This is a genomic window from Rhodococcus sp. 27YEA6, from assembly GCF_044908235.1.
GTDB classification, from domain to species: Bacteria; Actinomycetota; Actinomycetes; order Mycobacteriales; family Mycobacteriaceae; genus Rhodococcus_F; species Rhodococcus_F qingshengii.
Map to the genome: position 1 here is coordinate 115,343 of NZ_JBIYCY010000003.1, position 115,343 is coordinate 230,685.

Annotated in this window: 88 protein-coding genes, 1 tRNA gene, 1 pseudogene and 1 riboswitch (2 of these 91 running past the window's edge); of the genes and pseudogenes, 41 read left to right on the forward strand and 49 right to left on the reverse strand. The window is 62.7% G+C overall.

Annotated elements, in window-relative coordinates; translation table 11 throughout:
- On the reverse strand, positions 1-284 hold the beginning of the coding sequence (locus ABH939_RS10885; protein ID WP_404649614.1) for a DUF305 domain-containing protein. It extends 367 nt beyond the left edge of the window; 284 of the gene's 651 nt are visible here — the first part of the coding sequence; its start codon is at positions 282-284; its stop codon lies beyond the left edge, outside the window.
- A gap of 216 nt (positions 285-500) precedes the next feature.
- Between ABH939_RS10885 and ABH939_RS10890 the strand changes: the two genes are divergently transcribed.
- Complete coding sequence (locus ABH939_RS10890) at positions 501-1,214, forward strand: response regulator transcription factor (RefSeq protein WP_003945526.1); 714 nt, start codon at positions 501-503, stop codon at positions 1,212-1,214.
- Positions 1,211-2,332: a cell wall metabolism sensor histidine kinase WalK gene (locus ABH939_RS10895; protein WP_158646396.1), complete on the forward strand. Its 1,122-nt coding sequence runs from the start codon at positions 1,211-1,213 to the stop codon at positions 2,330-2,332. Before ABH939_RS10890 ends, ABH939_RS10895 begins: the two co-directional genes overlap by 4 nt.
- Here ABH939_RS10895 and ABH939_RS10900 read toward each other — a convergent pair.
- Entirely contained in the window at positions 2,316-2,606 is a 291-nt protein-coding gene (locus ABH939_RS10900; protein WP_003945505.1) for a YiaA/YiaB family inner membrane protein, read from the reverse strand. The genes ABH939_RS10895 and ABH939_RS10900 overlap by 17 nt on opposite strands.
- A 163-nt stretch (positions 2,607-2,769) precedes the next feature.
- On the opposite strand from ABH939_RS10900, the pseudogene ABH939_RS10905 reads away from it, so the two are divergent.
- A pseudogene (locus ABH939_RS10905) lies at positions 2,770-3,978 on the forward strand (macrolide family glycosyltransferase).
- Positions 3,979-3,984: 6 nt separating this feature from the next.
- Here the strand turns inward: ABH939_RS10905 and ABH939_RS10910 are convergent.
- Together ABH939_RS10910 and ABH939_RS10915 are read right to left on the reverse strand one after the other, a co-directional pair.
- Entirely contained in the window at positions 3,985-4,431 is a 447-nt protein-coding gene (locus tag ABH939_RS10910) for a hypothetical protein (protein WP_116057186.1), read from the reverse strand.
- A gap of 57 nt (positions 4,432-4,488) precedes the next feature.
- The gene (locus ABH939_RS10915) at positions 4,489-5,895 is read right to left on the reverse strand and encodes a PLP-dependent aminotransferase family protein (RefSeq protein WP_042452643.1); all 1,407 of its coding nucleotides are present in this window, start codon (positions 5,893-5,895) and stop codon (positions 4,489-4,491) included.
- Positions 5,896-6,033: 138 nt separating this feature from the next.
- Here ABH939_RS10915 and ABH939_RS10920 point away from each other — a divergent pair, with 138 nt between their 5' ends.
- Entirely contained in the window at positions 6,034-7,254 is a 1,221-nt protein-coding gene (locus ABH939_RS10920; protein ID WP_003945423.1) for a pyridoxal phosphate-dependent aminotransferase, read from the forward strand.
- A gap of 79 nt (positions 7,255-7,333) precedes the next feature.
- Here the strand turns inward: ABH939_RS10920 and purQ are convergent, their stop codons facing one another.
- Together purQ and purS are read right to left on the reverse strand one after the other, a co-directional pair.
- Entirely contained in the window at positions 7,334-8,011 is a 678-nt protein-coding gene (purQ, locus tag ABH939_RS10925; protein ID WP_003945887.1) for a phosphoribosylformylglycinamidine synthase subunit PurQ, read from the reverse strand.
- Positions 8,008-8,247, reverse strand: coding sequence for a phosphoribosylformylglycinamidine synthase subunit PurS (gene purS, locus ABH939_RS10930; RefSeq protein ID WP_003945817.1), 240 nt, complete (start codon positions 8,245-8,247; stop codon positions 8,008-8,010). The genes purQ and purS overlap by 4 nt, the downstream gene beginning before the upstream one ends.
- Positions 8,248-8,412: 165 nt before the next feature.
- Between purS and ABH939_RS10935 the strand changes: the two genes are divergently transcribed.
- Entirely contained in the window at positions 8,413-9,060 is a 648-nt protein-coding gene (locus ABH939_RS10935) for an MBL fold metallo-hydrolase (protein WP_054781003.1), read from the forward strand.
- A gap of 8 nt (positions 9,061-9,068) precedes the next feature.
- Here ABH939_RS10935 and ABH939_RS10940 read toward each other — a convergent pair whose 3' ends face one another.
- From ABH939_RS10940 to ABH939_RS10955, 4 genes are all read right to left on the reverse strand, one after another.
- Positions 9,069-10,457, reverse strand: a complete 1,389-nt coding sequence (locus tag ABH939_RS10940) for an Ig-like domain-containing protein (protein WP_404649615.1) — start codon at positions 10,455-10,457, stop codon at positions 9,069-9,071.
- A 227-nt stretch (positions 10,458-10,684) separates the two neighbouring features.
- Complete coding sequence (locus ABH939_RS10945; protein ID WP_007734443.1) at positions 10,685-11,389, reverse strand: DUF2334 domain-containing protein; 705 nt, start codon at positions 11,387-11,389, stop codon at positions 10,685-10,687.
- Between the two features lie 94 nt (positions 11,390-11,483).
- The gene (locus ABH939_RS10950) at positions 11,484-11,981 is read right to left on the reverse strand and encodes a glutathione peroxidase (RefSeq protein WP_003945816.1); all 498 of its coding nucleotides are present in this window, start codon (positions 11,979-11,981) and stop codon (positions 11,484-11,486) included.
- A gap of 47 nt (positions 11,982-12,028) precedes the next feature.
- Positions 12,029-12,967, reverse strand: a complete 939-nt coding sequence (locus tag ABH939_RS10955; protein WP_054781002.1) for an ABC transporter substrate-binding protein — start codon at positions 12,965-12,967, stop codon at positions 12,029-12,031.
- A 278-nt stretch (positions 12,968-13,245) separates the two neighbouring features.
- Here ABH939_RS10955 and ABH939_RS10960 point away from each other — a divergent pair, with 278 nt between their 5' ends.
- From ABH939_RS10960 to ABH939_RS10970, 3 genes are all read left to right on the forward strand, one after another.
- Positions 13,246-14,070, forward strand: coding sequence for a sucrase ferredoxin (locus tag ABH939_RS10960; RefSeq protein WP_233405655.1), 825 nt, complete (start codon positions 13,246-13,248; stop codon positions 14,068-14,070).
- Positions 14,071-14,195: 125 nt separating this feature from the next.
- Entirely contained in the window at positions 14,196-15,473 is a 1,278-nt protein-coding gene (locus ABH939_RS10965) for an acyl-CoA dehydrogenase family protein (protein ID WP_063314974.1), read from the forward strand.
- On the forward strand, positions 15,470-16,693 hold the full coding sequence (locus ABH939_RS10970) for an acyl-CoA dehydrogenase family protein (protein ID WP_054188015.1): 1,224 nt from the start codon (positions 15,470-15,472) through the stop codon (positions 16,691-16,693). The genes ABH939_RS10965 and ABH939_RS10970 overlap by 4 nt, the downstream gene beginning before the upstream one ends.
- A gap of 128 nt (positions 16,694-16,821) precedes the next feature.
- Here ABH939_RS10970 and ABH939_RS10975 read toward each other — a convergent pair whose 3' ends face one another.
- Positions 16,822-18,234: a C4-dicarboxylate transporter DctA gene (locus ABH939_RS10975; protein ID WP_007734438.1), complete on the reverse strand. Its 1,413-nt coding sequence runs from the start codon at positions 18,232-18,234 to the stop codon at positions 16,822-16,824.
- A 119-nt stretch (positions 18,235-18,353) separates the two neighbouring features.
- On the opposite strand from ABH939_RS10975, the gene ABH939_RS10980 reads away from it, so the two are divergent.
- Positions 18,354-19,940 carry a sensor histidine kinase gene (locus ABH939_RS10980; RefSeq protein WP_054826964.1) on the forward strand — a complete coding sequence of 529 codons (1,587 nt, stop codon included), beginning with the start codon at positions 18,354-18,356 and terminating at the stop codon, positions 19,938-19,940.
- Complete coding sequence (locus ABH939_RS10985) at positions 19,937-20,626, forward strand: response regulator (RefSeq protein ID WP_003945570.1); 690 nt, start codon at positions 19,937-19,939, stop codon at positions 20,624-20,626. Before ABH939_RS10980 ends, ABH939_RS10985 begins: the two co-directional genes overlap by 4 nt.
- A gap of 28 nt (positions 20,627-20,654) precedes the next feature.
- Here the strand turns inward: ABH939_RS10985 and ABH939_RS10990 are convergent, their stop codons facing one another.
- The 3 genes from ABH939_RS10990 to ABH939_RS11000 form a co-directional block, all read right to left on the reverse strand.
- Complete coding sequence (locus ABH939_RS10990) at positions 20,655-22,769, reverse strand: S9 family peptidase (RefSeq protein WP_404649616.1); 2,115 nt, start codon at positions 22,767-22,769, stop codon at positions 20,655-20,657.
- Positions 22,766-23,659: a phosphoribosylaminoimidazolesuccinocarboxamide synthase gene (locus tag ABH939_RS10995; RefSeq protein ID WP_003945463.1), complete on the reverse strand. Its 894-nt coding sequence runs from the start codon at positions 23,657-23,659 to the stop codon at positions 22,766-22,768. The genes ABH939_RS10990 and ABH939_RS10995 overlap by 4 nt, the downstream gene beginning before the upstream one ends.
- A 155-nt stretch (positions 23,660-23,814) precedes the next feature.
- Complete coding sequence (locus ABH939_RS11000) at positions 23,815-24,849, reverse strand: ABC transporter substrate-binding protein (protein WP_082845674.1); 1,035 nt, start codon at positions 24,847-24,849, stop codon at positions 23,815-23,817.
- 250 nt (positions 24,850-25,099) lie between these two features.
- Here ABH939_RS11000 and ABH939_RS11005 point away from each other — a divergent pair, with 250 nt between their 5' ends.
- Positions 25,100-26,032 carry a tyrosine-protein phosphatase gene (locus ABH939_RS11005; RefSeq protein WP_070162114.1) on the forward strand — a complete coding sequence of 311 codons (933 nt, stop codon included), beginning with the start codon at positions 25,100-25,102 and terminating at the stop codon, positions 26,030-26,032.
- Positions 26,033-26,128: 96 nt separating this feature from the next.
- Here ABH939_RS11005 and ABH939_RS11010 read toward each other — a convergent pair whose 3' ends face one another.
- From ABH939_RS11010 to fepB, 3 genes are all read right to left on the reverse strand, one after another.
- A complete protein-coding gene (locus tag ABH939_RS11010) occupies positions 26,129-26,791 on the reverse strand; it encodes a response regulator transcription factor (protein WP_003945911.1) in 663 nt (220 codons plus the stop codon).
- Entirely contained in the window at positions 26,788-28,065 is a 1,278-nt protein-coding gene (locus ABH939_RS11015) for a sensor histidine kinase (protein WP_404649617.1), read from the reverse strand. Before ABH939_RS11015 ends, ABH939_RS11010 begins: the two co-directional genes overlap by 4 nt.
- 147 nt (positions 28,066-28,212) lie before the next feature.
- A complete protein-coding gene (gene fepB / locus ABH939_RS11020; RefSeq protein ID WP_039973419.1) occupies positions 28,213-29,208 on the reverse strand; it encodes a Fe2+-enterobactin ABC transporter substrate-binding protein in 996 nt (331 codons plus the stop codon).
- Positions 29,209-29,274: 66 nt separating this feature from the next.
- Here fepB and fes point away from each other — a divergent pair, with 66 nt between their 5' ends.
- Positions 29,275-30,510, forward strand: coding sequence for an enterochelin esterase (fes, locus tag ABH939_RS11025; RefSeq protein WP_003945472.1), 1,236 nt, complete (start codon positions 29,275-29,277; stop codon positions 30,508-30,510).
- A gap of 13 nt (positions 30,511-30,523) precedes the next feature.
- On the opposite strand, the gene ABH939_RS11030 is transcribed toward fes, so the two are convergent.
- The 5 genes from ABH939_RS11030 to ABH939_RS11050 form a co-directional block, all read right to left on the reverse strand.
- Positions 30,524-31,912, reverse strand: a complete 1,389-nt coding sequence (locus ABH939_RS11030; protein WP_338927653.1) for a DUF1254 domain-containing protein — start codon at positions 31,910-31,912, stop codon at positions 30,524-30,526.
- A 55-nt stretch (positions 31,913-31,967) separates the two neighbouring features.
- Complete coding sequence (locus ABH939_RS11035; RefSeq protein WP_042920316.1) at positions 31,968-32,381, reverse strand: HIT family protein; 414 nt, start codon at positions 32,379-32,381, stop codon at positions 31,968-31,970.
- A gap of 66 nt (positions 32,382-32,447) precedes the next feature.
- On the reverse strand, positions 32,448-33,869 hold the full coding sequence (purB, locus tag ABH939_RS11040) for an adenylosuccinate lyase (RefSeq protein ID WP_404649618.1): 1,422 nt from the start codon (positions 33,867-33,869) through the stop codon (positions 32,448-32,450).
- 55 nt (positions 33,870-33,924) lie between these two features.
- Entirely contained in the window at positions 33,925-34,530 is a 606-nt protein-coding gene (locus ABH939_RS11045) for a TetR/AcrR family transcriptional regulator (RefSeq protein ID WP_003945736.1), read from the reverse strand.
- 64 nt (positions 34,531-34,594) lie between these two features.
- Positions 34,595-35,755 carry a pyridoxal phosphate-dependent aminotransferase gene (locus tag ABH939_RS11050; RefSeq protein ID WP_070162182.1) on the reverse strand — a complete coding sequence of 387 codons (1,161 nt, stop codon included), beginning with the start codon at positions 35,753-35,755 and terminating at the stop codon, positions 34,595-34,597.
- 162 nt (positions 35,756-35,917) lie between these two features.
- Here ABH939_RS11050 and ABH939_RS11055 point away from each other — a divergent pair, with 162 nt between their 5' ends.
- From ABH939_RS11055 to ABH939_RS11065, 3 genes are read left to right on the forward strand one after another with little or no spacing between them, the layout of a single operon-like run.
- Positions 35,918-37,528 (forward strand): ABC transporter substrate-binding protein, encoded by a 1,611-nt coding sequence (locus ABH939_RS11055; RefSeq protein ID WP_042452661.1) that lies wholly within the window; start codon positions 35,918-35,920, stop codon positions 37,526-37,528.
- A gap of 54 nt (positions 37,529-37,582) precedes the next feature.
- Positions 37,583-40,951 carry a serine hydrolase gene (locus tag ABH939_RS11060; RefSeq protein ID WP_064111829.1) on the forward strand — a complete coding sequence of 1,123 codons (3,369 nt, stop codon included), beginning with the start codon at positions 37,583-37,585 and terminating at the stop codon, positions 40,949-40,951.
- A gap of 20 nt (positions 40,952-40,971) precedes the next feature.
- A complete protein-coding gene (locus ABH939_RS11065) occupies positions 40,972-42,369 on the forward strand; it encodes a serine hydrolase (RefSeq protein WP_007734413.1) in 1,398 nt (465 codons plus the stop codon).
- 51 nt (positions 42,370-42,420) lie between these two features.
- Here ABH939_RS11065 and ABH939_RS11070 read toward each other — a convergent pair whose 3' ends face one another.
- Positions 42,421-43,230 (reverse strand): hypothetical protein, encoded by an 810-nt coding sequence (locus ABH939_RS11070; protein WP_054782118.1) that lies wholly within the window; start codon positions 43,228-43,230, stop codon positions 42,421-42,423.
- Positions 43,231-43,312: 82 nt separating this feature from the next.
- Between ABH939_RS11070 and ABH939_RS11075 the strand changes: the two genes are divergently transcribed.
- Positions 43,313-44,701 carry a sensor histidine kinase gene (locus ABH939_RS11075; protein ID WP_404649619.1) on the forward strand — a complete coding sequence of 463 codons (1,389 nt, stop codon included), beginning with the start codon at positions 43,313-43,315 and terminating at the stop codon, positions 44,699-44,701.
- A gap of 3 nt (positions 44,702-44,704) precedes the next feature.
- Here ABH939_RS11075 and ABH939_RS11080 read toward each other — a convergent pair whose 3' ends face one another.
- Positions 44,705-45,379, reverse strand: coding sequence for a response regulator transcription factor (locus ABH939_RS11080; RefSeq protein ID WP_064111838.1), 675 nt, complete (start codon positions 45,377-45,379; stop codon positions 44,705-44,707).
- A gap of 117 nt (positions 45,380-45,496) precedes the next feature.
- Between ABH939_RS11080 and ABH939_RS11085 the strand changes: the two genes are divergently transcribed.
- Positions 45,497-46,330, forward strand: a complete 834-nt coding sequence (locus ABH939_RS11085; protein ID WP_404649620.1) for a phosphatase PAP2 family protein — start codon at positions 45,497-45,499, stop codon at positions 46,328-46,330.
- On the opposite strand, the gene ABH939_RS11090 is transcribed toward ABH939_RS11085, so the two are convergent.
- A complete protein-coding gene (locus ABH939_RS11090) occupies positions 46,266-47,348 on the reverse strand; it encodes an iron-siderophore ABC transporter substrate-binding protein (RefSeq protein WP_232329983.1) in 1,083 nt (360 codons plus the stop codon). The genes ABH939_RS11085 and ABH939_RS11090 overlap by 65 nt on opposite strands.
- A gap of 99 nt (positions 47,349-47,447) precedes the next feature.
- Between ABH939_RS11090 and ABH939_RS11095 the strand changes: the two genes are divergently transcribed.
- Positions 47,448-47,903: a MarR family winged helix-turn-helix transcriptional regulator gene (locus ABH939_RS11095; protein ID WP_047269576.1), complete on the forward strand. Its 456-nt coding sequence runs from the start codon at positions 47,448-47,450 to the stop codon at positions 47,901-47,903.
- Between the two features lie 74 nt (positions 47,904-47,977).
- On the opposite strand, the gene ABH939_RS11100 is transcribed toward ABH939_RS11095, so the two are convergent.
- Together ABH939_RS11100 and purD are read right to left on the reverse strand one after the other, a co-directional pair.
- Positions 47,978-49,546 carry a GMC oxidoreductase gene (locus ABH939_RS11100; RefSeq protein WP_007734403.1) on the reverse strand — a complete coding sequence of 523 codons (1,569 nt, stop codon included), beginning with the start codon at positions 49,544-49,546 and terminating at the stop codon, positions 47,978-47,980.
- 242 nt (positions 49,547-49,788) lie between these two features.
- A complete protein-coding gene (gene purD, locus ABH939_RS11105) occupies positions 49,789-51,045 on the reverse strand; it encodes a phosphoribosylamine--glycine ligase (RefSeq protein ID WP_007734401.1) in 1,257 nt (418 codons plus the stop codon).
- Between the two features lie 171 nt (positions 51,046-51,216).
- On the opposite strand from purD, the gene ABH939_RS11110 reads away from it, so the two are divergent.
- The 6 genes from ABH939_RS11110 (at position 51,217) to ABH939_RS11135 (ending at position 57,622) form a co-directional block, all read left to right on the forward strand.
- Complete coding sequence (locus ABH939_RS11110) at positions 51,217-52,839, forward strand: ABC transporter substrate-binding protein (RefSeq protein WP_404649621.1); 1,623 nt, start codon at positions 51,217-51,219, stop codon at positions 52,837-52,839.
- Positions 52,836-53,870, forward strand: a complete 1,035-nt coding sequence (locus tag ABH939_RS11115; protein ID WP_082654891.1) for an ABC transporter permease — start codon at positions 52,836-52,838, stop codon at positions 53,868-53,870. Before ABH939_RS11110 ends, ABH939_RS11115 begins: the two co-directional genes overlap by 4 nt.
- On the forward strand, positions 53,863-54,684 hold the full coding sequence (locus ABH939_RS11120; protein ID WP_020906350.1) for an ABC transporter permease: 822 nt from the start codon (positions 53,863-53,865) through the stop codon (positions 54,682-54,684). The genes ABH939_RS11115 and ABH939_RS11120 overlap by 8 nt, the downstream gene beginning before the upstream one ends.
- Positions 54,681-55,598, forward strand: a complete 918-nt coding sequence (locus ABH939_RS11125) for an ABC transporter ATP-binding protein (protein WP_042920388.1) — start codon at positions 54,681-54,683, stop codon at positions 55,596-55,598. Before ABH939_RS11120 ends, ABH939_RS11125 begins: the two co-directional genes overlap by 4 nt.
- A gap of 1 nt (position 55,599) precedes the next feature.
- Complete coding sequence (locus tag ABH939_RS11130) at positions 55,600-56,247, forward strand: ATP-binding cassette domain-containing protein (protein ID WP_312638917.1); 648 nt, start codon at positions 55,600-55,602, stop codon at positions 56,245-56,247.
- A 70-nt stretch (positions 56,248-56,317) separates the two neighbouring features.
- Positions 56,318-57,622: a DUF222 domain-containing protein gene (locus tag ABH939_RS11135; RefSeq protein ID WP_404649622.1), complete on the forward strand. Its 1,305-nt coding sequence runs from the start codon at positions 56,318-56,320 to the stop codon at positions 57,620-57,622.
- An 85-nt stretch (positions 57,623-57,707) separates the two neighbouring features.
- Here the strand turns inward: ABH939_RS11135 and ABH939_RS11140 are convergent, their stop codons facing one another.
- Entirely contained in the window at positions 57,708-59,855 is a 2,148-nt protein-coding gene (locus tag ABH939_RS11140; protein WP_312639267.1) for a glycosyltransferase family 39 protein, read from the reverse strand.
- Entirely contained in the window at positions 59,852-61,093 is a 1,242-nt protein-coding gene (locus ABH939_RS11145; protein WP_007734387.1) for a glycosyltransferase, read from the reverse strand. The genes ABH939_RS11140 and ABH939_RS11145 overlap by 4 nt, the downstream gene beginning before the upstream one ends.
- A gap of 87 nt (positions 61,094-61,180) precedes the next feature.
- Between ABH939_RS11145 and ABH939_RS11150 the strand changes: the two genes are divergently transcribed.
- The 3 genes from ABH939_RS11150 to ABH939_RS11160 all read left to right on the forward strand — a co-directional run bounded on the left by ABH939_RS11150 (position 61,181) and on the right by ABH939_RS11160 (position 63,536).
- Positions 61,181-61,609 (forward strand): HIT family protein, encoded by a 429-nt coding sequence (locus ABH939_RS11150; protein WP_064074148.1) that lies wholly within the window; start codon positions 61,181-61,183, stop codon positions 61,607-61,609.
- Between the two features lie 238 nt (positions 61,610-61,847).
- A complete protein-coding gene (locus ABH939_RS11155) occupies positions 61,848-62,483 on the forward strand; it encodes a ScbR family autoregulator-binding transcription factor (protein ID WP_064074149.1) in 636 nt (211 codons plus the stop codon).
- 156 nt (positions 62,484-62,639) lie between these two features.
- The gene (locus ABH939_RS11160; protein WP_007734380.1) at positions 62,640-63,536 is read left to right on the forward strand and encodes a serine hydrolase; all 897 of its coding nucleotides are present in this window, start codon (positions 62,640-62,642) and stop codon (positions 63,534-63,536) included.
- A gap of 71 nt (positions 63,537-63,607) precedes the next feature.
- Here ABH939_RS11160 and ABH939_RS11165 read toward each other — a convergent pair whose 3' ends face one another.
- The 7 genes from ABH939_RS11165 to ABH939_RS11195 all read right to left on the reverse strand — a co-directional run bounded on the left by ABH939_RS11165 (position 63,608) and on the right by ABH939_RS11195 (position 71,772).
- Positions 63,608-65,227: a CdaR family transcriptional regulator gene (locus ABH939_RS11165; protein ID WP_058039306.1), complete on the reverse strand. Its 1,620-nt coding sequence runs from the start codon at positions 65,225-65,227 to the stop codon at positions 63,608-63,610.
- Positions 65,228-65,274: 47 nt separating this feature from the next.
- On the reverse strand, positions 65,275-66,390 hold the full coding sequence (menC, locus tag ABH939_RS11170; protein ID WP_404649623.1) for an o-succinylbenzoate synthase: 1,116 nt from the start codon (positions 66,388-66,390) through the stop codon (positions 65,275-65,277).
- The gene (locus tag ABH939_RS11175; RefSeq protein ID WP_404649624.1) at positions 66,387-67,325 is read right to left on the reverse strand and encodes a GNAT family N-acetyltransferase; all 939 of its coding nucleotides are present in this window, start codon (positions 67,323-67,325) and stop codon (positions 66,387-66,389) included. The genes menC and ABH939_RS11175 overlap by 4 nt, the downstream gene beginning before the upstream one ends.
- Positions 67,326-67,327: 2 nt before the next feature.
- The gene (locus ABH939_RS11180) at positions 67,328-68,422 is read right to left on the reverse strand and encodes a M20 family metallopeptidase (protein ID WP_075832250.1); all 1,095 of its coding nucleotides are present in this window, start codon (positions 68,420-68,422) and stop codon (positions 67,328-67,330) included.
- Between the two features lie 143 nt (positions 68,423-68,565).
- Positions 68,566-69,423, reverse strand: coding sequence for a tryptophan 2,3-dioxygenase (locus ABH939_RS11185; protein ID WP_003945883.1), 858 nt, complete (start codon positions 69,421-69,423; stop codon positions 68,566-68,568).
- A gap of 14 nt (positions 69,424-69,437) precedes the next feature.
- On the reverse strand, positions 69,438-70,718 hold the full coding sequence (locus ABH939_RS11190) for an MFS transporter (protein WP_404649625.1): 1,281 nt from the start codon (positions 70,716-70,718) through the stop codon (positions 69,438-69,440).
- A gap of 208 nt (positions 70,719-70,926) precedes the next feature.
- Complete coding sequence (locus tag ABH939_RS11195) at positions 70,927-71,772, reverse strand: M55 family metallopeptidase (protein WP_007734371.1); 846 nt, start codon at positions 71,770-71,772, stop codon at positions 70,927-70,929.
- A gap of 203 nt (positions 71,773-71,975) precedes the next feature.
- On the opposite strand from ABH939_RS11195, the gene ABH939_RS11200 reads away from it, so the two are divergent.
- Both ABH939_RS11200 and ABH939_RS11205 read left to right on the forward strand, forming a co-directional pair.
- Positions 71,976-73,451, forward strand: a complete 1,476-nt coding sequence (locus ABH939_RS11200; protein ID WP_064688557.1) for an amidohydrolase family protein — start codon at positions 71,976-71,978, stop codon at positions 73,449-73,451.
- 86 nt (positions 73,452-73,537) lie between these two features.
- A complete protein-coding gene (locus tag ABH939_RS11205) occupies positions 73,538-74,809 on the forward strand; it encodes an alanine racemase (RefSeq protein WP_404649626.1) in 1,272 nt (423 codons plus the stop codon).
- A 24-nt stretch (positions 74,810-74,833) separates the two neighbouring features.
- On the opposite strand, the gene ABH939_RS11210 is transcribed toward ABH939_RS11205, so the two are convergent.
- Positions 74,834-76,285: a sensor histidine kinase gene (locus ABH939_RS11210; protein WP_404649627.1), complete on the reverse strand. Its 1,452-nt coding sequence runs from the start codon at positions 76,283-76,285 to the stop codon at positions 74,834-74,836.
- Complete coding sequence (locus tag ABH939_RS11215) at positions 76,282-76,998, reverse strand: response regulator transcription factor (protein WP_007734368.1); 717 nt, start codon at positions 76,996-76,998, stop codon at positions 76,282-76,284. Before ABH939_RS11215 ends, ABH939_RS11210 begins: the two co-directional genes overlap by 4 nt.
- A gap of 49 nt (positions 76,999-77,047) precedes the next feature.
- Here ABH939_RS11215 and ABH939_RS11220 point away from each other — a divergent pair, with 49 nt between their 5' ends.
- The 5 genes from ABH939_RS11220 (at position 77,048) to ABH939_RS11240 (ending at position 81,218) form a co-directional block, all read left to right on the forward strand.
- Positions 77,048-77,383, forward strand: a complete 336-nt coding sequence (locus ABH939_RS11220; RefSeq protein WP_007734367.1) for a hypothetical protein — start codon at positions 77,048-77,050, stop codon at positions 77,381-77,383.
- Entirely contained in the window at positions 77,370-78,641 is a 1,272-nt protein-coding gene (locus ABH939_RS11225) for a hypothetical protein (protein ID WP_058039185.1), read from the forward strand. The genes ABH939_RS11220 and ABH939_RS11225 overlap by 14 nt, the downstream gene beginning before the upstream one ends.
- Before the next feature lie 43 nt (positions 78,642-78,684).
- A riboswitch (guanidine-III (ykkC-III) riboswitch) is annotated at positions 78,685-78,750 on the forward strand.
- Between the two features lie 14 nt (positions 78,751-78,764).
- Positions 78,765-79,079, forward strand: coding sequence for a multidrug efflux SMR transporter (locus ABH939_RS11230; RefSeq protein WP_007734365.1), 315 nt, complete (start codon positions 78,765-78,767; stop codon positions 79,077-79,079).
- 47 nt (positions 79,080-79,126) lie between these two features.
- Positions 79,127-79,942, forward strand: a complete 816-nt coding sequence (locus tag ABH939_RS11235) for a hypothetical protein (RefSeq protein ID WP_003945831.1) — start codon at positions 79,127-79,129, stop codon at positions 79,940-79,942.
- A 478-nt stretch (positions 79,943-80,420) separates the two neighbouring features.
- Positions 80,421-81,218 (forward strand): ANTAR domain-containing protein, encoded by a 798-nt coding sequence (locus ABH939_RS11240; protein WP_404649628.1) that lies wholly within the window; start codon positions 80,421-80,423, stop codon positions 81,216-81,218.
- Between the two features lie 70 nt (positions 81,219-81,288).
- Here the strand turns inward: ABH939_RS11240 and ABH939_RS11245 are convergent.
- Positions 81,289-81,360, reverse strand: a tRNA-Thr gene (locus ABH939_RS11245).
- A gap of 122 nt (positions 81,361-81,482) precedes the next feature.
- Here ABH939_RS11245 and ABH939_RS11250 point away from each other — a divergent pair.
- The gene (locus tag ABH939_RS11250; RefSeq protein ID WP_007734361.1) at positions 81,483-82,910 is read left to right on the forward strand and encodes a threonine/serine exporter ThrE family protein; all 1,428 of its coding nucleotides are present in this window, start codon (positions 81,483-81,485) and stop codon (positions 82,908-82,910) included.
- Positions 82,911-82,994: 84 nt separating this feature from the next.
- Here the strand turns inward: ABH939_RS11250 and ABH939_RS11255 are convergent, their stop codons facing one another.
- From ABH939_RS11255 to ABH939_RS11270, 4 genes are all read right to left on the reverse strand, one after another.
- Complete coding sequence (locus ABH939_RS11255) at positions 82,995-83,243, reverse strand: MbtH family protein (protein ID WP_003945538.1); 249 nt, start codon at positions 83,241-83,243, stop codon at positions 82,995-82,997.
- On the reverse strand, positions 83,240-84,586 hold the full coding sequence (locus tag ABH939_RS11260; protein WP_007734359.1) for a lysine N(6)-hydroxylase/L-ornithine N(5)-oxygenase family protein: 1,347 nt from the start codon (positions 84,584-84,586) through the stop codon (positions 83,240-83,242). The genes ABH939_RS11255 and ABH939_RS11260 overlap by 4 nt, the downstream gene beginning before the upstream one ends.
- A gap of 150 nt (positions 84,587-84,736) precedes the next feature.
- Complete coding sequence (locus ABH939_RS11265; RefSeq protein WP_404649629.1) at positions 84,737-101,446, reverse strand: amino acid adenylation domain-containing protein; 16,710 nt, start codon at positions 101,444-101,446, stop codon at positions 84,737-84,739.
- 85 nt (positions 101,447-101,531) lie between these two features.
- Positions 101,532-102,116, reverse strand: a complete 585-nt coding sequence (locus ABH939_RS11270) for a class I SAM-dependent methyltransferase (protein WP_391590378.1) — start codon at positions 102,114-102,116, stop codon at positions 101,532-101,534.
- Positions 102,117-102,259: 143 nt separating this feature from the next.
- Between ABH939_RS11270 and ABH939_RS11275 the strand changes: the two genes are divergently transcribed.
- The 3 genes from ABH939_RS11275 (at position 102,260) to ABH939_RS11285 (ending at position 105,281) form a co-directional block, all read left to right on the forward strand.
- A complete protein-coding gene (locus ABH939_RS11275) occupies positions 102,260-104,407 on the forward strand; it encodes an MMPL family transporter (protein WP_082893156.1) in 2,148 nt (715 codons plus the stop codon).
- Positions 104,408-104,510: 103 nt separating this feature from the next.
- Positions 104,511-104,921: a DUF302 domain-containing protein gene (locus tag ABH939_RS11280; RefSeq protein WP_003945447.1), complete on the forward strand. Its 411-nt coding sequence runs from the start codon at positions 104,511-104,513 to the stop codon at positions 104,919-104,921.
- 90 nt (positions 104,922-105,011) lie between these two features.
- On the forward strand, positions 105,012-105,281 hold the full coding sequence (locus ABH939_RS11285; RefSeq protein ID WP_007734349.1) for a metal-sensitive transcriptional regulator: 270 nt from the start codon (positions 105,012-105,014) through the stop codon (positions 105,279-105,281).
- Positions 105,282-105,340: 59 nt separating this feature from the next.
- Here ABH939_RS11285 and ABH939_RS11290 read toward each other — a convergent pair whose 3' ends face one another.
- Complete coding sequence (locus ABH939_RS11290; RefSeq protein ID WP_003945829.1) at positions 105,341-106,144, reverse strand: alpha/beta fold hydrolase; 804 nt, start codon at positions 106,142-106,144, stop codon at positions 105,341-105,343.
- A 110-nt stretch (positions 106,145-106,254) separates the two neighbouring features.
- On the opposite strand from ABH939_RS11290, the gene ABH939_RS11295 reads away from it, so the two are divergent.
- Positions 106,255-107,190 (forward strand): methionyl-tRNA formyltransferase, encoded by a 936-nt coding sequence (locus ABH939_RS11295; RefSeq protein ID WP_007734348.1) that lies wholly within the window; start codon positions 106,255-106,257, stop codon positions 107,188-107,190.
- Positions 107,191-107,234: 44 nt separating this feature from the next.
- On the opposite strand, the gene ABH939_RS11300 is transcribed toward ABH939_RS11295, so the two are convergent.
- Both ABH939_RS11300 and ABH939_RS11305 read right to left on the reverse strand, forming a co-directional pair.
- A complete protein-coding gene (locus ABH939_RS11300) occupies positions 107,235-109,010 on the reverse strand; it encodes an ABC transporter ATP-binding protein (protein ID WP_042920544.1) in 1,776 nt (591 codons plus the stop codon).
- Between the two features lie 23 nt (positions 109,011-109,033).
- Positions 109,034-110,788 carry an ABC transporter ATP-binding protein gene (locus ABH939_RS11305; protein WP_404649630.1) on the reverse strand — a complete coding sequence of 585 codons (1,755 nt, stop codon included), beginning with the start codon at positions 110,786-110,788 and terminating at the stop codon, positions 109,034-109,036.
- 156 nt (positions 110,789-110,944) lie between these two features.
- Between ABH939_RS11305 and ABH939_RS11310 the strand changes: the two genes are divergently transcribed.
- Both ABH939_RS11310 and ABH939_RS11315 read left to right on the forward strand, forming a co-directional pair.
- Complete coding sequence (locus ABH939_RS11310; RefSeq protein ID WP_164490548.1) at positions 110,945-111,118, forward strand: hypothetical protein; 174 nt, start codon at positions 110,945-110,947, stop codon at positions 111,116-111,118.
- A gap of 103 nt (positions 111,119-111,221) precedes the next feature.
- Positions 111,222-112,685, forward strand: coding sequence for a trehalose-6-phosphate synthase (locus ABH939_RS11315; RefSeq protein ID WP_085989962.1), 1,464 nt, complete (start codon positions 111,222-111,224; stop codon positions 112,683-112,685).
- An 88-nt stretch (positions 112,686-112,773) separates the two neighbouring features.
- On the opposite strand, the gene ABH939_RS11320 is transcribed toward ABH939_RS11315, so the two are convergent.
- The 3 genes in view from ABH939_RS11320 to ABH939_RS11330 are tightly spaced (each overlapping or abutting the next) and all read right to left on the reverse strand, a layout consistent with a single transcriptional unit that may run on beyond the window.
- Positions 112,774-113,322: a hypothetical protein gene (locus ABH939_RS11320; protein ID WP_007734345.1), complete on the reverse strand. Its 549-nt coding sequence runs from the start codon at positions 113,320-113,322 to the stop codon at positions 112,774-112,776.
- Entirely contained in the window at positions 113,319-114,137 is an 819-nt protein-coding gene (locus ABH939_RS11325) for a hypothetical protein (RefSeq protein WP_404649631.1), read from the reverse strand. Before ABH939_RS11325 ends, ABH939_RS11320 begins: the two co-directional genes overlap by 4 nt.
- Positions 114,137-115,343, reverse strand: the 3' portion of a protein-coding gene (locus ABH939_RS11330) for an MCE family protein (protein WP_019747002.1). 188 nt of this gene lie beyond the right edge of the window; the window shows 1,207 of its 1,395 coding nt (coding positions 189-1,395); the start codon falls outside the window, past its right edge — the gene reads right to left on this strand; it ends in the stop codon at positions 114,137-114,139. Before ABH939_RS11330 ends, ABH939_RS11325 begins: the two co-directional genes overlap by 1 nt.

Below are 115,343 nucleotides of genomic sequence, written 5' to 3' on the forward strand. Positions count from 1 at the left end.
TCTATCTGCGCTGCAAGAGAGAGAAGTTCGGCATTGTCGGTTCGACCGTCGACCATCCTGGCCATGTTCAATGCCTGCGCGTGATGCGGGTACATCCCTTCGAGAAACTCGATGTCGGCAGCATTGACACCCGCAGGAATCTCCGACTGTGCTGCAACACTGGTTGTTTCGGAAGAATGGTTGATACTCTCCCCGGAGTTGTCCGAGCATCCGGCAATCAACAGTGCTGCCGCTGCCACAACCGGAACGAACCGCGCGGCGCTCTTCCTGACCGTCAAAGACATGTTTTCACTCCCGAGAATAGATTCTGTTCGATATGCACTGCACCACAATTGATTTGACAAGAATGCTGCACATGCACAGTTGCCACGTTACCGGCGAAAATCCACCGCGAAGCCCGATAACCGGCTCGAACAGGCTTCCTTCATCGAATCTTCACAGTCGAGTGGAAACCACCACGCGCCAGCAATGCAGACACGCAGTCGACTAACCTCGGTCTGATGAGCGCCGAACTACGACCTGGCGAGGAACCGGGGCGCGTTCTTGTCGTCGACGACGAGACTGCCCTCGCCAAGGTTGTCGCCAACTATCTGACACGCGAAGGATTCACCGTGCGCCTCGCCCACGACGGGCCGAGCGCAGTACGTTCGGTGCGCGAATTCGAGCCCGCGCTGATCGTGCTCGACCTGATGCTCCCGGGCTTCGACGGTCTGGAAGTCTGCCGGCGGATCCGTACGTTTTCCGACGCGTACGTCCTGATGCTCTCCGCCCGCGGTGACGAGTCGGACAAGGTGACCGGACTGGCAGCTGGCGCAGATGACTACGTGGTCAAACCCTTCGGCCCCCGCGAGTTGGTTGCGCGAGTGAAAGCACTGCTCAGACGGCCACGTGCGTCGAGCATGCTGCCGGAAGCGCTGCCGACGCCACCCGGTCTCGACATCGACGTCCTCGCCCGCACCGTGCATGTCGACAACCGCCCGGTCGATCTCACACCCACCGAGTTCGCGTTGCTCTCCGCCCTCGCTACCCGACCTGACGCCGCCTGGAGTCGAGCAGACATCATCGCCTCGGTGTGGGGGTCGCCCTGGTTCGGGGACCAACACATCGTCGACGTCCATGTCCGTGCATTACGCCGCAAACTCGGCGACGACGCGACCGATCCTCGGTTCATCAGAACCGTCAGGGGCGTCGGATACTCCCTGAGGTCGTCATGAACGCGGTCGTCATGAACGAGGTCGTCATGAAGAAACTCGGGCTACGCGGAAAACTGCTGCTGGCGCAGCTTGTCGTCCTGTTCGTCTCCTGCCTCGCCATCGCCGCAGTCGCCATTGCCGTCGCTGCCCCGCTCTTTCACAACCACCTCATGATGGCCGGCATCGAAGACTCGAATGTCCGTACCCACACCGAAGAGGCATTCGCTCAGACCATGACCATTGCACTGTTGTGCGGGATCGCGGTCGCACTGGTGGGCGCAAGCATCGCCGCGGTCTACATCGTCCGACGCATCACGGCCCCGATCTCAACGCTGGCGGAGGCGGCTCAAAGCGTCGCAGACGGGAACTTCGACGTGACTATCGGCAGGTCCGACGTAGATGCCGATTTCACGCGTCTCGAAACTGCCTTTGCCGACATGGCGGCACGCCTTGATCATTCGGATCGGGTCCGCAAACGCCTGCTTGCCGATCTTGCCCACGAATTACGCACTCCGCTATCGACTTTGGCTGCGTACGTGGACGGCATCGAGGATGGCGTCCTCCCCACGGACAACTCTTCATGGTCGGTGATGCGCGATCAACTCGAAAGACTGCGTCGGCTCTCTTGCGATCTGGCGGACGTCTCCGCGGCCGACGAACACGCTCTCGAACTCGATCGCCGAGACGAGAAGATCGACGACATCGTTTGCAGCGCAACGGCAGCAGCGGCGCCACGTTTCGCCGATCGTGGAGTCGAATTGACGACCGCGCTACCTCCGCAACCGATCACGGCCGAGGTCGATCGCCAACGAATCGAACAGATCCTCGCCAATCTGCTCGAAAACGCGTTGCGGCACACTCCGAGCGGAGGTTCGGTGAGGGTGACACTCGCACGGGAAGGTGACCACCTCTCGGTGTCCGTCACCGACACCGGTGACGGAATTCCCGCAGACCAACTCGAATCAGTTTTCGACCGTTTCCATCGCGGTGATCGATCCGACGGTTCCGGTTTGGGGCTCACGATTGCGCGCAGCCTCGCGCTCGCACACGGCGGCGATCTGTCGGCGCTCCGAAACGAGCAACCTCTCGGCAGCACGCTGATCCTCACCTTGCCGACAGGTTTCAGGCTGCCGCTTTGAACGGATCGTGCTCGGCGATCAGCTTCTCGAGTCGAGCCTCGTCCACTCGAACCCTGACTGTGGATGCCTCCTGCTGATCACGAATCACCTTGGCCAACGTGAACGTACTGGTGACCAAGAACAGCAAGGACATTCCGAGAAATCCGCGTTGCCACGCATCGATCGGAAGATACGCAATTCCGAGGAGGGTGCCGACAAAACTGACGGCAAAGGCTATTCCGGCCTGAAGATAGAAGGCTGCAGTGGTCTTCGAGGGTGTTGTCGGTGTGCTCATGCTTCGAAGTCTGCTCGCCCATCCCGGCACTCGGATGCGTAGTCCTACTCGAGTGCGCTCGGTACTTCCCCGGCAAAAATCAGATGCCGTTACCCATCCTGGTGGATAGTCTCGGTCCGGTATCCGGAGTTGTTCCAGAACAGTCAGACGGCAGGAGTGATCGATGACCCGCAGACATATAGCCATGGTGAGCATTCCGGCACCGGGCCACGTCAATCCGAGCCTGGCGATCATCGCGCGTCTCGTCGCCGCCGGTCACCGCGTCACCTATGCCAACGACGAGTCGATGCGTGAGATCATCGAGGCGACCGGGGCCGAATTCGCACCGTACGTCTCCACGCTGCCCAGCCTCGTCCCTTCTCCCGACGGCGCCGAACCCGAGAAGAGCTGGGACGGGGATCTGATCGATCAGTTGACGATTTTCCAGGACGATTACGAGTCGATGCTGCCGCAGCTACGCCGAATCTACGAAGACGATCGCCCTGACCTCTTTCTCTACGACATCGCCGGCATTCCGGCACGAATACTGGCTCAGTAGTGGGGCGTTCCCATCATCCAGTTGTCGCCGACGTACGTTGCCTGGGACGGTTACGAAGCCGACGCCGCACCGATGTACGACGAAATTCGTTCCGATCCGAGAGGCGTCGACCTGCTCGATCGGGAGACCCGGTTCTTCCGCGCCGAAGGCGTCGAGGTCGATCCGCGTGAGTTCACCGGACGCCCACCCCGTGCAATCGTGCTGATCGCAGAATCGATGCAGCCCAACGCCGAACGCGTGAACCGCGACGTCTACACGTTCGTCGGCCCCGCACTCGAACCGAGCAGTCAACCTTGGGTGAACCCGGATCCCGAACGCAAGCTCTTGTTGATCTCGCTGGGTTCAGCATTCACCGATCATCCGGATTTCTACCGCACCTGCGTCGAGGCTTTCGGCCAGATGGACGGCTGGCACGTCGTCCTCCAGATCGGAAAGCAGGTGCAGATCTCAGATCTCGGACCATTGCCCGACAACGTCGAAATACACCGTTGGGTACCGCAGTTCGCAATTCTGCAGCAGGCCGACGCGTTCGTGACCCACGCGGGTATGGGCGGATCCAGCGAGGGACTGGTGACCGGGACACCAATGATCGCAGTGCCGCAAGCCGTCGATCAGTTCGGCAACGCCGACTCGCTCGTCGACGCCGGTGTCGCAGTACGCGTCGACAGCGCTACCGTCACGGCAGTAGAGCTTCGTGAGGCGCTGACTCTGGTGAGCGCCGACGAGTTCCGCCGACGCAGCACGGAGTTGGCAGAAGAACTCGCAGCGGCGGGCGGTGTGTCCCGTGCCGTCGAATTGATCGAAGCCGCTCTACCCGGCAGCGGGCCCAGATAATGTCTGCTACCAGTGCCAGGCGTCGCCGCCCACGTTCTTGATGGTTCGCTGCAGCACAGTGATGGTGGTGACAAACTCCTCTTCGGTGATTCCCTGCATCCGCTCTTCCTGCAGCATCTGCTGTACCCGCGCGGCGCGATCGAACTGCTCGGAGCCCGCACCAGTCAGGCGAAGGACAGACCCGTCTTCGCGCGCCCACCCCAGTTCGAGGGCAGAGTCGACGGCGTCATCGATCACGTCGGTGGATTCGTTCGGACCGATCGTCCGCAAGAGGACAGCACGCTCCACCCCTTCAGGGTGCAGCGAAAGTTGGTGCAGGACCCACCACCCCGGCTGGGTGACGCCGATCGCTTCGAGTGCTCCGCGCGTGCGCGTGCGAATCGCTTCACCGGCTCGCGCGGTCCAGAATCCGATCGGCTGGTTGGCCGGTGGCTGCATCGCTTGTTTGTTCATGCACACGACGATAAAACCTCAACGGAAGTTCAGGTCAACCACCAGTGAGGTGAAGTTCTACATATGTTGCGTGATTGCTCGGCCGATAATGCGGGCGGCGTCGGGGAACTCACCCGGGTTCGGTCCGGCGTAGTTGAGCCGCAAGAACTTTCCAGTCGGTTCTGCCGGGAACCAATCGTCACCGGCCCCGACGATGACGCCGGCCGACCGGCAGTCCTGCACCACGCGTTCGACGTTCGTGGTGTCCGGGAGCCGAAGCCAGAGGTTGAGTCCGCCTTTCGGTACGGCGTCGAGGTGAGCGTCCGGTGCGTGCTCGCGCAGACTCGAGACGAGGAGGTCGCGTCTGGCCTCGAGTTGGTGACGAAGCCTACGCAAGTGCGTTCGCCAGGCCGGTTGGGTCACGACGTCGAGCGCTACCGCTTGCAGCATCCCGCTGACATACATCGAATCTGCCTGTGTATCAGCCAGAATCCGCTCGTACGCCGGACCCCGAGCGATCAATCCGGCAACTCGCACCGATGGGGACACGCTCTTGGTCAGCGCACGAAGGTAGACGACGTGACCGCTGTCGTCTCGTGCAGCGATGGGGCTGGGATCTGCGGTGATTCCGAAGTCGAGCGCCGAACTGTCCTCGATGAGGAATGCGCCGTGCCGACGGACGGTGTCGAGAACCTTGTCAGCCAACGACGGCGACCACAGCGCTCCCGTCGGACTCGCGAAGCTCGGTTGTGCGTAGAACGCACGGGCACCGGTCTGTTCGAATGCACGCGAAAGCTCTTCAGGATCAGGACCGTTGGCGCCGCTGGAAATCGGAATGACCGTGACTCCAGCCTGCGCGGCGGCCAGGATCGCTCCCCAGTAGGTCGGCGATTCCATGAGCAACGGACGCCCCTCCCCCACCAACGCGCGAAAGGACGTCGCAAGCCCACCCTGGCTGCCGGGAAGTACAACCACGTCGTTCGGCCCCGGCGGAGTGATCCCGGCAGGAGTGGCGGAACCCAATTCGGAGGCAAACCAGGACTGCAGTTCCGGAAGCCCGGCAGCGAGGGGCCGATTGAACACGGCGTCGGTTCGCGTCGCCCTGGTGAAGGCTGCACGAACCAGACCTTCCGGCAACAGCTCTCGGGCCGGATAGCCGGAATGCAGCGCGATCACGTCGTTGGAGGTGGACTGCAGCGCCATGGGCAGCTGCAGACGATAGTTCGGCGATCCAAGCGCCGCTGTCTGCCACCCGTAGTCGTTGGGTCGCACGACGCGCGCCGCGCGCACGAAGGTCCCCACACCGGGACGAGCCTCCACAACCCCCTGAGATACCAGTGTTCGCAGCGCCTTCTGCACGGTGACCGGACTCGCCCCGTGCAGGCTGACGAGCGACCGAGTGGACGGAAGCTTCGCGCCTGGAGGAGCCGTCGCGATCCACTCACGCAAGGCTGCGACAATCCTCGAACTGCTATCATTGGACATGTCGAATCATAGTAGCGCTACTCCTCTTTCGCCGCTAGCGCTATCGCGAATCAATGTCCGTTTCCAGACCGAACCCTGAGGCGCCCTTCTCATCTGAAACACAACTCGCCCACCCGAACCGGAGAGGTACGTAACCGCGTGAACACACCCATCGATCAGGCCCGCAAGCTCGAGAATGTCAGGTACGACATCAGAGGGCGAATTCTCGACAAGACCGAAGAACTCGAGGATCAGGGACACACGATCCTGCGACTCAACGTCGGCAATCCGGCCCCCTTCGGGTTCGAAGCTCCGGACGAAATCATGATGGCCATGATCCGCAATCTCCCTACCGCGCAGGGATATTGCGATTCTCGCGGACTGTATTCGGCGCGCACTGCGGTGGTCCAGTACTACCAGACGCGGGGTATCACCGACGTCACCGTCGACGAGATCTATCTCGGAAACGGTGTGTCCGAACTGATCACCCTGACGATGCAGGCCCTCTGCAATCCAGAGGACGAGATCCTGATTCCCGCTCCCGACTATCCCTTGTGGACGGCTTCGGTTTCACTTGCCGGCGGCACGCCCGTCCACTACCTCACCGATGAAAGCCAAGGCTGGGCACCGGACTTCGACGATCTGGAAGCTCGGATCACGCCGCGCACCCGAGGGATTGTCGTCATCAATCCCAACAATCCGACGGGCGCCGTCTACTCGACGGAGGTGCTGCAACGCTTCGTGGATCTAGCGCGCAAACACGATCTGATGCTCTTCGCCGACGAGATCTACGAAAAGATCGTCTACGACGGCCGATCCATGACAAACCTTGCGACGATGACCGGGCGAGACGTTCTGTGTCTGACGTATTCGGGACTGTCCAAGGCCTACCGCGTGTGCGGATTCCGAGCCGGATGGCTGGCCATCACCGGACCACTCGAGCGGGCGTCGAGCTTCATCGAAGGCATCAAATTGCTGGCCAACATGCGAATGTGTGCCAACGTGCCGGCGCAGCACGCTATCCAGACTGCACTCGGCGGACGCCAGTCCATCGAGGACCTGTTGCTCCCACAAGGTCGGCTGACGGCCCAGCGCGATCTCGCACACACCACGCTCAACAGCATCGACGGGATCAGTTGCCAACAGGCCGACGGGGCGCTGTACCTGTTCCCCAAGCTCGACGTCGACAAGTTCGGCATCGTCGACGACGAGAGGTTCGTTCTCGATCTACTGGAATCGGAGAAGATTCTTGTCAGCCACGGTCGCGCGTTCAATTGGATCGAACCCGATCACTTCCGGTTGGTGACTCTCCCCAACACCGACGATCTCTCGACGGCACTCGAGCGACTCGGCAACTTCCTCAGTTCCTACAGCCAGTAGCCCTGGGTACCGGGCCCACATACGACTGAACGCCGACCGGATTTCCGGTCGGCGTTCAGTGGTGAAAATCAGCAGGCGATCAGGCAGTGACGATCGCGTCGAGGGCCGAGTAGAACAAGCCCAATCCGTCGTCACTGGGACCGGTGAGAGCCTCGGTGGCGTGCTCGGGGTGCGGCATCAAACCGACGACCCGGCCGTTGGCCGAGGAGATGCCGGCGATACGACGCTGCGAGCCGTTGGGGTTCTCCTCCGAGTAACGGAAGACGACGCGGCCTTCGCCCTCGAGTTCGTCGAGAACCTTCTCGGACGCCTGGAAGCGACCTTCACCCGACTTGAGGGGGATGAGGATCTGCGCGCCGGCCTCGTATCGCGAGGACCACGCCGTGTTGTTGGCTTCGACCGTCAACCACTCGTCGCGGCAGATGAAGTGCAGACCCTGGTTACGGGTCAGGGCACCGGGCAGCAAACCTGCTTCGCAGAGGATCTGGAAACCGTTGCAGATGCCCAGGACCGGCATGCCGCCCTTGGCTGCTTCCACGACCTTGCCCATCGCGGGAGCAAAACGTGCGATCGCGCCGCAACGAAGGTAATCGCCGTACGAGAATCCGCCGGGCACGATGACCGCGTCGACACCCTTGAGGTCTGCATCGCCGTGCCAGAGTTCGACAGCTTCACCGCCGGCCAGGTTCACTGCCCGCGCCGCGTCGATGTCGTCGAGCGTGCCGGGGAAAGTGATTACTCCGATACGTGCGCTCATGCCTCGACTCGCCTGACGGTCCAATCCTCGATCACCGTGTTGGCCAGCAGGCCTTCGGCGATCTTCTCGAGTTCGGCGTCTTCGACACTGCCGTCGATCTCCAACTCGAACCGCTTGCCCTGACGGACATCGGATACTCCTGCAAAGCCCAGGCGAGACAGTGCCCCGACAATTGCCTGTCCCTGGGGGTCGAGAATCTCGGCCTTGGGCATGACTTCGACGACGACACGGGCCACGTGCTGCTCCTCGGTACTAGTGCGCGAACCCGGAGTGAAACGCTCGGGTGATGGCCAGTTTACCGGGCGGACCCGAGATGGTTCGCATCGAGTGATCGGGGCGTGACGGCCACCACCTGTGAAACCCGCCTGCGAGTCCCTTCGGGGCGGCGCATACTCGAAATCATGCGACTGACACATTTTGGCCATTCCTGTGTGCTCGTGGAGTTGAACGGCTCGAAGATCCTCTTCGATCCCGGCAACTTCTCGCACGGATTCGAAGGCATCACCGGCCTCGACGCCATCCTCGTGACACATCAACACCCCGATCACGCCGACCCGGCGCGGCTGCCCGAACTGGCCGAAGCGAATCCTGACGCCGTGCTCTACAGCGATCCGCAGACGGCTGAAAAGCTCGGTGGGCGCTGGACCGGCGTCCGGCCGGGCGACCGGTTCAGCATCGGCGACGTCGAGGTGACCGGAACGGGCGGAGAGCACGCAATCATCCATCCGGACCTACCGATGATCGACAACACCGCGTTCCTCCTCGGTGACGCCACCAACCCGGCACGGTTCATGCATCCCGGCGATTCCCTCTACGTCCCCGAACAAAAGATCGACGTTCTCGCCCTCCCCGCCGCCGCACCGTGGCTCAAGATCTCGGAGGCCATCGACTACCTCCGCGCGGTGGCGCCGCGCGTTGCGGTTCCCATTCATCAAGCGATCATCCGCGACGAGGCCGCAGGCATCTTCTACGGTCGCTACTCGGAAATGGCTGCCGACGGCACCGAGTTCCGAGTTCTCGACGAGGAGTCGAGCGTCGAAGTCGCCTGATTCGGTTCTCACGCACTCACATCGACGATGATCCAGCCGGTGCTCGTGCCACCGGCTGCGTCGGTGAGTGTGTAGAGAATCCTGTCGGTGCCTGCCTTCGTTCCGGCTTCGAACACCACTTCGCCGTTTTCGAGCTTCACGGTGCCACCGAGAAGTGACGTCGCCCCGACGCCGGTCACTGTGATCGAATCTCCGTTGCTGTCATGATCATTCGCGACGGCGTCGACGGTGACTGTGCCGCCTGAGCGGACCCGCGCGGTGTCGAGTGCGGCGTACGGCGGGATCGGGCTTGCCGTGTACCGACCGACGTCGTCGAGTCGAGCCGAGGCAACCTCCGCCGCATCGACGATGGCAGCGAATTCGGTGCCGTCGAAGCGCGAGAGGTCGTTACCGTTCATGATGGTCGATCCCTCGGCGCCGCCGCCGTGGTAGTCGTCGGCATAGAAGTTGTGGCCCAACTCGTGGCGGAGAACGCGGCTGAAGTTGCCGTCGGACTCGGCACCGACATGCGCGTAGCTGTGGTCGAGTTCGAACTTCGAGTAGTAGGCATTTCCGCCACCGGATGCGCACACGACGGTCGCCTGATCGACACTCGACCCGACCTGATCGGACCACAGATCTTCCAACTGCTCGAGATTTTCACAACTGCTCGAGTACGGATCGCCGGCGGAATCTGCCCGCAGGACAACTCGACCGAGGACCGGCCGAATCCCGACGTCTCTGATCCAGATGGCAGCGGTGCGGGCCATTGATTCCTCGGCCCGATCCAGAGCGACGGCGGCACTGCCTGCGCCGTGCGCGGAGTACCACTCGCCACTAAGGTCCAGTCCGACCACGAACTGCTTGACCGTCTTGCCGACCCTTGCGGCCGAGGCCGGCGCAATGGCCGCGGTGGGCCACTTGGGTTTTGCGTCGATCGGCGCCGTGCTGCGACCGACCACCTCGGATCCGACGAACTCTATCGAAACACCACGATCGAAAATCGCCTGCCCGCGCAGTGTTCCGGCGGAGTCGACGATGGCCGAGACGATTGCGTCCGGACGCCCTTCTACGCTGCCGATGTACGAACGGGGCGCCGGGATCACCGCGTCGGTCAGCTCTCCGTCGCTGTCTTGCACAGCCATCGAGAACTCGGATCCCCGCAGGTTCATCTTGTGAAGGCGCAGTGTGAGTTGCTCACCTTCATCGTCGACGGTTGCGGTGCGGACGCCATCGCTCGATCCGCTCGATCCGCTCGATCCGCTCGACCCGCCGTCGACACTGCCCGTCGGCAGCATGTGAACCGCGCCGGTCGGAGCGGCAGACGCGAGCGCCGGAACGAACGCAGCACAGACGACTGCGCCCACAGCCACGGCGACAAGACCCTCGGCCGACTTGGAGAACACTCTCGTGCGCATGGCGAGATCCCAATCCCATCTACTAGCGGCAGATTAACTGCACGCACTCTAGCAGTGGGAGAGCTGGCTGACCCAGCGCTCTAATTAATCGTCCGTTTTATGCGATTTTGACCCACTCTGCACTACTACCAGCAAGGAAGTGGAGAAACGCGAAGAGTCTGCCCGCTCGGACAACCCGGACAGACGACATAGTCTCGTAGCTATCAAATAGTTGCCAACTGCCGAATTCAGGCAGCGCCGAGCTCCTGAGACGGGGAGTTCCACCGATACACCTGCGAGTCGGCTTCGTGGAAGAGGGCAAGGTCGACGGCGTCGAGGACGGCCTGACGTGGGCCCTCGTTTCCCAACTGCTTGGCCGTGATCGACAATCTGACCAGTCCCCCACGTTTGGCGGCACGCCCGGCGCCGAGAACCAATGCGCGACACCACCACGGCTCGGCCTTGAAGCCTTCGCCGATCCCGAAAACCCTTCCCCGTTGCAAGGTTCCGCGGGTCAGATCATGTACTGCCCCGAGGCCTGCCATCGTGCGAAAGCCCGTCTCCGGCAACACCGACATGGCACCGGGCGATGCCACCCAGCGCGGCGGTGCGAACACCCGGGTCCGAAGGCCTGCATGCTCGAGAACGCGGTCCGCAGCGAGTAGTCGCAGTTTCGCTTCGTGCTTCGACAGAGTGGCGAACTCGGCTCGGCGACGCTTGGTTGCGGCCTGGTCGTAGCCGTGCAGAACGATGGCATCGCCGTGCTCGCGACGCTCACGCAGCCAAGCCGTCGTCACCGCGTCGTCGGCCAGTCGGTATTTGTCCTTCAGTCGCGGCGCCACCAGGAGCGACAAGCGGACACCTCGAGTGTCCATCTCGTCTGCGAATCCGGCAGCGAGATAACATGTCTCGTCTCTGATTCCGGATACCGACACGATCAGTTCTGCGGACATACTCCGATAGTGGCAGCTGTGGGTGAACAGCACACTGCCGCCGGATGATCATCCGGCGGCAGTTTTCAGCGCACCTACTGGTTCTTGGAAACCTCTAGTTCTTGGGAAGCGCAGCTTCGATCGCGGCGACAACCTCGGGTGCGTCCGGCTCGGTCCGCGGACGGAAGCGGTTGACGACGGTGCCGTCCGGTCCGATCAGGAACTTCTCGAAGTTCCACTGAATGTCTCCCGCAGCGCCTTCGGCGTCGGCCGCCTTGGTGAGCTCGGCGTACAGCGGATGCTGGTTTTCGCCGTTCACCTCGATCTTCTCGAGAAGCGGGAACGTGACGCCGTAGGTAGTGGAGCAGAACGTCTCGATCTCTTCGGCGGTACCCGGTTCCTGCCCCATGAACTGGTTGCACGGGATACCGATCACGGTCAGACCGCGATCGGCGTACTCGCTGGCCAGCTTCTCGAGCGCCGAGTACTGCGGGGTCAGTCCACACTTGGACGCGACGTTGACCACGAGGACGGCGCGGCCGTCGTATTCACCCAAAGAGGTGGGCACGCCACCGAGGGTGTTGATCGCGATGTTCTGTACTGGAGTTGTCATAGGCTCCAACTTAGCGACTCTCTCGCGCACTGCTCCTTCGCGCACTGCTAATTCGACGCTCCGAGAATGCGATCGAGGTCGTCCAGAACGGTGAGGCCGCCGAGCGGTCCGACGCCGGTTATCCAGTAGGACATGTCCACCAGATGCGGGTTCGGGAAGAATCCGGCGTTGTCTGCGACGGCCTTCGGCATCGTGCCGGCATCGGCCGGTTTCGCGGAGGTGACCAGGATGAGGTCGGCGTTGGCTCCGGAGACGAATTCCGGGGAGAGGTCGACGGAGATCGAGTTCTCCCAGTCGCGTGCGGGAATCGTGAGTCCAGCACATTCGAGAGTGCTTCCGGCAAACGACGTGGGTCCGTACAGCGTCAGAACGTCGTCGCGTGGGCGGATCAGCTGAGCGGTCTTGCCCTCGGTGCTGTGCTTGCTCGCCACTTCCTCGCAGCGTGCCGTGTAGTCACCGAGCAGTTCACCTGCCTGATCGGTCTTGTTCAACGCCTCTGCGACGAACTGGACGTTGTCCTGCCACGGATCGGTCTGAGTTGCCATGTAGACGGTCGGTGCGATGGCAGCGAGCTGCTCGTACATATCACCGTGCCGCGATTCCGTTCCGATGATCAGGTCCGGGCTCAGTGCGACGATCTTCTCGAGGTTCGGTGCCGCGACGGTTCCGACCATCTCGATCTCCGCCGCTTTCTCACCGAGGTACGCCGGAACGCCGGTCGTCTCGCTGAGTACCGCGGTGCCCACGGGAATCACGCCGAGCGCTACCGACGTGTCGAGCTGAACCGGCTCGAGCACGACAACTCGCTGCGGATCCGTCGGTACGTCGGTAGTTCCGCGGGCGTGGGTGACCGCGTGCACGGTGTCGGCAGACTGACTGCCGGAATCGGTCTTGTCGTCACTGCCACACGCCGTTGTCGTTGCCACGATGGCGGCGAGGACAAAACCACCCAGCACGTACTTCGCCCGCGAGTTACTGCGTTTCATTCCCAACACTCCTGTTACCGACTGCTTTCGACCGTCACAGCCACGCGCATTCACCACGGCTGAGCAAAGGATTCACCATCCAATAGTCTGGTGAGCCTAACCTACGAGACTGGAGCCTCATCATGTCTTCCCTCCCCTGCCACAGCGACGGTGTCCTGGGGAAGGCATCTATGCAGTGCTTTCCGGAATTTGTCGCCAATCCGCAAACCAGTCGACGCCCTCACGCCTGTACACGGCAGTCGTCGACCGCCGGCGAACCTATGGTCGGTCGCGCCGGAATGACACATCTGTGGGTATTGATCGAGCACCCCGGCCCCTGGCCGGCGTCCGCCCCTGACGACATTCTCCCCGTCGCGCTCACCGAAAAAATCTACGCAGCGCAGGGCCGTATCCGTGTCGTGGTGATCCGGCGGACCCGCAACCGCCGAGTCCTCACCCCGACGTGCGTACTCGCCTGGACGGACGGCACACGCCAATGGATGCGGGAAGGGTCGGTCGACCGATACGAGGACCTGTCGGTACTGCCGTTCGAATCGATGGCCACCGGAGCGGAACCCGACTTCGGCCGCTCCCGCACGGAACCGCTCTTCGCAGTCTGCACACATGGAAAGAAGGATGCGTGCTGCGCGGAACTCGGCCGCCCGGTCGTGGCGGCGCTGAACGCGGCACAGATCGCAGATGTGTGGGAATGCAGTCACATCGGCGGAGATCGTTTCGCGGCCAACATGATTGCGTGGCCCGCCGCAGTCTATTTCAGCCGACTGGACGGCAACTCCGCAATCGATGCAGCCGAAAAATACCAAGCCGGAGAATTGGAGCTGCTGCACCTGCGCGGCCGGGCGGCACTGTCACAGGCCGCTCAGGCCGCCGAACACGCAGTCCGACGCGCCACCGACATCGTCGCCACGGACGCACTCGAGAGCATCAGCGAGAGTATGGACGGAGAACACACGACTGTCGATCTTCGGTTGGAGGGGAGAGACTTTCGCGTCGTCGTTCGCTCCGGTCCTCCAGGGCTGCCGTTCCGACATGATTGTGGTGCCGGAGGGACCGTCGAATGGAGCGGATGGACCGTCGAGCACGTTCGCGAGCAACCCCACTGACCACTCGATTTCGACAAGAGTGCCCGGCAGGCCATCGAACCGAGATTTGCGCTGACTGACAACACTTCGAATCAGGTCGCGATGAAGGATCGACGCCCCTGGTGTTTACAGCTTGCATTCTTCCCATGACCACCGCACTGACGCCGAATGCCGTACCCCGGTCTGCTGATCCGATCAAAAGTGAGGTCGACTACGAAACACTGGCAGAGAAATTCCGTCCGATCTTCGCGGACATCGCACAAGGCGTCGTCGAACGCGAACGCGATCACGTACTTCCCTTCCAACAGATCGACGCACTCAAGAATGCAGGCTTCGGCGCCGTTCGGGTGCCGACAACACACGGTGGATCGGGTGCGAGCATCCCGCAATTGATCCGCTTACTAGTCGAGCTGTCGAGCGCCGATTCCAATATCACCCAGGCCCTGCGCGGACATTTCGCGTTTGTCGAAGACCGACTGGTCGCCGACCCCGGCCCGGAGCGTGACATCTGGCTCCGACGCTTCGCGGAGGGACAGTTGGTCGGCAACGCATGGACCGAAATCGGCGACGTTGCATTGGGCGAAGCCAATACCAAGGTCTCGCCCGCACCCGATGCCGACCATTTCCTGGCGAACGGGGCAAAGTTCTACAGCACGGGTTCCATCTTCGCCGACTGGATCGACCTGTACTCGCAGCGCACCGACACCGGCGCATTCGTGATCGCGGCGGTCGAGGCGAGACAACCCGGTGTCACACACAGTGACGATTGGAACGGGTTCGGTCAGCAGACGACTGGCTCCGGTTCGTCCGTCTACGAGGACGCAATTGTACAGCCGGAGAACATCTTCGACTTCTCGACACGATTCAAATACCAGACCGCGTTCTACCAATTGTTCCACCTCGCCACTCTCGCCGGCATCGCCAAGGCTGCTACGATCGAGATCTCTCGTCGAGTTGCCTCTCGTACTCGAACCTTCAGTCACGGCAACGCTCCGAGATACGCGCAGGATTCGCAGATCCAGCAAGTTGTCGGCGAGGTGTCCTCTGCTGCCTTTGCAGCCGAGGCCGTTGCACTGCACGCAGCACAGTCGTCCCAATGGGCTTACGAAGCCGCATTCTCCGGCTCGCCGGAGGAAGAGAAGGCCGCCAACATCGCAGCCGAAATCGATTCGGGGCGAGGGCAAGTCGCCTCGATCGGACTCGTCGTGCCGGCCACGGCCAAGATCTTCGACGCACTCGGTGCTTCCGGAGTCAGCCGCGACCTCGATCTCGATCGATTCTGGCGCAACGCCCGCACCGTCGCCAGCCACAATCCGGTCGTCTTCAAATCCAAAGTTGTCGGCGACTACGAAATCAACAGAACCGAACCGATTTACGTGTGGGCCATCGGGACCGCACCGACCGAAAAGGATGAACAGGCATGACCGTGACCAGTGAAACCGAAGTCTTCGTCGGCGTTCCCGACACATCCGAGGGCTGGATCGACCGGGCTCGCGAGGTGAGCAACATCCTTGCCGCCGACGCACTCGCCCGCGACCGAGCCGGCGAACCACCGTTCCGAGAAGTTCAGCTGCTCAAGGACAGTGGTCTTGTGACGCTCCTGGGCCCGGTCGAGTTCGGCGGCGGCGGGCAGCGATGGGAGACCGCCTACAAGGTGGTTCGGGAGATCGCCCGCGCCGACGGCTCCATCGGACAACTGCTCGGATACCACTACCTGTGGGCATGGGCAGCCAGATTGGTCGGAACAGATCCGCAGATCTCCGCTGTCGAGGAGCTGTACACGAGCAACCGATTCTTCTTCGGCGGCGCGGTCAACCCTCGAGACACCGACCTCACCGTCGCGGACCGCGGAGACACCCTGGTGTTCAACGGTGTGAAGTCGTTTTCCACCGGCGGCCGAGTCACCGACCTCACGGTGCTCGAAGGAATCATCGACGGAACTGCGACGCATGTGTTCGCAATCGTGCCGACTGCTCAGGACGGCATAGTCTTCCGCGGTGATTGGGACAATCTCGGGCAGCGCCTCACCGATTCCGGCAGTGTCGAGATCAACGACGTCGAGGTCGACTGGGCAAGTGCGGCAGGCTTTGTCGACAAGGAATTCCAACCTCTGGTCTACAACACCCTGAACTTCCCGGCGATCGAGATCGTGTTCGCCAACTTCTACCTCGGGATCGCTCGTGGCGCACTGGACACTGCCGCCGAGTACACCCGAACCCGTACGCGTCCATGGCCGTACGGCGGTGACAACCGCGAAATCGCAACCGACGAGTGGTACCTCCGTGAGGGCTACGGCGACTTGCAATCCAAGCTGTGGGCAGCGGAGGCCTTCGTGGACCAGGTCAGCCGTGAGGCCGACGCCGTGCTCCACGACGCTCGCGAAAACCTCACCGAGCAGGCTCGCGGCGACCTCGCCGTACGCATTGCGGCCGCAAAACTTCGCGCCGCCGACGTCTCCTTGGAGATCAGCAACAAGATCTTCGAACTGACCGGTGCCCGAGCCACGTCCAACGACGTCGGCCTGGACATCTACTGGCGCAACATCCGGACGCATACCCTTCACGATCCGCTCGCGTACAAGCGCCGTGAAGTCGGTAGTCGTTTTCTGACCGGCGAGATTCCCGAACCGACCTGGTACACCTAGCCACGAACAGAAAAAGACCGTCGCACGGTTGGTGCGGCGGTCTCTTTCATCGTTACGACCAGGATCACTGATCGTAGATCGGGTTCCGCGCCTGCAGCGCAGTCAAACGTTCAGCAGAGCGGACGTTTCTAGTGATGGCTCACGAACGACTGTTTGGTGCCGGTCGGAGCCGTTTCGAGCTTGTGCTGCTCTTCTTCGTCCTCGTCGTCGAGCATCGTGGCTTCGTTGAACGGAATCTTCCCGTCGAGTACCTCGACGACGCGTTCCTTGTCGATCGTCTTGGTCCAGGCGCCGACCAGGAGAGTCGCAACCGCATTGCCCGAGAAGTTGGTGATCGCTCGCGCTTCCGACATGAAGCGGTCGATTCCGACGATGAGTCCGACGCCGTCGAGAAGCTCGGGGCGATGGCTCTGCAGTCCGCCTGCCAGCGTGGCCAGACCGGCGCCGCTGACTCCGGCAGCGCCCTTGGAGGCGATGATCATGAACACCAGCAGCGAGAGCTGTTCACCGAAACCGAGTGGCTGTCCCATGGCGTCGGCGATGAAGATCGAGGCCATCGTCAGGTAGATCGCGGTGCCGTCGAGATTGAACGAGTAGCCCGTGGGAACGACGATGCCCACCGTGGTGCGCTCGACGCCTACGTGCTCCATCTTGGCGATCAGACGCGGCAGTGCCGATTCGGAGGACGACGTGGCGAAGATGAGCAGGTACTCACGGGCCAAGTACTTGACCAGCTTGAAGATGTTGAATCCGGTGACCGCGCGCAGCAGCGTTCCGAGAACACCAAAGACGAAGATCAGGCAGGTCAGGTAGAAGCCGATCATCAGCGTGCCGAGCTGGACGACGGCGTTCAAACCGGTCTGGCCGACGACGCTGGCGATGGCACCGAAAGCACCGATCGGGGCGAGCCAGAGGATCATCGTCAGGATCTTGAACACGAGCTTCTGGATGTATCCGACGGCCTTGAGGATCGGTTCACCCGACTTGCCGAGCGACTGGATCGCGAAGCCGACCAGAAGGGCGACGAACAGAGTCTGCAGCACGCTGCCGGCTGTGAGGGAGGACAGCATCGACGTCGGAATGATGGACGCGATGAAGTCCCAGGTACCGCCCGCGCTGTGGGCCTGATCTGCAAGCTTGGCCACGGAGGCCGCATTGGGCGTGATGTTCAGGCCACTGCCCGGGTTGAGCAGGTTGCCGACGCCCAGGCCGATCGCGAGTGCGATGGTGGACATCCCGATGAAGTAGGCGAGTGCGAGGCCGCCGACCTTGCCGACCTTGGCCGCCGCTCGAACCGAGCCGATGCCGAGCACGATGGTGCAGAAGATGACCGGGCTGATCATCATCTTGATCAGGCTGACGAACAACGTGCCGAGTACACCGACGGACTTACCGAACTCGGGTGCGAGCCAACCGACGAGGATGCCTCCGATGACCGCGACGATGACGCTCATGTAGAGCCAATGCGTCTTGTCGCGCTTTGCCTTGGTGCCCTCGGGCTGTGGGGAACCGTCTACTGTCCCTGTTGCCGTGCTGCTCATGGGGTGTCCTTTGGATCGGATATCTGTGAAGTGATCGGGATCACTTCGAGTCGTGGAGAATTCTTGTTGCAAACAGGTGGGCCCGGAAGTTTGTGTTCATTACGTTCAGGAGGCGCTCGATGGTCGAACGAAAGACCGGCCGACGTATGAGCGTCGCCAGGCAGATCCTGCTCCTGCAATTGGCGTTGTTGGCGCTGGTCATCGGTGTGGGGGCCGCGCTCGCAGTTGTCGACGAACGCCGAGACAGCGACGACGCGATCCGCAGGCAGGTGAGCTCGATAGCGCAGACTCTCGCCCTGTCGGATTCGACGGCGGCAGCCCTGACGAGTCCGGACCCGACCGCGATTCTGCAACCACAGACCGAGAAGATCCGACAGGCAACCGGCGTCGATTTCATCGTGGTGATGGCGCCTGATCGCACTCGGTTCACCCACACGAGCCCGGAGCTGATCGGTCAACTCTTCACCGGGAACATCGACCGCGCACTTGCCGGCGTGACCTTCACAGAGACGTACGCCGGGTCGCTGGGGCCGTCGATCCGCGCAGTCACTCCTGTCTACGATTCCGGCGGAACCCTGGTCGGTCTGGTTTCTGCCGGTGTCACCCGCGAGCAGATCAGCAAGCAGTTCGCCCAAAGTGTTCCGGTCATCCTGTTCGTTGCCGGCGGCGGTCTTCTTGCCGCCCTCCTGAGTTCACTTCTGGTGAGTCGGCGTATCCGGCGACAGACCCTGGGGATGGCGCCGGATGAACTGCGCACCATGTACGAACACCACGACGCCGTCCTGCACAGCATCGGTGAGGGTCTGGTGGTGATCGGGCGAGGCCGAAGCAGAGATGCGCGAGTGGATATCGTCAACGACGAAGCGCGTCGCCTCCTCGATCTACCGGACGGGCCCGTGCCACTTTCGTCCATCCCCGAGACCATGCGAGTCGACGACGCCTCTCCCGCGAAGGATCAAGTGCACCTCACCGACAAGCGTGTGCTGGTGGTCAACCAACACCCGGTTGAGTGGGAGGGCAACAGAATTGGCACCGTGCTGACAATTCGCGATCACACCGAATTGCAGAACGTACTCGGGGAATTGGATTCGGTACGCAGTTTTGCCGAGTCGCTTCGATCGCAAGCCCACGAGAGTGCAAATCGTCTGCACACGATCATCACGATGGTCGAGTTGGGCCGGAACGAAGACGCAGTGGCCTTCGCCACCAATGAATTGCGAGTGTCCCAACAGTTGATAGATCGTCTGATGAATGCGGTCCACGAACCGGCGCTCGCCGCACTGCTGCTCGGGAAAATGAGTGAAGCGACCGAACGCGGGGTCGACCTGACCATCACCGAAGACACCGCGCTCGGTCCGGTTCCTTCGCTCAATGCACGCGAGTTGGTCACGCTGGTCGGCAATCTCGTGGACAATGCTATTGACGCATCGCGCGCGAGCGAGTCTCCGTGGGTGGAAGTGACGGTAATGGAAGAGGATTCGATGATGGTTGTTGCCGTCGCCGACAGCGGCCCGGGAATGACACCCGAAGCACTCGAAAAGGCCAAGGGCCGTGGCTACTCCACAAAATCCGGCTCTCGCGGACTCGGTCTCGCACTGGTCTCTCAAGTTGTGAAACGGCACGGCGGCACGCTCACCAGCGAGCCGGCGATGGGCTCCATGCTGGTTGTCCGTATCCCGCTGCGCGAGGCGGAAGCACCGCGATGATCCGTGTGCTGATAGTCGACGACGAACCGTTGATCGCCCAGGCGCACCGTTCGTACGTCGAGCGTGTGCCGGAATTCGTGGTCCATGGCGTGGTTCATTCCGGGAACGCCGCCGTGCGTGCAGTTACGGCGGCCAACGCCACCGACCAGCCCATCGACCTGGTCCTGCTCGACATCGGGTTGCCCGACGCCAGCGGTCTCGACGTGGCTTCCGCCCTGGGCGGTTTGCGGCCCAGTCCGGACATCATCGCGGTTACCTCGGCGCGCGATCTGGAGGTGGTCCGAAGCGCCGTGGCTCGCGGGATCGTCCTCTATCTTCTCAAGCCGTTCACTTTCGCAGCATTCCGCGACAAGCTCGAGCGCTACCTCGAATATCGTGCAGCACTTCCCGCTGGAGAGTCTGCGGTCAGTCAACACGACATCGACCGCGCGATGTCCGCGCTACGAACGTCCGACGATCGAGCAGCGGCACCGAAAGGCTTTGCGTCTCAAACACTCGGACTCGTCGCAGCGTCCGTCCGGGATTCTGAGGGACCCGTGACCGCTGCAGAGGTGGCAGCGTCGGTCGGCGTGTCCCGGGTGACAGCCTGGCGCTACCTGGAAAAGCTGGCAGACGACGGCATGCTCACCCGGGAGACCGAGTACGGGCGCGCTGGGCGCCCTCAGGTTCGTTACCGCAGAACCTGATTGACGCGGAACCTGATTGACACCGAAGCTAGTTTGCGCCAACCGTGTCGAGAACCCAGGCGAACTCGAACGCGACCTCTTTCCACTTCTCGTACCGACCGCTGACACCGCCGTGTCCGGCGCTCATCTCGGTCTTGAGAAGTAGCGGAGCATCACCGGTCTTGGTGGCGCGCAGTTTTGCGACCCACTTGGCCGGCTCCACGTACAGAACACGGGTGTCGTTGATGCTCGTGATCGCAAGAATGGCGGGATAGTCCTTGGCTTCCACGTTCTCGTACGGGCTGTACGAGCGCATGTAGTCGTAGACGTCCTTGTTGTGCAGCGGATCTCCCCATTCGTCCCACTCGATGACCGTCAACGGCAGCGACGGATCGAGAATCGACGTCAACGGGTCGACAAACGGAACATTGGCGAGAATGCCGGCAAACAGTTCCGGAGCGAGGTTGGCGACAGCGCCCATCAGCAGTCCACCCGCACTACCGCCGTCGGCAACCATCCGGTCGGCCGACGTGACACCGGTGTCGATCAAATGCTTTGCGCAAGAGACAAAATCGGTGAAGGTGTTCTTCTTGGTGAGCGTCTTGCCGTTTTCGTACCAGTGACGGCCCATCTCGCCGCCGCCGCGCACGTGTGCGACGACGAAGACGACACCGCGATCGAGCAACGACAAGCGGGCAACCGAGAACGACGGGTCGATGCTCGCCTCGTAGGAACCGTAGCCGTACAACAGCAGCGGCGCGGGACCTTCCGGCGCACCTACGCGCCTCACGATCGAGAGCGGAATGCGGGTTCCGTCGTCGGCTACTGCCCAGTCGCGACGCTGCTCGTAGTTACTCGCATCGAAGTCTCCGAGAACGGGCTGCGACTTACGCAGTGCCAGTTCACCACTGGCGACGTAGTAGTCGTACACCTGCCCGGGAGTGATGAATGAGGTGAACCCGAGCCGGATGGTGGGCTGCGCCCATTCCGGGTTGGACCCCATGCCGATGCTGAAGAGTTCTTCGTCGAAGTCGATCTCGTGGCGTTCGCCGTAGCCGTCATCCGTCAACGGCCACACGGCAACCCGAGTGAGCGCCTCGCGTCGGTAGCTCAGGACGAGGTGTCCGGCAAAGGCTTCGGCTTCTTCCAGCCGAACGTCGGCGCTGTGCTCGATCAGCGTCGTCATGTTCGTCGGATCCGACACGGGAGCTTCCACCAACACGAAGTTCTCGGCCTTGATGCCGTCGACGACGTCGTTGTGGAGAATGAGGAAACGGTCCTCTCCCCCGATCACGGCGTGCTCGGCCCCGTACTCGACGCCCTCGCGACGCGGGATGATGACGCGGAAGTCGCCTTCCGGGTTCGCCGATTCCAGCATCCAGCCTTCGCTGGTCACCTTGGAACCGACCCAGATCATCAGGTACTTCTCGCTGCGGGTGGACCCCACCGAAACCCAGTACCGTTCGTCGGGCTCGTGGAACACCGAAACATCTTGACTCTGCGGCGTTCCCAGCTTGTGACGCCACACCGTGTCCGGACGCCAGGAGTCGTCGACCGTCATGTAGAAGACGTGACTGTGGTCGATCGCCCAGGTGGCGCCAGGCGCGGTATCGGGAATCTCGTCGGCGAGCATCTCACCGGTCTCGAGGTTCTTGAACCGCAAGGTGTACCGCTCGTCGCCGACGATGTCCACCGAGTACGCGAGCAACGTGCCGTCCTCGCTGATGGAGAACGCGCCGAGCGAAAAGAACTCGTGCCCTTCGGCTTCGACGTTGCCGTCCATGAGGATCTGCTCGCCCGCCAGCTCGACGCCGGGCGTCAGGTCGGGCGGAGTCCAGTCGTCTTCACCGGCGATGGGGCACCGGCACTGGACGGTGTACGACTTGCCTTCCACGCTGCGCGAGTAGTACCACCACTTACCCATGCGCGTGGGCACCGACATGTCGGTTTCCTGCGTCCGCGACTTGATCTCCTGGAAGATCTTCTCGCGCAACGGCTCGAGCGCGGCCGTCTGCTCGTCGGTGTACGCGTTTTCGGCTTCGAGGTATGCGACTACCTCGGCGTTGTCCTTGTCCCGCAGCCACTCGTAGTCATCGACGAACGTGTGTCCGTGATGGGTACGTTCGGCGGGGACCTTCTTTGCGACCGGCGGGATCAGGCTCATGCGCTGGGACCGACCCAATCGTCGAAGGACAGACCGGAAATGCGCTCGTACGCCTCGATGTAGCGTGCACGGGTCGCGTCGACGATCTCCTGCGGCAACGGCGGCGGTGTCGTGTCCGAGCTACGGTCCCAGCCGGATTCAGGGCTCGTGAGCCAGTCGCGCACGAACTGCTTGTCGAAACTGGGCTGCACCTTGCCCGCTTCGTAGCCTTCGAGAGGCCAGTAGCGCGACGAGTCGGGGGTGAGCACCTCGTCGGCGAGCACGAGGTTTCCAGCGGAGTCGAGACCGAATTCGAGCTTGGTGTCGGCAAGGATGATTCCGCGATCGGCTGCGAAGTTGGAGGCGCGGGCATAGACGTCGAGAGTGTCCTCGCGAAGCTGCACTGCCAGCTTCTGGCCGACCTTCTCCACTACCTGATCGAAGCTGATGTTCTCGTCGTGATCCCCGAGAGCCGCCTTGGACGCCGGGGTGAAGATCGGGTCGGGCAGACGCGACGCCTCGACGAGGCCCTCGGGCAACGCGACGCCGCACACTGCGCCGGTGTTGTTGTAGTCGACCAGGCCAGAGCCGGTGAGGAAGCCACGAACGACGCATTCGACGGGAACCATGTCGAGGGAGCGCACGACGAGAGCGCGGCCGAGAACCTCTTCCGGGATGCGATCGTCGTCGGGCTCGCCGGCCAGGTGGTTGGTGCCACCGAGGACGTTGAAGAAGAACACGCTCATCGCGGTGAGCACGCGACCCTTGTCCGGGATCGGTGTGCTGAGCACGTGGTCGTAGGCCGAGATCCGATCACTCGCGACAAGCAGCAGATGCTCGTCGTCGATCGTGTAAAGGTCACGGACCTTGCCACCGGCCAGATGAGTGTAGGAATCAAGTGTAGGACGCACCCGGTCACCCTATCGGGCGTTCGCAGTTCGTACAGAACCCCGGTAGCCGGGACAGGTAAGCGTCCTCGCCGATCGGAGAGCTGTCCGCCCTGCTCATCCGGATATGCAGGTGGCCCCTCGCCAGCAGGCGAGAGGCCACCGTCACAGTCGATGAACTACTGGTTTGCGGGCAGCTTCGACAGGCCCTCGTCGATCGAATCCAGCGTCAGAAGGGCCGTCTGATAGGTCGCGGCCAGCGAATGCTGAACCTGGACGACGTTGCCGGCCTTCACTGCGGGCAATTCCTTCCACAGCTCGGAATTGACCAGCTCCTGCAACTGGGGCGACATCGAGCCGTCGGCATTGAGGCCGTAGACGATCACGTCGACATTTCCGAGATTTTCACCGATCTTCTCGATGGATACCTGTTCGACGTGGATGTCGGCGGGGTCTGCGGGGGTGCCGGGGAACTGCAGTCCGAGTCCGTCGAAGAGATTGGTCGTGTACGAGGACGCATACTCGCGTGAGAAGGTGCCGGCTTCCGGCTTGCAGACGTTGCACACGCCGCCGAAGGTCAGCGAGCCGAGCTTGTCCTTGTACTTCGCGGCCAGTTCGGCGGTTTTGGCGTCGTAGTCGTCCTTGAACTCGCCGTAGTTGTCGGAGACATTCGCGGCATCGGCGAACTGCTCGCCCAGCACTCGCCAATCAGCAGGAACCGTCGGTCCCAGGAAGACGACGGGAGCGGCCGCCTCGAGCTGCGCCATGTCCAGCTGGCTTTCGACTCGAGCGGGAACACCCATGATGATCAGATCGGGCTCGGCAGCGACGATTCCCTCGTAGTTGAGCTGGGAGACGTTGCCGTCGGGCGCGACCTTCGGCAGAGCTTCGTAAGCGGCCTTGGTCTTGTCGTCCATGTTGCCGAGTTCACGGGTCCACTCGCATACTGCTGCCAGGTTCGCTCCCGCCTGAATCAGCGGCAGAACTGCGTATCCGCAGGCCACGATCCGCTGCGGGTCGCTCGGGATCTCGATGGATCCGTTCTGCGCCTCGAAGACACGGGTCTGCGAGCTCGCGGCTGTCGTCGACGATTCGGACGACGCCTCCTCGGAGTTGCTGCAGCCGGCGACGCCGACCGCCAGCGCAGCTGCTGCGCCGATCACCACTGCGCGGCGAAACCGCGACAGACCTTGAACCCGCATGTTGAACTCCATCTGAACGCACCGGACTGCTCCGGAATTGATTTGGTTAGGCTAACCAATATCAGGGCACCGGACCTTTACACAAACACAGGTCCCGAGGAATGAACTGCGCCTCCCGAGCCGCCCACGCTCACAACAGCACGCCTCCCACTGAGAGGGAGCAAAGCAAGATTCCTCTCGAATCGGACACGCGAACTCGCTACCTTGCCTTCGCGATACCTCATCGACTCGCCACTCTCTCCGCTCGACGAAGGGCTCACACATGTCCCGATCCACCCGTACCTGCTCACTACGGTCTGCCGCGGCCATTGCGTTGACCAGTAGCTTTCTCATCACCGGTTTCGGCGCCTCGATCGCGCAGGCCGAACCTGGCCCCTCGGCTCCGCTGTTCGGCTCGCTGGATTTCGGATCCAGCAACCTCGGCAGTTCCGAGCAGACCCCAGATGCGCCGCGGCTGACCGGGATCGACAATTTCCGCGACGTCGCAGGCACCGGCGCCGGATACTCGGGGACTTTCGGCCTGCCCGTGAACAAGGGAGTCTTCTACCGCGCGAACGCGATCACGCCCAAGGGCGATGACATGAGCAATCTCGAAAAGCTGGGACTGACAAAGGTTTACGATCTGCGCACGGAACCCGAGATCGCCAGTAAGCCCGATGTCTTGCCCGACGGGGTTGCGTACGAGAACATTCCGATCCTGTCCGGGAACATCGCCGAGATGATCGCGAAGATCAAGTCCCCCGAGGACTCACGATCGATGATGCAGGACATGAACCGCGCCTTCGTCACCGGAGCGACGGAGCGGGCCGGGTTCGCGCAGTTGCTCACGGGTCTCGCGGAAACCGAAGGTGCACAGGTCTTCCACTGCACCGCAGGCAAAGACCGCACCGGCTGGACGTCGTTTCTGCTGCTGAGTATCGCCGGTGTCGACCGCGCGGTGATCATGAACGACTACTTGCTGACCAACGAGTACACAGCCGAAGGCATGAAGGCCACGCGCGCGGGCATCGCGGCGAGCCTGGGCGAACAGATGGCCGTCAACATGGAGCCCCTGTTGGGTGTCGAGGCAAGCTATCTCGATGCCGGTCTCGCCCAGTTGGACCAGACCTACGGGTCAGTCGATCGGTACCTGACCGAGGGCCTGGGTCTGAGCCCGGCGACTGTCATGACGCTCAAAGCCAAACTGCTGGGCTGAGTGGCACGGATGCCCCGGGTTCGACGAGGGATCGGACCCGGGGCACGTGTACTTCTCTGCCCGTGCCGCGGCGGATGCGCCGCAGCGTCCCATGCGTCAGCGCGATACGGCGATCACGTTGTTTCGGTACGCCCAGATGACGATCTGCACACGGGTACGCACCTGCAGCTTCTTGCAGATGTTGCTGATGTGCGACTTCACCGTGCTCTGTTCGAGGCTGAGGGAATCTGCGATGTCGTTGTTTCCCAAGCCTTGTGACAGCAACTGCACCACATCCATCTCACGCGCACTGAGACCGTGATCCGATCCGGAGCGCGCCGTGGACATCGGTGCCGGCTTGCGCCTCGCGAACTCCACGATCAGTCTCGACGTCAATCTCGGCGAGAGCACCGAACCACCTTCGGCCACGGTCAACACTGCCGACGAGAGCTCTTCGGGATCGGCGTCTTTGAGCAAGAACCCTGCGGCACCGCTGTCGAGCGCCTCGAAAACGTACTCGTCGAGATCGAACGTGGTGATCACGATGACGCGGGTCCCGGGAAACTCGGCAAGGACCTCCCGGGTCGCAGTCAACCCGTCGCCATGCGGCATTCGGATATCCATCAGCACGACGTCCGGACGCAGTGCACGCACCTGCTCGTACGCCTCGACTCCCGTCTTGGCATGCCCGACGACACGAATCTCGGGGTGACCGGAGAGAAACAGCTCGAACCCCTGCCGTACCACCTGCTGGTCGTCTGCAATAAGGACATCGATCATGCGTTGATCCTCCCGTTCACCGGCACCAGTGCCTGCACAGCCCACTCACCTTCCGAATTCGGTCCGGCGTCCAGTTGACCACCCATGAGCGTCGCGCGTTCGCGCATTCCCACAATTCCGAGGTTTTGCCCGTCGGAGGCCGGGCGAGCATTCCCGAGAGTATTGACCACCCGTACCCTCACCGCACCGGCTTCTCGACTCAGACACACCTTGGACTCGCTACCCGGCGCATGGCGAAGGACGTTCGACAACGCCTCCTGCACGATGCGGTAACACGTCAACTGGACTCCGCTGTCCAGGTCGTCGAAGCGGCCGACCTTCTCCAACGAGATCGACGAGATGGTGCGCTTGCAGTCGTCCACCAACTCGTCGATGTCGGAGACCATGGGCGTCGGGAAATCGGGGTCTTCCTCACCCAGGCGAAGTATCCCCACGATCTGCCGCAAGCTGTTGAGGGCCCGCTGACCCTGCTCGATGACGCCCCCCAGAAGGGCTTGTGCTTGTTCGGGATTGCTCGAGAAGAACTTGTCGGCGGCACGAGCCTGGATGATCATGCCGGTCATGTGGTGGGCAGCGACATCGTGCAGTTCACGTGCCATGTCCTGCCGTTCGGCGACAACGGCATTCGCAATCTTGCGTTCGCGGTCCCGGTGCAGATCCGCTACTGCCTGACTGTTCTCCACTGCTTGTTTTCGCAGGCGCGCGACGATCTTTCCCATGGCTGCGACGACCAGAAAACTCGTGACGGTGTTTGCCGCCGGTTCGAGGAACAAGTGAGGCAACTCCCCCACCTGAACCTCGGCGACCGTCAGCCCGTCCCGTTCGGTGAGATACATCGCCAAGATCACGTCCATCGCCATTCCGAGGACCAGCAGTCCGACCAGGCGCATGCCTGTCACTCGGATGGACACTGCCATGATCGCGAACCAGAAAAGCGGCGTGGCCCCCAGCGATCGACTGCCGAGGAAGAGCATCAATCCGCCGGATCCTGCCAACGTCAGGACGTAGTACGCGATCGGGTACCGCCGGCGCGCACACGCCACAACGGTCAACACCGTCAGGAAACCCATGATGCCGACGACGGTTCCCGGATCGCTCAGCACTCGATTGCTCGTCTCGGGTTCAGTCTTGAGACTGGCGAGACCGAACACCCACGGCACACTCAGCAGGCCGACGATCACGGCCGCCGTGGCCGGGTTGTTCAGGTTGAAACGTCCCCACCCTCGCGATGCCAGGGCTTGCCCCGGGGCATTCTGACCAGCCGAGTCGAACATCCACTCCCCATTCCGCATCCGATGATTGACGTTCATGGTGGCATGCGCGCACCACTTGGTCCCACATTCGGCGAACGTGAAGGGAATGTTCGATTCCCGGCTCCTACCAAAGCACTAGTTGAAGGTGAAAGGCCTAGTACTTATGGCTCAGCTGAACTGCTCGACCAACCGGTTCACCATGTTGGTTGCGCTGTAGTAGTCGAGACGGAAGGTGTCCAGACCCACGGCATAGACGTGGTGATCACGAATTGCCGGATGCTGGGCCAACAGTGGAAGTGCCTCGACCGCCTTCACCGCACCGTCGTCGGCACTGACCAAGATCAGGGTGTTGCCCGCGATACCGTCGTAGAGGTTCTCCGCCGAGACCTGAATGATGTCCTTGCGCTTACCCATGGATTCACTGCTCTTCGCGGACTCGGGAATGTCGGCGACCGTGAAACCCATCGCCGTGAGCAACTTCGCCTGCCCCGACTCGTGCGTCCAGATATTGGCGCCGCTGCCGTCCTCGTAGTAGACCAGCGCAGTGGTCGGCTGCGGGGGAAGTGTGATCTTGGCCTTCGCGGCCTCTACTGCGCTGTCGAACTTCGCGACCGTGGCCGCCGCGTTGTCTTCGAGACCTGTCGCCTTACCCAGCACAGCGGCGACTTCCTGCCAACTACTTCCGCCGTAGTCCACCACGATTGTCGGCGCGATGGCCGTGAACTGTTCGTACAGATCGACGACGGAGTCACCTCCAGTTGCCGAGACGACGATCAGGTCCGGGTTCTGCGCCAGAACGGATTCCGCGTTCGCACCGCCCATCGGCAATACTGCAAGTCCGCGTTCTTCTGCTATGTCGCCCCACTGTGTGAACAACCCCTGCGCATCCGAGACGTCGGTGTTCGGTCCCGTCGATGCGGTAGCCACCACCGGAGCGTCGATCGACAACAGCGTGCCCGTCAGCGTCACACTGGTCGAGACGATCCTCTCCGGCTTCGACGTGATCTCCACCGGCCCCTTCGGCGTTTCCACGGTACGCGGCCAATTACCCTGCGATGCAGCTGAGTCAGCATCGGAATCGGCATCCGCAGAACTACAACCGGCGAGGGCGAACCCTGCTACCAAGACTGCGGAGAGCACCTTCAGGGTGCGTGATTTTTTCATTGTGACGCCCACTGGCGGACCACTCCTCGAATTCAAAAGCCCATTAAATTAGGTTAGGCTGTGCTCATGCTAACTCAGGCGGTGACCGAATTGTCCGCTACCCTCGCGGCCTCGCCCGACATCGAGACGTCCTGGAATCGGATAGTGCAACAAGGAACGCCGATCATCGAAAGCGTTGATACACAGACTGTTCGAGTTACGTTCCTCTGGCGTCAGCCCGAGGAGACCGAGGTCGAGCGCGTTTACCTGGATGCAAATTCGCTGACCGACCATCACGCAGAACAACTCAGCGTGATGCAGCGACTCGGAGACAGTCCGGTGTGGTTCTACACCGCCGAAGTCTCGAACACCTGGCGTAGCAGTTACAGCATCATCCCGGTACCGAAGTCCGTAGTCGACGAGTTCGACTATCCGGGAGCAGGCAAGGAAGACTCGACCCGCCGCACACGCTGGTTGGGGTTGCTCGAGCACCGAATTGCCGACCCACTCAATCCGCTTTCCGCAGGTGTGGACACAAGGCGTTCCGTCGCCGAGATGCCCTTGGCGCCGGTCCAGTTCGGTTGGGATGCTCCAGTTTTCAGGAAGTCGGTACAGCTCACCTGGGCTAGTTCGACTTTGGACGTCGAGCGGCCGGTGTGGATCTACGAGACCGTGGACGACGGATTGACACCGCTCGAAGAACGGCCGCTCGTGATACTTCTCGACGGGCGTCACTGGGCCGAGGTCATGCCGGCAGGCGCCGCCTTCGATCGTGCGGTCCAGACCGGCAAACTGAAATCCTGCGTTCTGCTGGCCATCGATTCCGTTGACAATCAACGCCGTTCGCAGGAATTGCCGTGCAACCGCGACTACTGGAGTGCAGTCGTCGACGAACTGCTTCCGCAGGTGCGCGCCGTCACACCTTTCTCGTCTGATCGAACGCGAACGGTGGTCTCGGGGCAGAGCTTCGGCGGCCTGGCTTCGATGTTCGCAGCACTCGAATTCCCCGAACACTTCGCGCTGGTCGCCAGCGGGTCCGGTTCGTTCTGGTGGCCAACCGGCTTGAAGCGCGGGGAAGACGGCCCGCCGGGTGGAGACATAGCCGCACGCATCGAGCGCGACGGCGTACCGGACGGATTACGCGTTGTCCTCGAAGTAGGTAAGCACGAGTCCGACATGGTCGGGCACAGCGCAGCGGTCGCACAGGCACTGGAGGCCGCAGGAGCGCAAGTGTCGTGTCGGATCTTCGACGGCGGCCACGACTGGTTGTGCTGGCGCAGTGTCCTTCTGGACTCCGTTGTCGAACTGATCGGCAGTCCGTGAGACAGACCACACTCTAGGCCGGCTCGATGTCACCAAGCTTCCAAGTCCGATCGAAATATGGTTCGAGCGGTCCGTAGAAGCGGAAGTACGAGAACCAGTGCTGACCCGCAATGGTCTGAACCCAATTGGGTTCCTTCCCTACCGGAGTTGTAGGTCCGTAGTAGAGATCCACCGAACCGTCCTCGTTGACAACAAGATCGGGATCTCGCGAGCCACGGTCGCCTCGGCCCTGCTGGTTGTCGACAAGGCAGCGTGTGTCGACCGAGTAGACCGTCGCGGACCAGAACAACTTTGCCGGGACATCGGCGGGTACGTGGAGTGTGTAACTCTTTCCTCCGTCCAACCAGTGCCCCTCGGCGTCGGCGTAGCTACCCAGATATGCCTGCCCGAGTCCGGGCGTCGTACTCTTCATCGCCTCGGAGAAGGTGACCGCCTCGTAGAACCACGACGCGCGTTCGTAGAACTCGCCGTAGTTGTCCCCTCGCTGAGCTGAGTTGTCCAGGACAATCGCCAAGTCCCACTGGCGATCCGGCCAGTAGCGCGAACCGGGGAAGCGTTTGACGAACGCATTCGCCTGGGCGAACACCTCCCCCACTTCGACGGCCCGTTGCAAGATCTTTCTCGCTCGATCATCCGGGGCGAATGGCTTGCCCTTCTCAATCCCCAGCTGCCGAAGCCACGCCATCGGGAAGCGGTCGCGCTCTTCGACAGGTTCGTCCTGCACGATGTCGTGCAGGAGTTCCCAGTATCGAAGGTCTCGCGGCTGAATTCCGCTCCAGGGCTTGCCGTCCGGTGAGACCAGACGCGTCGGAGTCGGATTCTCACGATCGGAGTACGGGTACACCCGGACGGCGTCGACCAACGCGTCCGAGCGCGCCGGGTCGGGATCGAGCGTGCGGAAGCCGAACATGATGTGCATCATCGGGGAGTGGACAACGGTGTAATCACCTGTGTCCTCGGCACTCTGGCCTGGGCCGACTACCAGGGTCTTGCCACCCTTGCCTGCATCGGGGCCCATCTCACCGAGCACCGCGAATTCTCGTTGCCAGAAATCTGCGATGCCCCCGGCGGTCGGCCCTGGCGGCAATTCGATCACCAACGGCCCCGTTGCACCGAGATCGAAAAAGTTCAAGATGTACGGAGTCGTCGCGTTGGCGGTGATCAGGCCTAGTCGGTCACGATATGAGCGGTAGACGACGATATCGGAGGCAGTTGCTCCGAAGATGTTGGTATGCACGTCCATCCACTGAGCCCAGGACACGATGGGTATGGCCCACAAGTACGCCTGCACTGCTGTTTGGAAGTCGAGCTCGTCGAAGACCGTTGCGATGGTTTCGCGAGCGGGAAGCTCTCCGTCCCTCGGGACAAGTCCGCAGGAATACGTCAGTTCGATGTCGGCCATACCCAGATGGTGCTGGGAGAAACCTCGGCGCGAATCACCCACACCGGGTGAACCTCTAGTTCAGTGCGCCTCGAATGACGGCAGCCGTGCTGTCGAGGATTGTCCGATTGGGCGTGCGAGGTAGGGCGCGCAGGCCGAAGCCGTCGCCGCGATTTCGCGGAATGACATGCAGATGAACATGGAAGACTTCCTGCCCCGCAACAGCTCCGTCGGAGAGGTGCAGATTCACTCCGTCGACGGGAAGAGATCCGGTACGCATCGCCGCGGCGATCTTCTGCGCGACGGCGAAGATCCTGGCACCGTCGTCGGGATCGAGCGTGGACAATCCACTGGCGTGGCGCTTCGGCACGACCAGGAGATGGCCGGATGTGAACGGCCGAATATCCATGAAGGCAAGGACATTCGCGTCGTCGTAGACGACGCTGGCCTCGGCCTCACCGGCGATGATGGAACAGAAGATGCAGTCCATGGTCTCCGGCCCCTGTGCGCCTTTTCGGTAGTGGTGACCACCGGAAAGGCGCACGGGGCGTAGCCCTTACAGAATCGGCGACGGCGCGTACGCCGCAGCTTCGGGGTTGGCGTCGACAAGTTTCTGCACCTCGGCGACAACGGCATCGACCTGAGCCGAAGCGGCACCGACAAAAGCAGCCTTGTCGGCCAGGGCCTCGTCGAGTGCATCGCGGTCGAGCGGCAAACGGTCGTCGGCGGCAAGACGATCGAGCAGGTCGGGCTCCTTGCCCTCTTCACGCATCGCCAGCGCAACTGCGACGGCATTCTCCTTGATCGCCTCGTGTGCGGTCTCGCGTCCGACGCCGGCGCGGACGGCGGCCATGAGCACGCGCGTCGTGGCGAGGAACGGCAGATACCTGGTCAGTTCCTTCTCGATGACGGCCGGGTACGCGCCCATCTCGATCAGCACGGTCAGGAAGGTCTCGAACATGCCGTCGATCGCGAAGAACGCGTCCGGGAGCGCGACGCGGCGCACGACGGAGCAGAAGACGTCGCCCTCGTTCCACTGTGCACCCGCAAGCTCAGCTGCCATGGAGCCGTATCCGCGCAGGATCACCTGAAGTCCGTTGACTCGCTCGCACGAGCGGGTGTTCATCTTGTGCGGCATCGCTGAGCTGCCGACCTGGCCGGGCTGGAAGCCTTCGGTGACCAACTCGTGGCCGGCCATCAGGCGGATCGTGTGTGCAAACGACGACGGGCCCGCGCCGACCTGAACGAGCGCGGAGATGACGTCGTGGTCGAGGGAACGCGGGTACACCTGGCCGACGCTGGTCAACACGTGAGCGAATCCGAGGTGCTCCGCAACCTTCGCTTCGAGCTGCTCGAGCTTGGCCGCATCGCCGTCGAGGAGGTCGAGCATGTCCTGAGCGGTCCCCATCGGGCCCTTGATCCCACGAAGCGGGTACCGGTCGATCAGCTGGCGCAGACGCGTCATTGCAACCAGCAGCTCGTCGGCGGCCGAAGCGAAACGCTTGCCCAAGGTGGTGGCCTGAGCTGCGACGTTGTGCGAGCGGCCGGCCATAACGATGGACGAGTACTCGGCAGCGCGCTCACCCAGACGGGCGGCGACGGCGATGCCGTGGTTGTAGACGTGTTCGAGAGAACGCACGATCTGCAGCTGCTCGACGTTCTCGGTGAGGTCGCGGCTGGTCATGCCCTTGTGGACCTGCTCGTGCCCGGCGAGTGAGTTGAATTCCTCGATGCGTGCCTTCACGTCGTGGCGGGTGACCCGCTCGCGGTCCGCGATGGACTCGAGGTCGACGTTGTCGATGACACGCTCGTAGTCGTCGATGGCGTCGGCCGGAATGTCGATGCCCAGCTCTGCCTGCGCACGCAACACCGCCACCCACAATTGACGCTCGAGCACGATCTTGTACTCGGGAGACCACAGAGCGACGAGCTCCGGGCTGGCGTAGCGGTTGGCAAGGACATTCGGGATGCGGCTCACGAGGCCTCAGTCTAACGGGGGCCAAGCAGTGCCGTTACCCCCGATAGAGACCGAGCTAGACCGGCGGCGCCATCACGTCGATCGATTCCAAGAGCATTCCCCTGGCCAACCCCCGTGGGTCCGGGTCGTACTCCCCCAGAGCCGTGATCATCGCACCGTCGACCATCGCGACAAGACGGCGCAATTGCCCCTCGGGAGCCGACCGGCCCGAGCGTCGAAGCGCATCGGTCAACAGGTCGTCGAGCTGGGCTCGTAGGCGCAACTGCACGTCACGAAGTGCGGGATGACGGGCACACGCGACGAATCGTTCGTAGCGCGAGATCAAACGCTCGCGGCTCTCCGGCCGCTTCTCTTCGTCTCCGAGCAGCAGCTCGACCAACAGTTCGACGGTTGATTCCGCGCCCCGCCGACGTTGGGTCACCGCAGCCACTCTGGCGCGCATCGCTTCCATGTCGGCGTTGCCGTTGAGCTCGACGGCACACGCGATCAGATCGTCGAGTGAGTCGAAGTAATAGGTCGTCGAAGCCAGTGGAAGGTCAGCTCTGGTTGCCACCGCTCGGTGACGAACGGCGTCGAACCCGCCCTCCAGCAAAAGTTCAGCAGCGGACGCCACCAGAGCTTGGCGACGTCGTTCGCCCTTGGGCGTAGCTGCAGAAGACACCACGACATCGTGCCAGCAGAGGGCACCTCCGCATGGCGAAACAGCTCGAAGACCCTGCTGTTTGTTACCCGAGCCACTTCTCGAGGCGGGTCAGTGCCTCCTGGATGTCGGCTGTCGCACCCGCGAACGAGAGTCTGACCATCCGGTTTCCGTGGACGGTGTCGAAATCGATTCCAGGTGCCAGCGCGACCCCGGTATCTGTCAGCAACCGGGCACACCACGCGGTGGCGCCCTCGTCGCCACACAGATGGCCGATGTCCGCGTAGACGTAGAACGCACCGTCGGCGGGAGCCAACTCGGTGATGCCCAGTTTCGGCAACCCGGTCAACAACAGTTCACGATTGACGGCGTACCGCTGAACGTGCCCGTCCAACTCGACCTTCGCCTCGTCCGAGAACGCCTCGACGGCGGCGTACTGAGAGATCGCGGGCGGACACACGGTCATGTTCGACGCGAGTCTCTGCAGCGGGCGCCGAAGATAGGTCGGCACCAACATCCACCCGAGTCGCCAACCCGTCATCGAGAAGTACTTGGACACCGAGCCGATCACGACGGACTCGCGTGAGGTCTCCCAGGCGCTCGACGTGTGCTGATCGCCGTATCCGATGCCGTGGTAGATCTCGTCCGAGATCAGAAGAGTTCCGTGCTGCTCGCACCACGTCGCCAATGCAGCGAGCTCCTCGGGCGAGATCACCGTGCCCGTGGGATTTGCCGGGCTCGCGACGATCAGTCCGGCAGGCGGCGACGGCAAAGCCTCGAGCATTTCCACTGTCGGCTGGTATCGAGTTGCCGGCCCGCAGTCGAGTTCGACGACGTTGCAGCCGAGAGCGGCAAGGGTATTGCGGTACGCGGGATATCCGGGTCGAGCAACCACCACGGTGTCGCCCTCGTCGAACGCGGCCAGGAAGAGCAAGGTGAACGCCCCGGACGAACCGGTCGTCACCACCACGTCTTCGGCGTCGACGGCGATTCCCGATCGCTCGCTGTGGTAGCGCGCAATAGCCTCGCGTAGCTGCAGGATCCCGAAAGTCTCGGTATACCCGAGTAGTTCGGTGCCCAGAATCTCTCGCGTCGCACGTAGCACCGGTGCCGGCGCGGGCGTCGACGGTTGACCTGCCGCCAAGGTCAGGACGTCACCATGTGTCCGCTGACGTTCGGTCGCGGCCTTCCATACATCCATGACATGGAAGGTCTGGATATCTGATCGACGAGATTCTGAGCGCACACTCCGACGGTAGTCGAACCGTGGTGCGGCAAGAAACGACGACCACCCATTGTGACGATCCGACAGATTCAGGCGCTCAGCATGAGTCGATTCAACGAGACCTGGGCCACGTCCCTCGCGCAACATTGATCAACGACTTCCTTCGATCAAAAGGTGCATCAGATGAAAGCTCGCTCAGTGCCCACTGCGGCTCTGGTCACGATCGGCGTTCTCACGGTTGCCTCGTGCGGAAGCACCTCTGATCCTGGCGGCAATTCTTCCGGCGACTACGCGAAGGACGGCAGTTTCACCACGATCGTGAACACCGATCCCGGCAACCTTCATCCCCTGATCACCAATCTGACTGCCACGCAGGCGATCAACAGCTATACGAACGACTCGTTGTTGGCCATCGACCCCAAAACCCGCGCAGCGGGCTCGTATCTGGCCGAAAAATGGAGCGAGAACGGAACTTCGCTGAACTTCACCCTCAAAAAGGGGATCACGTGTGAAGACGGCACGACCTTCACTGCCCAGACAGCGGCAAACAACATCAACTGGGTCGTCGACACGACCAACGGCTCGCCGTGGTTGGGAGCATCCGTACCCGAAACTGCGGTAGCAACCGCTGATGGTGACGAGCTCACGATCAAGACAACGGAACCCGCGCCCTTCCTCCTCGAGCGCATCGGCGCTCTCAAGATGGCGTGCCAGGCAGCCCTCGACGACCCTGCCAGTGTTCGAGGCAGCAGCAACGGAACCGGACTGTTCAAGATCACCGAAGTAGTGGCCAACGATCACGTCACGCTCGAACGCCGCGACGGATACAACTGGGGGCCGAACGGCGAAACCACGTCGGACACGCTCGGAGTGCCCAAGACGGTCACGATCAAGGTCGTGACCGACGCCGCGACGACGGCGAATCTCGTCCTCACCGGAACGGTCAACGCGGCCCCGGTTGCCGGCGCGGATATCGAACGTGTGGAAGCTTCAGGCCTCGAGTCGATGACGTCCAACACCCTGAGCGGACAGTTCATCTTCAACCACAATGCGGCTCTCCCCACCAAGGACGAGGCGGTACGCACCGCACTCGTGCAAGCGATCGATCTCGACGATTACACGGACATCAACACCGGTGGCAAAGGCTCACGAGCTACGGCACTGGCAGTAGTCGATCCGCGGGCGTGTGACTTCGACAGCGTCACCGGTGTAGTTCCGAAGTTCGACATGGCCGCTGCGAAAAAGACTCTTGCGGACGCCGGTTGGAAGCCCGGATCCGACGGTGTCCTGACCAAGGACGGTCAAGCGCTGCAATTGACGGTCATCTTTGCCAACTACCGCGACACCACCTCTGCAGCAGCAGAATACGCGATGAAGCAGTGGCAGGAGCTCGGTGCGAAGGTAGAGCTTCGTGGTGGTGACAACAACTTCATCATTTCCAACACATTCGCAGCGAAAGACCTGACGTCATGGTCGATCTCGATCGGACTGACCGTCCAGAGCGATACCCCCAGCATCTTCGTTCCGTACTTCGCCGGCCCCACCCCACCGTCGGGTGTCAACTTCGCATCGATCGACAATCAAAAGTACGCCGAACTGGCGGCGAAGGCCTCGGTTCTGCCCGGGCAGGAATCCTGCTCGGTGTGGAAGGAAGCGGAACAAGCACTGTTCACCTCGTCCGACGTCATTCCGGTGTCCACGTCGCCGAACTTCATGTTCTTCAACGGCGCAACGGCCCTGTATGCACCAGTTGGCGGCACCCTGGCCGGCCCTGGCATTCGCGTTCTGAAATAAGCCGGAAGACAAAGCTTTACGTCTGCATCTATTTCTCCGATTCGAAGGATCTACATGACTGACCGTCCATTTGTTCTCGACGACCTCCACCGTGTGGTCACACCCACTGAGACCTCAATCTCTCCCGACGGCACCGTGGTCGTCTTCGTTCGCTCGGAAATTGTTGCCGGAAAGGCAACTACATCGCTCTGGGCGGTGTCCCGCGGTTCCCAGGCTCGCCGCCTCACCGCAGGGCCCGCCGATTCTGCCCCTCGGTTCTCTCCGGACGGAACCTCGATTGCCTTCCTGCGTAAGGTCGGCGACTCCGCGCAGCTGCACCTGATCCCGCTCGCCGGTGGCGAGGCCGAAACTCTCACCACATCAGCATCACTCCCCCTCGGCGCCGGTGCAGCAGCCTGGAGCCCGGACGGAAATGCCATCGCGTTCGCCGCTGTGGTCTCACGCTCGGACTCCGCCGATCCGAATGCTCCCATCGTCACCGACCGACTCGGGTACAAGGTGGACGGTGCCGGTTGGCTCGGCACCTTCCGTCGCCACCTTCACACCGTCGATCTGGAGACGAAGGCAGTTCGACGGCTCACCGACGGTGATTGGAATGCCGACGTTCCGTCCTGGTCGCCCGACGGCACGGCCCTTGCCTTCACCGCGAATCTCGAACCGGACAGCGATCTGAACCTCACGTTCAGCGCTTACCGCATCCTCGTCGACGATCTGTCGGTTCCCCCGCAGCGACTCGGTCATGCCACCGGAGTGCAGGGCTCCACACTGTGGCATCCGCAGGGAGATTCGGTCGTCGCCATCGGCACACCCGAGGTCCGTGTCGGAACTGCAGACCTGATCCGGCTGTCCGTCCCCGGCCCAACCGAGACACCGGTCGACGTCACCCTCACAGCTCATCTCGATCGCAACGTGATGCCCGGTGCACCCGGTTACCCCGGCGGCACACCGGCACTGTCGAATACTCGCGACGAAATCGTGTTCTGCCTACGCGATCGTGGATGGACGCATCTGTACGCGGCCGACATCGAAACCGGCACCTCTCGATCCCTCGTCGCCAATCCCAACGAGGTCGTCTCGGCGCTCTCCGTTGCCCGTGACGCCCGCGTCGCCTCCGTCATCGTCACCACGCAGCAGTCCTTCGGCGAGGTCGCACTCGTCGATCTCGACAGCGGCGCGGTCACCACGCTGACGAAATTCACCGCAGAAGCACTCCCCGAGGTGACACTGTTTGCCGCCGAGGAACGCGAGTTCACCATCTCCGACGGCCGCACCGTGCATGGTTGGTTGCTGTCCGCTCCCGAAACCAGTGGTGCCGCACCCCTTCTGCTCGACATTCACGGCGGACCGCACAACGCGTGGACCGGCGTTGCAGATACCTATCACCCCGCCCACCAGGTTCTCGCCGCCCAGGGTTGGCGCATCCTGACCCTCAATCCACGTGGGTCGGACGGGTACGGCGCAGACTTCATGTACGCCGTCAACGGCGCCTGGGGTACCTCCGACCAAGCCGACTTCCTCGAGCCGATCGACGCGCTTGTCGCCGAGGGACTTGTCGACGGGGACCGTCTGGCGATCACCGGGTACAGCTACGGCGGATACAGTACGTGTCACCTGACGTCCGCGACGGATCGTTTTGCCGCTGCGGTTGCCGGCGGGCTGATCTGCGATTTCAACGCCATGGCCGGAGTCTGCGATTTCGGTCCGCACCTCGCGTCACTCGCCACCGGCACGACTGTTCCCGAGAACTCCGCGGGGCTCCTGGCAGCCTCACCGCTCGCCGCCGTGAAGAACGTGGTGACCCCGACGCTGATCCTGCACGGAAAGTCGGACGAGCGGTGCCCGCTGGGTCAAGCCGAGGCCTGGTTCGCCGCACTGCGCCAGCAGCACGTACCCACCCGTCTGGTGGCGTATCCCGGTGCAAGCCACGGGTTCCTCGTCAACGGCTCGATCTCGCACCGAATCGACTACAGCACACGACTCATCGAATGGGTCAAGCGATACACCTCCGCGAAGCTGCCCAAGACCGGCCTGGCCAACGCGTCTGCCGGAGCCGACGCGTGGAAGCGTTCGCTGGACGTACTGTGTGAGCGTTACGGCGTCACCGGTGCTCAATTCGGTATTCTCACACTCGATTCCAACGGCAAGGAAATCACCCGTACGACGGTGGCTTCCGGCGTGATCAATGCAGACACCGGGGTCGAGGTATCCACCGACTCCCTGTTCCAGATCGGATCCATCACCAAGGTATGGACCGCGATGCTGGTCATGCAGCTTGTCGACGAAGGCTTGCTCGACCTGGACGCGACCGTCCGGTCGATTCTGCCCGATTTCGCACTGCAGGACGAGGAAACAGCTGCCCGCATCACGGTTCGCGCACTTCTGAACCATCGCAACGGAATCGACGGTGACCTGTTCATCGACAAGGGTCGCGGCGACGACGTCGTCGAACGCTACGTCGAGGGCCTGCGTGACTTCCGTCAGGTTCATCCACTCGAGGACGGCTTCGCGTACTCGAACTCCGCGTACGTCCTTGCAGCTCGTATCGTCGAGGTTCTTCGCGGCGGCATCTGGGACGACATCCTCAAGGAGCGGATCATCGATCCGCTCGGCCTCGCGCACACACTCACGTTGACCGGAGATACACCGAGATACTCTGTGGCAGCGGGTCATACGGGGAACTCCGTCGTGATGCCCGTCTGGCCGATCACGCGCTCGATGGGGCCCGCGGGTTGCATCACTGCCAGCATCGGAGATCTACTCACGTTCGCGGAACTCGGTCTTCTCGAAGGACAGAGCGTCGACGGCGTACGGATCGTGTCGGAAAAGTCGGCCGCCGCGATGCGCACACCCGAAATCGACATCAGCGAACTGTTCCCGGACAAGTCGGGTTGGGGCTTGGGCTGGTTCCACGAAACCTGGTCGGGCGAAGAGATTTTCGGGCACGACGGCAGCACCATCGGGCAGCACGCATATCTGCGTATCTTCCCCCGCCACAATGTCGCGATCGCACTGCTGACCAGCGGCGGCAAGGCCGACGGCCTCTACCGTGATCTCTTCACCGAAGCCGCGGCCGCGTTGGTCGGACTCGAACCTCCGCAAGCCCTCGCCCCGAACCCCGCGAGTGTGGAGTCGATTCCGGATTCGGTTCTGGGAAAGTACAGCTCGGGCGGGATAGCAATCGAGTTCCGTCGTGGAGAGTCCGCTGACGAGGCCGTGATCACCGTCATCGGCGACGTAATCCCGAATCCCGAGGAAGACGAAACAGCTCCGAAGAAGCCTGCAACGGTAGCCACTCTCGTACCGTCGCAGATCCCGGGGACCTGGACCACCCGTCAACCCGGGGCCGCCGGTTGGACGACGGTACGGCCGCACCGAGACGGAGTGTACGTCGGATTCCGCTTCCTACCACGGGTTAACGCGTGACGATGACCGATACACATACGATGACGGAAACACAGAACGCCGAAACACAGAACGCCAGCGAACTCGAGGAATCAAAGATGCAAGAACAGCTTCAAGAACTCGTCGATCAGTGGAGGGTCGAGGCAAACATCCCCGGCGTCTCGGTCGGCATCGTGCACGGCGACAAGGACATCGTCGTCACCAGTGGCATCGAGAGCGTCGAAACCCAACTCCCGGTCACCGACAAGACGATGTTCATGATCGGCTCCACCACAAAGGTGTTCGCCGCAACAGCCGCGATGGCACTCGTCGAGGACGGCCTACTCGATCTCGACACCCCGTTGGTCGAGTACGTCCCCGAACTGACCTTCGCCGACGAAACAGCCACGCGCACAGTCACGATGCGTCACCTCCTCACCCACACCGGCGGATTCACCGGCGACGCGGGCCTCTCGGCAGGCTGGGGCGAAGACGCCCTGGGACGCTCGGTTTCACGGCTGAACGAACTGCGACAAGAATTTCCCGTCGGAGAAGTCTTCTCCTACAGCAACTCCGGATTCGTTCTCGCCGGACATGTCGTGGCCAAGATCAGCGGACTGACCTTCGAAGAGCTGGTCAAGCAGCGCGTGCTCGACCCCCTCGAAATGAAGAACTCGGCCTTCCTGCCCTGGGACGTGATGACCCACCGGTTCGCACTCGGTCACTACATCCGCGACGGTGTGCCGTTCGTGTCCAACGAAACCGGGCTGGACCGCGGCATGATCCCTTGCGGCGGAATGTGGTCCTCGGTGCGAGACCAACTCGTCTGGGCACGTTACGCACTGTCTGGCGAACACCCCGGCGAAGGACAGCCGCTCGACGAGTCCACCCGGTTGTTGATGCAGAAGCCGCAGCGTCCCGCCGCGATGATGTTCGAAGAAGTCGGCCTGGGATGGCTGTTGACTCGATACGGAACCACACAGGTAGTGCGGCACGGCGGAAACGTGAGCAACCTCCAGGTCTCCGAGTTCATGACAGTGCCCGAGAAGAACTTCGCCGTCACCGTGCTGACCAACGCCCTCGGCGGCGGAATCGGCAAGAAGATCGTCGACTGGTGCATGGCCAACCTCACTGAACTACCCACGCCGGCATCCCTCGACGTGGTCGAGCCCGAACCCGCTGCCGTCGACGCAGTCCTGGGCAAGTATCAGGCCGGCTCACTGACGATGACCGTCGCCCCCGGTGACGAGGGAATCGGCATCCGGATGGGCAGCGCGCAGGATCTCGGTGAATACGAGGACATCGTCTGGCCGCCGGCAATCCCGATCGCCTTCCTCAACGACCGTGACTTCGCTGCGCGCGCCGACACCACCCGGGCGTTGGGACGCTTCGTCACCGACGACACCGGTCGCGCCGTGATGCTCGAATTCGGCGGCCGCACCGCCAAGCGAGTGGCTTGATCCTCTAGACGGGTGACGCGGTCCGAACAAGTGCGATCGAACTCGCCGATCTCACCGGACCGCGTCACCCGTTTTTGCGTCTGCGGGCTGCCGTTCATTGCTCGGTTCTGGCAGAACATCGACTTTGGTGCCAGTGAGAAAGGCGACCAGCGCGACGATCACGATCGTGAAGACAATGCTCACCACCGTCGGCCCGAATCCCAAGCCGCCCTCATCTCGGTCTTGGGTCAACAGGTCACCGATGGACGCTCCCAATGGACGAGTGACAACATAAGCGATCCAAAATGCAAGTACAGCATTGAGTTTCAGGCCGAAGTGCGCGGCGGCCACTACGGCGATCACGACGCCGAACAACACAGCAGACTTCGCATACCCCAGGTCCACCTGTTCGGCAATCAAGTCTCCTGCCGCCGTTCCCAGTGAAAATGTGAACAGGATGGCGAACCAGTAGAACGCTTCGCGCTTCGGCGTGCGAATACTGTGGATGGACAACGTCCGTTCACTGGCAAACCAGATCCCGAACGTAGCGGCCAGGGCAACCGCAAAGACTCCCGTACTCACTTCGAGCGGTACACCGAGATCGTCGGTCAGAATGTCGGTGATGAGCGTTCCGACTACGCTGATCAGAACTACCACCAGCCAATAAATCCACGGTACATACTGTTTCCGCGTGAACTGGATGATCAGCGCGACGACCAAGAACACCGAAGTCAACGCAGCGGTGCCGATCAGTCCGATACCTAGATCCGCGTCGAGTGAATCCGCGGCAGTCTCCCCCACCGTCGTGCCCAGAATCTTGATCAGCCAGAAGTACAGTGTGACCTCTGGGACCTTGCTCGCCATTTCACGCGTGAACGCCATGTCGGCCAGCGTGGCACCTGGTTGTTGAAGGGAAGCTGAGAACGTTCGCCGCGATTGCGCCGGAGAGTACAGACTGGACGTCATGGAGCATCTTGCCTCGTCGATTCTGCACCCGTCCCGGTGGAGCGTGCGCGCGCGGTCGACCGTGGCTTCGACACTCGTGATCGCCTTCTGCCTGGTGATCGCCGGGCTTGCACTGGTTTTCGTGCTGGCAAACTCCCTGCATCTGTCCGCGCTGAACAGCTCCGAAGCTCGCGCCACGCAATTGGTCCAGCAGCTCAACGGAAAAAACCCTGCCGATCTCGACCCTTCGCTTCTGTCCACAGACAGTCAGATCGGAATCGTGCAGATCGTCGACGCCGATCACCGAATAGTCGCCCAATCACCTGGAACCGACAGCGACCTCCTGTCCGGACGTTTTCTCGGCCCTGACGAGTCGGACGCTCTCGGAAGGGTCAAGAAGTCCGACGACGAGGACTACTGGCTGATCGGGCGAGGCGCTCAGACGCCGACCGGACCAGTCACCGTCTTCGTCGGCGCCGACCGCGAACCGGTTGAAACCGTGGTGACGACCGTTGCCGTTCTGCTGGCCATCGTCGGACCTCTGGTCCTGGGGCTGGCAGCGTTTGCCACCTACCGCCTCGTCGGTTCGGCCCTCGCTCCCGTCGAACGCATCCGCGCTCGGGTAGCGTCGATTTCGAGTGGGCGTCAAGGTGAACGAGTGCCTGTACCGTCAGGGAACGACGAGATAGCCCGACTGGCAACAACAATGAACGACATGCTGGCGCGCCTCGACGAAGGCGCGCTGGCCCAGCAACGATTTGTCAGCGATGCCTCACACGAGTTACGCAGTCCGCTGTCCACGATCACGACGGCCCTCGAACTGGCACACCGACGCCCGGATCTCCTCGACGACGCGTTGATCGAAGACGCACTACTTCCCGAGGCGCGCCGAATGCGGCAGTTGATCGAAGACCTGTTGATTCTCGCACGCTCGGACGAAAGCGAACTCGAAAAGTTCGGCGTCGTCGTCGACGTCGACCTCGATGACATCTTGTTCGCCGAGCAGAAAAGGATCGACGGTATCTCCGAAGTTACGGTCGCCGCTGCCGTGGCTCCGGTTCGGGTCTCCGGAGACCCGAGAGCATTGACGCGGATGGTGCGAAACCTCGTGGACAATGCAGTGCGGCATGCGGAGACCCTCGTGTATCTCGAGTGCTCCGAAGCCGGAAACGAAGCCCACATCGTGATCGAGGACGACGGGCCCGGAATCCCTGAAGCAGAACGCGAACGAATCTTCGGACGCTTCGTCCGCCTGGACCAGCCGCGGTCGAGGCAGGGAGGCGGGTCCGGACTTGGACTCGCCATCGCGTCGGAAATAGTTGCGGCGCACCACGGAACCATTTCCGTCAACGAGAGAGTGGGCGGTGGAAGTCGATTCGAGGTGACGATTCCGGTACCGAACGACTGAAGATCAGGCAGTGCCGACAAAGCGGTACCCGACGCCTCGGACCGTTTCGATGCTCTGAGTTCCGAACGGGAGGTCGAGCTTCTTACGAAGGTAACCGATATACACCTCGACGATGTTCTCGTCACCTTCGTAGTTGGTGTCCCAGACGGAGCGAACGATCTCGGTCTTCGTGACCACCACACCATTGTTGCGCATCAAGAATTCGAGAACGCTGTACTCCCGCGGCGTCAGGGTCAATTCGATTCCCGCTCTGCTCACCTGATGTTTGGCCGGGTCGAGGGACAGGTCTCCAACGGAGAGTATCGCCGGACGTTGTGGAGCGCCGCGACGCACCAGTGCGCGCAGCCGAGCGAGAAACACGACAAACGAGAATGGCTTGACCAGGTAGTCGTCGGCGCCGAGATCGAATGCATCAGCCAGGTCGTATTCGCCGTCCTTTGCCGAGAGCATGAGGATCGGCGTCCAGATCTCCCGGGCGCGTAGATCCCGCACGATGTCGTACCCGTGTTTGCCCGGCAACATGATGTCGAGAACGATCACGTCGAATTCGTCACTGCACGCAGTCGCGAATCCGTCGTCACCGTTGAGTTCGACCGCGGTCACGAATCCCTCGGCCACCAATCCCCGCCGGATCGTCTCGGCCAGGCGCACTTCGTCTTCGACCACCAGTACTCGCACCACCGGCCCCGTTTCGTCGCCACGCAGTTGTTCGGATGCACCCAGTAGAGCAGACGGTAGACCCAGAGCCGAGTTCCGTTCAGCGTTTCTTCAACTTCGGCTCGTCACACTGCATTCATGCCTGCAACTGTGTCGACCGTGCGAAACGTGGTCACCGAAGTCCTGACCGAGAGCACCACCGCAGAGATCGCGGTTGCCGCAATCGTGGCGGCCGCAGCTCTGTTCGCGTTCGGTTCGATCTACCGAGCTTCCAGCGTTCGGTCTACAGCCCTTCGCACGTGCGGACTCGTGCTTGCACTGGTGACGCTGTCGATCCAGGTGTATGGAAGCGGGTGGTTGACGAGCTTCGACGGGCCGGAGACCGACTGGATGGTCGATCATCGGAGCGGCGCCCTGAACCAGATCGCGGTCGCCGTCACAGATCTCGGTAGCCCGGTCGCCACCGCGCTACTCGGGATCACCTGCGGAGTGCTCATCTCATGGCGAGCGCGTTCGGTCGTTCCGGGCCTGATCGTGATCGGAACGGTTGGCGGGGCGGCGGTCGCCAGCACGGTAATCAAAGCGCTCGTCGGTCGCGAACGTCCGCCGACCAACATCCAGGTTCTTCTCGAGACCGGCCACTCGTTCCCCTCCGGTCACGTGACGGGCACAGCAGCGCTGTTCGGCATTGCCGTTCTCGTTGTGAGCGTCGACCGAACAGCGGCCGTCAAACGCCTTCTGATGCTCCTCGCCGTGACGGTCACCGTCGTCGTCGCGCTGACTCGCCTCTACTTGGGTGCGCACTGGCTCACCGACGTCATCGCCGGAGCCATTCTCGCGACGCTTGCCGTCACGGTGGGTGGAGCCCTCTTCCGATTCGTCGGCACTCACAACCAAGCTGAATCGACTACTGCTGCAATGCGCTCTGCAGAACCTTCAGCACTTCACGAGCCGCAGTCGGCCCGGTATTGAGGTAGAAGACGTCGTCGTCAACAGCGACGGTTTGGTTGGCGACCACACCACGTAACTGCGCCCACAACGGCGCGTTCGTCAATGTCGCCGGGTCCCCGCCCTGCACGCCGTAGAAGATCCAGTCGGCGTCCGCCACGTTCAACTCTTCTTCACTGATGTCTCGGGAAGTGTCGTCGAACTGCTGCGACTGCGGACGGGTCAAGCCGGCATCCTCGGCGATACTGCCGGTGAACGAAGGAATACCGAAGATGCGCAGACGATTTCCGTTCTGGCGCGTGAACGACACCGTCGGCGGCGACGAGAGGGAAGCACCGAGGGCCGCGGCATCGGTATTGAAGGTATCCAGCAGTGCCGCCGCCTGCTGCGTCTTACCTACCCCGTCGGCAACCAGCAGGAAGTCCTGCTTCCAGTAGACGCCGGTTCCCTGTGTTGCCACCGTGGGTGCGATGGCGGAAAGCTGGTCGTACAGCGAATCAGCGTCCTTTCCTGCAACATTCATCAAGATCAGGTCAGGATCGAGCGTGACGATCGCTTCGAAATTCGGTGTGAAGCGTCCACCTGCGTCAACGACATCACTTAGCTGAGTACGGAATTCGGGGTACGCAGACAACAAGTACGGAGGCACCAGGTCCGCACCGTCACCACGCGTCGAACCTGCGGGCACGACACCGAGCGACAGGAGTGCATCTGCTTGCCCGGTCGAGATGACGACAACCTTTTCGGGCTGCGATTCGATCGTGGTGTCCCCTTTGAAGTGTGAGACGGTACGAGGGAACTCGCCGTCCGACTTTCCGCTCCCCATTCCAACCGGGACTTCTCGCGGAGCGACAAACGCAGAGTCCGCCGGAGCTGACGCACTGATCTCGGCATCTGTGGGCGACGCGTCCTCGCTCGAGCAGCCACTGAGAGCTGCCACCAATGTCAGTGCGCCGATCAGCATTACACTGCGTGACTTCTTTCGAAAATTCATGATCGTGTCCCGTACGTCGTGAAGCATGACAGCTTCATCTTCCGTCATGGTTAGGTGACCCTACCCTTTGAAGAACTGTAAACTATATCTGTGTCAGATACAGTTCCAGGGCGTGGATCACACGGGGTCGATCGCTACTCTGATCACGTGCCCACCGCGGAAGAAGCATCGAGATCACTCATCGCTGCGGCGTTCGAATTGCGTCGAGCGCTGCGGGAATACATGGCTACGTCAGGCACCGACGCGACTTTGCCCGAGGCACAATCCGAAGTACTTCACGATGTCGCACAACACCCGGGCACTCGCATCGGGGCTGTCGCCGACCGTCTCTCCAGACGCCCGAACACCGTCAGCACACTGGTGCGCACACTCTCCGACAAAGATCTGATCGAGCGACGGCCCGATCCCACGGACGGCCGAGTGAGCACACTTTTCGTGAAGGACGAGCGAAGCGCGCGACGAGACCGTCGATCCGAACTACGCATCGGCGTTCTCGCCGAAGAATTGGCGTCCCTCGACGAGGGCGACCTCGACACATTGTCCGCTGCCATCGACATCCTCGACCGGGTCAATCGATCATTGCGAGATCACGCACCGCGGTGACACTCCGGGACACACAGAAGCGGTGCGGTGCAGCACCTGCCGCACCGCACCGCACCTGCTGACGAGTTACCGCCCTAGTTCATGTCGTTCGCAATGATGTTCTCGATATTCCGTTCGGCCAGAGCGGTGATGGTGACGAACGGATTGACTCCCACATTGCCCGGTACGAGGGATCCGTCCATGACGTACAGACCCGGGTACTCCGGCAGACGACCGTAGCCGTCGGTCGCCTTGCCGAGCACACAACCGCCGAGGGGGTGGTACGTCAACTGATCGCCCCACGTCTGCGTCGGGCCGAAGAGGTCGGTCCGGTAGATCGTGCCTTCCTTCTTGTTGATCTTGTCGAAGAGCTTCTTCGCCATGTCGATCGACGGCTGGTTCTGCGAGCGCTGCCAGTTCAATCCGACTTTGCCTGTTGCCGAGTTGAATTGGAACTGAGCGCGTTGCGGATTCTTGGCAATCGCCAAGTACAGGCTGACCCACAGTTCGGTACCGGCCGGGAAGGGTGCGATTTCCGCAAAGACGGGAGCGGATGTGTCGGCCCAGTTGTCGATACCCATCACGGGGATCGCGGACTGCTTCGCACCGGTGGCGTCCCACATGTGATTGGCGCGGCCCACCATCACGTTGCCGTTGTGACCCCATTCCTGTCCAACTGCACCCGGCAAATTCGCCAGCTGCCCTTGCGCTTTCATCGCGACCAGGAGCTTGCTGGTCCCGATACTGCCGGCCGCGAAGAAGACCTTGTCCGCCGTCACTGTCTTGGTGCCGACGGTATTGCCCTGCTCGTTGATCTGGTTCATCACCACTTGATAGCCACCGCCGGTCGCGGCCGGGGCAACCGAGGTCACGACGTGCAGAGCTGAAATGGTGAGCTTGCCGGTGGCGGATGCCGCAGCGAGGTACGTCTTGTCCAGAGATTTCTTTCCGGCATTGTTGCCGTAGATGACCTCACTGACCAGAGCAGACTTGGTGACCTGGCCGGCAGCTTCCTGCTTCATGTAGTTGAAGTCGTAGACATTCGGCACAAACGTTGTTGTGTAACCGGATCTCTCAGCGGTCTTTCGCCCCGTCCGCGCGAACTTGTAGTACTCGGTCGATTCGAACCAGGCCGGGTCGATGTTGTTGACTCCGAGCGCAGCGTTCGCGCGCGGGAAATACGTCGAGTACATCTCGTTGGAATCGACACCGGGCAGGATCTCTTCGAAGTAGTTACGCTTGGGTGTGACGGCCATACCGCCGTTGACCAGCGACCCACCGCCGACCCCTCGGCCCTGGTAGACCTTGATCCCGCCGAAGTCCTCGGCGTCGAGAACACCGACGTAGCGGCTGATGTTCTTGTCCACCGAGCCGCCGGAGAAGTGTGAAACCGGTTGAACTGTACGGTCTCTGAGCCAGAAGGACCGACCGTCGGGCGAGAGCATCGGGCAGAAGATCTTGCCGTCGGACCCTGGTGTGGTCCACGACTTCCCCATCTCGACCATGTGCGTGTCGATACCGGCCTGTGTCAGGCGAAGTGCCGCAACGGCACCGCCGTATCCACTGCCGATCACGAGCGCGGGGACACGGTCTCCGTCGTTCAATGCTCGTCTGGGCGCAGCGGCCGCCGTGGTCCACGAGGATGAGAGTGCGGCGGCCCCCACAGCTAATCCTGTTGCTGCCAAGAAGTTTCTACGCGAGAGCGTGGAATTGGTACGTGCGTGCCGTTCGTTGGATCCAGCGCGAATGCTCAAGTGTGCCCTTCTCTTTCCGTGACCCCCGCGCTGAGATATACCGGGAGAAACCGAACGAGAAGTCCATACTCGTGGGTAACTTCGAGGAACCGTTGATTTTCCATGAAAAGGGCCGATGAACAGAAAGTTCACCGGCCCTCCGAAAGAACGAGTCAGGGAATTGAGATGCGACCTTCGACGGCGCCGAGCCCGATGTCCTTGCGGAAATGACCGCCGGGAAGCTTGACGTCGGCGATCTTTGCGTAGGCGTCGTCGCGAGCTTCGGTCAGATCCTTGCCCACTCCGACAACACTCAGCACACGCCCGCCGGCCGAGACGACGGCACCGTCTTCACGCTTCTTGGTACCGGCGTGCAGGACTCCGTCGGCGTCGGCTCCGGTGATCACGTCGCCGGTGCGTGGGGTTGACGGGTAGTTCTCCGCGGCAATCACGACCGTGACAGCGGAACCGTCGCGCCACTGCAACGGACCGACCGAATCGAGTGTTCCGGTCGAGGCTGCATTGAGTAGACCGCCCAGCGGCGTTTCGAGGAGAGCAAGCACGGCCTGAGTTTCGGGGTCACCGAACCGGCAGTTGAATTCGACGACGGCCGGGCCGTCGACACCGATCGCCAGACCGGCGTAGAGAAGGCCGGAGAAACTGCTACCGCGCGCGACCAACTCGGCAGCGACAGGCTTGACGACGTCGTCGACAATCTGCGTGACCATCTCGTCGGGCAGCCACGGCAATGGGGTGTACGCGCCCATGCCGCCGGTGTTGGGTCCGGAGTCTCCGTCGCCGACTCGCTTGTGGTCCTGAGCCGGGAGCAGCGGGATCACGGTTTCGCCGTCGACGAGGCAGAAGAGCGAAACTTCCGGACCGTCGAGGAAGGACTCGAGGAGAACCGGGTGTCCGGTCTCGAGCAGTTCTGCGGCATGATCGCGCGCGGCGAGACGATCCGTCGTGACGACTACGCCCTTACCCGCGGCCAGTCCGTCGTCCTTGACCACCCAGTTGGGACCGAAGCGGTCGAGTGCTTCGTCGAGCTTGGCCGGATTGTCGACGATCTCGCTGTGAGCGGTCTTGACGCCGGCGACAGCCATCACGTCCTTGGCGAAAGCCTTCGATCCCTCGATGCGGGCGGCGTCGGCCGAAGGCCCGAAGCAGGCGATACCTGCTGCGCGCACCGCGTCTGCGACACCGAGGACCAGCGGAACCTCGGGTCCGATGACGACGAGGTCGGCTTCGACCTTCTGGGCCAGCGCGGTAACCGCGTCACCCGAAGCGACGTCGATGGGGTGCTGCTCGGCGATTTTTGCGATCCCGGCATTGCCAGGCGCGCAGATCAGGGCCGTGACACCTGGATCGCGAGCAAGAGAGAGAAGGAGGGCATGTTCACGGGCTCCGGAGCCGATTACTAGTACGCGCACGGGGAACAGACTACGGCCTGCGATAACAGCGCTCTCGGAGTGCCACTCACGGGGCCAAGGTCCCAGCGTTCGGCCTTTGTGCGAAATATCCGTTTCGAGATGAGATCATATGAATACCTGAATAGGTGAACAGATGTTTTCGGACACCTGTCCACCAGGGAAAGGACACCCGTGAAACTCCACAAACCAGGCGTTCTGACGCTCACCGCAACCGCCGCAATCGGCGCACTTCTGATCACGTCGTGCAGTAGCCCGACTGGCACCGACTCCTCGGGCAACAACGACGGCCTGGTCTTGGCCGACGGCTACGAGCTGGGCGGCTACAACCCGGTCGCAGGCTTCGGCGCTGCCGGTGAGGCCAAGATGTACGACGGCCTCGTCCGGCTCACCGGAGGGACCGGCATGCCGGGCTTCGAGCCGTCTCTGGCCGCGGAGATGCCCACTGCCAACGCCGACGCGACGGTCTGGACGGTCGAACTCCGCGACGGGGTCACCTTCTCCGACGGATCGACCTTCGACGCCGCCGACGTGGTTGCCACGTACAAGGCGATCCTCGATCCCGCTTCCGCCTCCGAAGCGCGTTCGTCGTACGACATGATCAGCGACGTCGTGGCCGTCGACGACAGCACAGTCGAGTTTCGTCTCGCCTACTCGTATGCGCCCCTGCTGACGAAGATGCTGATCGGCATGGTCCCGTCGGAATCCCTCGCGACACCCGGACTGGCCGCCGAATCGCCGTTGAACACCGCGCCTGTCGGTACGGGTCCGTACACACTCGTCGATCTCTCACCGGATCGAGCGGTCTTCGAGGCGAACGAGAACTACTGGGACGGTGCACCGGAGATCAAGAAGCTCACTCTCCTCTACGTTCCGGACGACAACACCCGCGCCCAACGTATGGTGTCGGGCGAGATCGACGGAACCAACCTCCCTCCACTGCTTGCCAATACGTTCTCGGGCAAAGACAACATGTCGGTGACTGCCCATCAGTCAGCGGACTGGCGCGGTCTCTCACTTCCGACGAACAATCCCGTGGTAGGCGACAAAGCCGTACGGATGGCGCTCAACCTCGCCGCCGATCGCCAGTCGATGATCGACAACGTCCTGGGCGGACACGGCCGCGTCGCCGCCACTCCGATCCCCGAGGTCTACGGCGATTCGTACAACCCGAACGCAACCTTCGCCTACGACCCGGCCGAGGCCGAGCGAATTCTCACCGAAGCGGGCTGGATCGAAGGTGCCGACGGAATCCGTTCGAAAGACGGTCAGCGGGCGCAGTTCACGATCATGTACAACTCCGTCGACACCGTTCGACGTGATCTCGCTCAGGCATTTGCCTCCGATGCTCTCGCTGTCGGCATCGAGGTGGATCTCGAAGCGCTCTCCTGGGACCGCATAGACCCTCGAATCAACCAGGATTCGACGCTTCTCGGTGGTGGAGACGAACCTTTCGATCCAGACACGCAGGCGTACGACGCGCTGAACTCGAAGTACATAGCGCCCGGGGTCGGCAGCATCTACGACAACGCCAGCGACTACTCCAATCCAGCAGTCGACGCAGGCTTGGAAGTAGGACGCCGCAGCCTGGATCAGGCAACGCGTGACGCCGCGTATCGCGACGTGCAGCAGGCGTACGTCGAGGATCCCGGATTTGTCATCCTCGTATTCCTCGACCATACGTACGTTTCGAAGGATTCCGACTGGCAGATGTCCGGACCGGTACTCGAGCCACACTCACACGGTGTGACCTGGGGCCCGTGGTGGTCACTGCAGACGTGGGCCAGAGGGCAATGACAGCGGTCGACGTTCGGGTAGACGCGCGGCAATCGCTCGACCACCGTGGCAACTCCCGCCGAAAGGCCATCCTCACGATGGTCGGTCGGCGGGCGTTGTTCATCGTGCCGGTGATCGCCGTGGTGTCCGCGGGACTCTTTGCCGCCGCCGCAATCTCACCGTTCGATCCACTTGTCGGCTACCTGGGCACGCGATACATGACGACCAGCGACGCGGACAAAGCGTTGATCGCCGATCAGATGGGTTTCGACAACCCCTGGTACAGCACGTACTGGAATTGGCTCCAGGGCGTGTTCACCGGTGATCTCGGGATCTCCAGATCGTTCAATCAGCCTGTTTCCCAGGTTATCTCCGAGCGTCTGCCATGGACCCTGCTGCTGGTCGGTATCTCACTCCTCATCGCGATTCTCGCCTCGCTGACACTCGGTGTTCTCGCCGGAATCCGCAGTGGAGGATTCTTGGACAAGACCGTGTCCGGGCTGAGCGTCGTGGTCCAAGGACTTCCGCCGTTTGTCTTGTCGCTGGGTGCCATCGCGCTCTTCGCGTTGACTCTCGGCTGGCTCCCGGTCGCCGGGTTGACCGACGGGGGTGCCGATCCCACACCGGGACAGGTGATCCGGCACTTGGTCCTACCGGTGACGGTCCTCTCCATCTCGCAGATGCCGTGGCTCCTACTCGCGGTCCGAGAATCCGTCGTGGGTTCGAAAAGTGAGGGATTTGTCGCGGGCGCCGTAGCACGCGGAATCCCGACGCCGACCATCACGAAACGCCACATACTGCCGACCTCACTGGCGCCTTTCGTCAACATCGTCGGCGTGCGACTGCCCGAGCTGATAGTCGGGGCAGTGCTGGTGGAAGAGGTCTTCAGTTGGCCAGGGATCGCCGGCGCCATCGTCTCGTCAGCCCGTGACCTCGACATGGCACTGCTCGCGTTCCTCACCGTCGGTACGACATTGACGGTCATGCTCGGCTCACTGCTTGCCGACGTCCTCGTTGCAGTACTCGACCCGAGAGTGAGTACCGATGGCTGAACGACGCTTCAAGATCGCCCTCGGCGTGCTGATCCTCGTTGCGCTGTACGCGGCGTTGGTCCCATGGTTGGCCGACGTCGACGACCGAGTCACAGACTTCTCGGCTGCTCGCCTGGCTCCGTCGTTCGATCACCCCTTCGGAACGGACTCGGCGGGCCGAGATCTGTTCGTGCGCATAGCTGCAGGCATTCGAACCTCACTTCTGATCGCACTCGCCTGCGCGCTGCTCGCCACGGTGATCGGCGTCGCCGTCGGCACTACGGCCGGACTGGTCGGCGGCTGGGTGGACAGGTTCGTCATGCGCGGCACCGATGCCGTCAACGCACTCCCCCACCTGTTGCTCGGCATCGTCATCGTCGCGATGTTCCGTGGAAGCATTGCCGCCATCGTGCTTTCGATCGCACTGACCCACTGGACCCAAGTGGCCCGGATCATCCGCTCCGAGATCTTGAGTCTGCGCGAGCGTCCCTACATCGACGCCGCCATTCTCGCGGGAGCCAGTCGACGTCACGTGATCATGCGCCACCTCGTGCCGGCGACGGCGCCACAGGCTTTGATCGCAGTCGTTCTCCTGCTGCCCCACGCCGTCTGGCACGAATCGACGTTGTCCTTCCTGGGATTCGGCCTTCCCCCGCACAAGCCCAGTCTCGGGACGCTTCTCGAAGAGGCACGCAGTTCTCTGCTCCTCGGCGGTTGGTGGACGCTGGCATTCCCCGCCGCAGTTCTCGTGATCGCCACCGTCGCAGTTGCCGTCGCCGGTTCGGCCCTGCGGTCGATGCTCACGCCCCCTCGACCTTCGGAGTTGCGACTGTGAACCACGGCCTGCGCATCGAATCTCTCACCGTCAGGATCCCTCTACTCGGAGGATCGGTAGTTCACGCTGCGAGCGACATCGACCTCGACGTTCCAGCCGGCACGGTGACCGCACTTGTCGGGGAATCGGGGTGTGGCAAGTCGATCATCGCCACCTCGGTCATGAACATGTTGCCGCCGAATGCTTCTCGAACCGGAACGGTCACCGTCGGAACACCGGACCTCGAGATCGACGTCTTCTCCGGCACCGCGTTCCGTGGGCGGCACGTGGCTCTCGTTCCACAATCCGCCGCAACACATCTCACCCCCGTCCGCACTGCGCGATCGCAGCTACAGGAGACGATCGACGCACTCGGCAGCGATCACACTTGCGATGCCTTGGCACTTCGCGTCGGACTCGAACCGTCGGCCCTGGACTGCTACCCGCACGAACTGTCGGGCGGCATGGCGCAACGCGTGGCCATTGCCGGTGCGCTGGCCGGGAATCCGTCGGTGATCGTCGCAGACGAACCCACCGCCAACCTCGACCGCGAACTCACCGACCACGTCATGGGATTACTTCGAGAGTGCGCGGACGCCGGAGCGGCGGTCCTGCTCATCACCCATGACCTGGCATCCCTTACCCGCAACGGTGTCGCGGATCGACTTGCCGTCATGTACGCATCACGCATCATGGAGACCGGTCCGGCCGCGCTGGTGTTCCAAGATCCGCTTCACGATTACACCCGAGACCTTCTCGGCGCCTTACCTTCCAGAGGTTTGACTCCCATGCCGGGATCGCCACCGCAACTCACCGATCTCCCCGAGGAGTGCGTCTATCACCTACGACGCCCGGAGTCGAAACAATCCGGTGGCCCGACCGAACTCGTCACATTGGGTGACCGCACGTACCGAACGCTGCGGAAGGTGGGCTGACATGAGTCTGCAAGCTCTGAGAATCACCAGCGGTTACCGTCGCAACCGGCCAGTTCTCGAGAACGTCTCGCTCGAGATTCCGTCGGGAAAGCTGATCGGCCTGACCGGGCCTTCGGGCACCGGAAAATCAACACTTGCAAGGATTCTCGCTTCGCTGGATGCACCGTGGTCAGGCGAAGTGCGGATCGACGGATCACCCGTTGTGGGTACCAAATTCTCGGTACCCGCGGCACTACGCGGCACGGTGTCCATGCTGTTTCAGTCACCTCGCGCATCGACCGACCCTCGGCAGACGCTCGCCTCGATCATCGGCCAACCCGGTGACATTGCCAGTAGGTCAATCGATGTGGCCGCGCTGGCAGCAGAAGTGGGCCTCACTCCCGATCTCTTGTCGCGCAGACCACACCAGGTGAGCGACGGCCAACTACAGCGCGCCTGCCTGGCGAGATCGCTGGCGCAACAACCGAAATACCTCATCTGTGACGAGGCGACGGCGATGCTCGACGCCGCCACGACGGCCGCGCTCATTCGGTTGATCGAGAGTCGCGCCGCCGAAACCGGCGTCGGTGTATTACTCATCAGCCATGATCGCGAATTACTCGGCGCCTGCTGCGACGTGGTCCACGACCTCGACAGTATCAGCGCTTAGCCCCTGCGAAATCGACCCTTGACCCGAACGTATGTTCGAGTATGATTTGGGCAGGGGATCGGGGGATTCAATGAGTGTCTTGTTGTCGGACGTGGTGTCTGGTTCTGCGGTGGGGTTACGCGGACGCCTGTGGCGGTTGACTGCTGCCGAGTTGCGTGCTGCTGCGGTGTCGGCGAGTGCGGAGATTCTGCGTCTTGAAGCCGTTCGAGTGGCCGTGGTCGACGAGTTGTCGTTGCGCCCGGATGATCAGGTGATCGCGAGCCGCGGAGTGGGGTCCTGGTTGGCGGCCAACACGATGCTGCAGGTTCGGGACGGGAAGAAGATCGCCGCCCTGGGTGCGGCTTTGCGGCCGTTTCCGGCGGTGGCGGCTCGGTTCGATGGCGGGGACTGCTCCTTCGAGCACGCCGTGTTGATCGTGGCGTTCTGCGAATCACCACCGAAAGGCATGCCAGACGCCGCGCTCCCTCGCTGTATCGACCTACTGCTTGCGGCTGCGTCGGGTGTGGAAGCGACGACCACGAAAGTGCGGAACGCGATCGCGACCTTGGAGCGAATCTTCGAATCGGATGAGATCCCGCCCGCCGAAGACATCGACCGGAACGAGCTCCGCATCGCCTCGACATTGAACGGTCGAGTGGTGGTGCGTGGTGATTTCGACGCCCTCACCGGAGAAATGCTGCTCTCGGCCCTGTCGAATCTGACGATGCCCACCCCAGCACCGGACGGAACCCCGGATTCTCGGTCGGCGGCGAAACGGACCGCGGACGGGTTCACCGAACTGATCCGCCGCTATCTGGACTGCGCCAAGACCGGTACCGATGGTGGTCAGCGTCCGCATGTGAATGTGCACATCAATGCTCGGGATCTGGCGGAGCACCGTGACTGCGCCGCCACACCCTCGCCCGATGGTGGTGGAATGGCTGTGTCGGATCTCGATGTCGGGCACATGCCCTGGCTCGGACCGCTGTCGGTGTCGCAGACCAGGCTTCTCGGGTGTGATTGTTTCCTGTCGACCGTTCTGCTCGACGATCATGGGGCACCGCTCGATGCGCAACCAGGAAAACGGTTGGTCACCGCCGAACAGCGAGTGGCGTTGATTGCCCGAGACAGAGGCTGCGCGTTCCCGGGCTGCACATGCGTGCCCGCCTGGACTGATGCGCACCATATCCGGCACTGGGCCAACGGTGGCCCGACGGTGATGAACAACCTGGTCCTGCTGTGCCGTTCACATCATCGGTTGATGCACCGCAAATCCGGGTTCGTCGGCAAATGGGAAATCCGAATAGGAGTCGACAACAAACCCTGGTTCATCCCGCCACCCTCGATCGACCCGCAGCAGCACCCGCGGCCGGCGAACACCACCTTCAAAACCTGAGGACGAACCTCAGGCATACAACTTCACGCCAGGTCCGCATCGGAGGAAGCACCTCCGATGCGGACCTGGCGTGCGTTCATTATGGTCAGCCTGCAACCGTCAAGTCGTAGAGGGTTACTCCGTCTACCGTTGTGGCGGTGAAGTTTTCGGTCACCCACGTCGAGATAGCGGTAGCGGTGCCTTCGGCGTTCATACCGCCACCCATCCCACCGCCTGCGATGAAGAAGTGAATCTTGCCCTCTGCCACGTACTGCTGGAACTGCGCGAGCGTCGGCGACGGATCGCTCCCGTTGAACCCTCCGATAGCCATGACCGGTGACTGCGTCGCAAGCTGATAACCCGAGGCGCTGTTGGACCCGATTGCCGCGGCTACCCACGTGAACTGGTCGGAGTTCTCTTCGAGTGTGGACACAACAGCGGCTCCCGGCGTGCTGCCCTGCAGTAGACCACCGGCACCGCCTCCCATTGCGCCCCGCGTTCCGTCGGTGGTCGGCGTGGTACCGCCCGGAACTGTTGCACCACCGGGCATCTGACCCATTCCTACAGGGGGCGTGCCCGGCATTCCGGTCCCAGCCCCGTCAGTCCGACGGTTACCGCCATCAGCCGTGCCACCGAATCCACCGAAGCCTCCGCGGCCACCGCCGGGCCCACCCATTCCACCTTCGACGCTCGGTCCGGCCGAAACTATGGAACCGGCATGCGGAGTGTTGATCGTGTCGATCGCGTATGCAGTCGGACCTGCCAGACCGGTGAAGATCGCTGCGAGAATCACTGCCACAGCCGATCGACCTCGCGTCACTGCCGAAATCAGCACTGCCACGGCACTGACGATGCCGACCACCAGAATGGTCCAGCGAAGCCACGGTACGAACGAAGGCGAGCGTCCGAGCAGTACCCACGCCATCGCGACGGTTGCGGCCAAGGACACCGCCAGAATGATGCGAACCCAGAGGACGTCACGATGACGCCACGCCACTACCGATCCTGAACCGATCAGCGCGGCGATCGCCGGCGCCAGCGCAACGGTGTAGTAGGCGTGGAAGATTCCCGCCATGAAACTGAAGGTCAGTCCGGTCACCAACAGCCACAGTCCCCAGACGATGAATGACGCGCGCTGTGTATCAGCGCGGGGTGCCCTGCCTCGCAGCACGATTCCAGCCGCCAGAAGTATCAGTGCAGCAGGAATCAACCAGGCGATCTGTCCGCCCTGGGCCGATTCGAACAGTCGGGTAATGCCGGTACTCCCCCACATACCACCGCCGGCCCCACCACCTGGTGCCATACCTCCCCCGGCCATACCACCTGCGGCCTCGCCCATGCCGGGGAAACCGCCCGCAGCAGCGCCGGCCGCGGCATCACCAGCACCGCGCATTCCGCCGCCGCCGACGCTTCCGGTCTCGTTGCCGCTCAAGCGCCCGAGCCCGTTGTAGCCGAGCGTCAGTTCGAGAATCGAATTGTTCTGTGAACCACCGATCCACGGACGCGAGTCGGCCGGCCACAGTTCGACGATTGCCAACCACCATCCGGCGGAAACGATCAGTCCGCCCAGTGCCGCGAACAGTTGGAGTACGCGCTTACCCAGTTTCGGCGGTCCGGCGATCAGATAGGTGAGCGCCAGCGGTGGAACCACCAACATGACCTGTAATTGCTTTGTCAGGAAACCGAATCCGCAGAAGATACCGACCAACACGAGCCAGCGGGTGTGGCCGTCCTGCACGGCGCGCATCATCGCCCACACTGCTGCGATCATCAGGAGCACCAGCAGAGCATCCGGGTTGTTGAACCGGAACATCAGCGCCGCTACGGGTGTGAGCGCAAGTACCAGGCCCGCGAGGAGGCCGGCGGCCGCACCGAAATACCGTCGAACCGTTCCCCACAACAGTGCAACCGATCCGACCCCGAGGAGTGCCTGCGGCACCAACATCGCCCAGGAATTGAGTCCGAAGATGCGAACCGACAGCGACATCAACCACAGGGACATGGGCGGCTTGTCGACGGTGATCGAGTTTGCAGCGTCCGAGGAGCCGAAGAAGAAAGCCTTCCACGACACCGAACCTGCCTGTACCGCAGCGGCATAGAACGAGTTGGCCCATCCGGACGCGCCCAGGCCCCAGATGTAGGCAACTCCGGTGCCCACTAACAACACTCCCAGCGCCCACGGTTCCCAGCGCACCTGACGTTGCGGTTCCGGCGCTGGCAGCGGCGCGGCGAGTGTCTCTGCAGTGGCGGTCATCGATTGGCTCCTACGGATTGTGCGGTGCGAAACACCCAGCGCAGTGCGATGAATCGACTGACTGTGGCAACAAGATTGGCGATGACGAGTACGGCAAGCTCCACGTGCTTGGAAGCATCGGGCGCCATGACGTCGAGCACGAACAATGATCCGCTGGTGAGCAGTAGACCGAACCCGAACACGAGCAGTCCCTGCATCTGGTGACGAGCGGATCCTTCCGACCCTCGGATCCCGAAGGTGAAGGCCCGGTTGGCGGCGGTGTTGAATACCGCGGTCACCAGCAATGCGACGGCGTTGGCCCACTGCGCACCCATGATCGAGTGCAGAGCGAGGTAGAGCAGCGCGTACGCGAGCGTCGAAATGACTCCCACCACGGCAAAGCGTGAGAGCTGCCCGACCATTCCTCGTGGAACTCCGGGAACCAACGGTTCACGTCCGAAACTTGCCCTGAGCTCGGCCAATGGAAGGGAACCGGTAGACAGTGCTCGCCCGACACGGACCACACCTTTGAGGTCGGCAACTGCCGTGGCAATGATGTCCACCCGACTGTCCGGGTCGTCCACCCAGTCGACAGGGACCTCGTGAATCCGCATGCCCGCTCGCTCGGCCAGCACCAGCAATTCGGTATCGAAGAACCACCCGGTGTCCTCCACCAGCGGAAGTAGTTGCCGTGCAACATCGACGCGCATGGCTTTGAATCCGCACTGGGCGTCGGAGAAGCGAGCATGCAGTGCGCTTCGGAGGATGAGGTTGTAGCTACGTGAGATGAACTCACGCTTGGGGCCGCGCACCACGCGGGACGATCGTGCCAGCCGGGAACCGATGGCGATGTCCGAGTGTCCGGAGAGCAACGGAGCAATCAACGGCATCAGGGCGTTGAGGTCGGTCGAGAGGTCGACGTCCATGTACGCGACCACGTCGGCATCGGAGTCGCTCCATACCTGCCGCAGTGCTCGACCACGACCCTTCGCATCCAGGTGGACGACCCGGACGTCGTCGAATTCTTCGGCGAGGGAACGTGCGAGTGCCAACGTGCCGTCGACACTGGCGTTGTCCGCGATGGTAATTCGTGCAGAGAATGGCACCTGCGTGCGTAAATGCCGGCGCAGGCGCCGCACGCACGTCTCGAGGCCTGCCTCTTCGTTGTATACCGGGACGACCACGTCCAGCACTACAGTCGTCGCGGAGACCTCCTCTGCGTCCGTGCTGCCCGCGGTCTGCATGGCTTCTGTCGTCATGCGTCCTAGATTTGTCGGGCCGGCTCCGACGAACCTGCGTCCAGCCTGGGAGTTTCCTGGCAACCGGACGCGGGCTAATCTCGGGGTATGCCTTCAGTCTTCAGTGCCATCATCAACGGGGATCTACCAGGACGTTTCGTGTGGGAGGACGAGGACGTCGTCGCGTTCTTGACCATCGCGCCGGTAACGCAGGGCCACGTGCTTGTGGTTCCGCGAGCCGAGGTCGATCAGTGGCAGGACGTGGATCCTGAACTCTTTGCCAAGGTCACCGCTGTTGCCCGCAACCTCGGCCAAGCCGTGCGGAAGGCGTTCGACGCGCCTCGGGCGGGTCTCCTCATCGCAGGTCTGGAAGTTCCGCATCTTCACGTTCATGTTTTCCCCGCATACGACATGGGGAACTTCGACATCAGTGGCGCCGACACCTCGCCGTCACCCGAATCTCTCGACGAGGCACAGACCAAACTCAAGTCGGCGCTACGCGACCTCGGCTTCGAGGCAACTGTCTCGACTCGTTGATCGCATACCTTCGACCGAATTTCGCTGGCCGATAACTGGACTCCCCGCCGCAGCCTCCAACGGAGGTTGCGGCGGTCGCATTTGTCGCTCCTACCGACCGTGACCTGCGATTGCACACCGAACAGTCCGTTTCGCGCTGTCGCGCGAGCACGAGATTCGCTGCTACCGTGGGTCGCTGGTCCGGGACCTAGGGCCCTAAAACTGGTTCACGTGTTAACAGTCGGAGGACAAGGGAGCAATGCAGGAACGTGCCAAGATCAGTCGCCGACAGATTCTTCAAGGTGCTGCTGATCGGTTCGAAGTCACGGGGTACGGCAGCACGAGCATGAATGACATCGTGTCCGCGGCGCAGATGACCAAGGGCGCGGTCTATTTTCACTTCTCGTCCAAAGACGAACTGGCTCAGGCGGTGATCGAAGAACAGCACCAGATCTCGATCAGTGCCTTCACCGCAGTTGCAGCCACAGGCGCACCGGCACTGGAACAGCTCGTCATGGTGTGCCACGAGATGGGCCGCCAACTCGTCGCAGAACCTATTGTTCGTGCGGGAATCCGACTTACCCTCGAGTTGGCCTCTGCCGACGGTTCGCAAGGCCCGTACGTCGCGTGGATCCGCGAGCTTCGAAAACTGGCCGAGGCCGCGAAGCTCGAAGGCGACATCCGCGACGATGTGGAGCCGGAATCGGTGGGTCGCGTAGTGATCTCGGCATTCACCGGCGTTCAACTGGTTTCGAACGTGCTCACCAGACGAAGCGATTTGAACGACCGTATCGACGAATTGTTCACCCTCCTGTTGGCAGGCGTGGTCTCCGACAAGCGACGCAGCGACGTCGCCGAACTGGTCGGATGTCGCCTCGAAACTTATGCGTCCTGATCCGGAGAACACCCCGACGCCCGGATGATTCGGCGTATCAGCACCGAACCGTGCGCCAACCTTCGTCGATTCGTACAAGACCCCCCGTCGTCGACTCACTATCGTCAGATCCACGAATAACCCAGATACATGGATACCGACGAAAGGGCTTCTCGAATGACCGAAACCGCCACGTACGTTGAGAGCGCACAGCAGGAGATCGCTGCTGTACTCGCCGAAGCGAAGACCGATGCCTACGTCCACGCACGCGACATCGATTCCGGCGAAGAGTTCGGCTACGGCGCGGACGAAGGTGTCATCCTCGCCTCCGTTTTCAAGATTCCTGTTGTGCTTCAGTACGCCCGTGAAGTAGCGGCAGGCACCCTTGATCCGACCGAGCACGCCACGGTGACCGCCGAGTTCCGCTCCGGCGGCATCGGTATCGGCGGCTGCGCCGACGACGTGACTGCAAGCTGGCGAGACCTCGCTCTGCTCATGATGAGCTTCAGCGACAACGCCGCCACGGATTTCTTGTACGAGCGTCTCGGACTCGACAACATCGTCGCAACGCTGCGCGGGCTCGGTTTGGAGAAGACCAACTTGGTCCGTGACTGCCGAGGCCTCTTCAAGACGGTCTACGACGACCTCGGCGTCGACAAGGGCACCTTGCTGGAAATGCCCCCCATCGAAATTCTTCGGACAATTTCCGTCATGGATCCCGCCCGCTCCAATTCCAGTACTCCTCGTGAGATCACAATGTTGCTGGCTGCAATCTGGAGGGATGAAGCCGGCCCCGCATCGGCTTGTGAAGAGGTCCGAACCATCATGAGCAAGCAGGTCTGGCCGCACCGCCTTTCGTCCGGTTTCCCCGACGAGGTCACTGTCGCCGCCAAGACCGGAACGCTGGGACTGGTACGAAACGAAGCCGGCGTCGTGGCGTACCCGGACGGCAAGCGTTACGCCGTCGGTGTCTTCACCAAGTCCCACGAGCTCACCCACCGCGCCCCGAAGATCGACGCCTCCATCGGAACCGTCGGCCGCATCGCTGTCGAAGCACTTCGCAACAACAGCTGATCCGAACCCACTGACAAAGAATGCGGGTCGCGCTGAGAAATCAGTGCGACCCGCATTTTTCGGCTTTCGAGCTAGCGTGGACCGCGCAGACGAAGATGCACCATCAACCGGAAGCGGACGTTGGGGTCGTCGAGATCCAACGCGGCCATACCCTTCAACTTGCTGAGACGATACCGAAAGGTGTTGGGGTGCACGTGCAATGACGCCGCGGCGTCACCGACATCACCGAACGCGTTGAGCCACGCATCGAGAGTGTCCACGAACGAGGTCGCATGAGCGGCGTCGTGGCTGGCGATCGCCTCGATCGGTCCGAGGTCCGAGAACCCTTCGGCTGCAGCTTCCGACGCGATCTCCAACAGGATGGCATCGACGTGGACGCTACTGAAGGTGGCGACGCTGCCCGACGCTCGTCCCGCCAACAACACTTCGAGGGCATGTTCGGCGTCGCGCTTCGATCGGCTCAGCTGCGCCGGTCTGGTCACGACCCGGCCGATCCCGATGATCGTGTCGCCGGACGCTCCGGTCCGGTCCAGGAAGTCCGAGGCCACACGGAACGCCTGCAACTCGGCCTCGGCCGGGGAATGCCCTCGCACAGACAGCACCGCGTAGCCGGTTCCGTTGACCAAGGCTGCCGCCGACTGCGAGTGGACGGCGCCGAGGTGCATGGCCAGAGCGTCGGTCAGTCGCACCACGTGGGCGGCATCGTCCGGCTTCGACGATCCTTCGAAAGACCTACGACCCAAAGCCATCACGAGTGCGGGGCCGGTCCCGAGGCCGAGGCGATTCATCGCGTCGACCGCACCTGACCCACCGTCGAGAAGGGTTGCGATCAGGTCTGCGCGCAGTCGGCGCTCGGCGTCGGCGCCGCCGCGCAACCGCAACATCTGCAGCGCGATCAACCCAGCTGAATCGCGCAGAGCACGCATCCGGTCGTCGGACATCGGCTCACCGGTTGCCACCCACATGGAGCCGAGGAACTCGTCGCCGGCTCTGATGGACACGGCGATACGACCCATTTTGGTACCGAGGGTCTCGGCCGAGACCCACACCGGATCGTCGCTGCGATAGAGCCGGTCGAAGACCCCGGCCTCTTCGAGCACTCGAATGTACTGGTCAGGAACTTGCCGCTCCAGAACGGTCGCGATACGTGGACCGTCTCCTTCTTCCTGGCGGCCGGAGAAGGCGATGACCCGTGAGCTGCGGTCCTCGATCGTGATCGGCGCATCGAGAAGTGCGCTGACAGCGTTGGCGAAGGCGAACAGATCGCCGGCCGGGCCGCCTCCGCGTGAGTGGATGTGCCCGACTTCGTTTCGGGCCGAGAGCACCGAATGAAGCAGGCTTGTCAGCTGAACCCACGAGACTCCTCGCGCCAAGGCCAACAGCACGACGCCCGAGGCGATGACGGATTCGCGGTCCGCATCGCTGACCTCGGCGGTCACTCGCGCGACCACCACGCGTACTCCGCGCTCGGCCAGGCCGGCCACGGACTCCGCGATACGTTCGCCTCCGGTGACGCCGACGAGCAGCACCATGGAGTCCGGTGTCGAGGGTGAGTCGTCGTCGGGGTCGTGAATGACCACCGAGGCGATCTCCTGGACCGCCTCCGGGTCGCCGACAACCGGATTCAGCACCGTAGTTCCCACGTCTTCGAGAAGCCGCACCAAACTGATGCGAGGTCGTACGGTGCCCACGTCTATCACTCCTTCGTCCGGTGAACGAAGTGTGTCATAGTGATTCGTCAAAGCCGATCCATGCCGATCCATTCGACCGACGTGGTAATTGCTTCGAGCAGGTCGGGGATCGGTTCGACGCCGATGCCCGGTCCTTCCGGAACCTTCACGTAACCGTTGTCGAGTACGAACGGCTCGGTGATGTCTTCGGCGAAGTACCGGTCGGAAGCCGATGTATCGCCTGGTAGGACAAATCCGGGGAGCGCGGCAAGCGCGACGTTGGCGGCCCTGCCGATTCCGGTCTCGAGCATTCCGCCGCACCACACGGCAATTCCGTTGGCCTTGCAGACGTCGTGGATACGACGCGATTCCAGATAACCGCCCACACGTCCCGGTTTGATGTTCACCACGCTGCACGCACCGATTGCCAGCGCGTCGGCGGTGACCTTCGCGGAGGTGATCGACTCGTCGAGGCAGACCGGCGTCCGCATCATCTCGGCCAGCCTGGCGTGGCCGCGCAGTTCCTCTTCGGGAAGCGGCTGCTCGATCAGCAGGAGGTCGAAGTCGTCGAGCCGCTGGAGATGGCGGGCGTCAGCCAGGGTGTACGCGGTGTTCGCGTCGACCTGGAGGAGTACGTCGTCGCCGAACCTCTCGCGGACTGCGCGAACCGCCTCGATGTCCCAGCCCGGTTCGATCTTCAGTTTGATGCGCAGGTATCCGGCATCGAGGAACCCGCCTACCTCCTCTAGCAGCTCATCGATCGAATTCTTGATACCCACCGAGACACCCGCGGGTACGCGATCGACTACTGCACCCAGGTACGAAGACATGCTCGTCCCGGCAGCCCGTAACTCGGCGTCGAGAAATGCGGTTTCCAATGCCGCTTTGGCCATGGGGTGCCCGGCGAACTGTTCCATCGTCGCGCTCAGTGCGTGCACGTCGGGATCGGTGAGTTCACCCAGAGACGGAATCAGGAACTTACGAAGGACTTCGGCGGCGCCGTCCGTGTATTCGGAGCAGTAGCGAGGCTCGGACATCGCCACGCACTCGCCCCAGCCCTCCGACTCCGAGGTGACGACCTTGACGAACAACACGTCCTTGGTGGTCTCGGTGCCGAACGAGGTACGGAACGGCGCTTTCAACGGCATTGCCGCCCGGCGTAATTCAACTCCTTCGATCTTCACGATGTAACCTCCGCTGTTGTCCTGCCTGCCTGTGTTCCCGGCGCACGGTCCAGCACGTACTTTCCGGTTCTGGTAACTGCGAGAACCACTCCGTTCTCGGCGAGCACACCACCGAGAGTCTCGCGGACTGCCAGGCGCCAGTCGTTCGCTGCCGTCGGGTCCGACTTACGCAGTGTGTACACGTCATTCGGTGTAGCCACCGTGACGAATCGATTCTTGGTCGACTTCAACACGGGCAGGCCGGCTTCGGAGACGGACAGCAGTTCGCTCGCCCCCAAGGACTCGGGAGTCGGGACTTCTCCCGAACCGGCGACGACGTCGGCAACCTTGCTACTACCGATTTCCCAGTCGATCAGCAATCGGTCGCTGTCTGCGCCGCCGTTGAGACTGTCGTTCATCGGCGCGTAGAAACGCGGCAGATACTGGATCGGGAACGCACCGAGTTTCGAGACGTTGAAGTAGGCATTGCGTGCGACGAGCGGGTCGAAAGTCCACCGCACGTGGAGAATTCCCCGTTCCAGTGCCCACGCTCGCTGGAACAGTTTCAACGCGAGGCCGATGTGCCCGTTCTGCACGTTCGGGAGGATCCCCGTGATGTGTGAATGCAAAGAACGATGTTGCGGTTCCTCGAAGAATGCAACCGAGCCGCCGATCAGATCCCCGCCACGAAACGCGCCGGCGACGTAGTTACCGGAGTGTGCGAGCGCTTTCATCATGTCCCGATGGACGGGAGGGTTACCGCTCTCCGGCTGCCATACCTTCTCGAACAGACCGAATACCTGTTCCAACTCGGCATGCCCGGTGACGGTTTCGATAGTCACACATGCAAGCAGGGCGGCCTGCTCGGCCTGGCTGATTGCTTGCCGCATCCGTGAAGGCGATACACCTCCGAATGGTTGAACGGTCTTGCGTTGGAAATTGTTCGGCGACGTCATAGTCACAGTCCTCCCTCCAGGATTCGAGTCACCAGACCGGCCAACAAGGTGGCGCGCGGGATCATCTGATCTATCTCTACGTGTTCTGTCGCTGCGTGGGCGCCACCGCCGACGGCACCGAGGCCGTCCAACGTGGGAGTTCCTACTGCGGCAGTGAAATTTCCGTCCGATGCACCGCCGACGGCGCAGTCGCGCAGCATCCCCAAACCGCTCTCACTGCTGACCTGGTGAGCGAGAAAGTACAGCTTCTCCGAAGACACTGATTCCAGTGGTCCACGGTTGGGGCCTCCGGACACCGAAATTCGACTTTCGGCCAGCGCCGGTGTCAGTGCACGGATCGAACGGTCGATGCGTTCCTGTTCCTTCGCCGACCACATGCGAACGTCACACCACAGTTGCGCTTGCGCTGCAACAGTATTGGTGGTCGTGCCGCCACTGATCACGGACGGAACCACCGACGTTCCCGCCACCGGGTCCGCGAGCTCCACCACGGCCTGAATCTGGTGTGCGAGCTCCACTACGGCGTTCACACCTCGTTCCGGTTCCAGTCCGGCGTGTGCAGCGCGTCCCTCGATGTCGACGCAGTACAGCGACATACCCTTGCGCGCTGTCTTCACTGCCCCTTCGGCTGCGGCTTCGAGGACCAGCACCGCGTCGACCTGACGTGCTTGCTCCTCGATCAGTGCGCGCGAGGTCGGGGAGCCGATTTCCTCGTCGGAATTGAGGAGCACGACCACCCCGTCGAGCGACGGAAGCGATGCGAGCGCGTGGAAGAGCTGGACGATGCCGGCCTTCATGTCGAAGACTCCGGGTCCGGTGGCGATGTTGTCGGTGACAGACCAGGGCAACTCCGCGAGCGTTCCGAGCGGCCAGACGGTGTCGAAATGGCCCAGGAGCATCACCTTCGGCTCCGCGCCGAACGACCAACGCAAGTGCTGGCGCCCGTCGATGCGGATACGTTCGGGGGTGCTTCCGAGGTGGCGTTCGCCGATGTCGGCCACCACGTCCGCACATGCATCGACTGCGCCGAGATCGGAACTAGGCGACTCGGCGGTTACCAACGCCGCCAGGTCTGCCACCATTGATTTCTTGTCCACTCCGACGCTCTCCTGTCACCGACTTGCAACTTCGCAGTCAAGCTTGGTCGAAGCGACCCTGTCGGATCTTGTCCAAGACTCCTGTCCTTCGGGCTCGGATTCGTCGTGTGTCACGAACAGCTGGGTGTCATCAAGCAGGTGTGTCAGGTACCGATCTCTGTTCGGGCGGCAAACAGCTCGGGAAAGAAGCTCAACTCCAGCGCACGTTGCAGGAAGCCGGCACCACCACTCGAACCGCCGGTCCCCTTCTTCATGCCGATCACCCGCAGCACCGTCCGAAGGTGCCGGAACCGCCACAGCTGAAAGCTCTCCTCGAGGTCGACCAACTCCTCGAACGCTTCGTACGCCGTCCAGTGCTGTTCGACGTTCTCGTAGATTGCTTTGACCAGCGGAATCAGTTCGTCGTTTCGCACGTAGGGCGCGCTGACGTCTCGTTCGAGAGCCGACGCCGGAACGTCGTACCCCTGCCTGGACAGGTACCGCCAGAACTCGTCGTACAGTGTCGGCTCCCCGAGCAGGGTCTCCAACAATCGATGGGCGGACGGATCCGATTCGAACACCTTCAGCATGCCCGCGTTCTTGTTTCCGAGCACGAATTCCACGGCGCGGTACTGGTACGACTGGAACCCCGATGAGTTGCCGAGAACGCCCCTGAACTCCGCATACTCCGCCGGCGTCAGTGTCGCCAGCACCGACCACTGCTCGGTCAAGGTGGCCTGAATGTGTTTGACACGTGCGATCCGCTTGAACGCGACCCGAATGTCGTCGGCAGCGATCGCTGCTCTGGCCGCCCGTATCTCGTGGAGAAACAGCTTGAGCCACAACTCGCTGGTCTGGTGCTGAATGATGAACAAGAGTTCGTCGTGGTGTTCCGGCTCGCTCACCGGGTGCTGCGAATCCAGGAGGGTGTCGAGTCCGAGGTAGGCCCCGTAACTCATCTTCCCGGAAAAATCGGTGACGACGTCGTCTTCGATCTTTCGTGTGCCGTCCGTTGCCGACATCTTCGGTCTCCTTGTCAGAATTTCGCCGGGGTCTGAGGAACGATCATGGCCACCAATGCGGCAGCGCTCGTCGCTCCGACCAGGACTCCGAATGCAGCCATGTACGAGAACTGGTCCACCATCCATCCCATCACGAGCGGGATGATGAAACCGGCGAACTGACCACAACCGTTGATCAAACCCATTCCGGAACCGAGGAATTCGGCCGGAAGTGCCCGCAACGGCATCGCGAAGATCGACATCGAACACAGACCGCTGATGCCTAGAGCCAACGTCTCGTAGAACGTGAACATCGCGACGGTGTCAGCGGTGGTCATCAGGAACAAAAGGACTGCCGACGTGGCCATACACGGAACCAGAAGGATCCTGGCCCGGTCGTGGAAGTACTTGTCCACCAACCGCCCGCCCACAATCGTGGCCAGCGCCGTGACGATGAAGGGGATTGCGGCAAAGATTCCCGTGTCGATCAGCGAGAGTCCCTTGTCGTTGAGCAGATAACTCGGCACCCAGGTCATCAGCCCGTACGCGGACATGTTGGCCAGGCAGAACAGAATCGCGAACTTCCACACCGACGCGGACTTGAACACCGCGGCGCGAGAGTGCTCGCTCGCCAGAGGTTGCAAGGCTGCCTCGGGATCTTCCGAGATTTCCGTGTCCAGCGGTGCGGGCAGCACCAACCACACCACCGTGCCGATCACTGCGCCGACGATCGCCACCAGCCAGAACGCGTCACGCCACCCCACGGCCATGAGGACCGGCGCGATGATCAGCGGTGCGATGCCGGGGCCGAGGTTGTTGGCGCCGAGCATGAAACCCATCGCGGTCGCTCTGGTTTTCGGACGCGTCCGCTCAGCCAAAGCCTTGAACGACGCCGCTGGAAAGAGCCCCTGGCTGATGCCGAACATCGCACGCATGACCATCAGCGAGACGAGACCCCACGCGAACCCTGTCAACGCTGTGAACACCGACCACAGGATCAAAGCAACGATCAACAGGGGCCTGGGTCCGAAGCGGTCGGCCAACATTCCGCCGGGGACCTGCCCGAGCATGTAGAAGATCGCGAATACCGAGACCACGCCACCCAACTGCGTACTGCTGAGCGAGAATTCGTCGCCGATCATCGGAAGCGCAAGCCCGATCATGACGCGATCCACCATGTCGATCAACCAGATGGTACTGAGCAGCCCCACCGTAACGGTGGTCGTACGACGAATCGACCTGTTGTCCATCATATTTCGAACCGGACCGTCGCTCGCCCGCGACGGTCCTTCCACTGTGACGCGTTCCGCCTTCATCAAGCCTCCCGAATTGTCCTGTGCCGCATGGACTGGAACATTGAAAAGACTGATGAAGTGTGACAGCGAACACGTCTACCGCATTGGTCCGTTTCACCAATAGCCGAAGCAACGATTGGTCGGTCGGAACATGTTCTGCCCCAAGAGATGACAAATGCCGCCGGCGCACACGGCGTCGGCGGCATTTCGCGATGGAGTCGCTACTTCACTACGTGCGATTGGCGACTGCCACGATCGTCGAGACGCCTGCGGCTGCAAGCCGGGCATTGACAGTGATCAGACCGAGAATGTCGTCGACGCTGCCGAGTGTGTGCGAAATCGTACGATCCGAAATCCGTCGCGAGCCGGGAACAGCCTCGGCGAGTTCAGCTCCCGTGGTGGTGGGGTGAACGATCTCGAGGGTCCATTCGTCACGCAGCTCGACCGGCTTCAGTGTGTCGGCCTTACGCACTGCGCGCTCGGCTCCTGCTCGGATCTGCTCGCACGCCAGCGACGGCGGCAGCGAATTGGTTGCCGACCATCCATGTGCCTTCTTGACCTCGACGGTCTCGGTTGTCGGCGAGGCCGCGTCGACCAAGCCGCAGATGATGTCGTCACCCGTCACCAGGCCGACGGGAACGCCCTGGGTGGCAGCGTAGAGGGTGTTGACGTCGGTCTCCGAGACGGACTTGCCGTCGAGGCGGACGTCGGCGAACAAGCTCGAGAACGTGTGCGCCAGGACGCCGGGCCCACCGGCGGGTGCGTGATAGCCGACAAACAGCGCGACGTCGTGATCGGACGTCAGTCCCTCCGCCATGCACTGCATCTTCGGTGTTCCGAAGATCAGACGCGCCCGTGGATCCAGGTCGGCGTGAAGCAGATTGTCCATCGTTCCGTGGCTGTCGTTGACCAGGACGCTCGTCGCACCGGCGTCGAACGCACCGGCGATCGCGGCATTGGTCTCGGCGGTCATGAGCATCTGCGCACGGTGGTAGCCGCCACCGCCGCGGATCGTCTGATCGAGCGTCGCGATACCCGCGATACCCTCCATGTCCACCGAAATATAGACGTGCATTCCTGTCCTCCATCGATCTCAATCGGCTGAATTGATAACTTCGCTTTCACCTTCACACTCGAGCGCATCCGTTTCTTGTCCGCTCGAACGGTGAGTCGGCCTCCATTTGGGACGTTCACACCAGAATCCGATACCCGAGCCGTGAAACCATCGGGACATTCGCCGGGCCAGGCGGTTCGACCAACGACAGGAGTGCAGCGCTGATGCAGGTCCACGACATCGTGTTCACCGGCGGCCGTGTCGTCGATCCCGCATCGGGGACAGACGAGGTACGGGGCATCGCGATCACCGACGGCAAGGTCTCGGCGTGGGGTCGCGACGCGATCGAAGCCCGGCAGACGATCGACGTGACCGGTCAGGTCATCTGCCCCGGATTCATCGACCTGCACAGCCACGGACAGGAAATCGCCGAGCAGCGACTTCAGGCATTGGACGGAGTCACGACGGCCCTCGAACTGGAAGCCGGCGTCATTCCTGTTGCAAAGGCATATGCCCGGGCCGGCGCCGAGGGCCGCCCGATCAACTACGGCTACGCGACGTCGTGGGCGCACGCCCGAATGATCGAACTCTCAGGGGCCGATCCCGACGGCGACATCAGAACGCTCCTGCACCATCTCGGTTCCCCGAGCTGGCAGGGCGAGCCCACCGCCTCTCAGCGCGCCCACATTCTCGAACTCCTCGAAAACGATCTGGCCGCAGGCGCTCTCGGCATCGGCGTGGTGGTCGGGTACGCGCCGAAATCCGATCCGGTGGAGTACCTACAGGTGGCGGATCTCGCGGCGCGAGCCGGTGTTCCCACCTATACCCATGCGCGCCCTCTCATCTCGGCCGATCCGTCGAGCCCGGTGGATGGTGCCGTCGAAATCGCCCGTGCAGCAGCCGAAACCGGCGCACACATGCACTACTGCCACGTCAACAGCACCTCGGGAATGCACGTCGACCACGCGCTGTCGGTGGTGGCACAGGTTCAGGCAGCCGGATCGCGCGTCACGACGGAGGCGTATCCGTACGGTTCCGGGTCGACGGCCGTCGGAGCTGCATTTCTCGATCCCGACAAGCTGCACCTGATGAATCTGACACCACGGTCGCTGACATTCGTACCCACCGGTGAACGTATCGCGGACCGCAAGCAGCTGGAACATCTTCGGGCCACCGACCCCGGTGGACTGGTGCTGGTGGAGTTCCTCGACGAGAACGACACCGTGCAGCGCGAATTCCTCGAACGGGCGATGACTTTCGATCGCGCCGCCATCGCGAGCGACGCGATGCCACTGACCTGGCCCGGCCGTTCGCCTGCCGACGCATTGCAGTGGCCACTGCCGAAGAAGGCGCTCGGCCACCCCCGCGGCGCCGGCACCTATGCACGTGCGATTCGTACGCTGTACCGCGAGCGTCGACTGCTGTCGCTGTCGGAGATCATCGCGCGCTGCTCGTTGATCCCTGCGCAGATTCTGGAGGAGTCGGTTCCCTCGATGGCGACGAAAGGCCGGATCAGCCCCGGTAGCGACGCGGACATCCTCGTTTTCGACCCCGAGCGAATCACCGACAACGCCACGTACATCGACGGCACCCGCCCCTCCACCGGTATCAGCCGCGTGCTGGTCGGCGGAGTACCCGTCGTCGAAGACGGTGTCGTGGTCCAGGAGGCGTTGCCTGGTCGCCCGGTACGCCGCTCGTAGCCGGATCTCATCCTGACCTGCATAGTTCTGACAGAAAGTCACCACACATGAACACATCGTCTGCAATCAACGGCACAATCGATGCCATGACGGATTTCGCGAACCCCCCGATCGGTTGGCAGCACAAGGCCTTCGGCACCGACCTCGAAGGTCGCGACGGTTCCGACCTCGAGCCGCTGGGGATCTCGGCACTCGACGGCAACCTCCTGCTACCCGTGATGACACTCAACCGTGCAGCGATCGCGCACAATGTCGACCTCATGGCGCGGTTCTGCTCCGACCACGATGTGGATCTGGCGCCTCACGCGAAGACCACGATGAGTCCCGAACTGGTTCGACGGCAGCTCGACGCCGGGGCTTGGGCGATGACGGCGGCAACCGTTGCGCAGGCACGCATTCTGCGTGAGTTCGGTGTGGACACCATCATCATCGCCAGTCAGGTTCTCGATCCCGCCGGTATTCGGTGGATCTGCGACGCCCAGGCCACCGACCCCGATTTCTTCGTCACCACCCTCGTGGACTCGGTCGAGAGCGTCCGCCTGATGGAACAGTTGATCGCGAAAGTCTCACCGGCCAGCCGTATCCGGGTTCTCGTCGAACTCGGCTACGACAGCGGACGCGCGGGCGCTCGCACTGTCGAGCAAGCACTCGACGTCGCACGCGCAGCATCGCAGGCACCTTCGTTGATACTCACCGGAGTCGAGGGGTTCGAGGGCATGATGCCCGGAGCCTCGGTAGCAGCCCGCCGTATCTCCGTCGATTCGTATCTCAAATCCGCGCGGGTTTTCACGGAAATCTGTGTGGCCGAGAACCTGTTCGAGAACAACTCCGCGAAGGCTCCCCAGCCACTGGTCACTTTCGGCGGCAGTGCGTTTCACGATCTCGTTGTGCGCGAACTGGCCGGACGGTGGGCACTCGACAACGGTGTACGCATCGTGCTGCGCAGCGGTTGCTATATCACCCATGATCACGGTCTCTATGCCGAAACTTCGCCGTGGGCTGACGGTCCGCGAACTCTGCAGGGAGCCGCAGAGGTCTGGGGTGTAGTGCTCTCCATACCTGAACCCGGACGGGTGATCCTGGGCTTCGGCCGCCGCGATGTCGGTTCCGACGCAGGCTTTCCCATAGTCCTGTGGCGCCGACGCGACGGATCCAACCGATCAGCACGAGAGCTGACGATCACCGCACTCAACGACCAGCACGCGTACGTCGACGTTCCGGCTGACTTCGACGTGAAGGTCGGCGATCTGCTCGGTTGCGGAATCTCGCATCCCTGCACCACATTCGACAAGTGGTCACTGATTCCCGAGGTCGATTCGGATTACCGCGTCGTCGGTACGGTGCACACCTACTTCTGAGGGGCCGGTTGCGGTAATCCGGCGTCAGTCGTCCTTCGGGTCACGCGGCAATTCGACGCGGAACGTCGTCCCCTGCCCGAGGGAGGTCTCGACGCTGACGGTTCCGTCGTGCGCTGCAACCAAAGCCGAAACGATGGACAGGCCGAGACCGGCGCCCCCGGTCTCACGGGTGCGAGAGGTGTCGGCGCGGTAGAAACGCTCGAAGATCCGCGCGGCATCCTCGTCACTCAAACCCTGACCGGTATCCGAAACCTCGACCACCGCGGAGTTCTCGGTCGTACCGACACGAACGGTGACCTGCGCATCCGGCGGCGTGTGTTTGATCGCGTTGCCCACCAGATTGGCGACTACCTGACGCAGCCTGGCCTCGTCACCATGCACTTCGGGCAGGCCTGGGCCGCCGGTCATCTGAAGTTCGACAGTTCGATCCGGTGCGATCGCTCGTGCCGCCTGTACCGAATCCGCCGCAACTGCAAGCAGATCCACAGGATTGTTCTCGAGTGGACGCTGTTCGTCGAGTCTTGCCAGCATGAGCAGATCTTCGACCAGAAGTCCCATCCTCGACGCCTCGCCCTCGATCCGGTTCATCAGCGTTTCCGTATCAGTCATGGCGCCTTGGCGATACAACTCGGCGAACCCACGAATAGTCGTCAAGGGTGTGCGCAACTCGTGGCTCGCGTCGCCGACAAACCTACGCATCTTCTCCTCGGAACGCCGTGCCGATTCCTCCGAAGCCTCGGTCGCGGCAAATGCGTGTTGAATCTGCGCGAGCATTCCGTTGAGCGCCACGGACAGTCGACCGACCTCGGTGCGGTCATCGCGCTCCGGAACACGTCGATGAAGGTCGCCGGCGGCAATGGCAGCGGCAGTCTCCTCCACCTCTACCAGCGGACGGAGGCTCCGACGAACCACGAAATACGCTGCGCCGCCGAGGATCAGCAGGACAACCAGACCGATGCCGAGTTGCAGGCCGACCAAGTCGTCGACGGTCTGCTCGTTATCCGTCAGTCGCACACCGATAGTCGTGGTCGTGCCGTCGCGGACCGTCGTGAGAACCCGCCAGTTCACGTCCGAACCGTCGCTCGATCCGACGGTGATCGGGCCGTTGGTGGAATCTTTCGACAGGTCGGGTTCGGTCGTCGTCGACTTGTCGTTCAGGATGATCACCCGTCCGTCCGGGGTCACGGTCCGAACGAAGAAGGGGCTGGGTGGGCGGGTGCCCGGGCCGACGTCACTGGGCGGCTGCAGGTCTCTGCTGTGCGGCTTTGCCCAACCGTCGACCGCTTCGTACAGCGTTTTGTCGGTTCGCTGGGTCAGTGAGTTCTCGAGAGCAGAAGTGACCGCTACACCCGACGCCAACAGACCCAGCGCGGCCAACACCAGCAAGGCCGCAACCAGGGTGAAGCGCAGCGGCAGTGAATGGAGACGGAAACGACCCCGCTTCGGAAGCTGATCGTTTTCCGCGGCGGCGATCATTGCCGCGGTTCACGCATCACGTAGCCGACCCCACGCAATGTGTGAATCAGCGGTGTCTCCCCCGTGTCCACCTTGCGCCGCAGGTAGGAAACGTAGGACTCGACAACTCCGACCTCCCCACCGAAGTCGTAATTCCAGACGTGGTCGAGAATCCGCGGTTTGCTGAGAACCGTCCCGGCGTTGACCATGAAGTATCGGAGCAGTGTGAACTCGGTGGGCGAGAGTGCAACCAACTCGCCCTTCTTCCAGACCTCGCGGGTGTCGTCGTCGAGTTCGATGTCGGCGAACTTCACCCGCGGCGACTGCTCCGGCGCGACACCGCGACCGGCGCGGCGCAGGATGACCCGCAACCGCGTCACGACTTCTTCGAGGCTGAACGGCTTGGTCACGTAGTCGTCCGCGCCGAGGGTCAGGCCGCTGATCTTGTCGTCGAGCGAATCCTTCGCCGTCAGAAACAGGACCGGCGCGTCCACACCGTCGGCGCGCAGGCGTCGAAGCAGACCGAAGCCGTCCATCCCGGGCATCATGACGTCGAGAACGATCGCGTCGGGACGGAATGTCCGTGCGACGTCCAGGCCTTGGGCGCCGCTCGAAGCAGTTGCCACCTCGAAACCCTGGAATCGGAGGCTCACGGAGAGCAACTCCACGATGGTGGGTTCGTCGTCGACAACGAGGATGCGGGCTTCGGGGGTCTTGTCGGTCACGAGAACCATCTTCTCCCCTGCCACTGGATTCCCGCTGTATGTTCCCTGGGAGCTTCCTGTGAACGGCCGGGTGCAGGTGAAAGCTGACAGCAGGATCCCGGCAAGGATCCAGGCTTCGATCGGCTGGCAAGGCACACGTGACATCAGCGGATTCAGCTACTTCAACGCACTGTCGATGGAGACTGTATTCGCGGACGCTGCGGTGTGGGTCGCCGACGCAGTTCAGACAAATTTGGCCGGCTACGACTTCGTTCAGTGGCCGAGTCGAGGACGCCATCTGCTGGTTCCTCGACTTCGAGACGGGGAACCGGTGTGGATGGATCCGCACGGCGATGTGACGATCAGTCGTATCGGCGGGTTGTGCAAAAATTCGACGAATTATGCAGCAACGTAGCCCAGTTCAAATCGCTCAGCTCTACGGTCCTGTGGCGTCCGCGCTGGTCGGCGGTGTGGTAGCCGCGTACGCAGTGGCCGAGTCCCGAGTTGACGACTTCTCCTTCTCCGACGCCGGCGTTATCTCGGTGGTGATCACGCCGCAGTGGGCGGGAGCAACTGCCGCGGTGGTTGCGGCCGTCGGCGTAGCGCTACTGCATCGCTGGGGACGTGGCGGTCTCGCGAGTGTCTTCGCTGTAGTCGGCGCCCTCGCCATCGCGCTACCTGCATTCGTCCCCGTCTCCGCCCAGATTTCGGTGACTCTGAACGCAATCGGAGCAGGCGCTTTCCTCGCGGCAGCGGCATTTCCGACGAAGGGTCACCGCGGAGCACAAACCGCTCTCGGACTCGGCGTAACCACGACGACCCTGTACTTCGGCGCAGCGGACTTATGGCGCGATCGCGTCCCCAGGTGGTCGCTCACACTTCCGGGCGATTCCTACCCCGTGCCGTCCACGGTTCCCGTCTGGATTCTGCTCGCCGCAACTCTTCTCGTGGGTGGAGTCGCCGCACTCGCACGACCGAATCAGGAGCCGGGCGACATCGACGCACGCCTGGTGAAGCTGGGAGTTGTTCTGCCCCTGGTATTCACGGCTCTCTATGTGTGGTTGGGCTCGACGACATCACCTGGGTCATGGGTGATCGCGGTGGTATTGGCGGTTGCCGTTACCGTCGCACTGGCTTGGCGGTTGCCGCCACACGACGGTCGTTTCGTACTCGTCGGACTGGCAGTCAGCGCGGTTTCGGTCAGCTCGATTTCCTTTCCATCCGACTGGACCTGGGCGATGCCCGCGGGAGCTGCTGCCCTGGCGTTGGGCGTCGTCGTCGGCTGGAGAAGACCGATGCCGCAACTCGGGCTGGGACTCCTTGCCGTGACTGCACTCTCGGGATTGCTGGATGCCGCCCCGACCACGGTTGCCTACGTCCTCATCCTCCCGCTTGCGCTGGGACTGGCCGTCACGTCATGCATGCCTGTTGCCGTCGAAGCAGTCTCGAGCGGGGCGATGCTGCCCGTCGCTTTCACGTTGTTCTCGGTTTCACCGACCTTCTTGGACCCGGGCTCGCGGGAATTCGGGTGGTCTACCGGTGTGCTCGTCGAACACGGACCGGCCGCCGTGAACACGCCGATTCCTCTGACTGTTCTCGCTGCGACGGCGACGATCGTGGTGTCCGTGTCGACCATCCATCTGAAGAGAGTTCGAACGGCGGTGGTGACCTAAATCGCCAGCTGATCGGGTCGGAACGCAGAATTCTGTTGCTATGGTTGGGTGGTCAACGACGACATCCGGACGAGCGCACCGTACCCGGCCAGCGAAAAGACGGTGCCTTGGGAGTTGTTCACCATGGCATGGATCGTGCTCGTCATTTCCGGACTTTTCGAAGCTGTCTGGGCTACCGCACTCGGTAAGTCCGACGGATTCAGCAAGATGTCGCCCACCATCGTCTTCGTCCTCGGCCTGATCGTCAGTATGGCCGGCCTCGCGTATGCAATGCGTACCCTTCCCATCGGGACTTCCTACGCGATCTGGGTCGGCATCGGCGCCGCCCTGACTGTGGGATATGCGATGATCACCGGCGCGGAGTCCACGTCGATCGTCAAGATACTGCTGATCCTGGGCATCGTCGGCTGTGTCGTCGGTCTGAAGGTCCTTCACTGACCGGCGATCCTGGTGAGTGTTTGTGTGTTACCGGTTACAGTTAACGCATGAAACTGCTGGAGATGCTCACGCTTCCCCTACGCGCGGGCATTGCAGCCGCAGAGATCAGTTTGGGAATCGCCGAGCTGACGGTCACGACAGTTCGTATCGCCGTCGGTAATACCGGCGCGGTGACGGCGGGTGCTGCCGGCTTGGCAAGCCCCCGCGGACCCATGCAGATGATCCAGCAGTTGTCATCACTCACCGCTGACGATCGGCCCATCGGGCAGGCCTTGGCCCCCGGTGGGCCACTCGATCGACTTCTCTCTCCCGGCGGTCCGGTCGACAAACTGACTGCACCCGACGGCACTCTCGAACGACTGCTCGCTCCCGGCGGACCACTCGAAAGACTTCTTGCCCCCGGCGGACCGCTGGATAGGGTGCTCGCCGAGAACGGCGCATTGGAACGCTTGCTCGCGCCGGACGGTCTCCTCGACCGAATGATGGCGGAGGACGGTCCGCTGGAACGCCTGACAGCGCAAGACGGTGCCGTCGAACGCCTGACTGCCAAGGACGGTGTCATCGATCGCGCACTGGCCGAGAACGGCATCCTCGAAACACTCCTGGCAGAGAACGGCGCCTTCGAACGGCTCATCGCCGAAGGCGGCCCGCTTGACCAGATCGTTGCACTGTCCGACACCTTGACTTCCCTCGCCCCCAACCTCGAGCGGATGAGCGCGAGCATCGAGGTCCTTCAGGAAACCGTCGGAATCCTCAGCGCTGCAGTCGGTCCACTCGGAGAACTTGCCGGCAAACTTCCCAATCGGTGGCTCAAGAGCAAGAGCGACCGCCCAGGGCCGGACCTTCCGATCGAATCGGCATAACAAACGGTTACTCGCCGATTACGCGGTCAGTTGTTGATCACGATGTTGAGGTTGATGATGATTCCGCCGAAAGTCAGGATCGTGTTGGCCAAGCCAACGGTCATTCCACTGTTCAGAGCCGCGATCAGTCCGTTCATCGTCGTATCCCCTTCACTGTCTACGGGTTACGCGTACAAGATTGTGCGCTGGCGCTGACAATAGGCCAAGTTCGTGACCTGCGCGCCATTGCGGAGAAAACTTGTACCCCGGTCGCAGTTTCCACGTTAACTGTTGCAGGACAACATAATTCCAAGATCGGCGCACTACCCGCTAACGGCCGAATCAAACATCACGATTGGGCATACGCAGACCACTTCACATAACCGTCCGCCCCATCAGACACTTGTCCACCGAAACAGAGTGCACAACAGTTAGTCCGGTGCAACAATGAGACGAATCGGACATGCCTGCGACGTGATGGGGAAGGGTGGTTGAGACAATGACGGCGCCGCGCATCGCCAGAGGACACCGCGGCCCCACCGGGGGCCGAAATTCCGCGTCGCAGGACAGCCTGGACGCCGCCTCGGACGCCCTGCAATCGCTGTACGCGCACCTCGATCCACATGCCCAGGCCGAGCAATTTCTCGAACAAGTCTGCAGGCATGCCGTCGATCTCATCGCCGACGCCGACATGGCCGGAATTACCATCGGCGGTTCGGACACGACATTCCGAACCGTCGCCGCCACCCACCAACTTGTTCGCACCGTCGACTCGATCCAATTCCGACTGGACTACGGACCGAGTGTGACGTCGTCACGCACGGGAACCGTTGTCCGCGCACATGCCAGCGAAGCCCACAGCCGGTGGCCTCAATTCGCAAGCGCGGCAAAGGCAGTCGGCGCCGTCAGCTTCTTGTCCATGCCACTGCCTGGCCGGGAACGCCCGCTCGGAACCCTCAATCTCTACAGCCACGACCTCCAAGGTTTCACCGGCGCCGACGTGGCATTGCTCCAACTGTTCGCCGTGACCTCGGCCTACGCGCTGCACAGCTCGCAGCGCCTCGACATCGCCAGAAAGCACGCAATGGACCTCGAGCGAGCACTCGAATCGCGAGGCGTCATCGAACAGGCCAAGGGCATCATCATGGGCACCCACCACGTCGACGCCGACGGAGCCTTCCGCATTCTCATCCAGGACTCGCAGCGCAGCAACGTCAAACTGCGAGTGATCGCCCAGCAGTACATCGACGGCGCGATCGACCCGCGCCAGGCTACGAACAAGCCCGAGACCAACTGAACCGGGCGCCTATCGGCACCTCAGCAAATACAGAGGCACCCACCACATTGGTGAGTGCCTCTTCTTTCGGAGCCTCCTGTCGGGATTGAACCGACGACCTTTCGCTTACAAGGCGAGTGCTCTACCACTGAGCTAAGGAGGCGAAGACCGACGCGTTGCCGCGACTGACTTTGCGGAGCCATCATATCCAAGCCGTCACGGTGGCCGCGCGCGGGTCACGTTAGATAGCGTGGGCCCCATGCGCAACTCCCACTCCGCCCCCTGATGGCGAAATTCACCGAAGTACTCACACGCCTGACGGGAAACCGGCAAGCCACCGTCGACACGGTCACGTCGGCTCCCGCACCGCTTCAACCGATCGACCTGACAGACGACGCCGTCGTCGCAGAGGTCCTGGACCTCGCGGTTCGGGTGGGCGAAGTCCTCCTCGCATCCGGAACCGCGGCCATGGACACCGCTGAGCAGGTGCAGTTCATCGCCGCCACGTACGGCCTTGCCCAGTGTGACGTCGACGTCACTTACAACTCGATTGTGCTCTCTGCCTATCGCGGCCCGACGCGACCGCCGGCGAGCACGATGCGCATCGTCCACTACCGCTCGATGGACTTCACGCGGCTGGCGGCCGTCGACCGTCTGACACGTCGTATCCGCCGTGAGGCGATCACACCGGACCAAGCGCACGACGCGCTCACAGCCATCACGACGGCGCCGCACCCGTACAACCGGTGGACCGCGACCATGGCCTGGGCTGCGATGGCGGCTTCGGTCTCCGTCCTGCTCGGCGGCGGGTTCCTCGTTGCCACAGTCGCGTTTCTGACGACGATGGTCATCGATCGAGTCAACCGCGTACTGAACCGGTTCGGATTACCGTTCTTCTTCCAGCAGGTTGTCGGTGGTCTCATCGCGGCTGCGCCCGCCGCCACGCTCTATACATTTCAGGACCAGCTGGGGATCAGTATCCGGCCGTCGTTGGTCATCGCGGCCGGAGTGGTCGTTCTACTGTCCGGGCTTTCGTTGGTGGGCTCGGTCCAGGACGCGATCATGGGTGCACCCATTACAGCTGTCGCGCGATTCTTCGAAGTGGTGATGATGACGGGCGGCATCATCGCGGGCGTCGCAATCTCGTTGCGAATGACCGGGATGTTGGGTTCGACGCTTCCACCGATCAATGTGGAAGTCTCCACCATCACGCAGTTGCCGATCCTCATGCTCTCCGGTGCGTGTGCGTCGGTGTTCTACGCGCTCGCCTGCTACGCCGAGAGGCGTGCACTCACCGCGGCGTTCCTGGGCGGTGCGGCAGGCAGTGGTGTGTCGATCTTCGTGCAGACACTCGACGTCGGTCCCGTGATCGCCGCCGCAATCGCCGCAACCGTGGTCGGTCTTGCCGGTGGTCTGATGGCTCGCCGCGCACTGACGCCTCCGCTGGTTGTCGCGGTCGCAGGCATCACTCCGCTGCTCCCCGGTCTGTCGCTGTACCGAGGCCTGTACGCGCTGCTCAACGACCAGGTACTGATCGGATTGACTGCCTTGCTGTCGGCCTTCGGCATCGGCTGCGCCCTGGCCGCGGGCGTCACGCTCGGCGAGTGGGGAGCGCGCACGCTGCGTCGTCCACGGATTCTGATGCGCGTGGACTCGCTACGTCGCCCGATGGTCCGCAAGCGCAGGCGTCGAGTTCCCGTCACCGAGAAGTAGGCGTCGTTCAAGCAGAAAGAGCTGGGCACCTGACGGTGCCCAGCTCTTTTCTGTTCACTCGGGGGGTTCCGAGCGGTGAGAGAATCAGCTCTCGACTGCGTGCTTTCCACCGGCAGCCTGATCGGCTTCCATGGCCTCACGCAGGCTCTTCGGACGCATGTCGGTCCAGTTGGCCTCGACGTATTCGAGGCACGCCTTGCGGCTGTCTTCACCGAACACCACTCGCCAGCCGGCGGGGACCTCGGAAAACGTGGGCCACAGCGAGTGCTGGTCCTCGTCGTTCACCAGCACGTAGAAGCGGCCGTCTTCGTCATCGAAAGGGTTAGTGCTCATCTCGCCTCACTCGTTACGTACGTGTCTTGTGCGCCCAGACTAGCAAGCGCACCAGTTCGGTTCTGGTGGCTCAGCACCGACGCCAGAATCTCCCCCGCCCGCACTGCCACGTTCGACAGCAGCGACGACGTCAATCCGTGAGTCTGTTCTGTCCCACCCTGCAGATAGATACCGCCTGTCACGTCCTCCGTTACAGCCAGTCGATAATCCCGACTGACGTTACGCGGAACGGACGAATCCGGCACGAGTTCACCCAACAAATCGTCCAGAGGTGCCGGGGTGAAACCCGTGGCCAGAATGAGTGCGTCGCACGCCAGCGTGTCGGTCAAGCCGTCGAGATTGCTACGGACAGCCAGTTCGATGCCGGATTCGGTCTCCACGGCACTCGTGATCTCCGAGGCCCGACGCATGAACAGTCGCCGCGGCCCACGAACCATCTCCTGATACTCGGTGGCATACAGCTTGTTGATCAGTTCGATGTCGACGACCGAGTAATTGGTACTGCGGTGCAAATCGAGAAGTCGGCGTCGTTCCGCGGCGTCTGCACCGTGCAGCTGATCGACGGCTTCGGGATCGAAGATGCGGTTCGCGTACGGGCTGTCGTCTGCCGGGCTGTAGCCGTAGCGGGCAAAAACACTGTGAACTTCGGCGTTCGGGTAGTTCGCGTGCAGGTAGTCCACGATCTCCGCGGCACTCTGGCCGGCGCCGAGAACGACGAACCGGTTGTGTACGGGCTCCGGCATTGCTTCGAGATGGAAGAGGAACTGGTGATTGTGGAAGCACCGCGACGAAGGCGTCGCCCACTCCGGGATCCGCTCTTTCAGTCCGGCTCCGACAACGATGTTGCGCGCGATCACCGTTTCACCGTCGGCGGTGCGAACCGCAAAGCGATCGACAACGCCGTCGGAGTTCTTGATGCCCTCGACCCCGTCGACGGTTGTACCGAACTGCACGTCCGCGTCGACTCGTCGAGCTGCCCAGCACAGGTAGTCGTTGAATTCGTGGCGCGTGGGGAAGAAGGTCTGGTGGTTGACGAAGTCGACCAGTCGACCCTGCTCGAACAGATACGAGAAGAAGCTGTATCCGCTCTGTGGATTCCGGAACGTCACCAGGTCCTTCGGAAACGCGATCTGCATGGTGGCACCGTCGAGCAGCATCCCGGGATGCCACGCGAACTGAGACTGCTTTTCGAAGAACCGCGCGTTCACCCGATCAACGGCCGCACAATTTGCATTGTGTTCTTCGACAGCAATGGCCAACGCGAGGTTGGCCGGACCGAACCCGACGCCGACGATGTCGACAATGGCAGGTTCGGCGCTGGAGTCTCTTGGTGATTCACTCATTACAGGTAGTCCATCCCCGACGGAACGACCTGGTACGGCCGCCAATCGATGTCCCGAAGTAAGTAGCAAAGGCTACCCTTAATGAGGTGAGGGTATCAACACTGTGAGCCCCCGTATAGCGGTCGACCCCACGGAGCGATGCGACGTATGTCATAGTTTTGCCCCCTCGCTCGCGTCATCCCCTTCGGCGGCGACTGCAGCCTCGATCACGTCGACCAACTGACCTGCCCATACGCGGACTGCACCCGCATCGACGCGGTCGGCACGGAACCCGAGAGTTGCAAAGACAGGCCCATCGCCCACCGGCTCGTAAAAACTCAACGTCACATCCGCATCGGGCACTCCCACCGGAATCGGTACGAGAGAACCGAAGTCGCCGAGCCCGTCCAAATCCGCCTGCTGGTGATGGATCACCATCACCTGAGGTCTCATGGACGCCGGATTACCCAGCGCCTGCTCGACATACACATATGAGACGTCCTGATTGCTCAGCGCTTCCAGATTGTTTTCCCGGATGCGAGCCAGCAATTCTGCAAACGTCGGACTACCGGACGTATCCGTGCGCAGGAGAACAACATTGAAGAACGATCCGATCATCGGTTCGAGACGGGGATCCGACCTGCCCGCAACCAATGAACCGATGGGAAGATCGGTACCCGCGCCGGCCTTCGTGAGAACGCTGGCCAGTGCGGCCTGCAGGACCATGAACATACTCGTGCCGGTGCGCGCAGCCAGGGCGTCGATTCCGGCGTGCAGACCCGCGTCGATGTCGACGGCGATCACGTCACCTCGAGGCTCCGAGTCACGTTCCGGCAACGGAAGATTCACACTGGTCGGTATTCCGTCGAGCGCATCCCGCCAATATGCAAGTTGCTTCGACGCACGGCTGTCGACGTCTCGGGGGTCTCCCAACAGCTCGTCCGACCACACGGTGTAATCGGCGTACGTCAATGCAAGCTCGTCCCAAACCGGTTGATCTCCCTGCGACCGGGCTGCATAAGCAGAGACCAGATCTCCCAACAGCGGCACTACTGACCACTCGTCGACGGCGATGTAGTGCATGACGAGAAGCAGTGTCCTAGAGCCGTCTTCACCAAGCACCAGATGAACCCGCAACGGTGATTGCTCACGCAGATCCATCGGAAGTTGAGCCAGTTCGAACACCACTCGACCCACATCGCCGGCGCCGACATCGACCACATCGACAGTCGGACGCACCGATTCTCTTGCCACGACGATGCCGTCGACCTCGACGAAGGTGGTCCGCAGGGGTTCGTGCCGCGAAGTCACATCGTCCAAGGCGTGCCCGAGAATCTCCGGATCGATCTTCGATTTCAGGGTCAGCGCCAGAGCGTGGCTTGCTTGCGGTTGCGCGCCGGACACGCGGAACAACTCCCATTGACGACGTTGCGGCGCAGACAGACCCATCGTCTCGGGACGTTTCACCGCCGGCGCCAGGATCGGACGCCCACCTTCCGAACGCGCGACTACGGCCGCCAACTCCGCAACACTCGGCGCGTCGAATACGTCTCGAATACTGACGTCCACGCCGAACGCTTCCCGAATGCGACCGACCAGTTTCATCGAAGCCATCGAATGGCCGCCGAGTTCGAAGAAACTGTCGTGGACTCCGACGCTCGGTAGCTGCAGGATTTCCGCGAACGCAGCCGCAACCGTGGACTCCACTGCCGTGCGAGGAGCAACATCACCCGCCAGCTCCGACCAGTCCGGAGTGGGCAACGACTTGCGGTCGAGCTTTCCGTTGGGCGTCAACGGCAGCGGACCGTCAAGGGCGACAACCATGGTCGGAACCATGTAGTCGGGCAACGACAGTGCCGCGAGGTTCCGCACTGCCGTCGTGTCGACGACGACACCGGGTTCCGGTGACACGTAACCGACCAGGCGCGTGATTTCGCCCTGCCGATCCGCGACGACCGTTGCCTGCTTCACCGAAGGATGGGCACTGAGAGCTCCGATGATTTCGCCCAACTCGATTCGGAAACCGCGGATCTTGACCTGATCGTCGACGCGGCCGAGGAAGTCGATGTTCCCGTCAGTGCGCCACCGCGCGCGGTCCCCGGTGCGATACATGCGATCGCCCGCGGTGAAGGGATCGGCGATGAATCTCTGCGCCGTCAGATCGAATCGGCCCAGATAGCCTCTCGCCAGGCCGCGTCCCGCGATGTACAGCTCGCCGGATACTCCCGGCGGAACCGGACGCAGTTGATCGTCGAGCACGTACGCCTGTTCGTTGGGGTCAGGGATTCCGATGGGCACGGGACCGTTCCAACCGGGTTCTGCCTGCCACAGTGTGTTGTTCACCGTGGCTTCGGTGAGTCCGTACGCGGCAAGCAAATTCAGCCGCTCCGCCCATCGCCCGATCAGCTCCGGTGGCACCGTCTCGGTTCCGACCAACACGGTGCAGCCCTGCGGCACTTCACATCCTGCCGGCAGAGCGGCCAGCAACGAGGGAGGGATGATCGCGTGGGTGACACGATTGCTCGTCATGAAATCGGTCAGCGCCGGACCGGCAACTCGTGCATTCTGCGGCACGATCACCAGGGTGCTGCTCGTGCACAGTGCCATCGCCAGCTCGAATACCGCGACGTCGAAGCCGACCGAAGCGAACTGCATCACCACCGAACCCGGTACCAGTCGCATCCGAACCTCAGCTGTGGCAACAAGACTCGGAATACCGTCATGGGAGAGGACGGCTCCCTTCGGCTTTCCGGTCGATCCCGAGGTGTAGATGACATAGGCAGCGTGGCTGACGCCAACTGGTGGCCGGGGAGTTTCGACGATCACTGCCTCGTCCAGTTCCGCACGGATCAGCGGATCGTCCAGGAGAATTCGCTCGACGCCGACCACATCCTCGATCCGCGAGCTTTCCTCCGCAGTGGACAGAAGTACCGAGGCGCGGGAATCGGTGAGCATGTATGTGATGCGCTCGCTCGGGTGACTCAAATCCAGGGGTAGATACGCGGCCCCCAGCTTGAGCACGGCGAGGACCGACGCGACCATTTCCACCGAGCGCGGGACGGCAAGCCCCACCACGTCTTCGACCGACACTCCGCGGCGATACAGCACGCCGGCGATCCGATCACACTGCTCGGAGAGTTCGCGGTACGTGGCCTGCCCCGCCTCGTCGCGCACCGCAATCGCCTCGGGCGTAGCAACGACTCCACGCGCGAAAGCGTCGTAGAACGTCTCTTCCGGCACGTCGACGGCGGTGTCGTTGAACGAGGTGACAACTTGCTCGAGTTCGCCTGGCAAGAAGATGTCGATGTCGCCGATCTCGATGTCGGCCGATTCCACGACTGCCGCGATCACCGATTCCAATCGGCTCGAAATTCGCTGTGCTGTTTCGCGATCGAAGAGGTCGCTGCCGTATTCGAGTCGGACGTCGATGCAGCCTTCGTCGCCGAGGTACTCGGTGAAGTTGAACACCAGATCGAACTTGGCCGTGTACTCCTCGAGTTCGAACGAATCGCCGCCCATCTCCTCGCGGCTGTGATAGCCGACCATGACCTGGAACAGCGGATTACGTGCCAAAGTACGCGACGGATTGAGGCGCTCCACCACCGTTTCGAAGGGAACGTCGGCGTTGGCGAAGGCCTCGAGATCTCCCTCGCGAACGCGATCCACCAACTCCCGGAACGTCGGATTACCTGACGTATCCGTGCGCAGCACAATCGTATTGACGAAGAAGCCGACCAGTTCGTCGAGTCCCTGCTCACTACGTCCGGCGACGGGAGCGCCGAGGGGAAGGTCCTCACCCGCTCCAAGCGCAGTCAGCAACGCCGCCGACGCCGCGTGCAGAACCATGAACATCGAACTCCGGCTCTCGCGCGCCAGATCTCGCAGTGCAGCAGTTGTCTCCACGCCCAACCGTGTCACCACTGCACCACCGGAGAAACTCGGTCTGGCCGGTCGACTCCGGTCGGCGGGAAGCAGCAGTTCTTCGGGGGCTCCGTCCAAACTCTTCGCCCAGAAGTCCAACTGCGTGCTCAGGATGCTCGACGGATCGTCGGCGCTGCCGAGTAATTCCCGTTGCCACAGGGTGTAGTCCGCGTACTGAACCGGTAGCGGTTCGAAAATTGGATCTTCGCCCTGGATCCGAGAGGAGTAGGCCGACATCAGATCGCGCAGGAATGGCCGATCGGACCATTCGTCCGTTGTGATGTGATGCAGGACGATCACGACGATTACGGCACCGTCCACCTCGGCACCGTCTACTCGGATCAGACGGGCGCGAATCGGAATCTCGTCAGACAGGTCGAACGGACGACCCACTGCCACGGCAATTTCACCGGCGACACCGGATTCGTCTCGATGAACTGTCTCGACCGGAATCGTCGCCGATTCGAGAATTATCTGCTCCGGCGATCCGTCCACCAACCGGAACACCGTACGCAGGGATTCGTGTCGTTCCACGACGTCGCCGAGCGCCGCGGCGAAGACGTCCGCGTCCAGTGTGCCGTCCAAACGGAGCACGATCGGGAAATTGTAGGCCGCGGAGTTCTCCTCCATCTGTCCGATCAGCCACAATCGCTGTTGAGCGGCAGAAAGAGGAAGGTGGTCCGGCCGCGGCTTCGCTACCAGTACCGGTCGCGTCGCTCCCTGCTCGGCCACAATACGTTCCGCAAGTTCCGCCACCGTCGGCGCTTCGAAGAGATCACGCATGGTCAGACTGTTCGGAATGGCGATCCGAGCTCGACTGATCAGCTTGGTGGCCAGAAGCGAGTGCCCACCGAGGTCGAAGAAGTTGTCGTCGACCCCGATATCGCCCACATCGAGTACGTCGGAGAAGAGGTCGCAGAGGACCTCTTCCGTGTGGTTACGCGGTGCGATCGACTCCCCACTCCGCTCCCCCAGCACCGAATCAGCGGTGGGCAGTGCCTTGACGTCGAGCTTGCCGTTGACGGTCATCGGTAGCGTCTCCACCTCGATCACCACGGCCGGAACCATGTAGTCGGGTAGGAGAACTCGCGCCTGCGCGCGGTAGTCGTGCCCGGCGCCGAGTCGCACGGGCGTCACGTAGCCGACGAGCCTCTTGACTCCACCTGCCCCGACGTCGACCACCACTGCCGCTTGCCGCACATGTTCGTCGGATTCGAGAACGGAGACGATTTCGCTCGGCTCGATGCGGTGACCTCTGATCTTCACCTGATCGTCGGTGCGGCCGAGGAAGTCCAGGTTGCCGTCACCGCGTCGCCGCACGAGATCCCCGGTGCGGTACATACGTTCTCCGGTCCCAGCCGGATCTGCGACGAAGCGCTCGGACGTGAGCGCGAAGCGTCCGAGGTAGCCGCGAGCCAAACCGGCTCCGGCAATGTACAGTTCGCCGGCAACTCCATCGGGGACCGGACGCAGCCAGCCGTCGAGAATATGCGCGGCGGTGTTCCAGATCGGTTTGCCGACGGTCGGGGTGTCACTGTCGGACGTTCCGCCACCGAGCGTGTTGATCGTGTATTCCGTCGGACCGTAGAGGTTGTAGCCCACGGTTCCCTCGGTGTCGCGCAGCCTGTTCCACACCGAATCCGGAACGGCTTCACCGCCGAGCAGGACCAACGGCGGGCGGTGGTGTCCCACACCGTCGTCGAGAAGCCCGCTGTCGATCAGGTGCGTCGCGTAGGTCGGTGTCACGTTGACGACGTCGATGTCCAGTGCGTCGCAGTATGCAACGAGTGCCTCGGCATCACGACGCAGATCTTCGTCGCAAATGTGCACCTCGTGGCCTTCCACGAGCCACAGAAGTTCCTCCCACGACATGTCGAAGGCGAAGGACACGGTGTGCGCGATCCGCAGGCGCCGGCCCGCCGCGGCGATCACGGGTTCGAAAATCGCCTCGCGGTGGTTGAACTGCATGTTCGTCAAGCCGCGGTAACCGGTGACCACGCCCTTGGGCTTGCCGGTCGAACCGGAGGTGTAGATGACGTACGCGGGGTGGTCGAGTCGATGCGGTGCCCCCGGGGCGAATGCTCCGAGTTCCGACGCGGAGAGTGCCCGCGCCGAGATCGTCAGTCTCCTTGCTGCTGTATCAGGTTCGTCGATCACGATAGTGCGGACGTCCGCACCTTCGAACCTCGGTGAGGCCGAAACGGTTGTCAGCAACACGACAGGATCCGCGTCGTCGATCATCACGGCCAACCGTTCGGCCGGATGGTCGAGTTCGAGGGGTAGGTAGGCAGCACCCGTGCGCAATACCGCGAAGAGCGCGACGACCATGTCCACAGAACGTGGTAGGCCAAGAGCGACAATCTTTTCCGGGCCGGCGCCGCAATTGATCAGCAACCGCGCCATCCGGTTGATCTCGCCGTCGAGATCGGCGTAGGTCATCCGGCGCTTCCCGAACACGAGTGCCGTGTCGTCCGGTTGCGCCGACGCGACTTCTTCGAACAGGTCGGCAATGGTGCGCTCCGGCAACTCCCGGATCTGCGTCTGCTGCGCTACTGCGGGAACCGGAGACGCAACAACCGATCCCGTCATGTCCTGCGACCAACTCTGCAGCAGGTCGACGAAGTGACGCAGTAGGTCCTCGGCCCGGCGCGCGGTCACCAGATGCGGATGGAACTCGAACTTGACGTTGACGGTGGCACCCGGTGTGACCACGACGGTCAGCGGATAGTGCGTGTGATCGATACTGTCGCTTCCACTCACGTCGTGAGCGGCGTTGAGCGCGTGGACTTGCCTCTCGTCCACGAAGTTCTGCAAGACCATCAGCACGTCGAAGAGTTGACGATGCTCGGAAACACGCTGGATCGATGCCAAACCGAGGTAGTCGAAAGGCATCAGCGAAAGTCGATCCGCCTGTGTCCGACGAAGAAGTTCCTCGACGCTCTCGTTCGGATCCAGTTGCAGCCGAACGGGAACGGTGTTGAGGAACATTCCCACCACGGTGTCGATTCCCGGTACCTCCGGTGGCCGTCCGGCAACCGTGGAGCCGAAGACGACGTCCTGTCGACCGGTGGCCGACGCCAGCACGAGGGCCAGCGCTGCATTCAGTACCGTGTTGAACGTGACGCCGGACGCGGCAGCGCGCTCACGCAACGCACGCGAAAGCGTTTCCGACAGAACCGCATCGCGGCGATCCGGAAGCTGAACTTCGACGCCGGGCATCGGCTCGGCAACAAGCGTCGGCTCCTCGAGTCCTGCGAGCGCTCCGCGCCACCCCTCGTCGGCGGCTGCACCGTCGCGATCGGCCAACCAGGCGAGGTATGTCTCGAACGACCCCTCGGGTTCGCCGAATGCGCTGTCGTCGCCGCCGGTATCGTAAAGCGCCAGAAGCTGACTGACGACAAGGCCGTTGGACCAGCCGTCCCACAGCAGGAACTGCCTGTTGATCACCAGACGATCCTGGCCGCCAGGCAGATGCAGCACACTCATACGCCACAGCGGCGGCGCGGTCAGGTCGAATGGCGTCACTCGGTCTTGGGCGGCGACGGCCTCGGCACGCTCACGAGCAACCGAGTCGTCGAGTTCACGGAGATCGTGGACGACGACCGGAACATCGAGTCCAGCGCTGAAGAACTGCACCGGCTCGTTCAGCCCTTCGCTCACGAAACCCGCTCGCAACGTGGGATTTCGTCGTTGAAGTGTCCGGGCGGCCGCAGCCAACCTGTCGACATCGAGGGTGTGCCCGAAGTCCATCGAGAACTGTGCCGTGTAGATGTCCCCACCACTGCTGCTGTCGCTGCTGCCCGCGTAGCCGGCTTGGAAGTACAGGCCTTCCTGCAACGGTGAGAGTGGGAGGATGCTGCTGACACCTGCCGGACTCGCATCGGCTATCGCGTCGATCTCGGTCTGACTCAGGTCGAGCAACGTCACATCGGACGGGGTCAGAATGGGAGGCCCGGCGTGACGCGCGGCCGCAGCCGCCAGATCGCCGAGGGCCGAAACCCAGCCGTCGGAGAGTGACTGCGCGTCCTCCTCGGACAAATCTTCACTTGCCCAGGCAAACTCGGCGCGGAGCCCCGAATCCACGCTGACGACATTCACGATCAGTCGGTACGGGCCTCCCATGTCTGCGTCGGGATCGGTGGACAAGGCTTCGGATTCCGCTGCCAAGGACCATGCTGTCGATCCAGCTGTCGTCGTACGTCCGAGATAGTTGAACAGGATCTGAGATTCGGAGCGCCCCGCCAATGTCGATGCCGTGCGGGCATTCACGTATCGCAGCATCCCGTAGCCGATACCGCCGTCCGGAGCCGCCCGCAGGCTCTCCTTCACCTCGCGTAGCGTGTCCACCGGGTCGATTCCGCCGTGCAGTCGCATCGGGGCAATCGTGGTGAACCAGCCGACCGTTCGCGACAGATCGATGCCCGCCACCAACTCCTCCCGGCCGTGCCGTTCGAGATCGACCAGCAATTCGTGCTCACTGCGGCCGGTGGAGCGGCGCCAGCGATCGACGGACATCGTCAGCGCTGCCAACAGAACATCCGTTCCCTCGGCACCCACCATTGCCGCAACCGATCCAAGTGCTGCCTCGGAGATTGCTCCGTCCACCGTGACCGTGCGCCTCGAGCCTCCGGATACGACGGCATCGCCCGCGGCGTCGGGGATCAACTGCGCGCCCGGAGCGGTCACGGTCAGCCAGTGATCGAGTTCGGCGAATCGATGAGCACTGTATGCGTGTTCGGCCACCGTACGGGAGAAGGTACGCAGCGAAGTTCCGACGGCATCCAGTGCGGCGGGCTCTCCGGCTTCGACTGCCACCCAGGCCATCGCGAGATCCTCGAGCAGGGTTCCCCAGGAAACCCCGTCCACGACCAGGTGGTGCGCGACTATCGCGAGTCGGCCCAGACTCTCAGCGCCGCAATCGAACCAGACCACCGAGACCATCCGCCCTGCAGACGGATCCAATCGACTGGTCGCAGTTTCAGAGTGCTCAGTGACGAGTCTTCGCAACTCGGAGTCATCCAGTCCCCGAGCATCAACGCGTTCGACCAGGTTCGCTGCCCGGACACTACCGGGTTCCTCGATCCGCGCCGACCACATCCCGCGGTCATGTCGGATCAAGGTTTGGCGAAGTCCGTCGTGGTGATCGAGCACGGCCTGCAAAGCGCCGGTGATCGAACCGAGAGATGTTGCCGGAGAGTGGATCAGAACTGCCTGGTTGAAGCGGTCGGTACCACCCGTCCATTCGGACAAGCGGTGAACCACCGGCAGCGGAACCAGCTCACCCACGCCGATGTCGGCCGTGACGGTGGCATCCGAGGTGGCGACATCACCCACCGCTGCAGCGATCGCAGCGGGAGTGCGCAATTCGAAGATCTGACGCGGGGTCAGCACTACCGAATCACGACGAGCCAGGTTGACCAGTCGGATCGCCAGGATACTGTCGCCGCCGAGAGTGAAGAAATCGTCGCGCACCCCGACACGGGGCAGTCCGAGAACCGTCGCGAAATGCCCGGCGAGGAGGTCTGCAACGCCCGAGGAAACCACTCCCGTCAAGTCGCCCACCTGTGCCGCAAAATCCGGTGCAGGTAGTGCTTTTCGGTCGAGCTTGCCACTCGGGCTCAGCGGCAGCGACTCGAGCCGCACGAAGGCACTTGGCACCATGAACTCCGGTAGCACTGACAACAACTGAGCTCGAACCGCAACATCATCAGCATCTCCGACCAGGTAGGCGACCACCTGTGCGCGGTTGCTCGGACCGTCGGTTCGGACGATCACGGCACTTGCCGTGACTCCGGGGCACAGCGCCAATTGCGCTTCGATTTCGCCGAGTTCGATTCGGAATCCACGAACCTTCACCTGCTCGTCGGCACGGCCGAGGTACTCGAGAACGCCGTCGGCATTCCACCGCACGATGTCACCGGTCCGGTACATCCGCGAGCCGCCGTCGCTGTACGGATTCGCCACGAATCGTTCGGAGGTCAATCCCCCACGTCCGTGGTAACCACGTGCCAGTTGTGGCCCTGCCAGATAGAGCTCACCGGTGGCACCGGCCGGGACGTTCTGCAGGTAGGGATCGAGAACCAACAGGCCGGTGTTGGCGGCAGGTGCGCCGATCGGGACGCTGACGGCGTCTGCCGGAGTTTCCTGCACCGACGGCTGCCAACTGACGTCGACGGCGGCCTCGGTGGGGCCGTAGAGGTTGTCCACCAGAGTATTCGGCAGGATCTCGGAGACCTTGCGCGCAACGTGAACGGGCAGTGCCTCGCCGCTGCAGTTGACGATCTCGAGCGAAGAGCACAGTGCTGCTTTCGGCTCCGCGAGAAACACGTCGAGCATCGACGGAACAAAATGCACTCGGGTCACGGAATGTTCGACGATGACGTCGGCCAGATAGCCAGGGTCCTTGTGCCCGTCCGGCTCGGCCATCACGAGAGTTGCCCCCACCAGGAACGGCCAGAAGAATTCGGGAACGGAGACGTCGAAGCTCGACGGGGTCTTCTGCAGCATCCGGTCGGAGACGTCCATCGGACGTATCTGCTGTGCCCAGAGCAATCGGTTGACCACACCCTCGTGGTTGACCACAACGCCTTTGGGGCGACCGGTCGAACCCGAAGTGTAGATCATGTACGCGGCATCCGCGGGCGATCCTGGGACACTCAGCGGATCGGCGGGGAACTGCGCCGACTCCGATACCGTCACCCGCGGAACCGAACCCGAATCGAGTGAAGAGTCTTCCGACACCACGACACACACAGGATCGGCGTCACCCAGCATGTACGTCAGCCGCTCCGCCGGGTAGCCGGTGTCGAGGGGAACGTATGCTCCCCCGGCCTTTCCGATGCCGAGTATCGCGACCATCAGATCAAGAGAGCGAGGCAAGGCCACCGCTACCAACGATTCGCGTCCGACGCCACGTTCGCGCAGCAGATGCGCAAAACGATCAGCGCGAGAGTGAAGTTCGGCGTAGGTCAACGACTCTTCACGGAAGATCACTGCGGTGGCTTCGGGCGTACGCCCGGCTTGATCCTTCAGCAGCTCGGTCAGCGTTGCGCGCGGCCGATCCAAGGCCGTGCCGACGCTCCCCGGCTGTGCGGGTGCCAGCGCGATCCGGCCGATGACCTGATCGAGATCGCGCGAGAGCTCGGTGAGTACGACTGCGAGAGTTTCGGCCAGCGACGCAGCGGCGTCGCCGTCCACCTGAGCAGCGTCGTACTTGAGCTCCAACGCCAATCGATCGCCGGGGACGACGATCAGGGTCAACGGGTAGGCCGGTCGCTCGTCGAATCGAATTCCCGTCAGTCGCACCGAGTTCGTCGGATCAGCGATTGCCGTGTCACCGAGTGGATAGTTCTCGAACACGACGAGTGATTCGAAGTCCTGCTCCAGTCCGCCGGTCCGTCGCAGTTCGGGTAACCCCAGGTACTGATGGTCGAGTAGTTCCGATTGTTCCCTCTGCCAACGGGAAAGCGCTTGCGCGGCTGTCTCTGCCGGATCGAACCGCAACCGAGCCGGCACGGTGTTGATGAACAAGCCCACCATGGACTCGATCCCGGGCAGGTCTCCACCGCGTCCCGATACGGTCGATCCGAACAGCACGTCTGTTCGGCCGGTCATTCGGCCGAGCACCAGCCCCCAGGCGCCGTGCACGAGCGTGCTCAGCGTCAGGCCATGGGAGCGTCCGTTGATCGCCAGTGCGCGAGTATCACTGTCGGACAGCTCGACTCGGGTGGCACAGACGCCGCTGCTGCCCGCGCTCGGCGCGGGAAGTTCGACCGCGGGCCCGGGAGAGTTCAGCGCTTCTCTCCACACCGCTGCCGAGGCCTCGTGATCGTGGCCGGCCAACCATTCGAGATAGCTGCGGTACGGCGCCGGAGTCGGGAGCACCACGCCGGAGTCGCCAACGCTGTACGACGCCATCAGCTCCCGCAGCATCACCGGAACCGACCATCCGTCTGCGACCGCATGGTGAATCGACTGCAGCAGAAGGTACTTCTCCGAAGAGGCACGGACAAGCGTGTAACGGACGAGCGGCGGTTGCGCCAGGTCGAACCCGCGCGCGCGGTCGGCGGAAAGCAGTTCATCGACATCGGCGCCGGCCACCTCGACTACCGCCATCTCCACGACAGCGCTCGGGTGCACCACCTGCACGACCCGGCCGTCACCCAGGACCGAGAATCCGGTGCGCAGCGCCTCATGCCGATCGACGACGGATTGCAGCGCGCGGCGCAACGCCGCACTGTCCACGGCTCCGGTCAGTTCCACAACCTGTTGCACGACATACTGATCGGCCCCCGGATCGGCAAACGCCGAATGGAAGTAGATCCCTTCCTGCAGCGGAGTGAGTGGGAGAATCTCTTCAGCCTTCGGTAACCCGTCCACGTCTGCCTGAGCGAGCGCCACCAGAGGGTAGTCCGAGGGTGTGGCTCCGCCGAAGGCTGCGAGCCCGGACACGGCCTCGAGCGAGTCCAGCCACAACCGCGCAAACCTGTCGATGTCGCTACGCAGGAAGATGTTCGACGCCCAGGTCAGGGTGGCTCGCAGTCGTGGTCCACCGGCGGCGTCCTCGGCTACGACGTCGACAGACAACGCGTGTCCCAGCGGCATGGACGGATCGGCAGCACCGTCCATCGACACCGGGAACCAGTCCCCCTCCGCTGCGGCAGTACGTCCCAGGTAGTTGAGCACCACCTCCGGCGCTGCGACGCTACCCAACTGATCCGAGCTGCCCAGGTATCGCAATGCTCCGTACCCGAAGCCGGCGTTGGGGACGCGTCGAAGTTGCTCCTTGACGCTCTTGAGAACCCCCGCCAACTCGCCGCTCGCGTCGAGATCCGGAGCGGCTGTACCGATCTCGAGCGCCACCGGGAACACTGTGGTGAACCATCCGACGGTACGAGTCAGGTCGACGTGCGCAGCGCCGTCACCGCGAACGATGTCCTCGTCGCGTCCGTGCCCCTCCAGGTCGATCGTCACCGATCCGGCACCGCTCCAACGGGTCAGCGCCACGGCAAGTGCGGTGACCAGCACTTCGCTCACATCGGCTCCGAACGCCCGTGGGACACTGCCCAACAGCTGATCTGCAAGTTCTGGAGGTAGGGTGATCGACCGCGCTGCAGCGGTGCGCGCGAGGTCAACTGCCGGGTCGAGTGCCCGACGGCCGAGAGATGCCCGTTGTGCGGACGTCACCGAGTCCCAGAACTCGATTTCCGAGTCCAGTCGCCCGGCTCCGACCGCATCCGAGACGAGTTCGGCGTACCTTCGCACCGACGTGCCGACCGGAGCGAGTGCGGGTTCGTCGCCATTCATCGCTGCGATGCCGGCGCGCGCGAGGTCCTCGAGGATGATGCGCCACGAGACGCCGTCGACCACCGCGTGGTGGATGACAAGCAACAGCCGTCCGGGACCGGTCACAGGGCGGAACAGAACAGCGCTGACCATCGTGCCGTCGGCCGGATTCAGACGGCCGACAGCTCGCTCGGTCTCGGCGACGATCAGCGGTCCGCATTCTTCGAGCGGTGCCGGTAGTGCACGGGTCTCGAAGACCACAGCCACTTCGTTTGTCTCCGGGACGAGCAGTCTTCCTTCGGGCGTCAACGTCGCACGAAGTGCATCGTGGCGCGCCACCAGGGCGTCGAGCGCCGCCTGGACATGCTCGGACGTCAAGGCTGACGGCGTCTGAATCAGCGCTCGCTGGTGGAAGGTTCGTACTGCGTCCGACACTCCGAGAACCCTGGCGGCAATCGGCGTCGTGGCTACGTGGCCGATCGGTTGGTCCGCGTGGTCGACGATCTCAGCCACTCGGGAGGACTGGGCACGCGCCATAGCCTCGGCGGTGCGCAGTTGGAACACCTCGCGAGGACTGATCGACAAACCGGCAGCACGAGCCGCGGTCACGAGTGAGATCGCGACGATGCTGTCGCCGCCCAGTGCAAAGAAGTCGTCGGTAACGCCGACCGAATCGAGGCCGACTGCCGACGCGATCAACGTGCAGAACTGTTGTTCGACTTCGTTTCTCGCAGCGACATGTGCACTCAGTTCGGCGAGATCGGGCTCGGGTAGCGCGCGACGGTCGAGTTTGCCGTTTGCCGTGAGCGGAAACTTGTCGAGGACGGTGACGGTGGTCGGGACCATGTAGTCGGGCAGCTTGCTCGCAGCCCACTCGCGAAGCTCACGTGAGTCGATCGCGAGGTTCGTCCCCGACGCTGCGCTCACGTAGGCGGCGAGATACTTTGCACCTGTTGGTGCTTGGCGCACCAGAACTGCCACGTGACGCACTGCGGGGTGCGAAATCACGGCGGCTTCGACATCCTCGAGTTCCAGGCGCATGCCGCGGATCTTCACCTGATTGTCCGTGCGTCCGAGGAAGTCGAGGGTGCCGTCGTCGGTCCATCTGGCCAAGTCACCGGTGCGATACATGCGGGATCCGGCCAGATCACCTGAGACGAAGGGATCCGCGACAAAACGAGATGCGGTCAGTGCCGAAGCACCCACGTATCCGCGTCCCAGCAGGAAGCCCGCGGCGTAGAGTTCGCCGCCGGTGCCGATCGGAACCGGCTGCAAGTCGCCGTCCAACACGTAGAGGCGAGTGTTGGGGTTCGGGCGACCGATGGATGTGGCGATTCGTTCCGCGTCCTCGCGGTAGATCACATGGGAGACACCGATGGTCGCTTCGGCCGGGCCGTAGCCGTGATACAGCGTCGTGGACAGTTGATCGCGGAACCGATCGAAGAGTTCAGGCGTGAGAACCTCACCGCCGCACCACACGTGCTTCAACGAATCGAGCTGATCGGTCTCGTTCGCCAGGTCCAGCAGTATGTCGAGCATGGACGAGACCAGGTAGGCGAAGGTGACCGATTCTCCGGCGATCAGGTCGAGCAGGTATTGCGGGTCGCGTTCCCCCTCGGGCTTCGCGATCACCAATCGACCGCCGGAGACGAGCGGGAGCAGGATCTCGTTGATCGAGATGTCGAACGAGAGTGGGGCTTTGAACAAGGAGGCATCGCCGGACCCGAACCCGAGAATCCGCTCCCGCTGCCACAGCAACCTTGCGCAGATTGCCTCGTGGCGGATCATGGCGCCCTTCGGACGTCCGGTCGAACCGGACGTGAAGATGACGTATGCGAGTTGGGCACCGTGAATACGAATGTCGGAGGTCATTGTCTCGGACAGGTCCGAGGGCCCGTCCTCGTACGCCCACGCGGAGAGATCGACCGGAACGGAGTCGTCTACACCGTCCGAGGTGAGCACCAGTGTGGCGCCCGCGTCGGCAAGTACCGATTCGCGGCGTTCGGCAGGCCATGACGGATCCAGCGGAACGAAGGCACCACCGGCACACATGACGGCCAACAACCCCACCACCATCTCGGCAGATCGCGGAAGGCCGATCGCCACAACGGTTTCGAGGGCAACACCGCGAGAGATCAAGTGCGCTGCTAGCTGCGATACCCGACTTTCGAGTTCGGCGTAAGTCAGCCGGACGTCGCCGTCGACCACGGCGACAGCGCCCCGATCGGCAGAGAAGCTGCTGCGCAACAAATCCGGCACCGTCGTCACGGGCTGCGGCTCTGCGGTGTCGTTCCACCCGTGGAGCACGAGTTCTCTCTCCGCGAGCGACATGGGGTCGAGTGCCGAGATCGGAAGCTGCGGCTCGGCTACGAATCGATCGACGAACTGTTCGATTCTGGCGGTGTGATCGGCCAACTCCCTGTCGAATCCGGCCGGGGCGCGGACGTCGATCTCGATCGGTTCCCCGTCCTGACCACCGCGCACACTCAGATCCAGGTCACTGACTCGACCGGTTACCGAATTACGCACGCGCACCGGGCATCCGCCGAAGGTGAGTGTGTGTTCGAACATCATCGAGTTGATGCCGGGGCCGAAGACCTGACGGTCGGGATCGATCGCCCGAATGTCGCGAGCGAGATCCTCACCTCGGTACCGCCCGTGCTTGAGAATCGAGACCAGGGCGGTGTCGAGACGAGTTGCCAACTGGCCGATGGTTTCCGAGCGTTCTACCCGAATACTCAGCGGCAAAATCGTCGACGCCATCGAAGGAGTGCGACGCATGTCGCGCCCCACCCGAGCGGCCATCGGTACCGAGACGACAACGTCGTGCTTTCCGGTGGTTCGTGCGATGTACGCGATCAGCGCGGCCATGGGCAGGCGAGTTCGTCGAATCCCGGCGTCGGCCGCATAGCGGTAGAGCTGTGCCGCGCGATCAGCGTCGAGCGTGAGTATCGCCGAGATCGGCGGCAGCGAATCATCCACCTGCCCATGCAGAATCCGCGTCGCTTCCGGTCCCGATTCAACGCGTTCGACCCAGTACTGACGGTCGGTCTGGAATCGCGGAGAGTTCCGGTAATCCAGATCGGCTGCAACCACGGCGTCGAGTGACCACTGCGGCGCGGCAGTCCCGAGATTCGGATCGTCGTATCGCTCGGCGACGTCGGCGACGATGAGCGAGATGCCGTACCCGTCGATCACGCTGTGGTGATAGCGCTGATACCAGATGACTCGGTCGTCAGCGGTCAGCAGAAGCACCTGGCGGAACAGCAGATCGTCCGGACCGAAGACCCGAGCCATGTCGGTGTCCATCCACGACTGCGCAGTCGAATCGGGATCCGCCTCGGCCCGAAGGTCGAGAATTTCCACGTCCCAGCGCGCATCCGGAATCGGCACCTGGATCAGCTGGTTGTCGGCATCGACCTCGAAGTGCACGAACAGCGCTTCGACGCGTCCGACGCTGGCCTCGATCGCCGCTGCCGCGCGCTCGACGTCGATCGTGCCGTCGACCTCGACGACAAGTCCGATGTTGTAGACCGGACTGCTCGGATCCACGTTCTGAGCAACCCACACCTCACGCTGAGCGGCCGTCGCCGGGAGCGCTGCGTCCAGATCGGCACCGCCCGATACCGCCGGGTGAGCTACCTGAGAGTGGTCAGACATCAAGAATCCGATCATCGTCGTTCATGCTCATCGAACGACGAACACCCTCGCAAGTTTAGGGTAGGCTACCCAGGAACGTGAAGGTGCGCTCCCGCCCTGGTCAGACCTGTTCCCACGGACCGAATTCGAGCAAAACGTCAATTGCTGTCTTACCGTCCTGCGGCCGAACGACATGTTCGAGGGCATAGACCCTCGATCCCTCCGCAGCGCGAGCGAGATCGGAAATACCGGGCAGAATGGTCGGTTCGGGTGGACCGCCCACACCACGATGGAAGTTCTCGATGGAATGCCCCAAATAGAGGACCCGTCCGCCGGGCGTCAGCCACTCCCCGACGCGCTTCAAGGTTGCGGCCAGATGGTCGACCTCGAGGTGAAGAAAGCTGACCAACACCAGGTCAACCAGCCCTTCCGGCTGCCACTCGGTCGCGTCGCCGACCTGCCAGTCGACAGCCTTGTCCCCGTCACTCGCCCGTGCCAGATCGATCGCCACCGACGAGTAGTCGACCGCAGTCACCGACCAACCTTGCCCAGCCATCCACCGCGCGTGACGGCCGTCGCCGCAGGCCAGATCGATCGCGGTGCCCGGTCTCAGATCGGAAATTCTTGTTGCGACGGTTCCCGCCGGGTCGACTCCCCATGGCTCCGTCGCCGCTCGGTATCGCTCGTCCCAGTCGCGTGCGTCCATGATTGCTCTCCCATATCCGTTTCACCGTTTCAGATCGGACGGTCCCCCAGCAGCATAGAGAACCCTCGAATGTGACAGATCGATACCCCTGGGGGTATACAGGGTGACGGACAGGAATACCCCCACCCGCATCAGGAGTGAAGATGTCAGCGACCAGAACAGTCACCGCGGACCCACCCACCCGAGCCGACGGCATACTTGCGCGTCTCGGTCGATCGATGGCGACTCACACCCGCCTCGTCGTCGGCGTCTGGTTGATCGCGTTGATCGCACTCGGCGCCGCAGCACCCAGCGTCTTCACCTCCCTGGCCGGCGCGGGTTGGCAGGCAAACGGATCCGAATCCGTGCAAATTCGCGAGTTGGCCGAGCAGCATTTCGGTGGAAATTCCTCCGCCGCAGTACAAGTGGTCGTTCACTCGGATTCTCTACCCATCACGGATCCGTCGATGCAGCAAACCCTGGCCGCGGCAACGGAAATCTTTTCCGCGGACCCTCGCTTCGGCGAAGTGATCGCCCCGCAGCCCGGTATGACCATCAGCCCGGACGGACATACCGGCATCATGGTCGCGGGCGCCAACGCGAGTACCGACGAGATGGTCAGCGCGGTAGACGAACTCGGCAAGAAGCTCACGGGCTTGTCCACCGACACGATCGAGGTGTACCCGACGGGTGCGTCGGCGTTGTGGAGCGATTTCAACAAGGCCAATCACGAAGCCATGATCAAAGCCGAAATGATGTCGTGGCCCGTCACTCTCGCGATCATGGTGTTGGCCTTCGGCTCCCTGGTTGCCGCGGGTCTACCACTACTGCTGACGCTTGCGGGCCTGGTCGCTTCGGCGGGCGGGCTTGTAATCCTCAACGAGATCACGCCGATTTCCGTGTGGGCCATGAACTTCGCGATGATGTTCGCTCTCGCGCTGGGCATCGACTACGCACTCTTCCTCGTCGCCAGGTTCCGGGATGCATTGCGAGCCGATCCGGATCCAAGGGCCGCCGTGGCTCAAACCATGGACACCGCCGGCAAGGCTGTGGTCCTTTCCGGCCTCACAGTTCTGGTCAGTTTGTCTGCGGTTCTCATCGTTCCAGCCCCGGCCGTACGCACGATGGCTGTCGGAATCATGCTCGCTGTGATCTTCGTTCTCGCCGCAACACTCACCCTGTTGCCTGCCGTGCTCGGCAGGATCGGCGCGAAGGTCAACGGCGGTTCTCTACCGTATGCAAAGCGCCAGCAGCACCGCTCCCCGATGTTCGCAGGTTGGGCATCATTGCTGCACAAGCACCCGTGGCCATTCGGCTTCGGCGCCTTACTCATCCTGATCGCACTCGTTGTTCCGGTCTTCGGACTGAAGGTGGCAATGCCCTCCATCGCCGTGGTTCCCGAGGACGCCCCGGTTCGCCAGGGCTATGAACTGGTGCAGCAGCAATTCGGGGACGGCGCCCCGGGGATGTTGCAGATCGTCACGTCCGCCGACGATGCAGCCGACACCTCACGAATTGCCATGAGCGTTGACGGCGTGGCCATGGTCACCCCAGCGCAACAAGCTGCCGACGGGTCCGATCTTGTTATGCTGCAAGCAGTTCCCACCGTCGACCCGTCAGATCCTGCGATGGAAACCATCCTTGCCGACCTTCGGTCGCAACTGCCGGAATCGGCGCTCGTCGGCGGCGCTCCGGCCGAAAATCTCGACCTTCAGCAGGCACTCGACGACTACCTTCCCATCGTCGTGGTCGTGATTCTGACGCTCGGATTCCTGTTGCTGCTGATCGCCCTCCAGGCGCCTTTGATCGCCTTGATCGGCACGCTGGTCAGCCTGCTGTCCACTGGGGCCGCATTCGGAATCGCGAAGCTGATCTTCCAGGACGGTCACGGAGCAGGCCTACTCGGCTTCACCCCCCAGGGTTTCCTCAACGGGTGGGGTCCGGTCTTCTTCTTCGCCATGATCTTTGCGATCGCGATGGACTACACCGTATTCCTGCTTTCGAGTGCCAAGGAGCACTACGAACGCACAGGCGACCCCGCGATCGCACACATCGACGGCCTCGCGCATTCGGGTCGGGTCATTGCGGCGGCAGCAGCGGTGATGGTTGCGGTCTTCTTCACCTTTGCGCTCGCAGATCCCTTGCCACCCAAGGAAATGGGCATCATTCTCGGCGTAGCTGTCCTCCTGGACGCAGTGCTCGTCCGCTTGGTGCTGCTGCCCGTTCTCCTACGCCTCACCGGCCGGGCAGCCTGGTGGGCGCCGGCATGGCTGCGTCGCGTCCTGCCGAACATCAGCTTCTCGCATGGCTGATCGTGTACCCGACATCACTGTCCTACTGATACCCCCAGGGGTATGATGGGGACAAGAGAAATCAAAGCCGGCGACAGTGACAGCCCACGACGAGGAGTGCGCAATGACAACACCCACAGAACCGATAGCGATCGCAACCAAGGTCACCGGAACCTTCGACGACGTCGTCACCCGCACACGTGGCGCTCTCGCCGAGCAGGGCTTCGGCATCCTGACCGAGATCGACATGCAGGCAACACTCAAGGCGAAGCTGGACGAGGACATGGAAAAGTACCTGATCCTGGGTGCCTGTAACCCGCCGTTGGCCCATCGGGCAGTTTCGGTGGATCGTCAGATCGGCCTCCTGCTGCCGTGCAACGTCGTCGTCCGCGAAGATACGACTACCGAGAATTCGTTCTTCGTCGAAGCGATGAACCCTGCTCTCATGGTTCAGGTTTCCGGCGAACCCGGCCTCGAGTCCGTGGCAGCCGACGCAGCCGTCAAGTTGCGCGCGGCCGTCGACTCGCTGATCTGACACCGCAGTCGGATCAAACACTGAATCAAGCAGTGACATGCCCCCAGGGGTACCCTTGACCGCAGCACGAACACTCGAGAAGGGGCCACCATGACCGGCGACGAAGAGAGCATTGCGCTCGTATTGAACAGACTGCGTCGTGCCCACGGCCAACTTGCCGGGGTCATCTCGATGATCGAGAACGGCCGCGACTGCAAGGACGTCGTCACGCAACTCGCCGCCGTGTCCAAGGCGCTGGACCGAGCAGGGTTCAAGATCGTCGCTTCCGGGCTGCGTGAATGCCTGAGCGGTGACAGCGCGGAAGGTCAGGAACCGATGACCGAGGCCGAACTCGAGAAGCTGTTCCTGGCACTGGCCTGAAACATGAGAAGGGCCTGACCTGCAGTTAGCAGGTCAGGCCCTTTCTCGCGTGCGGAAAACTACTTCGCCAGGAAGTCGATCAGCACCTTGTTCACGGCCTCCGGACGCTCGAGGTAGCCGTAGTGCCCGGCATCGGGAATCTCTTCGTACGACGCCGTCGCGATGCAGTCCGCCACCTCGCGGGAGAGGTAGGGCGGGATCATGCGGTCGTCGGCGAAAGCGACGGACAGGCACGGGCGCATGATCGACTTGTACGCACCCCGTCGATCGAAGGCGCGGTCCATACCGAGCTGTGCGCGAACACCCGGTGACGTTGCGCCGCCGGTGAACTCGAAGATATCCATCCAGTCGCGCGCCGAGTGATCGTCTGCCAGCGTGGCCGGCGAAAGGTTCATCACCGCGGTCACTGCGGCACGGTACTTGGCCGGCAGAGCGACGCCACTGTCGAACAACTGGCGCTCGCCCTCGGTCAGGACCTGCTGGAAATGATCCATCCGGGCGTGGCCGGCGAGGAACACTGCTTTGCGAACCAGATCGGGCCTGGCGAGCGTCAGTTCCTGCGCCACCCGGGCGCCCATCGAGGTGCCGATGACATGGGCCGGGCCGCCACCGAGGTGCTCGATCAGTCCGGCGGTGTCTGCGACCATGTCGGGCATCGTGATGCCGCCGAGGCTCTCGCCGGACGGTGCGATTCCGCGGTTGTCGAAGGTGCAGACTCGGTAGCCGGCGGCCACCAGCGCCGGGGTCTGGTGCAGATCCCAGACGCGGCCGGGGCTGCCGGTCCCCATGATGAGCACCACCAGATCTCCATCACCCTTGACCTGGTAATTGATGGGGATTCCGTTGATTGTGGCGACCGTCATGTCAGCCTTCCTCCTCGTACGTGTGATCAACAATTTTGGTTGGATAGCCTAAGCTGATGGGCGGTCGTGTGACCGCAACCCCAGCCCATGCTCGTCCAGGAGGACCCCCGTTGAGAGTCGCTACGCTCGGATACCAAACCTGGGGCCACCGTACCCTGCAGGCCTTGATCGACTCCGATCACGAGGTCGTGCTGGCAATCACACACCCGAAGAGCGAACACGTCTACGAACAGATGTGGGCGGACTCGGTTGCAGATCTGGCGGCCGAGAACGGTGTACCCGTTCACGTGGCGAACAAGCCTGACGACGCATTCAAAGCCGCGCTGGCCGAAGCAGCTCCCGACATCATCGTCGCCAACAACTGGCGTACCTGGTTGCCGGCGGAGGTCTTCGACGCACCGAAGTACGGCACCCTCAACATCCACGATTCGCTGCTGCCCAAGTACACGGGATTCTCCCCGCTCATCTGGGCTCTGATCAACGGCGAGGAAGAAGTCGGGCTCACGGCGCACCTGATGGACGAGGAACTCGATGCGGGCGACATCGTGCTGCAGCGTTCGACGACGGTCGGCCCGACCGACACCGTCACCGATCTGTTCCACCGCACGATCGACATGATCGGCCCCATCACACTCGACGCCCTGGATCTGATCGCGTCCGGCCGTACCGACTGGACGCCGCAGGACCGATCGCAGGCCACGTTCTTCCACAAGCGCGCACCGCAGGACAGCCACGTCGACTGGTCCTGGCCCGCCGAGGTCATCGAGCGTTTCGTCCGGGCACAGTCCGATCCGTACCCCAACGCTTTCGCCGAGTTCAAGGGCCAGCGCATCCGCATCCTGAAGGCGTCCGTCTCACGCGGGCACTACGGCGGAACCCCCGGCCGAGTGTTCATCCAGGAAGACGACGGCATGGTGATCGTCGCGGGCCCCGACGCGTGGTCGGGCAAGAACAAGGGACTGCGGATCGAGCGCGTCCGACTCGACGACGGCAGCGAGTACACCGCCGCCGAGTTCTTCCCCCACGGCGGCGGGTACCTCACCTGATCGCCGGATCAGACCCCCTCAGTACAAAACCCAGTACAAACCCCTCAGTCGCGACCTTCCCAGGCCGCCCACAGTTGTGCGTAACGCCCGCCCGCGGACACCAGTTCGCGGTGCGGGCCTTCTTCTACGATCTGTCCGTGTTCGAGCACGATCACTCGGTCGGCGCCCGCAGCCTGCGTAAGCCGGTGTGCGACAACCAGAGTGGTGCGGCCCTCCGTAGCGGCGTCGGCAGTCGCTTCCAGTTCCCGCGCTCCGGCGCTGCCCGCCTCCGCTGTTGCCTCGTCCAGTACGGCGACGGCGGGATCGGCCAACACCAGTCTCGCCAAAGCCAACTGCTGCGCCTGCGCCGCTGTCATCTCGTGTCCGCCTTCGCCGACGACGGTCAGCATTCCCTCGTCGAGAGCCTCCACCCACTCGTACGCGCCGACCGTCCGCAGTGCCGCGGCAACGTCCTCGTCCGAGGATTCGGGAGCCGCCAATCTCAGATCCTCGATCAGGGGTCCGGCAAAGACATGGACCTCCTGACTCACGATCGCGATGTGGCGTCGTAGGTCGTCGAGGTCGGCAAGCGGGACACCGCCGATCGACACCCGGCCCGACGTCGGAGTGATCGAACCGGCAGCGATCGCCGCGAGCGTCGTCTTTCCGGCTCCGGTCGAACCGACGAGCGCCACGCGCTCCCCCGCTCGCAGTGTGAGGCTCACTCCGTGGAGAACCTCATGACCACCGTCGTAGCTGTGCCGAATGTCATCCAGACGCAGCGAACCGTCGGCCGGAACGGAACCTGCATCCGTCGAAGGCTCCGTTTCCTCGATCTCGACGACGCCGACCAGTCGCGCGAGGCTGGCGCCGGCCGACTGCACTTCGTCGAAGGTGTAGAGCAGCGAGCCGATCGGGTTGAACAGGCGGTGGAACAGCAGGGCAGCAGTCGTCGTCTGGCCGACTGTCACGACGTCCTCACGGACCAGCAGGAATCCGACGACGAGAATCATGGACAGGCCCACGAATTCGGCGCGGTTACCTCGACCGGCGAACCTCGTGAACAGGCCGAACACTCCGACTGCCAGATCGCGCGCTTTTGCCGACGCCGCATCGATCTGCCCGAGGTGTTCCTTCTCGAGGCTGTACGCGCGGACCGTCTTCGCACCCTGGAGACTGCTGATCAGCGCTTGTGAACGAGCGCCCATCGCTACCCGCTCGGCAGCGTAAACAGGAGCCGAGCGTGGCAGGTACCACTTGAGCGCCAGCGCGTACATCGGCAGCGCGACCATTCCGGCCAGACCGAGTCGCCAGTCGAGTCCGAGCATGGTCACCATGCTCAGAGCCACGAGCAGAACCGCCGCGATCATGCCGGGAACCACGTCGGACACGGCCTTGGCGATCACCGACACGTCGTCGCCGACACGCGAGAGCAGATCGCCCTTACCGACCTTCTCGACGGTCTGGATCGGCAGTCGCAGTGCCCGGTCCACGGTCCGCTCTCGCAGATCCGCCAGGATCGTCTCACCGAGCCGCTTGATCAGATAGGCAGCCACACCGGTGAACACACCGCCCACGATTGCGGCAGCGGCGATGATCACGACCACCCCGACGATCGTCGACGTGGGCGCGTTGTCCCGGACCCGGTCGACCAGGACGCCGAAGACGTAAATCGGCACCAAGGCCATCGCCGACGCCGAAGCCGCGACGATCAGGACCAGCAGGCTCTGCATCCGGTGTTCGGTCAGCGCCGCCCGCAACCACTTCCAGGTCTGGCGACCACTCGCGATCGGCAACAACTCGCGCTCTGTCACCTTCTCTGCGTTCTCCCCGGCCGGCATTTCGGTTGTCGTGTCCGTGGCCGTCACCGCAGCACCGCTCCTCGGTAGTTCGCGTCGCCGCGAGAGAGTTCGGAATGTGTGCCCGTCGAGGCGATCACTCCGTCGTTCAACACGATCACCCGATCCGTCACGGCCAGCAAGGCGGGGCTGCTGGTGATCAATACCGTCGTGTGGATGCCACTGGCACCCTCGTGCCGCAGTTCTGCGATTCCTTCGGCGATCGATGCCTCGGTCACCGCGTCCACCGCCGTCGTCGGATCGTGCAGGACCATCACGGGTGGCTGTGCCACCAAGGCGCGCGCGAGGGCGACGCGTTGCCGCTGGCCTCCCGACAAACTGGCGCCCCGATCGGTCACTTCGAGGTCGAGACCGTCCGGATGTGCGTCGACGACATCCGCCGCTGCCGACGCCACCAGAGCACTCTGGATGTCGAGAGCAGCGGCATCACCGGCGCCCGCGGTGACGTTCGACGCAAGCGACCCGGAAAACAGATCGGTGATGTGCGGCTCCACCAACACCGTCCGACGTGCCAATCGCAAGTCCATGTCGGACAGGCTGATTCCGCCAACCCTCACCACTCCGCGATACGCGTCCTGCGCCAGCTGACCGGACAGGACCGCGACAAGGGCGTCGGCGTCCTGCGGCTGGTAAGCCACGACGCCCAGCAGTTCTCCGGCAGGCAGATGCAGATCGATGCCCTTGAGCGATTTGTACTCGACTCCGTCGAGAGTCAGGTCGGTGCCTTCGAGTTCGGTCTGCGAACCCGCGCCACGCAGTGGCTCCGCGTCCAAGACCAGTGCCAGTCGATCCGACGACGCCCGCGCCACCGCGAAGTATCCGGGAATGGACGCAAGCAAGCCGAGCGGTTCGATGATGAACTGCGCAAGCCCCACCACGGTGATCAGTTCACCGACCGTGATCCGGCCCTGCAACGCGAAGTATCCCGCGAAGCCCGCAACACCGACCGCGAGCAACGCACTGACGGTCGCGGCAACGCCGGTGTAGATACCGGTCGCCTTGGCCGTGCCGATCGTCGATGCGAGCGCTTGACGGCTGACCGTGCGGTAGCGCGCCGACGCGGTCTTCTCGCCGCCGACACCGCGCAGCGGACGCAATCCGCTGACCAGATCCGTAGCCATCGCCGACGCCCGAGCGATCGACGCCTGCTGGCCGGTGGCCCTCGACGTGATGAGAGGCGCCGCCAATTGCAGCAGACCGAGAATGACCGGCGTTCCGATCAGAACGGCCAGCCCCAGCCAGAGGTCGATCCACACCAACGCCACCGCCGACGCCACCGCAGCTGTCAGGGCCGCAGCGGCGCGCGGGACGATGTCCGCGATCCACGAAGTCTGCTCGGCATCGGATGTCGAGACTGTCAGCAATTCACCCGAACGCAGATCGGTGCGCACCCCACGCGGATCGAGGACGCGGTGCGCCACCTCGAGCCGGAGGCGATGAGCCTCCTGCTGCATCGCGGTGACGATGAAGCGTGCGCCGAAGCGCCAGGCGGCCGTCAGAACGAGAAACAGAGCCGCGAGACCGACGATGGAGACGATCAGGGCCGTGGTGTCCGAAGTCTCCACCGCACGGTCGATGATCACACCGATGGAGATCGGCACCGCCGTCTCGGTCAGTTGGTGCAGACAGACCAGAACCGTGCCGATGGCGAGCGGGCCACGGTTACGGACGAGGACACGTCGCAAAATCGCAGCACCGCTGTGATTGCCACTATCCGGCTCGTCCGAGTCGACGGTCACACTCGAGGGGGTCGAACTCATGGAACTCCAAGCATCGATGGAAGCGATAAAGTTGAGTACAGAGATAAGTAAGTCGACCCTAATACATGAGCAACTAGCGTCGACACGCCCAGTTCTCATAGAGTCGCGAGTAAGAACCATTGCTTGCGCCGTGCAGGCAAGCACGAGAGGAACATGATGGCTGAGAACACGACCGTCGAAACCGAGATCGCGGACGAGGACCTCGAGCCCGTAGCGGACGAAACCGCTCGTCAGGCACAGCGCGTCGTCGCTGCCTACGCGGAAGATGCCGACGAGTGCAGGATGCTGCTCTCGATGCTCGGTATCTCCCCCGCCGCCAAGCTCGACTGAATCTTTCCCTCACCGACCGAGAAGGAACCACGTGCCTGTCAGTCCGGATTCGACCAGTTCAACCCTTTCTGACAGCGCACCTGCTTCTTCGACCGGTGAAGCCGTGTCCGGGCAGGCTGAGTTCGTTGTCGTAGCGAACCGCCTGCCCGTCGACTTGGAACGGCTTCCCGACGGCACCACCCGCTGGAAGCGAAGCCCCGGCGGACTGGTCACCGCTCTCGAGCCGATCCTGCGCAGCAATCAGGGCGCGTGGGTGGGCTGGGCGGGGGTGGCGGACGCCGAGCTCGACCCCATCGTCGAAGACGGACTCGAGCTCTACCCCGTGCCGCTGAGCGCCGAGGAGATCAACGAGTACTACGAGGGATTCTCCAACGCCACCCTCTGGCCGCTCTATCACGACGTCATCGTCAAACCCGAGTACCACCGCGAATGGTGGAACGCCTACGTCGAGGTGAACCGGCGATTCGCCGAAGCCACCTCCAAGGCAGCGGCACAGGGCGCGACAGTCTGGATCCAGGACTACCAGCTGCAGTTGGTACCGAAGATGCTGCGGATGCTGCGCCCCGACCTGACCATCGGCTTCTTCCTGCACATTCCGTTTCCCCCGGTCGAGCTGTTCATGCAGATGCCGTGGCGCACCGAGATCGTCGAAGGCCTCCTCGGCGCCGACCTCATCGGCTTCCACCTTCCGGGTGGCGCACAGAACTTCCTGTACCTGGCCAGACGCCTTGCCGGGCAACAGACTTCACGTGGAACCGTCGGCGTCCGCTCCAAACTCGGTGTGGTGCAAGTAGGTTTCCGTAGCGTCCGCGTCGGCGCCTTCCCTATCTCCATCGACTCCGGCAAGCTCGACGAGCTCTCGCGCACCAAGGCAATTCGAGACCGCGCCAAGCAGATTCGCAAAGAACTCGGAAACCCCAAGCACATCATGCTGGGCGTCGACCGCCTCGACTACACCAAAGGCATCGACGTCAGGCTCGCTGCGCTCCACGAACTTCTCATGGAGAAGCGCATCGATCCCGCCGACACCGTCATGGTGCAGTTGGCGACCCCGAGCCGCGAACGCGTCGAAAGCTACGTACAGATGCGCGGAGACATCGAGCAGAAGGTCTCCCGGATCAACGGCGAGTTCAGCGAAGTCGGCCGCCCCGTCGTCCATTACATCCATCGGCCGATCCCACGCGACGAACTGGTCGCGTTCTTCGTCGCCGCCGATCTCATGCTCGTCACGCCGCTGCGTGACGGCATGAACCTCGTCGCGAAGGAATACGTCGCCTGCCGCAGTGATCTGGGTGGTGCATTGCTGCTCAGCGAATTCACCGGTGCCGCAGCAGAACTCCGCCAGGCATTCCTGTGCAATCCTCACGACCTCGACGACGTCAAGGATTCGATGGAGAAGGCCCTCAATCAACCGCGCGAGGACGGCCGGCGCCACATGCGTGCGCTACGTCGTCAGGTCCTGACGCACGACGTCGACCGCTGGGCGCGCTCGTTCCTCGACGCGCTCGCACACGGCGGTGCCGCAGGCCCGGCGCTGATCGCCCCGGCCGAAGCACAAGACCACTGAGGACAGTGCACAAAGGCTGAGGCCGCGGAGAGTGAATCTCCGCGGCCCCAGCCTCTTTCGTACCCGACTCCAGCCTTCGTGTGTTTGATCAGAAGGGTTGGACGTTGTTCACGAGCCAACGCCCGTCCTGCTTCTCCAGACTCATCTTCACGCGACTGCCACTGGCAACGGCTTCGGGCGATTCCGAAGACGTCGTGATCTGATTGAGGAACAGCATCGTCGTCGCGCTGTCCGCCTCCGCGTCGAGAACCGCGGCGCCCTGGACGACTACCTGAACGGTCAGCGACTTTTCCTTGGCTCCCGGAATGATCACCGATTCGATCAGGTTGGTGAACGTGCCCTGGAAATCGCCCGTCAAACCGTCTGTGGCCGCGTGCAACTGCTGATCGACGTTGTTGTAGTCGTACTGGAACATCGCAACCGCCTGATCGGAAGAGGCCTGTGCCACTTCGTCTCTGGTCTGATCGATCGCTGCGGTGTCACGCGTTCCGTCCGGACCGAAGTAGAGATACGCCGACACTGCCGCCAACGCGATGGCCACTGCACTGATGACGCACAGGATGATGGCGAGCGGTGAGGCGCGCTTCGGCTTCGGCGAAACTTGCTTGGACGTCTCGGGGTTCACTTCTGGGGTCATGGCACAAACTCCACATTCGAGGCAAGCAACTGCCCGTCGACGTCGCACATGGTGATTCGGAGTCGGTAGTTGCGTTCGGCGGGCGCTTCGTCGCCGTTCTTCTGCATCGCGCGCACCGCGACCAATGAAGTCCCGCAATTGCCGTCGGATTTCTCGAACCCGGCCTCGAGCACCTCGCCGTCGGTTTGAACTCCGGCCTGCCCGAGGACGTTGACAAACGAATCCTTGCGTCCGTCGAACTGCGACTTGAACTCGTCGGTGGTGCCGGCGAGGAACTTGTCGAGGTCGGCAGCCGCTGTATCCGCGTGCAGTGTCGTCAGATTCAGTGCGGTGGTCCGGGCGCCGGCCACGTAGCGGGCTCGGTCCTCGTCGGCATTGGACGCCTTGTTCCGGTCGACGAGAAGAAACACCGTCAGGGCTGCGAGAGCGATGGCGATCACCGAAGCAATGGCGATCCCGACTACCAACCCGGCCTTGGGCTTCGAACGAACAGGGGTGTCCACAGCAGTTTCTGCGGGGGTTTCGGCGGTACCGGTCGGCTCAGCCTCGGTCGTGACCTGATCACCGCTGACGACCTTCTCAGGTGGAGTATCGGGCTTGCCCAAAGCAACTGGCGCCGCCGCCTTCTGCTCAGCTGGCTTCTGCTCGGCCGGCTTCTGCTCGGCCGCCTTCTGCTCGGCTGGCTTCTGTTCGGCCGACTTCTTTTCGGTGGGCACTACTACCGCGGCAGCGTCTGCATCCGCACCCGTGGGTCCGGCGCTGCGGGACGCGCGACGGCGCACCCGCTGCCCGGCCTGTGGATCTTCGTCTGTCATCAACCCTGCTGACCCTTCATGAACTGTTCGAGACTGACGTCGCCGCCACCGAGGTTCGGTTGCGAGTACGTCCTTCCGTCCGGCCCGATGTACGTGCCTGTAATCGGATCGTACCGACGAGCCGAGACCGAAGGCGTCGACGTGTACGAGCTCGGGGTCGCGGTAATCGGTTCCGGAGGCCCGGATTGCGGGTTCGTGCCCATCGGTACGTAGCCGGAACGGCACTGTTCGACCGTCGGCGCACGACGTCCCGGATACTCCTCGCAGGGAAGGTTTCTCGCGCCGCGCACGGCGATCGGCGAATCCTGGGCAACCTGACAGAAGAGATCCGACGGCGTCTCGATCGGTGATTCGTCCTTCGGACTGCGCCACTGCTCTGCGGGCAGGAATCCTGTAGTGCACGGCGGCGGGTCGTTGACCTCCATGTGGAAGTCCACCAGTGCACCATCCGCAGCCGGGCCGGATCCTGCCACCGTGACCAGCGCTGCGGCCAGCGGCGGGTAGATGACCAGAATCTGCTCGATCGCGTTGTTGTAGATCACGCCGACCTGTCCGACGGACACGAGGTTCGCCAGAAGAATCGGCAATGTCGGCTGCATGTCTTGCAGAAGAGCATTCGCCTCCGCCGCTGCCGCCGGCCCCTTCTGGATGACGGCACGCAGATCAGGGTCGCTGGCTCGGAGCTGATCGGTGAACGTCACCAGATTGCTTGTCCAGGAACGGATGGCATCGCTGCTGACCACCTGAGTGTCCAGGAGTGGACCGGCCTGCTCGATCAGGGTCTTGGTCGCGTCGGAGTTGTTGTTCGCCTCCTCGACGAACAGCCGAGCCGAGTCGATCAGCTTCTGCAGATCCGGGCCGGCACCGTTGAACGCCTTGAAGGATTCGTCGATGACGGTCTTGAGCTTGGTGTCGGAAATGCTCTGCAGCAACAGATCTGCCTGATCGAGCATCGCGCCGACATCCTGGGGAATGCTGGTTCGGTCTTCGGGAATCACCGATCCGTTCTCCAGATGCCCGTCGACCACGATCGCTCCGGAGCTGTCGGTGTGCGGAATCAGATCGACGAACTGCTCGCCGATCGCCGACACACTCTTGACCGCAGCGTCGACGTCCGAGGGCACCTTGACGCCGCTCTCGAGAGACAGACGCGCATTCACGCCCGTTTCCGACAACTCCACCGCGTTCACGACGCCGATGGTCTGA

Excerpts from the sequence above, each read along its gene's own strand:
- ABH939_RS10945 (WP_007734443.1), bottom strand. The coding sequence starts at position 11,389 with ATGTCCGCAGAACTGATCGTGTCGGTATCCGGAATCAGAGACGAGACA.
- ABH939_RS10935 (WP_054781003.1), top strand. The coding sequence starts at position 8,413 with ATGCGACTGACACATTTTGGCCATTCCTGTGTGCTCGTGGAGTTGAAC.
- fepB (WP_039973419.1), bottom strand. The coding sequence starts at position 29,208 with ATGAAAAAATCACGCACCCTGAAGGTGCTCTCCGCAGTCTTGGTAGCA.
- ABH939_RS11310 (WP_164490548.1), top strand. The coding sequence starts at position 110,945 with ATGGCTGAGAACACGACCGTCGAAACCGAGATCGCGGACGAGGACCTC.
- ABH939_RS11210 (WP_404649627.1), bottom strand. The coding sequence starts at position 76,285 with ATGATCGCCGCCGCGGAAAACGATCAGCTTCCGAAGCGGGGTCGTTTC.
- ABH939_RS11065 (WP_007734413.1), top strand. The coding sequence starts at position 40,972 with ATGACGGAAACACAGAACGCCGAAACACAGAACGCCAGCGAACTCGAG.
- ABH939_RS11215 (WP_007734368.1), bottom strand. The coding sequence starts at position 76,998 with ATGGTTCTCGTGACCGACAAGACCCCCGAAGCCCGCATCCTCGTTGTC.
- ABH939_RS10970 (WP_054188015.1), top strand. The coding sequence starts at position 15,470 with ATGACCGTGACCAGTGAAACCGAAGTCTTCGTCGGCGTTCCCGACACA.
- ABH939_RS11280 (WP_003945447.1), top strand. The coding sequence starts at position 104,511 with ATGACAACACCCACAGAACCGATAGCGATCGCAACCAAGGTCACCGGA.
- ABH939_RS11190 (WP_404649625.1), bottom strand. The coding sequence starts at position 70,718 with ATGAAGGCGGAACGCGTCACAGTGGAAGGACCGTCGCGGGCGAGCGAC.
- ABH939_RS11160 (WP_007734380.1), top strand. The coding sequence starts at position 62,640 with ATGACCGAAACCGCCACGTACGTTGAGAGCGCACAGCAGGAGATCGCT.
- ABH939_RS10950 (WP_003945816.1), bottom strand. The coding sequence starts at position 11,981 with ATGACAACTCCAGTACAGAACATCGCGATCAACACCCTCGGTGGCGTG.
- ABH939_RS11320 (WP_007734345.1), bottom strand. The coding sequence starts at position 113,322 with ATGACCCCAGAAGTGAACCCCGAGACGTCCAAGCAAGTTTCGCCGAAG.
- ABH939_RS10975 (WP_007734438.1), bottom strand. The coding sequence starts at position 18,234 with ATGAGCAGCACGGCAACAGGGACAGTAGACGGTTCCCCACAGCCCGAG.
- ABH939_RS11250 (WP_007734361.1), top strand. The coding sequence starts at position 81,483 with ATGGCGAAATTCACCGAAGTACTCACACGCCTGACGGGAAACCGGCAA.
- ABH939_RS11185 (WP_003945883.1), bottom strand. The coding sequence starts at position 69,423 with ATGTCGGCAACGGACGGCACACGAAAGATCGAAGACGACGTCGTCACC.
- ABH939_RS11225 (WP_058039185.1), top strand. The coding sequence starts at position 77,370 with ATGCAGCAACGTAGCCCAGTTCAAATCGCTCAGCTCTACGGTCCTGTG.
- ABH939_RS10990 (WP_404649616.1), bottom strand. The coding sequence starts at position 22,769 with ATGAGCCTGATCCCGCCGGTCGCAAAGAAGGTCCCCGCCGAACGTACC.
- ABH939_RS11060 (WP_064111829.1), top strand. The coding sequence starts at position 37,583 with ATGACTGACCGTCCATTTGTTCTCGACGACCTCCACCGTGTGGTCACA.
- ABH939_RS11305 (WP_404649630.1), bottom strand. The coding sequence starts at position 110,788 with ATGAGTTCGACCCCCTCGAGTGTGACCGTCGACTCGGACGAGCCGGAT.
- ABH939_RS11205 (WP_404649626.1), top strand. The coding sequence starts at position 73,538 with ATGACGGATTTCGCGAACCCCCCGATCGGTTGGCAGCACAAGGCCTTC.
- ABH939_RS11000 (WP_082845674.1), bottom strand. The coding sequence starts at position 24,849 with ATGGAGTTCAACATGCGGGTTCAAGGTCTGTCGCGGTTTCGCCGCGCA.
- ABH939_RS11120 (WP_020906350.1), top strand. The coding sequence starts at position 53,863 with ATGGCTGAACGACGCTTCAAGATCGCCCTCGGCGTGCTGATCCTCGTT.
- ABH939_RS11145 (WP_007734387.1), bottom strand. The coding sequence starts at position 61,093 with ATGACGACAGAAGCCATGCAGACCGCGGGCAGCACGGACGCAGAGGAG.
- ABH939_RS11140 (WP_312639267.1), bottom strand. The coding sequence starts at position 59,855 with ATGACCGCCACTGCAGAGACACTCGCCGCGCCGCTGCCAGCGCCGGAA.
- ABH939_RS11070 (WP_054782118.1), bottom strand. The coding sequence starts at position 43,230 with ATGGCGTTCACGCGTGAAATGGCGAGCAAGGTCCCAGAGGTCACACTG.
- ABH939_RS11150 (WP_064074148.1), top strand. The coding sequence starts at position 61,181 with ATGCCTTCAGTCTTCAGTGCCATCATCAACGGGGATCTACCAGGACGT.
- ABH939_RS11055 (WP_042452661.1), top strand. The coding sequence starts at position 35,918 with ATGAAAGCTCGCTCAGTGCCCACTGCGGCTCTGGTCACGATCGGCGTT.
- ABH939_RS11270 (WP_391590378.1), bottom strand. The coding sequence starts at position 102,116 with ATGGACGCACGCGACTGGGACGAGCGATACCGAGCGGCGACGGAGCCA.
- ABH939_RS11285 (WP_007734349.1), top strand. The coding sequence starts at position 105,012 with ATGACCGGCGACGAAGAGAGCATTGCGCTCGTATTGAACAGACTGCGT.
- ABH939_RS10910 (WP_116057186.1), bottom strand. The coding sequence starts at position 4,431 with ATGAACAAACAAGCGATGCAGCCACCGGCCAACCAGCCGATCGGATTC.
- ABH939_RS11010 (WP_003945911.1), bottom strand. The coding sequence starts at position 26,791 with ATGATCGATGTCCTTATTGCAGACGACCAGCAGGTGGTACGGCAGGGG.
- ABH939_RS11255 (WP_003945538.1), bottom strand. The coding sequence starts at position 83,243 with ATGAGCACTAACCCTTTCGATGACGAAGACGGCCGCTTCTACGTGCTG.
- ABH939_RS11085 (WP_404649620.1), top strand. The coding sequence starts at position 45,497 with ATGCCTGCAACTGTGTCGACCGTGCGAAACGTGGTCACCGAAGTCCTG.
- ABH939_RS10940 (WP_404649615.1), bottom strand. The coding sequence starts at position 10,457 with ATGCGCACGAGAGTGTTCTCCAAGTCGGCCGAGGGTCTTGTCGCCGTG.
- ABH939_RS11195 (WP_007734371.1), bottom strand. The coding sequence starts at position 71,772 with ATGCACGTCTATATTTCGGTGGACATGGAGGGTATCGCGGGTATCGCG.
- ABH939_RS11265 (WP_404649629.1), bottom strand. The coding sequence starts at position 101,446 with ATGATCGGATTCTTGATGTCTGACCACTCTCAGGTAGCTCACCCGGCG.
- ABH939_RS11035 (WP_042920316.1), bottom strand. The coding sequence starts at position 32,381 with ATGGACTGCATCTTCTGTTCCATCATCGCCGGTGAGGCCGAGGCCAGC.
- ABH939_RS10955 (WP_054781002.1), bottom strand. The coding sequence starts at position 12,967 with ATGAAACGCAGTAACTCGCGGGCGAAGTACGTGCTGGGTGGTTTTGTC.
- ABH939_RS10965 (WP_063314974.1), top strand. The coding sequence starts at position 14,196 with ATGACCACCGCACTGACGCCGAATGCCGTACCCCGGTCTGCTGATCCG.
- ABH939_RS11115 (WP_082654891.1), top strand. The coding sequence starts at position 52,836 with ATGACAGCGGTCGACGTTCGGGTAGACGCGCGGCAATCGCTCGACCAC.
- ABH939_RS11090 (WP_232329983.1), bottom strand. The coding sequence starts at position 47,348 with ATGACGGAAGATGAAGCTGTCATGCTTCACGACGTACGGGACACGATC.
- ABH939_RS11230 (WP_007734365.1), top strand. The coding sequence starts at position 78,765 with ATGGCATGGATCGTGCTCGTCATTTCCGGACTTTTCGAAGCTGTCTGG.
- ABH939_RS11240 (WP_404649628.1), top strand. The coding sequence starts at position 80,421 with ATGACGGCGCCGCGCATCGCCAGAGGACACCGCGGCCCCACCGGGGGC.
- ABH939_RS10915 (WP_042452643.1), bottom strand. The coding sequence starts at position 5,895 with ATGTCCAATGATAGCAGTTCGAGGATTGTCGCAGCCTTGCGTGAGTGG.
- ABH939_RS10985 (WP_003945570.1), top strand. The coding sequence starts at position 19,937 with ATGATCCGTGTGCTGATAGTCGACGACGAACCGTTGATCGCCCAGGCG.
- ABH939_RS11015 (WP_404649617.1), bottom strand. The coding sequence starts at position 28,065 with ATGTTCGACTCGGCTGGTCAGAATGCCCCGGGGCAAGCCCTGGCATCG.
- ABH939_RS11130 (WP_312638917.1), top strand. The coding sequence starts at position 55,600 with ATGAGTCTGCAAGCTCTGAGAATCACCAGCGGTTACCGTCGCAACCGG.
- ABH939_RS11290 (WP_003945829.1), bottom strand. The coding sequence starts at position 106,144 with ATGACGGTCGCCACAATCAACGGAATCCCCATCAATTACCAGGTCAAG.
- ABH939_RS10980 (WP_054826964.1), top strand. The coding sequence starts at position 18,354 with ATGGTCGAACGAAAGACCGGCCGACGTATGAGCGTCGCCAGGCAGATC.
- ABH939_RS10900 (WP_003945505.1), bottom strand. The coding sequence starts at position 2,606 with ATGAGCACACCGACAACACCCTCGAAGACCACTGCAGCCTTCTATCTT.
- purQ (WP_003945887.1), bottom strand. The coding sequence starts at position 8,011 with ATGAGCGCACGTATCGGAGTAATCACTTTCCCCGGCACGCTCGACGAC.
- ABH939_RS11200 (WP_064688557.1), top strand. The coding sequence starts at position 71,976 with ATGCAGGTCCACGACATCGTGTTCACCGGCGGCCGTGTCGTCGATCCC.
- ABH939_RS10890 (WP_003945526.1), top strand. The coding sequence starts at position 501 with ATGAGCGCCGAACTACGACCTGGCGAGGAACCGGGGCGCGTTCTTGTC.
- ABH939_RS10895 (WP_158646396.1), top strand. The coding sequence starts at position 1,211 with ATGAACGCGGTCGTCATGAACGAGGTCGTCATGAAGAAACTCGGGCTA.
- ABH939_RS11175 (WP_404649624.1), bottom strand. The coding sequence starts at position 67,325 with ATGACGTCGCCGAACAATTTCCAACGCAAGACCGTTCAACCATTCGGA.
- ABH939_RS11155 (WP_064074149.1), top strand. The coding sequence starts at position 61,848 with ATGCAGGAACGTGCCAAGATCAGTCGCCGACAGATTCTTCAAGGTGCT.
- fes (WP_003945472.1), top strand. The coding sequence starts at position 29,275 with ATGCTAACTCAGGCGGTGACCGAATTGTCCGCTACCCTCGCGGCCTCG.
- ABH939_RS11030 (WP_338927653.1), bottom strand. The coding sequence starts at position 31,912 with ATGGCCGACATCGAACTGACGTATTCCTGCGGACTTGTCCCGAGGGAC.
- ABH939_RS11275 (WP_082893156.1), top strand. The coding sequence starts at position 102,260 with ATGTCAGCGACCAGAACAGTCACCGCGGACCCACCCACCCGAGCCGAC.
- ABH939_RS11005 (WP_070162114.1), top strand. The coding sequence starts at position 25,100 with ATGTCCCGATCCACCCGTACCTGCTCACTACGGTCTGCCGCGGCCATT.
- ABH939_RS11235 (WP_003945831.1), top strand. The coding sequence starts at position 79,127 with ATGAAACTGCTGGAGATGCTCACGCTTCCCCTACGCGCGGGCATTGCA.
- ABH939_RS11300 (WP_042920544.1), bottom strand. The coding sequence starts at position 109,010 with ATGCCGGCCGGGGAGAACGCAGAGAAGGTGACAGAGCGCGAGTTGTTG.
- ABH939_RS10960 (WP_233405655.1), top strand. The coding sequence starts at position 13,246 with ATGACACATCTGTGGGTATTGATCGAGCACCCCGGCCCCTGGCCGGCG.
- ABH939_RS11075 (WP_404649619.1), top strand. The coding sequence starts at position 43,313 with ATGGAGCATCTTGCCTCGTCGATTCTGCACCCGTCCCGGTGGAGCGTG.
- ABH939_RS11135 (WP_404649622.1), top strand. The coding sequence starts at position 56,318 with ATGAGTGTCTTGTTGTCGGACGTGGTGTCTGGTTCTGCGGTGGGGTTA.
- ABH939_RS11325 (WP_404649631.1), bottom strand. The coding sequence starts at position 114,137 with ATGACAGACGAAGATCCACAGGCCGGGCAGCGGGTGCGCCGTCGCGCG.
- ABH939_RS11260 (WP_007734359.1), bottom strand. The coding sequence starts at position 84,586 with ATGAGTGAATCACCAAGAGACTCCAGCGCCGAACCTGCCATTGTCGAC.